Raw genomic sequence first — 114,278 nt, forward strand, 5'->3', positions numbered from 1 at the left:
AAAGCCAAGCCCTCCAACTGGTTGGTCTGATCCAAGTGCTGGTAGTGATGTCTCTGGTGGTGGTGCGGCTGAAGTTGGTGGTACGACTGAAGCAGCACCAAGTGATCCCGCAAACCCTGATCAAATGACCGATCCGTCTGACTCAACAGGTGAGACACCGGTTCCTCAAAAACCAACTGGCGAAGCGTAAGCTTCGTCGGTTTTGTTTTTCCGAATAAAGTGAATAAACAATGTCTGTGATGGTTTTTGGCGATAAGTCTTTGGACTTATCGCTTCCTCGCGTTATGGGTATCCTAAACGTTACGCCCGATTCATTTTCTGATGGCGGCAAACATAACTCCTTAGATTCTGCATTAAAACAAGCTGAGCGCATGATAGAAGATGGTGCTGAGTTTATTGATGTGGGTGGTGAGTCAACTCGTCCTGGTGCTGCGGTTGTGTGTGAGCAAGAAGAGTTGAGTCGTGTATTGCCAGTTGTTGAAGCCATTAAATCGCGTTTTGATGTCATCGTTTCAGTGGATACCAGTACGCCTTCGGTGATAACAGGCTCTGCTGCCCTTGGCGCTGGTTTGATTAATGATGTACGTGCATTAGAGCGTGAAGGGGCATTGGAAGCGACTGCAGCGACGGGGCTGCCTGTATGTCTTATGCATATGCGTGGTACGCCGCAGACTATGCAGGAGTCACCATCGTACAGTGATTTAATTGATGATGTGGAGCGTTACCTATTAACGCGAATCGAAGCGGCTATTGCTGCGGGGATTAATAAAGAGAATATTATTCTTGATCCAGGAATCGGCTTTGGTAAAACCCTGATTCATAATACAACGTTGCTGAACTATACTGGGCGATTTTTGGATTTGGGCCATGAGGTACTGATCGGAGTTTCACGGAAAACTATGATTGGCGATATTCTTGATGTGCCTGTCTCAGAGCGTTTGTATGGCACAATGGGAGCAAATGCTTCAACCTACATGAAAGGTGCGAGGATTTTTCGTGTACACGACGTCAAGCCTCATGTAGATATGTTAAAAGTGATGCATCAAATAGAAGAGAGTCGAAATGCGTAAATATTTTGGTACCGACGGTATTCGTGGTGAGGTGGGCAATGATCCTATTACACCAGAGTTTATGCTCAAGCTAGGTTGGGCAGCGGGTCAGGTGTTCAAAGAGCATGATAAGAAAATCCTGATTGGTAAAGATACGCGCATTTCTGGTTACATGTTTGAGTCGGCACTTGAATCCGGCATTGTAGCGGCGGGTGCTGATGTGCGTTTGGTTGGCCCAATGCCGACGCCTGCCATTGCTTATCTAACGCGAACGTTCCGCGCCAGTGCGGGGATTGTTATCAGTGCATCCCATAACCCCTATACGGACAATGGCATTAAGTTTTTCTCAGCTCAGGGTGGTAAGATTTCGGACGAGCTCGAGGAAAAGATTGAATACTTTTTAGATCAGCCGATGGTCGTAGTTGAGTCCAGTTTGATTGGGCGAGCTAAACGTATTGATGATGCGGCTGGACGTTACATTGAGTACTGTAAAGGCACGTTCCCGATTGGTTTGCAGTTATCAGGACTTAAAATTGTTGTGGATTGCGCGGATGGTGCGACCTATCACGTTGCGCCCCGTGTGTTCTCTGAGTTAGGGGCAGAAGTGATCCCTATTGGTGTTAGCCCGGATGGCCTAAATATCAACGAAGACAGTGGTGCAACCAAACCTGAACTATTGCGTAAAAACGTTTTAGCCGCCGAAGCTGATATTGGTATTGCTTTAGATGGCGATGGCGATCGTCTGATCTTAGTGGATCGCTTCGGCAAGGTTTGTGATGGTGATGATGTGCTTTATATTATTGCCAACCACCTTATGCACACTGGTCGTTTTAACGGCGGTGTTGTGGGAACTCTGATGAGTAACTTCGGCCTAGAGTTAGCCTTCTCTGAAAACGGTATAGGCTTTAGTCGTGCCAAAGTAGGTGACCGTTATGTGAATGAAAAGCTGATTCAGCACGGTTGGGTACTGGGTGGTGAGCCCTCAGGACACATTGTGTGTCGTGATATTACAACGACTGGCGATGGTATTATTGCGGCGTTGCAAGTATTGCGTGCCATGATTGAAGAAGGCAAATCATTGCACGAGTTATTAGAAGGTTTAATTAAGTTTCCGCAGAAGCTAAAAAACGTTCGAGTGGCTGCACGTTTTGCTCCGGCAGAAGAGCCTGCGTTGCAAAAAGCCATTGCGATGGCTAATGAAAAACTCAACGGGTTAGGGCGTGTATTACTGCGTGCATCGGGCACTGAACCTCTGATTCGTGTCATGGTAGAAGGCCGTGACCAAGAAATGGTTGATGAACTGGTAGACTATTTAGCCACTGAAGTTGAGCGAGTTGCTCAAGGCAAGAGTAATCAATCGTCTGATTCATAACTTAAAAATCAAAAATTAGCGCTTGATCTAGGTAGGACAATTACCTAGAATAAGCGCCTCTAAATCAAGGGTATCGCTATGACACGTCGTAAGATAGTCGCTGGTAACTGGAAAATGAATGGCTCAGTAGAGTCGGTTGTTGAACTGGTTGAAAGTATTCAAGCCAATGATGCCGTTGATGTAGTGGTTGCACCGAGCTATGTATATTTGCCTTTGGTGGCCCAATCTTTGACGGGATCAAAGGTTTTGTTGGCTGCGCAAAATGCATCAGAATTTGCAAAAGGTGCATTCACTGGAGAAGTCAGCTTATCTATGCTGAAAGATTTCTCTGTGTCCCACGTGATTTTGGGACACTCAGAGCGTCGTTCTCTGTTCGCAGAAACAGATGCTCAAGTGGCGAGGAAAGTAGCCTCGACGCTAGAAGCGGGTCTAACGCCAATATTATGTGTTGGTGAAACACTGGAACAACGTGAAGCAGGAACAACCTTAACGGTATGTAACTCTCAGGTGGATGCAGTGTTAGAAGAGATCGGCGTTGAGCTGTTTGAAAAGGTAGTGATTGCGTACGAGCCTGTTTGGGCGATTGGTACTGGCAAGTCCGCTTCTTCTGAACAAGCTCAAGAAGTACATAAAGGTATTCGAGATAACATTGCTAAACGTTCCTCAAAAATTGCAGAGAAAATCGCAATTTTATACGGTGGCAGTGTTAAAGCATCTAACAGCGTTGAGCTATTTGCTCAGGCTGATATCGATGGCGCGCTTATAGGCGGTGCATCGCTGGATGCTACAGAATTTAATTCGATTATAGAATCTGCGAAGTAAATTAAATGGAAGCTTTAGTTTTAGTTGTTCATGTATTGGCGGCCGTTGCTATTATCGGGTTGGTGTTGATACAGCAGGGTAAAGGTGCTGATGCAGGTGCTTCCTTTGGTGGTGGCTCTTCTCAAACTGTATTTGGTAGTCAAGGCGGCGGTAGCTTCTTTGGTAAACTAACTGCACTGTTTGCCGTTGTGTTCTTTTTGACGAGCTTTGGTCTAGCGTTTTTTGCTAGCGAGCAAGCAAAAACAGTTGATGGAGGTTTGGAATTTGTTCCAACTGCATCACAAGTTGAAGAAACTGTGGAAGTGCCTGAGCTTGATAGCCCAGCAGAGTCTACAGATGGTCAAGATATTCCTACAGTAGATTAATATCTACTCTACGATTATGCCGATGTGGTGGAATTGGTAGACACGCTATCTTGAGGGGGTAGTGGCCTACGGCTGTGCCGGTTCGAGTCCGGCCATCGGCACCATTTCTTGAAGAGTAACGCATTCCTGTAGTAGAATGTATTCTCGTTGACGCGGGATGGAGCAGTCTGGTAGCTCGTCGGGCTCATAACCCGAAGGTCGTCGGTTCGAATCCGGCTCCCGCAACCAACCTAGTCTTATTATGGTTACATAATAAGATTAAGGTCTGAGAAGATCTTATAGTTTGGATGGCCCCTTTATGGGGTTTTTTGCTATCTGAACTGCAGTTAAATGGGCCTTGAGCCCGTTTTTTGTTTCTACGCTTTATATCGGAGAAGTCATTTGTCTACTAAGTTCACACAATTAGAAGAGCTTATCAGGCCCGTTGTTGAAGGTTTAGGCTTTGAATTTTGGGGGCTCGAATACCTATCTCACGGCAAGGATTCTGTTCTACGTGTTTTCATTGAAACAGACTCCGAAGAAGGTATTGATGTAGAGGCTTGTGCATCGGTTAGTCGTCAAGTAAGTGCGATTATGGATGTGGAAGACCCTATTTCTGGCGAATACAACCTTGAGGTTTCATCACCAGGTTTAGATCGCCCATTATTTGAACTCAGCCAGTACCAACGTTTTCTTGGTTCTGTTGTGTCATTACGCTTGCGTGTGCCGTTTGATGGTCGCCGCAAATTTAAAGGTCAGCTCACCAGCATTGAAGGTGATGAAGTAGTGCTGCTCGTAGATAACGAAGAGTACTTGCTGCCAATCGAGTTGATTGAAAAAGCAAACATAGTTCCTCAGTTTTAATTTATTCAACCTTTGAGAGAGGCTAAAAGGATGAGCAAAGAAATTCTTTTGGTAGTAGAAGCGGTATCCAACGAAAAAGATGTGCCTAAACAGGTGATTTTTGAGGCCGTAGAAACTGCACTAGCAAGCGCTGCAAAACGACGTTTTGAAGGCGAAGCCAAAGTACGTGTATCGATTGACCAACGTACAGGTGATTACAAGACATACCGTCAATGGGACATTGTAGTAGATGAAGATTATTCTGCTCCAGATTCTGAATTGACGACTGATGATATGGAAGAAATGGGTCTAGCATTAGGTGCTGGCGAAATTTTTGAAGAAGAAATTGAGTCAGAATCGTTTGGTCGTATCGCGGCACAAACAGCTAAGCAAGTAATCGTACAAAAAGTACGTGAAGCAGAGCGTGCGAAAATGGTAGCTCTGTACAGTGACAAAGTAGGCAAGCTTGTTCATGGTCAAGTTAAGAAGGTCACTCGTGACAGTCTGATCATTGATTTAGGTGAGAACGCCGAAGCGTCTTTACCAAAAGAGCACCTAATCAATCGCGAAACGTTCCGTCTAAACGATCGTATTCGTGCATTGTTGTTAGAAATTCGCGAAGACAACCGTGGTTCTCAGTTAGTGCTTTCTCGTACAGCACCTGAGTACATGATTGAGCTATTCCGTTTGGAAGTGCCAGAAATCTCTGAAGAAGTGATTGATATCCGTGGCGCGGCTCGTGATCCAGGTCTTCGTGCCAAAATCGCTGTTAAAACAAGCGATCGTCGAATTGATCCGATCGGTGCTTGTGTCGGTATGCGCGGCGCACGTGTTCAAGCGGTTTCTAACGAAATGAACGGTGAACGTGTTGATATTGTGCTTTGGGATGATAACCCAGCACAGTTAGTAATCAATGCGATGGCACCAGCAGAAGTTGACTCAATCGTTATTGATGAAGACTCACACGCTATGGATGTAGCGGTTAAGAGTGACAATCTTGCTCAAGCGATTGGTCGAAATGGTCAAAACGTTCGCCTAGCATCAGCTTTGACAGGCTGGACTTTGAATGTAATGACTGCTGAAGATGCTGAAGCGAAGCAACTAGAAGAATCACAAAAGCTGATTGATCTGTTTGTGTCTGCTTTGGACATTGATGATGACCTAGCGATTCAGCTAGCGGAAGAAGGCTTTGCATCTGTTGAAGAGATTGCATATGTGCCTATGGAAGAGATGTTAGACATCGACGGATTTGATGAAGATTTAGTAAACGAGTTGCGTACACGTGCTAAAGAAACGCTATTGAACCAAGCGCTACAAGAAGAAGAGCAGCTAGACAGTGCAAAACCTGCTCAAGACTTGCTTGAAATGGAAGGTATGGACAATCACCTTGCTTTGGTTCTAGCGTCGAAAGGCGTTGTTACGATGGAAGATTTGGCAGAACAGTCAGTTGATGAATTAATCGATATTGATGGAATGGATGAACAACGTGCAGCGACATTGATACTGACAGCGCGTGCGCCATGGTTTGCTGAATCTGAATGAAATCTGAGTAAAAAGGGGGAACTTAATGACAGTTCAAACCGTTAAGATACTATCCGAACTGGTAAACACGCCAGTCGAGAAATTATTAACTCAGATGAAAGATGCTGGTTTGCCTCATAAGAGTGTCGATCAAGAAGTATCTGATGTTGAGAAGCAAATACTGTTAAACTATCTTAAACGTCAGCATGGCGATGCAGGTGAGACGCAAGGTGAGCAACGCATCACTTTGCAGCGTCGTACCAAAAGCACATTGTCTGCTGGCGGTGGTGGCAAAACAGTAAATGTTGCAGTAAAGAAAAAACGCACCTACGTGAAGCGTCCGGATGCTGATGATGCACTGACTCGCGAGCAAGAATTGCTTGCAGAGCAGCGCGCGGCAGAAGAGCAAGCACGTATAGAGGCTGAGAAAGCTCGCGAAGAAGCAGCTAAACTTGAAGCCGAACAGGCAGCTAAAGCAAAAGCTGAAGCTGAAGAACAAGCTCGTAAAGAAGCGGAACGTCTAAATTCAGAACGTAACGCAGAACAACGAGCAACCAAGCAAGCGGAGCCAAACGACTCCGATATGGGAGCGGATAAACTCGTGGAAAATTCGAAAGAGACCAAAACCAATCGTAAGGTTTCTCAAGCGCCTGGCGAATCTAAGCCAAGTGCACCAGCACCGAAAGGTAAGAAAGCTGCAGCACCTGCTCGTGATAAAGAAAAAGCTCGTGGTCGTCAGCCAGACTCTAAGCGTAGCGGTCGTATTTCTTTGAATGATGACGATGAATTTTCTCGTCGCGGCGGTAAGCGCAAGCTTAAGAGACCTTCAAAACAAGAGCACGGTTTCCAAAAACCGACTGCTCCAATGATTCACGAAGTAGCACTTCCTGAAAGTATTACTGTTGCTGAGTTGGCCGATAAAATGGCAATCAAAGCAGCGGAAGTGATCAAGGTAATGTTTAAAATGGGTGCCATGGCAACCATTAACCAAACGATCGACCGTGATACTGCGACACTTGTGGTTGAAGAAATGGGCCACAAAGCGAAATTTATCGATGAAAACGCTGTCGAAAATGACATGCTAGAAGCGATTGATTACGAAGGTGAAGCGATCAAACGTGCACCTGTTGTTACGGTAATGGGTCACGTAGACCATGGTAAAACATCGCTACTTGACTACATTCGTACAACACGCGTAGCGGCTGCGGAATCTGGTGGTATTACACAGCACATTGGTGCTTACCACGTAGAAACTGACCACGGTATGGTAAGTTTCCTTGATACACCTGGACACGCGGCGTTTACGTCTATGCGTGCACGTGGTGCTCAAGCAACGGATATCGTTATCCTAGTATGTGCGGCAGACGACGGCGTTATGCCACAAACTATTGAAGCGATCCAGCATTCTCGTGCTGCCGGCGTTCCAATTGTTGTAGCGATGACCAAAGTCGATAAAGAAGGCGCAGACATCGACAAAGTGAAAAACGAATTGGTAGCACAAGAAGTGGTACCAGAAGAATGGGGTGGTGACATCCAATTCGTAGGCGTTTCAGCTAAGTCTGGTGAAGGTATCGATGCACTTCTAGAGGCTGTGTTGCTTCAAGCAGAAGTACTAGAGCTAACAGCCGTACCAAGTGCCCCAGGTCGTGGTGTTGTGGTTGAGTCTCGTCTTGATCGTGGCCGTGGTTCGGTGGCAACGGTACTAGTACAAAACGGTACGCTTAAGAAAGGTGATATCGTATTAGCAGGCCTACAAATGGGTCGCGTACGTGCCTTGTTGGATGAGAACGGTAAGGCGGTAATGTCCGCAGGCCCATCTATTCCAGTAGAGATCCTAGGTCTTGATGGCACACCAGAATCAGGCGAAGAATTCATCGTCGTTGCTGATGAGCGTAAAGCGCGTGAAGTGGCTAACTTCCGTCAAGGCAAATACCGTGAAGTGCGTTTTGCACGTCAGCACTCTGCTAAGCTTGAGAACCTATTCTCAGGAATGGGCGCAGACGAAGTCGGCACACTGAACATCGTATTGAAAGCAGACGTTCGCGGTTCATTGGAAGCTTTGATCAAATCTTTGAACGATCTAAGCACTGATGAAGTAAAAGTGAACATCATCTCGAGCGGTGTAGGTGGTATCACTGAAACGGATGCGACGCTAGCATTGGCTTCTGAAGCAGTAATCTTTGGTTTCAACGTTCGTGCGGACAGCTCTGCTAAGCAACTTATTGATCGTGAAAGTGTAGACCTACGTTACTACAGCGTCATCTACAACATCATCGATGATGTGAAAGCGGCTCTATCTGGTATGTTGTCTCCTGATCTTCGTGAAGATATCGTGGGTACTGCTGAGGTACGTGACGTATTCCGTTCACCTAAGTTCGGTCTAGTAGCCGGCTGTATGGTACTTGAAGGTACGGTTTTCCGTAACGAAAGCATCCGTGTACTGCGTGACAACGTAGTAATTTACGAAGGTGAACTTGAGTCTCTACGTCGCTACAAAGATGCTGTCAACGAAGTTCGTCAAGGCATTGAATGTGGTATCGGTGTGAAGAACTACAACGATGTTAAAGCTGGCGATAAGATCGAGGTCTTCAAGACTATCGAAGTCGCTCGTACACTTTAATAGGGATACATAATGGCAGGCGAATTCAGTCGTACTAGTCGTATCGGTGACCAGCTCCAAAAAGAGCTGGCATCCCTTATACAGTTTGAAGTGAAAGATCCACGCCTTGGCATAGTAACCATCAACGAAGTCCGAGTCGCTAAAGACTTGGGCTACGCTGATATTTACTACACAGTGCTAGGTTTGGACGACAATGTAGAGCGTTTGGCTGAAAACCAAAAAGCTCTAGACAGTGCAAAAAGCTTTTTACGTCATCGTTTAGCGAAAGAAGTAAAACTACGTGTGATGCCACATCTACGTTTCCACTACGATAACAGTGTAGTGAACGGCGCACGTATGTCTGCTTTGATCGAAGAAGCGGTCCGTAATGACCAGAATAAAGATTCAGAAGAGTAAGCGATTACCATGGGTAAAACGCAATGGCGCGCCATCGATGGCGTCGTGCTACTAAACAAACCTCTGGGTCTGAGTTCTAATCAAGCGCTACAAAAAGTCCGTCGTGTGTTCCGTGCCGCTAAGGCTGGCCACACGGGGGCTCTTGATCCTCTTGCTACTGGCATGCTTCCTCTTTGTTTAGGTGAAGCGACCAAGTTCTCCCAATTCCTGCTTGATGCCGATAAACGCTATATCACCTGTATTGAACTGGGGATACGCACAACCACCGGCGACAAAGAAGGCGATGTTTTAAGTAACGAACCTGTGCCGCAACTAACCGATGACGAATTGGAGCGCTTGCTGAATCAGTTCCGTGGTGACATCGAACAAGTCCCACCCATGTATTCTGCGTTAAAGCACGAAGGCAAGCCATTGTACGAATACGCTCGTCAAGGGATTACCATCGAGCGTAAGCGCCGTAAGGTCCGCATTTCGAATCTAGCAGTATTAGAGCGCTCAGAGAATACTCTGACGCTGGATATTAGCTGCTCGAAAGGTACCTACATTCGAACCATTGGTGAAGATATTGGTGAGGCGATGGGTTGCGGTGCGCATTTGAAAGCCCTTCATCGCGTGTCAACGGCGGATTATGATCCGGCAGACATGTTGAGCATCGAAGAGTTTGAAGCATTGGCAGAGCAGGGCGAAGACGTACTTGATCAGAACTTAATGGGCTCAGATACGGCTGTTTTACATTTACCGGAAGTCGTAATGTCTTTGCAAGAATCGAAAGATATAGTCTTCGGTAGACTGTTGGACAACAGCCGTGGTTTTGACGAAGATCAGTTGCTGCGTTTATACGTTGAAGGTACGCGTGCTTTCATGGGCTTAGGGGTCATTAAAAATGGCAAAATTAAGCCTCAACGACTGGTAAATACGAGTGAGTTAGCCAAGAATTAGTGCTATAATCCTCGCCACTAGAGTGACTGAAAATATGCTCGGCCACCCTGGATTTTTAATAGCATATTACATTGGAGATTAAGATTATGGCATTGTCTGCAGAATCAAAAGCAGCATTGGTTGCTGAGTTTCAAACTAAAGAAGGCGACACGGGTTCACCAGAAGTTCAAGTTGCATTGCTAACTAAGAACATCGAAGGTTTACAAGGTCACTTCAAGTCTCACAAAGGCGACCACCATTCTCGTCGCGGTCTTATCCGCATGGTAAACCAACGTCGTAAGTTGTTGGATTACCTTAAGCGTAAAGACGCAGCGCGTTACACTAGCCTAATCAAAAAGCTAGGTCTACGTCGCTAAGACTGAAGAAGGGCCATAGAATCTATGGCCCTTTTTTCTTATAGGCCTCTCAAGAGACAGCCTGTACTTCAAATGTATTTTTTATTTCTGCAAGAATGCATTTGAGTACTGGCTAACAAAGAACGTCTTTGAGAGAAAGTTACAAAAAATAAGTTAAGGAATACGAGTGAGTATTACGACAAAAACGTTTCAATACGGAAATCAAGAAGTCACACTAGAAACAGGTCGCATTGCACGTCAAGCGACAGGTGCTGTTCTATGTACAATGGGTGACGCACAAGTGCTTGCAACCGTGGTTGGCTCTAAAACGGCTAAACCAGGTCAAGACTTTTTCCCTCTTTCAGTACATTACCAAGAACGTACTTACGCAGTAGGTAAAATCCCAGGTGGTTTCCTTAAGCGTGAAGGCCGTCCTTCAGAAAAAGAGACGCTAACGTCTCGTTTGATCGACCGTCCGATCCGTCCACTTTTCCCAAAAGGCTACATGAACGAAGTTCAAGTAGTTTGTACGGTTATGTCGACTAACACTGATCTGGACGCTGACATCGCTGCAATGCTTGCAACATCAGCAGCGCTAACGATCTCTGGCATCCCTTTCAATGGCCCAATCGGTTGTGCACGTGTTGGTTTCAGTGATGAAACTGGCTACGTACTAAACCCGTCTAACTCTGAGCTTTCTGAGTCTCTACTAGACATGGTTGTTGCGGGTACAAAAGACGCTGTCCTAATGGTTGAGTCTGAAGCGCAAGAGCTGACTGAAGACGAAATGCTTGGCGCGGTACTTTACGCACACAAAGAAATGCAAACAGCGATTTCTGTGATCAATGACTTCGCAGCAGAAGCTGGTAAACCTCGTTGGGAATGGTCTGCTGAACAAGCAAACGCTGATCTAGTGGACGCGGTTAAACTTGGCTACGCGGATCAAATTGAAGAAGCCTACGGCATCTCTGAAAAAATGGCGCGTTACACGAAACTTGGTGAAGTGCGTGAAAAAGCAATCGCTCAGCTTGTTTCTGAAGAAGGCCCATACTCTGAATCAGATGTAACCGGTGTCTTCTCTAAACTTGAGAAAAACATCGTTCGTCGTCGCGTTATCGACGGCAAACCACGTATCGACGGCCGTGACAATAAAACGGTTCGTGGCATCAACGTTGAAGTGGGCATGTTGAAGAAAACTCACGGCTCAGCTTTGTTCACACGTGGTGAAACACAAGCCATTGCGACTTGTACACTAGGTACAAGCCGTGACGCACAGATCGCTGACGGTCTTGCGGGCGAATCAAAAGACAGCTTTATGCTGCATTATAACTTCCCTCCTTACTCTGTAGGTGAGTGTGGTCGTATGGGTGGTGTTGGTCGTCGTGAAATCGGTCACGGTCGTTTAGCACGCCGTGGTGTTCAAGCGGTTCTTCCGTCTGAAGACGAATTCCCATACACAATTCGTGTCGTATCTGAGATCACTGAATCGAACGGTTCAAGCTCAATGGCGTCTGTATGTGGCGCGTCTCTGTCTATGATGGATGCGGGTGTTCCTCTTAAAGCACCAGTTGCGGGTATCGCAATGGGTCTTATCAAAGAAGACGACGGCTTTGCAGTTCTAACAGACATTCTAGGTGACGAAGACCACCTAGGTGACATGGACTTTAAAGTAGCGGGTACTGAAGAAGGTATCACAGCGCTTCAAATGGATATCAAGATCGAAGGTATCAACGAAGAAATCATGGACATCGCGCTATCTCAAGCGATGGAAGCACGTAAGCACATCCTACGTGAAATGGCGGAAGTGATCGGCTACGCTCGTCCAGAAGTTTCTCCGAATGCACCTTCTATGGCGACATTCAAAATTGATCCAGAGAAAATTCGTGAAGTTATCGGTAAAGGCGGCGCAACCATCCGTTCTATCACTGAAGACACTGGCGCATCTATCGATCTAGACGACGACGGTACAATACGTATCTACGCACCAGATAAGACTGCTTCTGATGCGGCAATGCTACGTATTCATGAAATCACAGCGGAAGCTGAAATCGACAAACTTTACCAAGGTAAAGTGGTTCGTCTAGCGGAATTCGGTGCATTCGTGAACATCCTTCCTGGTAAAGATGGTCTAGTACACATCTCTCAGATCGCTGAAGAGCGTATCCGTGCTGTGGCTGATGTTCTACAAGAAGGCCAAGACGTAATCGTTAAAGTCCTAGACGTAGACGCACGTGGTCGTATCAAGCTATCAATTAAAGAAGTAACTGAAGAAGAAAAAGCTGGCTTCGTAGCTGGTTAATCTTAACTTTTAGTTAACTCTCTAAAAGGAGCACCTCGGTGCTCCTTTTTATTGCCTGTACGACCCGATTCCATCTCGGATGTAGCTCGCATCTGTGAAGTAGGTCGCAGAAGTCGCTAGTTCTCTAGCTTGGGCCTCCCAACCTTTATCCTATGCAATTCAATTTGCTTGCGCCTGTCTCGGCTTGTGCTTTAGCATCGACCGTCAGCGTAAGTCAAACGCATGAGTGAGAGCTAATAGGGCAATAGTCTTGCTGGAAGAAGAGTCTAATAGGGTTAATTTTCATCTGATCCTAAAAGCTCCCTTAGGGCATCAAACGACAGTTTTTGTCGTTACTTTCGCTTAAACTTTACTAATTAAAAATTTAACCAATCACAATGTGTACATTTATATAAGTAGTAAGAATATGGAAATCAAAGACCTAATAAAAAGTATCCAAGAAGACAAATACACTGAGAAACAATTAATCAATCTCTATAACAATGTGATTGCTAAGAAAGGTTTGGATGAATTAGAGAAAGAGTTGCTAATAGAGGCGATTGAGAAAAATACTAGAGTCCGTTTTCCAAAAGCTGCAAAGCGTATCTTTGGTGCGAAAGGCTCTGTCGCAAGTGAGAAGTTAGCTGCTTTTTATAATGAGCTGGAGAAGGAATTTGATTTAGCTGGTAATAAACTAAAAAATGGTGTGAAAGCTGGTGGTGATATGATTTCTGGTAAGAAGTATATCGATTTTTACATCTCTTATAAGAACTCAGCAAATCAAGGAATCTATATGGCCTTGTTGCAAAATACGGTGGATGATGAGTTAGAAACTGTCGTGACACATTATCAAACGCACAGTGTAGATGCTGGTAATCTAAATAGGCATGCTGGGACAATGGATAGCTTTGACGAGCTTGCTGATCAATTTAAAGCCTACCTTGCTGAAATCATTTGATCTTGCAAACTAATCAAGAGAGGACTCAGATGAACATATGACTTTCATTCATCTGAGACCCAGTTCCTATCTCCTAGCTGGCTGCATCAACTTGATTAAACTCGAAAGCATTTTTCTTACTAGGGCATTCAATACTGGCAACTTCGGTACGCTTTTTCAGCATGATGTAACCAAAACAGCTGAAGTAAAGTCCAATTACTAAAGCACCGACCCATTCTATACGTAGAAAATCGAGTTGGAATAATAGCGTAAGGCCGCACATCACAACGAGGTTACCAATGATATAAGGGATTAATCCAAAGCGTTCTACGGTTAGGTTAAGGTTGTCGCTATATAGACGAATCAGCGAGTCCAGCGAGTTTACCACCATCAAGATCCCAACAATGATCATTAAGGCATTGATAAAGCCTGCAATCTGTATGCCTTCAATGTGGTAGTGGTAAAGAATAGCGAACCAGATACCAATTGCGATAGATGGAAGTGCCACCATTGCTAACAGTAGCTGCCAAGTGCGGATTCCACTGACGAAACGTGCCGTGAATTGACCAATCATGATACTCCAAGAAAACCACCAGAATAGATAAAAGGCATGGTAGTCGTTAAGTGGCAACATGAACTGGTGAATATTGGTGAAGTATTCTCCGATCAAGCTGGCCTTATTTAAGAAATCCGCAGGAACACCGTTGTCCGTCATGAAAGCTCGGGACCACATAATAGCGATCAGTCCGATAAAAAGAATACTGGAACCTAAGCTAAGTAATCGGAGAAGTTTCATGCTGCTGCTTGAATAGACTGCAAGAGCGATAGATGCGAGTATAATTAGGTAGAAGGCAGGTACCACTGACTCACCATCACCAATCTGTGGTAAATACCAAGGTAAGTTAATCAGTAGTAGGCATGCTGTGAATGCACAGGTTCCTATAATCACGATGTTATTGATCAGTTTTACTAAAGGAATTTCGAAAAATTTAACGTGCGGCTCGATGATGCAGAAGTAGAAACAGGTGAGGAAATAAAAGCCCCATATCAAGAAAGCCCAAAAACCAAACTCAATCGCTAAAGGGTTGGCAAAGCTGTATTCTGGACTTTCAGCAAGGTTGGCGTAGCCGCTAAATTCGGTTAGTGGAAACATTATTAGACCTACATCCAGTCCTGATGTGAACAGGATCGCGATAAATGTAAGAGTGCGCACTGGCGTTACTCCGACGCACTTTACATTCCACCATTTGAATAAAATTACCGCTATAGCGATGAAAGAGAAGATTAGTCCTGACGATAAAAGAATATTCATAGCGTCACCACGCTTTTGGTAGTCTGACTGAGCAAGACTGAACCCAGTGCCTCATTGTGATTTAGATTAGGTTTGTTTGCACTGAATGGCTCAGTTAGAAAATACCTGTTATCGCTTATATTGAGGGTAGTGCGATCATATTTTTTGGCTAGCATTGAATCTCTCCAGATCAGTATAACGCTACATGCTCTCTTTTCTTACATGTAATTTGATGCTCGTGCGGATCAATTTTTATCCACAAGAGCTTTTTCAGTGCGTTAGTGTTTTTTGCTTTTTATTTTTAATTAAACGTTTAATTAAAAAAAATAATATGAGAAGTGAGGCAGTATTTCAATGATATGAAAGATGGAGGTGCTCTTGATGCGATGATTGTAGCGTGCGCTCTAGAGGGAAATTTTTAGGCCAAAAGATATGTAAAGAATAGATGAATCTGATTGGTCTATAGGAAAGCCTGTGTAGGAGTTTTTACTCATAAATAAGTATTTTTAATCGCTTTTTTACAATAGTAATGCTTTTCTTCCTGCTGTCAGATAGGTTTAAAATAGGCTGTTTATTACTCAGTAAGAGGCTTGTAATAACGCATGTATATGGCGTTGATAGAGCTTAGTTTTATTGTTTTTTGATGTCGCTTTTAGGAATAACGATGTCGTTTTTTTCTTTTTTTTGGGCGGCGTTAGATAATGCCAGACGCTGAAAATTTCATTTGGTAAGTGCCGAATCAGCTCAATCTCCTTATCAATTCTTCTCTAATGTAACTAAGTAGTCCTCGGGAGTCATAGGTTTGTAGAAGTAGTAACCTTGACCAATTTGGCAGTTGAGCGTTTTTACTGTCTGCATTTCTTCGTATGTTTCAATGCCTTCTGCAATACTTTGGGCTTGGGTTTTATGACAAAGGTTGATGATGCAGTCGCTCAAAATATGGTTTATGTTGCAGGTATCAATCGAGCTAACAAACATTCGGTCAAGTTTTATCTCAACAGGTGACAATGAAATAACATTGAGCATGGAGCTGTAGCCAGTACCAAAGTCATCAATCGAGAAGTTAAATCCATGTTCTTTTAGACGTGATAAGTTTGCTTTAAAAACGCTACTGTCATCAAAGATTGCGGTTTCAGTTACCTCAAGTAGTACTTGATGTGCTGGGGTTTTGTAGCGCTGTTTCAACTCAATAATTTTGTCGCAAAAGCCGGGTTGCAGTAAATCTTTCGCGGATATATTGATGGATACACTACGGTCTTTGACGACATTCGGGTTCTTACTCATCCATGAAAAAACTGTATTAAAAACATATTGAGTGATTTTAACAATCAGCCCTGTCTTTTCTGCTAGTGGTATAAATAGCGCGGGGGAGACGTTACCTAGCTCTTTACAGTGCCAGCGCAATAATACTTCCGCACCTATGATACGTTGATCATTTAGGTTTACTTGCGGCTGTAGTGCAAAGCTCAGTTGGCCATTTTTCAGATCTCTGTTGAGTAGTGATAGAATATGCAGATGGTATTTATGATCGGACTTCATTTGTTTGTTAAACGTACTCCAATCATCATGACTATGTTGATTCACCTCGGCTGCCAATTGGGCGTTTTGATACAGCTTCTCAATCGTGTTTGCGCTTTCTGAAAAATAGGCGACCCCAATATTAGTTGGATAAGAAAATTCTAGTCCTTCAATTGATAGATGTTGCTCTAAAGTCGGCATTAATTTAGACAATATTCGATCAACGTTTTTACGTGTAGTGACAAAAACGCCATTACTAGTGCTGGCTCGAATAAATCTGACTCTGGTGTTCTCTAGCCAAGGCATACTCTGTACTGCATGCAAACGCATTAGTGCATGGTTAATGTTAATAAACATTTTTTTGACGGCAAGATCGGCTTTGGCTGGCCCAACAGCTTGGATCAAAGAGTGATGTCCAGCCAATACAATTAAGACAAGGCAATCAGAGTCGTCTTCATTGTCCAATACGGGGCGTAAAGTTGGCATCTCAGTCAGTAAGAACTGGCGATTTGGAAGCCCCGTTAACGAATCCGTTAAGTTGGTATAGTGTCGGTCTTCGTTGAGCTGTCTAATACGAGCGCTGTAAGCAAAGGAGAACCCTAGCAACTGACAAAGAGACGACAACAAAAATGCGTACTCTGTCCAGCCGTTGTAGGGTATCAGCTCCCAATAGATGAGCGAGCCAGTCAACGCACCAAAGATCAAAATACTCCACGAAAATAAATACAGACGTATTGCTAAGGTATGAACGGATTTTGTATAAAATGCCCAATAGGTACAAAGCCCAGAGCCAACTATTTGCATAGTCAGAAATATTGGAGCCATTTTATTTTCTTCAAGCAAAGCACTAATGACAATTAATATGGCAAAAGTCGCATCCATTTTAAAGCGATGGGTCCAGAAGAAAGGGTGGTGCTTTTCAATGTTGAGAAAGCTGAGACTAAAACGGCACACACTCCAAAGTAGGATAGAGTGCAGCGTTAAAATATTTACCGAAAGCCACTCATGTATACGATCATTTGGCACTAAGTAGCGACTAAATCCTAAGATAAACCCGAGAGATAAAATCAGTCCAGCATTGAACAATACGTAATAGAAAAACGATCGCTCACGCGTTATTAGATAGATCAGAATGTTGTAACCAAGCAACAAGACTAATGCGGTCAGTGACATAACCCACAAGGTGTTCTGCTGTTTCTTTGCTTGATCGATCATATGCTGATCGTACAATGCAATGGGAAATAGGATTGGGCCACTGCTACTACGGCGAATTAGTAAACTGGTCTTTTTACTAGGGTCCAAGGCAATGGGAATCCAAATACCTTCGTAAATTTCATCCTTATTCCATGTCTGACGATCGCCTCTTGTCCATTCCTCCACTAAGTTCGTTCCGTGGAACAAATAAAAATTAAGCTCATCGATCATGAAGTTACTGACTTTTAGGTAGTACACTGTAGCACTATTTGATCCAGTGGCTGGGAAGGTCAATTTATGCCAGTAAGCATTATCTGAGAACCCACTAGTAGGATAATGCTCAGTTAAATAGACTTGCTTCAATGCTTCGGAGGGTAAAATTGGCTCGTTTTCAATCCATGTGGGTAAGTGCTCGCTGTAGTACGTGCCATTTATACCAGACCTGTCTATACCATATGCCTTTATCGACAGAATCATAAGAGTGATACAAAAGAGAACAATCTTCATCCGTGATGCCCTGAATGCTTGATACTGTAAGTGTATATCGTATCTTGGATACGTCAAAAAAGTGGTGCAGATTAAAGGATGGTTTGGCGCGTTGTATTATTTCCTGTCGTAACTTTGCAGGTGATTCAATACCAGCTAAAGGACAGTACTATCAAAATATGCATATAGGCTTGTCTGGCCATGTTTATCAGATTTAGACGCCAGTTTAAGAATAGAGCGTTTTTTTAAATAAATTTATACCCTCTGCATCCATTCGGAATATCTCGTCGTTTCTATTGTTACATCTTTTAGAAACACTCAAAAACGAGGTCAATATGAATAACACTTTCGCCCTGATTGCACTACCACTTGTCCTTTCATTAGCGGCTTGCTCAACAGATGGCTATAGCTATGGAAGCTCTTCAAATAATTCTGATTACTCTAGCAAAAGTAGCTATTCTTCCAGTTACGGTAATGATTCAAAAAATTCGACTTATAGTAAGAATGAAAAGAAAGCCATTTCTAAATACGATACAGATTGGGGAACAGTTTGGTCTACCGCAGATGGTATGACGCTATACACGTTCTCTAAAGATCAATATGACCGCTCTAATTGCAATGCAAAATGTGCGACGATTTGGCCACCTCACTATGCCAAAAAACATGCTAAAACGTGGGGTAATTTTGGTGTCATGAAACGTAACGATGGTCGTTATCAATGGACTGTTAATGGACAGCCTTTATACACGTATTCTAAAGACACCTACGCAGGAGAAACGGTAGGACAAGGCACATTAAATTACTGGTATATTGCTCGCGCTGATGATGCTCCTATTAAGAGTTACCAACAAGGCGAGTACGATTTACTTACGGATGTAAATCATATGACGCTGTATACCTTTGATAAGGATTATGAGGGTGTCTCAAATTGTAATGATGGATGTGCAAAAGCTTGGCCTCCTTTAATGGCAAAAGAAGGCGCTCATACGTCGGGGCCATTTAGTATCATGCAGCGTAAAGATGGCACATGGCAGTGGGCAATGTCAGGCGAACCTTTGTATACTTACGCAGCAGATCAAAAGCCTGGTGATATGATGGGTGATGGCGTGGGTGGTGTTTGGCACTTAGCGCAACAGCCTTAATTACATGTATTTAGGATTTGAATGACCAAAAACCTCCCTGCTAGTACAACAGCAGGGAGGTTAGGAGTAACCATTGAATAATGACGTTTGGAAGCAGCAAGTTGAAGGTTGCCTTGCATTAGTGAAGCTAAAGCATCAAGCCGCTTTTGAGGAGCTGTATCAACTTACCAGTGGTAAGCTTTATGGACTCATTTTTAAGATGGTGTCAGATAAAGACATTGCGGCAGACTTATTACAAGAAAGTTTTACCAAAGTATGGCAACAAGCTCAGCAATACCGTTCTGATTTAGGGAATGCTTGGGCGTGGATTTGTCAGTTGACTCGTAATACGGTCATTGACTGGCTTAGAGTGCAACAACGTAAGCCAAATGAGGTCAATGAAGATGAAATCATAGAGCTTGCAGCGGGTGATAATGACATTTGGGAGTCAAATAAAGATCTGAGTGAATGTCTTAAACGTATTCGTGAAGAACCTAGAAGTGCCATTATCAATGCATATCTTTATGGTTTTAGTCATTCTGAGCTGGCTGAAAAAATGTCGATTCCCCTTGGTACGCTTAAGTCTTGGATCAAGCGTGGTCTAAAGGAGTTGCAACAATGCCTCGAAGCCTAAGATATTATCAAGCTGATATTCAAGATCATCTGGCGAGTCAGTATATCTTGGGAACACTTTCACCTTTATGTCGTCGCCGTACAGAGTCTTTAGCTCGTCAAATCCCTGAGCTTGAAGCACGTATTTATCATTGGCAGCAGCGTATGGCCCCAATTCATAATCACACTGATAGTCTAGAACCTCCGAAGCGTGTATGGCAAGCCCTTGCAAAAGAGGTAGGCCTTAAACCATATAAGTCATCACGCCTACAACGATTATGGCAATCCGCTTTACCATGGCGGTTATCGACCGCGGTTGCGTGTTTATTATTAGTGGCTATGTTGTTTAACCCTCCAAACCAGCAAAATATCACAGCGCTTCAATCGGCGAGTTATATGGCAAGTTTACATCCTATTTTGCCTACTGAGAGCGGCTCGCAAGCTGAGCCACAAATGGTATTATTAGCTTATCAAGGAAATGAGGCAAAGCCTTCGCAGTTGCGGTTGCAGTGGAACCAGCGCACGACTAAAACGGACACCCAAGGCTTATATATATGGGCTAGCAGCCGAGACACAGGACAGCTTATTTTGTTAGGAAAACTGTCTGATTTAAAAAATGGGCGAGATCTTAGCAAACCTGAATGGGCGGCCATCAAAAACAGCGCAGAACTATTGGTGATCGATGGTCAAACTCGTGAAGATAATGTTCGCTTTCGTGGCGTATGTGTCCAGTTGAACACATGGAGTGTTACAGAGGCAAAAAATATCAGCCTATAACGTATTTTTCTTTATCTCTTAATTTTGACAACTGGATTTTTAGCAGTCTATCGGCATGGAATGAATAAAAAATACAAAGCTCGTATTGCTCGAGCAGTTCAATACATTGAAAGTAATCTAGCGAATAAAATTTCGCTGGCTGACGTTGCAAGTGTGAGTCATTTCTCGGACTACCATTTTCATCGAATTTTTACCGGTATGGTTGGTGAAACGGTCAATGATTACATCGTTAGACGTAGACTTGAGTGTGCTGCTAATTTATTGATCTTTAGAACTGAATTATCGGTTACGCAGATCGCTTTAGAAAACGGCTTCTCGTCAACAGCCAATTTTTCAAAAGCAATAAAACGTCACTTTGGCTTCAGTCCGTCTGAGATACGAAACCCTGACAAAATTAAAAATAGCAAGATTGGAAAAATCTCTAGCAAGTATGGAAAAGAGTTTAGCCCTTTAGATTTGTATCCTGCTCGTATCACTAATGAGGTGATGAATTACAACATAAAGGATACAAAGATGAATGTGGAAGTAAGAGAACTTGATTGTTTACGTGTATGTACATTGGCTTCTGAGCGAGGCTATGAACTTGATGCCATCTATTCTGCTTGGGATAGACTGATAGATTGGGCGACAAATCATGGCATACAGCAGGATGAACAAAAGCGTTTTGCCTTGGCGTTTGATAACCCAACTGTCACCCCAATTGATAAATGCCGTTATACAGCTTCGATCGTCATTGGTGATGAGGTTTCAGTCCAGTCTCCATTTATATCCTCTGAAATACCGAAAGGAAAATATGCGGTACTTTATTATAAAGGGGCGCCTGAAGATGCTATACAAGCTCAACTTAGCTTGTATTCTAATTGGTTGCCTGAAAGTGGGTTTGAGCCAGATGACTTTCCAATGATGGAACGTTATCTAAATGATGTTAGAGCGGATGGCTATCTTGAAATGGAAATCCACGTAAAGCTTAAAGTATTATAAACAGTTTGAAATGCAAGCTTGGCTTTAGAACGGTTAATAGAGACAAGTGACATCCATAAGATCCCGTATAAAACGGGATTTTATGGATACAAAGGACAGTACATTGTCAGCGGTTAAAGGGTTATTGGCACTGCCACATGATTGGGCAATCTTCCTGAATCGCGGCATTAAGCATCTCGATCAAGGGAACAGCACGGGTTGCGAGGCTTACAGTTGGCTCTTCTTGCTCAGCATTGTTATTCGATTGCATTGATTGATCATTTTCTTTTTCATGCGTGACGGCGGCTTTTAGCTGTTCTAGAGCATGTGGAATATTCTCTGCTTTAATCGCACCTGACTTTGTTTCAGGTTGCCCCATCATTGTTACCATTTGTAGCCCTACAGAGCCAAACATTGTAATGTCTGCGTATGCGTTACATTGGAAAGTCATCAACATAATCTAGCCTCATAATTCGCTGATTTGCTTAAGTTAAGCCTTAGCTATCTTGTCAGTGTAGACCGAGATACCTACTTAAGTAGGTTAAGGCTTCTTGCCGATATCACTGCCATTTAAGATACAAGGGGCTAGACGCAAAAAAGCCAGTCTTAGATTGGCTTTTATTTGACTACATACCGAGCTTGTTAAGTTCTTCTAGCTCTTCGCTATGCCAGATTTTACGTTTAAAACGCGGATTCTTAGATGACATGTCGATCTTGTAAGGATTTTGTTCGTGCGCTTGCGGTAGACCAAGAATGTTGCACAGTTCTTGAGCAAGCCATTTTTCTACTTTCAACACGACTATTTTCTTACGTAGACGACCCTGCTCATCGCGGTTCAAAATCGTAGGGAGAGTGTTTAATGTCAAAATCTCACCCAGTGCAGGGTGTGCCATACGTTCACGGCCTTCATTGCTGGCATAGAAGTGTGATACCGCAAATACCATGCGCTCTGGGTTGATTTGCTTCAAGAATTGGCAAGATTTGATGATTGTTGAACCGGTGCGAACCATGTCATCAAATAGCACGATGCTAGCACCGTCTAGACCTTCAAACGTATTCTCACTTTCTTTGTGCAGCGTAATTTCAACTTTGCGTTCTGCCGTACGCTCTTTGTCGAGCATAATGAACTTAGCTTTCTTCAAACCAAGTGTGTTGTACATTTGTTTAACGAAGTCACGAGCGCCTTTATCTGGTGCACATAATACTAGGCCTTCACCATCTTCGCCGTAGCTCAAGATATCAGAGTTCAATAAGTAATGAGCGTAGATTTCGTATGGAATCAGGTTATGGAAGTCACCATCAAACACTTCATTGAAGATATGCTGAACAGAATCAGAGTGGTTGTGGATCGTCATGACGGTGTCAACGCCAGAGAACTTCAACATTTGAGCATAAAGTTTAGCTGTGAACGGTTGTCCATCAAACTTTTTAATGTCTTTTACATCACGCTCAAAGCTCGTCTTACCAAGGTCTTTATCAGGACCACGATCTTGCGCGCTGTAGAATAGATCTGGTTCTACTAGAATCACGCGCTCGGCGCCGTTTTCTTTAGCTGCACGGGCAATGATAAAGTTCGTCATGGCAAGCTCTTGGCGGCTTTGCACATGGCTGGTCGTACTGACAATGATGACTGACTTGCCTTCTAGCTTGCGTCCGATGTTATCGAAGTCGGCTTCGTCAGAAATGAAGCGAGGACAGAACTCTGAGTTCATAAAGTGCTTCATACTGATGATATCAGCGATGTCTTCATGTTGGCCCATTGCATAGGCGACATCAATGGCAAAAGGGTTATCAGAAGAGTTGCTAACAACGACGACGTTGCTTGGGTAGCTGGTAGACAAAGTCATTAAAGATCCTTAACGAGAAGAGTAAAGCTGCGAGCAATTTTAATATGTATGGGCGTTCAGTAATAGGCGGTCAGTCGCTTTAATGACAACAAATATCTCAATTTGGGGCTACTTAACAAGATATTGTGTTTGCATCGAGAACATTTGCCTGTTTAACGATGTGTTTCACAAGAAAAAAGGTGAACGACGCCATGAATGCCCAGTTCGTATTAGCCAACTTTACTGACGGGAATAAGTGAACATTGTAGTAGTCCTTTGAAAATAGCAGGTATGAAAAGGCCATTGATTGATAAGGTCGAAGTTCGTGTCAACCAATGTCCCTAGTTATACCTGCAAACATTCATAAGTAAGTCTTTCGCTTATACTTTGAAGCTGCCGACATGGTTTTGAAGAGCTTGGTAAAGCTCAGATATATTTTTTGACTGGTGGTTTATAGTGTTTGAAACCCCTTTTACAGCATCAGTTTGGTCTTTTAATGACACCAAACTTTCATTGATATCGTTGGCCACTTGAGATTGTTCTTGGGTGGCCTGCGCCGTTTGAGCTGCCATGGTTTCCACTTTAGTGAAAGAAACATGCAGCAAGTCAAAAATACTGATGACGTTGTCGAAATTTTCAGCAGTAATGAGTGCATTATCACAACTACTTTGAGTTGATTGAGACGATGCTTTTACGCTTCGTTTAAGTTGTGCAATCATACTTTCGATTTCATTTGTACTGTCTTGGGTTCGTGTGGCTAAGGTGCGTACCTCATCGGCAACGACGGCAAAGCCTCGACCTTGCTCGCCAGCTCGAGCGGCTTCTATTGCTGCGTTAAGTGCTAATAGATTGGTTTGCTCTGCAATAGTACGAATGACTTCTAATACTGAGGATATGGACTCAGAATTTTTTTCTAACTCGTCTGAATGGGACAGAGCTTGTTTGATTTCTTTTACGAGTGTTGATACCGCTTGCTGTGAGTCTTTAACAGCTTTAGTACCTTTTTCTGTCAATCGGTTCGAGTCGCTGGCTTCTTTCGATGCATTACTGGCAATGCTGGACATTTCTTGATTTGACATATTCATTTCATGACCTGCACTGACAATAAACTCTGACGACGTTACTAAAGCATTGACGATGTCTTCGGTTTGGTCAGAAGCCGATTTTAATTGTGTCGTCATCGTACCTAAAGAGTGGGATTGCTTTGTTATATTGATAATCATCTTTTGTAGACTCCCAACAAAGCCGTCAAATTCATTCGCTAAATCCCCCAATTCATCTTTGGAAGAAGACTGGATGCGTTGCGTAAGGTCGCCATCACCTTCTGCAATTTCACGTATTCGATCACTAATGTGTTGAATATTACGAGTTAAACGAAGCGGTACAACATAGCCGAATATCAAAGCTGAAATGAAAGCGATGATAATGACAATGACAGCGATGAGCTGGAATTGAGCAATTTTTTCGTTGGTGCTTTGCTCCATTTTTCGAGAGTAGTTTTGAACTTTCTCGCCAGCGTTGTCTAATATATTACGTAACGCAATGAAGCTATTTTCGACGTCAGCAAACTCAGTAGAGTTGATCAATGACGTAGAGTTCTCATTATTAGCTAAGTAGTCGGAGCTGTTTTGATACCATTCATTGAATTTTGTATTGAAAGTCAGGTACTTATTAGATAATTCGGGTTCGTCTTTTAAGTAAATACGATACTCATTGAAGTGCTCGATGACTTGAGCAGCATTCGTATGAAAGTTTTTACTTGCTTCGCTATAGGATACAAGGCCATTTCGAGCGTGTTGGAAAGCTAAACGAGCTTGGTATAAATCACGGTCGGCGTTTAAGGCAGCTGAGATCGCTTCTAAATATCGCTCAAGCCTGGCTTGAGTAATGGTATCAACTGTACTACGTGTATGTTTTCTCAGAGTTTCACCGGCGTCGTCCAGCATAAGACGTAGATCTGAAAACTGTTGTTCAATGTTAAGAACTTCACCGGAGCGTTTCTTAAGTGAGGCGTTAGCAAAGTTTAGCGTATTACTTCGATCAATCCATTCCTGATAAAGTCGATCAAAATGGCTAAATGGCTCAACCAGCTCCTTGGGCTCATCTTTTAAATAGTTTCGATAAAGCTGAAAGCGATCAAAGACTTGTTGTGCATTTTCAGAAAAAGTGTCTTTATTTTGAGAGACAACCCCTTCACCAGTGATGAGTTTCTCCTGTGCTAGTCGAGCTTGGTAAAGATCTCTATCAGCATTTAGAACCTCTGATATGGCTTCGAAGTAATGCTCTGCTTGGGTTCTCATTGCATTTGATTGGAAGGAACTTATTAGCATCATAAACCCGAATAACCCTACTAGAATTAATGCTAAGCATACGATGGGGAGCATAACTTTTACTCGAATAGAATGTAGACGCATGATCAGATCCTTTGCTTGCGAGTGTTGATATAAAAGCTGGTTAAAACTTAGCTTAGAATAGGAATTCTAAGTGTGCAAAAAACATACAGTTGATTTGATCAATTTCTTTGGATGTGTATCTTTTTCAGAAATCATAGCGTCTGAACTTTTAATCTTATAGGCTATAAATTGAGCAATATTCGAATGGAAAAATAATTTTGGAGGCGAACATGGAAACTCACGAACATTCGTTAAGTGCGTTGTTTGAACAGCTAGGATTAGATAGCTCAGAGCAGGGAATTGAAACTTTTATTTCTGAGAGTGATTCTATTCCAGAAGGCATGCTTCTTTGGGAAGCACCAATTTGGTCGGAGCCGCAAGCACAAATGCTTAAGCAAATGAAAGACGAAGATGCGGATTGGGCGACAGTAGTTGATGAACTTGATTTGATGATGCGTTAACCCATATTAAAACTCAACATGTGTATTATTGTTTAACAACAGCATAAGTGGGAGGCATTTTTGAGTAATCCTGATACCAACTGTCTCCCCTTGATCTTCCCTTCATAGCCCCCAAATAAGTTGGATCAGTCACTACCAACGAGCAATATTATGTCTGCCAAAAATGTCGTTATTACGGGGGCCAGCCGCGGTATCGGTTTGTCTTTTGCGTCTTTGTACCAGTCGCGAGGTTATCATGTATATGCTGTGTGCCGCACAGCCAGTAATGAACTTAAAGCATTGGGTGTTACCGTAATTGATGGCGTCGATGTCACACAAGAGTCGGGTATTACACACCTTGTTGAAGCCTTATATGGTGTTGATATTGATTTGCTAATTAACAATGCAGGGATCTTAGCAAATGAAGTATTAGGAACCATTGATAAAGACTCTGTGCGACGTCAGTTTGAGACAAATGCTTTAGCTCCTTTAGTTGTGACTGAGGCTTTAATGGGACAGTTCAGTGCTCATGCGAAATTAGCATTGATCACCAGTCGTATGGGGTCTGTTACAGACAACACCAGTGGTAGCCGATACGGCTACCGTATGTCAAAGTCCGCGCTTAATATTGCGGGTATGTCTTTATCCCATGATTTGAAACCACATGGTGTCGCGGTGGCAATTTTGCATCCTGGCTTAGTCGGTACACAAATGATTGGTGGCTGCGGTGATATTACACCCGATCAAGCTGCGGAGCGGTTGGCGCAACGTATTGAAGAGTTGACACTTGAGAACTCGGGGACTTTTTGGCATTCCAACGGTGAAGTGTTACCTTGGTAAATACAACAAGAGGGGACCTTTTATCCCTTTTATCTGTAAGTGTATTCAACCGTAGAGATCTGGCGTGATTATAGTAAATAAACAAGTATTGTTATTTGATTTGGATGGCACGCTGGTAGACAGTGCGCCGGATTTGGCTGCTGCGGTCAACCAAACGCTCATTCATTTTGATCGAGAGCCATTTCCTGAAACGACAGTTCGTAATTGGGTTGGTAACGGTGCATTGACGTTAATTTCCCGTGGTTTAAGCGGTGATAAAAATGTCGATCCTAGGTTGTCCCAAACATTAGTAGATGATGCATTGGCGGTTTTCTTAGACTTTTATGAGCAGTGCGTGTGTGATAAGTCTAAGCTGTATCCGAATGTGAAAGACACTTTGTTAGCTCTTAAAGCACAAGGCTATCGTTTGGGTATTATTACCAATAAGCCGGAAAAGTTTGTTGCACCGATGTTAGATGGGTTGGGGTTAGCGGGGATCTTTGAACTGATTTTAGGCGGCGATTCGCTTGCAGAGCGAAAACCTCATCCGTTACCGCTTTTTACTGCATGCAAATGGTTTGAGGTGTCGGCCGATCAATGTGTCATGATTGGCGACTCTAAAAACGATATTCTGGCTGCTAAAGCAGCAAAGATGGATAGCATTGGTCTAACCTACGGTTATAACTATGATGAAGATCTAGCCATACATCAACCTAATCATCTCTTTAGTGACTTTAATGAGTTGCTATCTGTTCTAAAAGATATTCAAGAACCTGCTTAAAAACGATCAAACGAAAAAAGCTTGGCTATCAGCCAAGCTTTTTTGAGAGCAATTAGCGAGCAGTTAGCTAAAATTTCTTGCCAGTGCTTCAGGGTAGTTACGATCACGTGCGAGCTGTTCCGCCAGCTCGGTAATTTCATCATGATTACACTGAGTCGTGACTGGGAAATAATGCTCATTGAGATAATGCTGCGCCTGTTCCGAAGTAATCACACCTGTATCGAGTAAATCTTTCAAAATAGCGTCAGCTGTTGCCAATGCTGACGACGCTTTGACAATTTCGGCACGTGCATAACCTTGTTGATCAAATGATACATCTGCCGCGCGTAGATCTGGATCTTCTCCGGGAATTTGCTGAGCACCGAATAATGGTTGAGATGCGGTATTCGCGGATTTGAAGTCAGGAATAAATTGAGCAATATGCGCAATATTGCTAACTGTACGTTCTTTTACTAGGTGATCTGGCCATTGATTATCAATTTTCTTGATAAAATGTGGCGCTAATCTAGGCTGCGCACTTTGCTCACAACTGGTGACTAAGCCGTCTTCAAATAAAGTGATTGCTTGAGTCATACCGTGTAGTTGGAAGTATCCTCCTGGATATGGTGTTAATTGCGCCATACCTTGAGGTGTACCTCGTTGACCATGAAAAACCACTTCAGGCCAAAGACCTTGGCATTCAGGCCAATGTGTCACGAAAGACGCCTTAAACTCGACCATACGTTGTCGTTTGGCATCAATCATATCGTCTAGCTCGCCACTTTTGAATCCACATGCGTTTACTACGTAATCGTATTCAGTCACTTGAACGTCTTGATCAGTACTCGCTGCAGAATTATAGGACGCCGGTTTTGTGGTGATTTGCCAACCGTTGCCAGTTGCGGCGCTGGGGCTGATGTCTACAACACTTGTAAGTGTTTGGACATGGCAGCTTGGTAGCCTTTCAATGGCTAGATTCGCAATGGCTGCCCAACGAAACGCAGATAATCCGTACTCCTGAACCACGACCAAAGGAAATTTCAGGGTGTTTAAATTCACCTGCTTGGCAAACGCGACCAACCAATCTTCGTCACATTGTGCTTGTTCTGGTAGAGGTCTTTGGCCAATGGCTTCAATTTCTGCTCGGTTATACAAACGAAAGTAATCAGCTGGTTTGCCTAACACTTCGTTGCTGGCATCTTGATCGACCAGTACTTGATACTGTGCGCGCAGTTTTTCCAAGCGAGGCAATAAGTCCAAAGGTTCACTTGGATCTGACGTTGGTACGGCCAAAACCGTTGGGCGTACATTGATGCTCTGCGCATAGACTTTTGTTGTGTCGATAGATTGTTGCAATAAGGTCAAGCACTGCTGATCTGAAATTTCACGGTAGAGATTACCGCCCGCATGTAAATGGCAAAATGGAGGGCCATTGACTAAGCTTGGACCTTTCTCGATTAGGGTTGTATCGATTCCCAGCTCGGCCAGACGTAATGCGATGGTCGAGCCAGCGACCCCTGCGCCAACAACAGCTACTTTTTTTGCTTTAGCTGCGCGCAAGTTTTCACCTGTAAGTGTTTGAGTCATTAACTTCGCTCATTCTGTAAAGGTTGAGTTATTTGGCGCCATTCTACGCGGCTAATGCTTGTTTTTATAGCAGCATGCCGTATGCATTTGCTGTAAAAAAGGCATTTACTTTTATCGTGCGAAGAGTGCAAATAAAGCTAACCTAAGTGCATCGATTTAAGGTCTATTTGCGTTACTGCAGATTACGCCATGGTTAGGCGTAAAGGTACGAAACAAGTCTAGAAATGGTTCATAAAAAAAAGCTAAGATTTCTGATTGTTAATCTAAGTTGCTCATAAGCACTTGTCACTTATTAGATAGAGAGAGTAGACGTGGAGCATCGTATTCGCGCCGCTGGAATATTGATTCAGCATGACGCTATTTTATTGCTTCGAATAGCGGATGAAACCGGTGAGTATTGGGTACCGCCAGGCGGTGGATTTGAGCCTGAGGACGTTACAAGCAAAGGTTGCCTCCGACGTGAATACTTCGAAGAAGCCGGCATTGAAGTCACAATTGGCGAGCTTATTTGTGTTCGTGAATTTTTAGAGTCTGGGACGAATCGCTATAATATCGAGCTTTACTACCATGTGACGAATTACACTGGGGAACCTCATTTAGAGAATTTAAAAGGCTTAAACGATGAGTCCGTTATCCAAGCGGTAGAATGGGTCCCATTTAGCGAGCTGCATCAACGTCGATCTTATCCAGATGACTTGCTATATCTAGTCGATAAGGTAGGACAAAAGGACTTCAGTCACCATATTGGGAGTTATATCCAAGGGCCTGATGAGACAATGAATCGTTTAATTTAGGCAGATTAACTTATAAATAACCCTCCGGCTGCTCTAGTTCATGAATGAGGTAATTGGCTTCTTCCACTTTGTCATTTAACGCTTGCTGCGCGTCTTGTAACCCGCGATTATAAAAGTAGGGGCCAAGTTCTTTAGCCAAAAAATCGATCAGAAACTCTGCCTCAAAGGCACCGATGTCTTGGTCTAATTCATCGTCAAAATAACGTTTTACTTTATGCACCATATTGTCTTTTTGATCTTTTGAAAATTCGATGTCTTTCATTTCGTGTCCTACGTTTAATGTATTGCTCATGATTTATCGTGATTATATATCATACCGAAACACTTTCTTTACTGGTTCATTCAGTCGTTATGTCCTGATTTTAATGCCTGTGTCTGTTGAAAAAACCATAAGCAAGTCCCCAGTTGTGCTTGGATCAGCTATCATTCGCTTATTAAAGAATAGGATGATCAGGCGACTTACACAGTGACCAATATAGAAAGTGAAAAGTGCTGCTGGGCGATGTGCCCCGAGTGCCAAGGCCGAGGCAAGCGTAGCCGACGGTTGCGTAAAAAAGTACGTTTACAATACCAAAAAGAGTTGGCTGCTTTCGAAGATAAAGGTGGTGAAGGCGAGGCGCCAGAGCGCCCCAAAGGGCACCCAGAAACATGCTGGAAGTGCCACGGCAGTGGTTTGCTTGCTAGTGAAAGTTTTTTGCCAGTGAATGAAGCGTATCCGCACGTGGCCATTATTGGTGGTGGGATTGGTGGTGTGGCGTTGGCGGTGGCGTGTTTGCACCGTGGTATCCCCTACACGCTGTATGAGCGTGACAGCAGTTTTGATGCGCGCTCTCAAGGTTATGGGTTGACGCTTCAGCAAGCCAATAAAGAGATGGCAGGATTAGGAGTCACAGCATTGGCTGAAGGCGTTGTGTCGACAAAACACGTGGTTCATACTCCTGAGGGAAAGGTCGTTGGTGAATGGGGCATGCGAAAGTGGGTACACGAAGGCACTAAAACAGCGCCTAAGCGCACCAATATTCATGTGGCGCGTCAATCGTTGCGACAAGCGTTGATTCAACAACTTGATCGCCAAAATAACGTGCAATGGAACCATCAATTAATGTCGTTTGAAAGGTCACCGGAAGGGCGTGTCGATCTGACGCTGAATGTGTCTGGTGAGGTAAAACACGCCAAAGCAGATTTAGTCGTCGGAGCCGATGGCATTCGCAGTATTGTGCGCGAGCAGATCATTGGGGAGGCGCAAACCCCATTACGTTACCTTGGCTGTATTGTGATTTTAGGCATTTGCGCTTTAGAGGCGCTTGATGATCTGCAAAGTGATTTGTTAGATGCGGCGACGGTATTTCAGACCGCCAATGGAAATGAGCGAATCTACATCATGCCTTACAAAGCCAATTCCGTGATGTGGCAGTTAAGCTTTAGAATGAGTGAAAAAGAAGCGCTTCAGCTTAGTGGAAAAGGACCAGTGGCTTTAAAAGAAGAAGCGCGCCGTCGAACTCAATGGCATGATCCGATTCCACAAATCTTATCTGCTACCGATGAAGCTTTGGTCTCCGGTTACCCTGTTTATGACCGAGAACTGTTAACGCCTGAGCACTTTTTTGAAGCACAGCAAGCGACGCTTATTGGTGACGCAGCGCATCCGATGAGTCCCTTTAAAGGTCAAGGCGCGAACCAAGCGTTACTGGATGCGCTGGGGTTGGCGCGAGATATTTCTACTGGATGTTGGCCACTGTCTGCTTGGCGAGACAAGGGCATTCGAGAGGCGATCCTCACAGACTTTGAAGCGCAAATGTTGGCTCGCAGCTCAGTGAAAGTACAAGACTCTGCCGCGGCGGCAGAATTTTTACATTCGGACATCGTATTGCAAAAAGTAGATGAGCCTCGTGGTCGTAGCTTAAACATTGTTAAACGAACAACATCTTAAATGATGTGGGAGTACTCTATGTATCAATCGGTTATCGACTTTTGGTTTTCCGAGCTTGAAGCGAAGCAATGGTGGCAAAAAGATGCGGCATTGGATGCAGCGATTAAGCATCGATTTGAAGCGCTTCATGTTCAAGCTAAGGCATGCGAATTGTTTGAGTGGCGCAGTACCGCATTAGGGAGCTTGGCGGAAATCATTGTATTGGATCAGTTTTCTCGCAATATTTTCCGCGATAAGCCTGAGTCTTTTGCCAGTGATCCACTCGCGTTGGCGTTGGCACAGACGGCCATTACAAAGGGCTTTGATCTTGAATTGCCCGAGACGCAACGAAGCTTTTTATATATGCCCTTTATGCACAGTGAATCCAAGCAGATTCATGAGCAAGCACTGGTATTATTTACCGCACTTGGCAATGACAATAATTTAAAGTTTGAGCAGCAACATAAAGCCATTATCGATCGTTTTGGGCGTTACCCTCATCGCAATGAAATCTTAGGGCGTAACTCTAGCCAAGAAGAGCTGTCATTTTTACAGCAGCCAAATTCGAGCTTCTAACGCATTCTCTGTTAGACTGCCTTTTTGCCTAATTAGGCGGTCTCATAGATATAGGAATCCCAATGAGCCATGCGCAACAGAACAACCCACTACATGGGTTAAGCCTAGAAAAAATTCTCACACGTTTGGTTGAGCAATACGGTTGGGAAGGTCTTTATAAAGAGGTCAATGTAAAGTGTTTTAGTAATGATCCATCGGTTAAGTCTTCGTTAAAATTTCTGCGCAAAACCCAGTGGGCAAGAGACAAGGTCGAAGCGTTGTATATCAATACATTTGCGTAGGGACCATAGACGTCAAACTTGAACATTGATCAGTGCGCCTATATCAAGTGCGTCGATATCGGCTGGTCTTCGATGTTAATGAGTGTATTGGCGTCATTTTCCTTATTTTTGAGCTAATTCGTACGTTATCAATCTATAGCATTATTCTTCAAATATAGGCGTTGGCTTTTTATGCTCATCGATTGCGACAAAATTAAAATGGCCCGTAATGGCTTTTTCGCGCTTATCGCTATAGAGCTCTTCTAAGAAGATATTGACCTCGACTTTCAAAGAAGTGCGGCCAACTTTTACGACACGGGCGACAAGCTCGACTAAAATTCCGGATGGGATAGGGCGTTTGAAATCCACTTGCCCTGTCGAAATCGTAACCACTTGTTTGCGGGCAAAGCGTGTTGCGGCAATGTAAGCCACTTCGTCCATCCACTTGAGTGCTTCACCACCAAAGAGCGTGTCATAGTGGTTTGTGGTACTTGGGAAGACCATTTTAGCGACCCGCGTTTCAGATATTTCTTCGCGCTTTTGAATTAAAAGAGTGTTCATCATGACGTTATTGCTCTCTCGAAAATCGATTATATTATTGCTATTGGGTGTGCTGCTGGCGGGTTGTGATCGCCGTTTCGCTCCACAGGCGCTTTTTGAATCCTATTTAAATGACCTAAATCGGTCAGCGTTTGTTCAAATCGAGGTGGATTCAGACGTGTCATTGCTGCCAATGCCAGAATTGAGAGCACGGCAGATAGCGTTGAGTCAATTTGATGTTGGCTTATTAGAATTTTTGTCTCTGCAACGCTGTGATGTTGGCTCTTTAGCCGGACAACGCAATAGTATACTTGGACGGGTCATGGCGACAAGTCAGCGTTTTGTATACGAGCTGGCGATTATTCATGCGATTCGAACCTGCGAAATAGAGAATACCGAACTTGCGACAAAGTTGGCCAATGTGGCGCAAGTAAAAGCTAGTGAACTGCCGTTCGCTTTGTCTAATATGCTCTGGGCTGGAGAAGAAACGGCCTCTTTATTTAGCATGGCTAATGGTTATCTTCCGCTTTCTCCTGCTGAGTCCCACTACCAAGAATTAATCGCGGGGTTACAGCATCTTAAACGTGTTAGTGATCATTTAGATGAGATTCCGCAAGTGGCCAGTGCTCAAATTGAAGCTGATATGAAAGCCATTTATGAAAGTGAGTATTTGGGGAAATTGCTGTACAGCATTGCTCATATTCGTCATTACTTAGAGCAAACCAGTGCCGCGCTTGAACCACTCAGCCAAAGTCAGGATATATGTGGTGCCCCGTTAAACTTTCTTAAGCAACAATTTGAAAAACATTATATTGACGTTTTACAACCTTACATGGCGCGAATAAATACCGTCGCGTATCAAGTACTTCCAGTGGTGCAGCAGCTAGGCGTTCAAAGCCCAATTGATCACTCTGAGTGGCGTAAATTTATAGCGCAGTTTGATATGCAGTCGTCAAACAGTGAGTGGCAGCGCTATTTGATCGCTTCTCGCGAGCATGGACAAGCATGGAGTCGAATTTTTACGGTGTGTGGGGAAAGTGTTGGCGGCTAGGCTTGAGTGGTGAGTAAGTTATCGACTGCATCTACAGCATTGTAAGCAGATATGGCGCCTTGAGCCAAAGGTTCGTGGCTAAGCGCTTTAAGTAGCGCAATGTTTGCTGTTGGGTTGCTGCTGATCCCTGATGAAAACTGGATTGGACGATTGACCGCATGAGGCTGGTGTTGGTTTAGTGTGTCCTCTTCGCTGCGTAAGCTTGGCCCAGGCTGACTAAAGAGACTCATGAACAGAGCAAAGTTGGCGTTCCCGGATACCCGAGCACCTGCTTTCACCTCATGGGTTAACTGTGTTTCTAAAACGTCTCTAATATTCATAAATGCCACGTCTCTTGGATAGTCACGTTATCGGCATTTGTGTGAATTCTTTAATAAAGTCAGCAAATTAAGCTAAAGTTTTTCATAGACAGTACGTTTATAAAGGTATTGAATAAAGCGACGATTGCTTAAAAACTAGACGCTATCAAGAGGATGGCACCTAGCTGGCAAGTCGCTTAGTTCCCAAGTCTGATTAGGTTGGTTGGATGCACAATATAGATGAGCTAATAGATAACGTAAGGCATAACGAGCAGATTGCGCTGAAGTTTTTTGATATTGAGCGCTGTATTTTATCGATTGGCCGCTGTGATCAGTTTGTCTCCACGCTTACTAAAGAAGTGCAGAAACAATTCAATGTCCCATTTGTTTGGGTCAACCTTATCAACGAAGCTCCCCTCGCTCATCTTGTTGAAACATTAGATAAAACGATTGGTTTAAAAGATCGTGTTTTATTCACAAGACGCAGTGCAATGATCGATGCAATCGGCACTGGCATTAAAACAGTACAGGTTAATCAAGACATTGAGCGTTACTGGGAAGTGATACCACAGTCTTATCGCGGTGTTGTTGGATCCGTTGCGATTTCGCCATTGACTATAGATGGCGAGTTAGTTGGGCTGTTTTGTCAAGCTGATCAAGATCCAACCCGCTATGACTCTGCCACCAAAGATACGTTTTTATTGGATCAGTTATCGATTAAGATTTCCATTTGTTTGAGTAATGTAACCGCTCGGGAGAAGCTAGAATATCTAGCGACCCGCGATCCCCTTACTGGCTTACTTAATCGCCGCCAACTAGAGTTGATGCTTGAGCGAGAATTTGCTCGCTGTAAAGGTCAAAATCGGGATTTAACCGCTGTCTTTATTGATTGCGATGCTTTTAAATCGATCAACGACACTTTAGGGCACAATTGTGGTGATGAAGTGCTAGAATACATAGCGAAACGTCTTTTGCGGCATGTTTATAAGCAGGGGTTGGCGTTCCGCTTTGCTGGAGACGAGTTTGTTTTTGTAATACCTGGGAAAAGCTATGAGCAAGCCATCGCGATTGCGGAGTCTGTTCATGACTACTTGCAATCGAATCCTTTGCGTTACAAAAGCAATCTTGTGCCAATCACCATCAGTTATGGTGGTGCTAGTGTATTGTCTGATGCCCCTAGTAGCTATAAGCAATTGCTAAAAATAGCGGACGAGCGTCTCTATAACTACAAAAACAATCGCAAGCGATCTGTTCCTACGAAAGTCTTCAAATTTCTGAACAAAATACGCTAAATGTAATAAAATTACATTATTTAAGGGTGTTATTTTCCTGTTCAGGTGTTTTTACATGCTTTTTCGTTGTAAAATTTCAGAAAATTAAACTCCTAAGAGGTTTACTATGTCTCATGCTTTGATCGCGGATTTGGGGGGGACAAACGCACGTTTTGCCTTGGTACCGATCAATCAATACCAACCACAAGAAGTGAGCGTTTATTCATGCAAAGAGTATGAGTCTTTCTTCGATGCCGTTTCTGCTTATGTAGATCAATGTAGTGTGGACTTTGATTCTATCGATGCGATTGTTCTAGCCATTGCGGGTCCTGTGAACCAAGAGGTTATTCATTTCTCAAACAATCCTTGGCATTTCACTCGCGAGCAAATCCAAGATCATTTCGGTGCGGATAAAAAAATTGCATTACTAAATGACTTTGACGCCATTGCTCACAGTCTTGAAGTGATTCCTTCAGATGAGTTGGCACAAATTGGTGAACCTTCACTCGTCGATCCTAAAGCTGCAGCTTGGGTATTGGGTGCAGGGACCGGACTAGGTGTTGCGTGCGTAGTTCCGCAAGAGAATAGCGTAAATATAGTGTTGCCTAGTGAAGGCGGGCATGTGGATTTAGCAACGTGTAATGATCAAGAAGACTATATTTTACGCTTCCTTCGTGACCGTCATCATCGCGTCTCCGCTGAGCGAGTTATATCCGGCATGGGTTTGGAAAACATTTATGAAGCACTGGCTTTTAGAGCGGGTACGTCAAAACGTTTATCTGCACCTGAAATAGGTACCGCCTTTGAGCGTGGTGATGACCCTATAGCCGATGCGACATTTGCTCAATTTTTTACCTTTCTAGGGCGCTTCACAGGAGATTTAACTTTATCTGTTGAAACGCGCGGTGGTGTTTACATTGCCGGTGGCATTGTGCCGCGCTACCTAGAGCATATTAAGCGCAGCGCGTTCCGTGACGCTATGCAGGACAAAGGTCGTATGAAGGCACTCGTATCGCCGATCCCGACGTTTGTTGTTATGTCTGAATACCCAGGGCTGGTAGGGTGCGCCAACTACGCATCGTATCTTGTAGATCAAGCCTAATAGAACCGGAGAGAAAAAGATGAAGGCAAGTTTAAAAGCCTGTGATGTGGTAATTTTTGGTGGCGGTGGTGATTTGGCCATGCGCAAACTTCTTCCAGCTCTCTATCATTTAGACCAAGACGGTCTGCTGGCAAAAAATACCCGCATTATTGGTGCGTCACGCCGCGACATGAGTGCGCAGGATTACCAAGACAAAGTGCGCGAAGCCCTGAATGAATTCGTACCTGCCAGTGTTGGTGATGAAAATACGTGGCCTCGTTTTAAAGAGCGCTTGAGCTATGTTTCTGTTGATGCGCAGGAAGAGTCTGACTTTGCTCGATTTAATGATCACAATGTTGGCGACGATGAGAAAGATGTCGTGTTTTATCTGGCTACGTCGCCAGATCTTTTTGGTTCAATTTGTTCGTCGCTTGCCAATCATGGCTTAAACCAAGAGCGCATGCGTGTAGTACTTGAGAAGCCGTTAGGCCGTGATTTAATTTCGTCACGTGCGATCAACGATGAAGTGACGCAAAACTTCGGTGAAAAACAAATTTTCCGTATCGACCATTACTTAGGTAAAGAAACGGTACAAAATCTTCTAGCAATTCGCTTTGGTAATACCTTGTTTGAGCCATTATGGGACAGTGCGCACATTGATAATGTACAGATTACTGTGTCTGAAACTGTTGGCGTAGAAGGGCGTTGGGGTTATTACGACAAAGCAGGCGCGCTACGTGACATGGTTCAAAACCACTTAGTGCAGTTGTTGTGTTTGGTAGCGATGGAACCTCCGGGTCGTAACGATGCCGATTCAGTACGTGATGAGAAAATCAAAGTACTCAAAGCTCTGCGTCCTATCGAAGGGGCTAATGCGTACACCAAAACTGTACGTGGCCAATATGCGAAAGGGATGATTAACGGTAAAGACGTTAAAGGGTATTTCGATGAAGAAGGCTCTAACCTTGAGTCTCGAACTGAGACCTTCGTTGCATTAAGAGCGGATATTGATAACTGGCGTTGGGCAGGTGTGCCATTTTACCTACGTACAGGTAAGCGTTTGGGCCAGCGTTATTCTGAAATCGTGATTCAGTATAAGTCGATCCCGCACAGCATCTTTAATGACGAAAGTAACCGTCAGTTGCAACGTAACCAGTTGATTATTCGACTGCAACCAGAAGAAAAAATCTCTTTAACGGTCATGAACAAAGTACCTGGTGCGGGAGAAGGCATGAACCTGCAACCTGTTGATTTGAACTTAAGTTTAAGTGAAGCGTTTAATAATAAGCGCAGCCCTGAAGCTTACGAACGTTTATTGCTTGATGTTATGCGTGATGATGCAACATTGTTTATGCGTTACGACGAAGTGGAAGCTGCTTGGAAATGGGTAGATGGCATTATGGCCGCTTGGAGCCAAACCAGTGAGCGTCCAAAAGAATATGCTTCTGGCTCTTGGGGGCCAGCCGCGTCTATGGCACTTCCGATTAAAGATGGCCGTAACTGGCACGATTATTAAATTAAGGACTTTATTATGACAACTTACACCGCCGCTCAAGTGATGACAGCAACGCCAGTCGTCCCAGTTATTGTGGTAGACAATGTAGAGCAAGCCGTCAATCTTGGTAAGGCACTGGTAGCAGGTGGCGTGCCTGTTTTAGAGGTAACGCTTCGTACCGATGCCGCTTTAGAGGCGATTAGTGCATTGCGTAAAGAAGTACCTGATGCGATCGTCGGCGCCGGAACAGTATGCACACGTGCGCAATACATACAAGCGGTTGAAGCAGGCTCCCAGTTTATTATTAGTCCTGGGCTGACACCTGATCTGTTAGCCGTTGGCAAAGAATATGATATTCCCTACTTACCGGCTGTGGCGACCATATCTGATATCTTGTTGGGAATTGAATATGGCTACGACCACTTTAAATTCTTCCCAGCGGAAGTGAACGGTGGTGTGAAAGCGCTTAAAGCGTTTTCTGGCCCGATGCCTCACATCCGTTTTTGCCCGACTGGCGGCATTAATGAAAAGAACTACAAAGACTACTTAGCACTCGAAAGTGTATTGTGTGTTGGTGGTTCTTGGATTGTGCCGACGGATCTTGTACAAGCGGGTAAGTGGGATGAGATCACCGAGCTTGCGAAATCGGTTCAACAGTAATTCTTCTCCGTTTCAGTACTTTTCTAAATGCCCTTCTGTGAAAACAGCGGGGCATTTTTTGATTTGAACTTTTATTTTTATACTTTACTAAGACATACTGTATTCATTACGCGATTGTCGATAGACAGCAAATGATGGAGGAGTGGCATGTTTAATAAGCTGACGTTTAAGCGAAAGAGTCATGATCCTCTGATCGATGATGATCTACTCGAGCAGCCGATGAGCGTGGCGGAAGCCGCTGAGGAATACGCTTGTGCCTACGATGACGTGAGCTTTTGGACGAAGTGTAAGCGTTATGCTGGTTCGATTGGTCGATCAGGGTTAGAAAAAGCGTTTACGTTGTATTACGCGACGGAGCACAAAAACTGTACCTTCGCTCATAAGACTGCAATCTATGGGGCGTTAGGGTATTTACTGACCCCGATTGACGCGATTCCCGATTTAACACCATTGCTCGGGTACACCGATGATATCGGCATGATTGGAGCGGCGTTAGTGGCAGTCGGTTTGTGTATTGATGATGGAGTGAAGCACCAAGCGAAGGACCGTGTTGGCCGATTGTTGGGCGAAGGTGCTTTAGACGGCGTGCGGGCGTTTGAAGACTGCGATATGGATGCGGTACTGAGTGTCTGGTTAACCGCTTCTATTAAAGCGCATGATTTTGTGGCGCCTGATTTTTGGGCTTCGCAAGTTGAAGCGATGCGCGATGTTTACTTACCTTCTGCAAAAGTATACGTATACGAAAAGCAGGGCAAAGTGGTGGGCTTTTACGCACTGACTAATAGCACTTTGGCGGCATTGTTTGTGGCAACAGATGAGCAAGCTAAAGGTGTAGGTAAGTGCTTACTAGCTCATGCTAAAGCCCAGCAAAAAGCGCTGACGTTAACGGTTTATACTGCGAATGAGCCGAGTATAGGTTTTTATATGTCGCAAGGTTTCAAAGTAGCCAGTGAGCAGATAAATGAGCACACAGGCCACAAAGAATATGTGATGGCTTGGGCGAGCGCCTAGTAAAAATTAGCGGATTTTAGCGATGGTCGTATCGACTCGTTCAGGTTGTAATGCAACCTTGGAACGTAAACGAGGGTATTTACTAGACACTTTTTCAAGGTTTTTGGCGTTGCCAACTTGAATAACGCCTACCATCCCCATCATTAAATGTGGTGGGCAATAATACACGTGAACACCTTCATTTTCTAAAGACAGGGTATGCTCCTGATTTAACTTACTTGACCAAGCCGAGCTGCCTTCAGGGACAATATAAGACTTGGCGTTGTGCCCTGATTGAGTTGGAATAAAGGTCACTGTATCGCCAACGTTGGCATGAATGTAATCTGGCTCGAAGACCATAGATCCTGATTCACCGTAATTTAGCATTTGAATTTGCCAATCTTTGGCGAGGGTATTATTCGCTATCAATACCATACTTAAGAGTATAGGCGTTGAAAATTTAATCATGTTCACATCTTCCTAATGTTGCATAGCAAAACATGAAAGCCTGCCTTGCTATGCGTTCTTATTGAGTTACTTATCAAGACTGACGGTGAAAGTACCTTTTGGAACAACAGGTAAATAGCGTTTATAAAAATCCAGGTAGTGTTGTTCAGGCTCTAGGTCCTTAAACAATGAAGGGTATTGAGATTTAGCAATAAATTGCAACATGCTACCATCAAGGATGGTTCGAGAAGCACCTTGATAAATCCCATATACACGGTTGTTTTCTACCGCTGATAAGCTTTCCCAACCTGGTCGTTTAGTAAAACCTTCTAGTCTTTCTTTAGCCAGTTCGCGATTGATGCCTTGGCCCATGACCATAGCGTTCGATTGTTTTCCTGTTTCAGTACCAGTAATGAAGATGACTTCCGGGTCTGATGCTAACACTTGCTCAGGATTGATCGGCCCCCACCACTCAACAAAAGGTGCGGCAATATTGTCGCCCCCTGCGCTGGTCACCATAGCGCCCCACATGTTTTTACCATAGGTAAATGAATATTCACTTGGTCCTTGATTACCAAACTCTATATAGGTTCGAGGTTTAGGCTGTTGGGCGTTTTCTATGGTGGTATGAATGTGTTCCACCAATGCTTCGTATTCGTCAGAAATCTTTTGCGCACGGTCTTCTTGGTCGGTCAGAGCACCAATGATTTGTGTACTTTTGAGATGGCGTTCAAGTGTTTGAGCATTATAGTCCACCACGACAATAGGAATGCCAGCGTCTTCCAAGGTGTCCACGTCCATGCCTAAACCTTTGTATTGCCAGTCTGCTAGTAAGATGACATCCGGATTTAAACTAATGATTTTTTCAACGGAAAACGTCTGAGATTCGACTTCGCCAACATCTGGAATTTGTTTAAGGGATGGGCGGTAATCTGTATATAACTTCCAGCTGGCAGGGCGCCAAGCTTCCCATGTGTCTCGAGAGATACCTACAACGTGATCAAAGGCCTGTTCGGTTCCAATAGCCATATAGTCTTCAGCATAAAAACCTAGAACGACGCGTTGAGCGGGGACATTAACGCTTACGCTGCGTCCTAATACATCTTCAATGGTTTGGATGTCTGCATGAGCAGATGCAGCCATAAGCGAGGTTGTTAACGCTGCCAAAACGAAACGTTTCATAGGTATCCTTATAGTGTAAACGAGAATTATTGGCGTCTATTGTAGGGAGAAAATCTTTGTTTTCAAGTGATATTGAGATTCGTTTTCATTTTGTGTGATGGCATTCATGTGATGGGATGTGGTTCTTTATTGAGCCTGGAGAAGTAAGGTGGAAATAAAAAATGCCCCATTGATTTATCTCAGGGGCACTTTAAGGAGACGCTCATCTAAAGCAATTAAGCGAAGCGGTTTTCTAAGTAGCGAATGATTTCTTTTGAGTCATACAGCCATTCTGTTTGGCCGTCTTTTTCAATGCGTAGGCAAGGCACTTTTACTTTACCACCGCCTTGTTTTAGCTCTTCTCGGTAAGGCGATCCTTCGGAGGCACTGCGTTTTTCAACCGGAAGGTTGAGCTTGTATATGGCGCGTCGAGTCTTAGTGCAAAATGGGCAAGCAAAAAATTGGTAAAGGGTAAGATCTTGTGCTGCTTGATTCACTTCCTGCTGTTGCTCAGGAGTGCGCTTCTTTTTAGACCCACGGGTAATTAAGTCAAGTAAGGCTATGATGCCTCCAAGTAAGTTACGGATCAGTTTAATGAACAATTTCATAGATGGACTCGCTTATTCATATTCTAGGGTGTTTCTCAGATTTTGCGCCATTCTAGCTTGAAAGCAGCTGCTGTTTAAGTATTAGACACAATGTTTTTTTATCAGCGTCGTATTTTAGTCGATATCATTGCTCTAGCTTGCGTGGCTTAGTCGCTCAAGCGTATTCTTTGCTTTTATGTTATCAAAAAGTGCTTTTTGTGCTGCTGGTTGATTTGAATTGGACCCTTTATGAACGTTATTGATTTTCTAAAATTAAACCTGAGAAATAAGATGAAGGTAGCGCAAGGCAATCATGTATCGATTGATGCTTCTGCAAAAATTCGCGGATGTGAGATTATAGTGAAAGGACGAAACAACCATCTACGAATTGCGAAAGGGTGTAATCTCCGTGATGTACACTTAGAAATTTTGGGTAACAACTGTTCGATTACTATCGATGAAGGGTGCGTAATTGGTGAGAATTGCTATCTGTCATCCCGTGAAGAAGGCACAACGCTAGCGTTAGGTGCTGATTGTATGCTGTCGCGTAATGTAAAGCTGATGACCAGTGATGGCCATGATATTTTGAAAGCTGGACAGCGTGTTAATTTTGCTAAAGACATCACTGTAGGGCGTTCTGTTTGGTTAGCAGATAATGTTACGGTACTAAAAGGGGTCGTCATTGGGGAGGGCTCTATCGTTGGGATCAATTCCACGTTGACAAAAAGCATTGCCAATAATGAAGTCGCTGCAGGCTCTCCAGCAAAAGTTGTTGCTACAGAAACTTCATGGCATGAGGCGTTAACGTTCTAGTCTACATTTTGAAAAGCAGTCTTCAAAGATTCCAATTCAGAAAGTGCTAGATGCTTCATTAAGGTGTATTGGAAAGCGCTTTTTTTCGACTAAGTATTGTGTTGCCGTGTGTTTCTCTAAGGGTTTGGAGAAATAGAACCCTTGGAATCGATGGCAGCCGATGCTGCTTAGAATGTTTTCTTCAAAGTTAGTTTCGACGCCTTCTGCTATAACAGACAGCTTCATATGTTTGGCCATGGAGATAATCGTATTGATGATCTCGTAACTGTTAGGATCTTCAGTAATATCTCGAATAAAAGACTGATCAATTTTCAACTGATCCAATGGTAAATGCTGCAAATAGCGTAAAGATGAATAGCCAGTACCAAAATCGTCAATTGAGAAACGAATGCCGCGTTGCTGTAAAGCATTCATCTTGGCAGCCACCGCTTTGATATTTTCAACCAACATACCTTCGGTGATTTCTAAGTCAAGCTGATTGGCATCGACACCTGTAGTATCAATTACGCGTTGAATTTGCTCGACAAAGTCTTCGCGTGAAAATTGAAAAGGACTGATATTCACCGCTAGGCTTTTAAAGCTTGCTGGTAGACCAACGACCTGTTGCCAGGTGTATAATTGGCGACACGCCTCCATTAACACCCATTCACCTAAAGGGTTTATTAAGCCTGTTTCCTCTGCGATAGGAATAAATTCAGCCGGTGAAATTTGGCCAAGTTCCGGGCTTAGCCACCTTACAAGGCTTTCAAAGCCAATGAGTTCTCCCTGATCGTTTACTTGAGGTTGGTAAACTAAATAGAGCTCATTTCTTTCCAGTGCATGGTGTAACGCTTTTTCCATTTTCAAGCGTTCTGTTGCGAACTGTTGCATTTCACTACGGTAGAAATGGAAACCGCTACGACCATTTTCTTTGGCTTTGTACATGGCAGTGTCAGCCTGCTGTAGAATACGCATGCCATCTGACTGATCCATAGGGAACAGGCTGATACCGATGCTAGCGGATACATACAATTCTACTTTTTGAATCACAAAGGCAGTGCTCATAGCAGCTAAAAGTTGCTCAGCAAGGTGAGACACGGTCGCTTGTGCATCCTGCATATCTTGGCAAATATCCGGTAACAGTAAAACAAATTCATCGCCACCTAAGCGAGATGCAGTGTCGCCTTTAGAGATTAAGGTATTGATACGCTTTGATACCTCAATCAATAACTGATCACCTGCATGATGACCCATAGAGTCATTAATTGTTTTAAAACGGTCTAAATCAAGAAACAGAACCCCGCCAATGTGATCATGCTCCTGAGCAACTTCGATCGCATTACTTAAGCGATCATGAAGAAGTCGTCGGTTAGGTAGATTAGTTAAAGCGTCATAGTAGGCGAGGTATCTAACCTGTTCTTGGTCTTTTATACGCTGCGTGATATCACGAACGGAGACAAGATAACGAGGAGTATTATCTAACGTAATCATACTGGCACATACTTCAACGGGGACCATGGTGCCATTATGACGTACATAACGGGTTTCAAACGTGGAGACTTTGCCTAGTGTATCTTGGGTCCAATCTATCAACACTTCTCGGTTGAATTTATGGTCGATGTTTTTTAGGTTCATGGTCTTTATACTAGACTCTCTGTAGCCTAATAAATGTATCGCCGCATCATTGAAATCAAGTATTTGGCCTGTTTGAGATGTCAGTAACATACATTCTCGTGATTGCTGCATTACAGCGCGGAAATAGGCTTCGCGTTTCTCAAGTTCTACTTCTACAGTTTGACGTTGATGCCACAGAGTCGAAAAAGTTCTAGCCAAAACACCGATTTCATCGTCACGATTAATTTCAGTGAAGTGAAGACCTTCATTGTTTAGCTTGCGTTGACCTACACTTCCAAGTTGCTGGATAAATCGAGATAAAGGTCTTGAGGTTTGAAAGTAGATTAAGGTAAGAATTGCTGTACTTAAAACGAGTGTTGCTAAAATTGTCGTCGTGATTAAACGCAGGGTACGACTGATAAAGTTTTCTGTAACCGCTCTATTGTCTATGCTGGCAGTAAGCTCTCCAACTCGAAGATCACCTCTTTTAAGCTCAAGTGTATAGGTTTGTTTTAAATCATTGGCCAAATAATCAGACAACCAGCTGTATGAATGCGAAGAAATTGGTCGATAATAATAGGCCATTTCATTGCTTAAATCGTCTCTTAGCACTATTTCATAAAACACATTAGTCCGCATTAACCCGCTTAAAACTTGTTTAGCTAGGTTAGAATCTAGCGTATAAGCAGATTCTATTGCAGCATTTTCTACTGTCTCCAGTGTCCCAACCATTCGACCACTGATGTTTTCTTTCTCTTCACGCCAATCCGTGAAAATTTGAAAAGAACTTCCTAAAATCCCCATGGCTATTAAGAGGACTAAAGCCCATTTGGCTTGCTTATAGGATAAGCGCTTATGTAGTTCCAGCATACTGAGTCTTCATAAAATTAAGGGACGTCATTAGGGTTGGTAATGCCATATTTTGCGTACAAATCACGTATTTTTCCTGATTCACGAAGCACGCTTAAACCTCGATTTAAAGTACGCCATAGGTGTTCTGAGTGCTTGAATTTCTTGCTAAAACAAACCGTGTAATCAGTGTGATCGATGTTATCTATTTTGTAGAAACTGAATTGATCTTTCACATCCATCTTATCAAGCACATAAACCAGACTTTCTTTATCTGTCATGAAGATATCTTGATTACGATGTAATAATAGAGCTACTCCTTTATTTATGCCGTTTACGACAGAGTAGTTAATATTATTACTCTTTAGAATATGCTCTTGCGCCCACCCAGCCATTACGATGTTTTTATAGGTAGATAGTATGTTCAGTGGATGAGAATCTTGTTTGCCTAAGAAGTCTTTTTGGGTGGCCAAAACCATTGTAGAGTAGCTGACAGCTTCTGAAAAATAACTGAAAGCGGACCTTTCTGCTATTGGGCGACAAGATACCGCGCCTAAAATAAGTCCAGCTTCCAAATCACGCATGATGCGTTTCCAAGGGGCTGTTTTGAAGGCGACCTCAATGTTCTGAGATGCGTAAGCTGCTCGAATTATTTCAATGTCGGCGCCATACAAACCGTCCTCACCAACATTATCTTCATAAGAGGGGACAATGTCAGCATTGATCGAATAAGGGGGAAAGTGCATTGAGTAAAGCACCACTTTTTCGGCATGGGCCATACTATTGGTTAACAACAAAAAACCAAGACAAAACAGATAACCATGGCAGCTATTCAAACTATCCTCCATATTCTTTAGGGTTATAATGCAGTCTAGTACGGTATTGTTCTAGTTTTTTTCCTTTTTTTTGCATGATTATTACACACAAAAACACAATCCCCTTAATCTGTAAAGCCTCTAGTCGCGTAAAGATAAATTTTTGTTATATTAGTTTATTCTGTTTTTCTTATTTAAAAAATGCTTATAAACCAATAGGCTGAATATAATTCACAGTTCATAAGCGGCTAGAGTTAGGCTGATTTTGTAGGTTTTTTAATTCAATTTCGTTTTTACTTAACTTGAGTAAAGCAAGTTTGTATTTAATGGCAGCCGAACTCATGCGAAAAAGAGTCCTACAGAATAGAAAAATATGGGGTTAGCATGAGTCATTATCGATTTTCGCAGGGAGAAACAGAAGTTGATTTGAGTGCGCATTGGATGCCATTTTCAGCCAACCGCCACTTTCATAGTCATCCTCGCATTATTGCATCGGCATCTGGATCTTGGTTCAAAGACCAGCATGGACGTGATGTCTACGATTCTCTGTCAGGACTTTGGACTTGTGGTGCAGGTCATGCACGTCCAGAAATCCAAAAAGCGGTCGCAGAGCAACTAGGGACTCTCGATTACTCACCAGCCTTCCAATTTGGGCATGCGTTGTCTTTTCAACTTGCTGAGCGCATCGTTGCGAAAATGCCAAAGGGTCTTGATCACGTGCTTTTTACCGGGTCAGGTTCGGAAAGCGCTGATACCTCGTTAAAACTAGCTCGTGCCTATTGGAGAGCGAAAGGCAAGTCCAGCAAAACTAAGCTAATTGGTCGTGCACGAGGTTATCACGGAGTGAACTTCGGTGGCACCAGCCTAGGTGGTATAAATGGTAACCGTAAAACCTTTGGCCAACTCCTAGATGCAGATCACCTCCCACATACTCTGCAGCCAGAGTTAGCTTTTACAAAAGGCATGGCTGAAACCGGCGGTGTAGCATTGGCGAATGAGTTTTTGAAACTGATTGAACTTCACGATGCCTCAAATATCGCTGCAGTGATTGTTGAGCCTATGTCAGGTTCTGCTGGTGTTTTGGTGCCGCCAGAAGGGTATTTGCAACGCCTTCGTGAAATCTGTGATGCACATGACATCTTACTTATTTTCGATGAAGTCATTACTGCGTTTGGCCGAATGGGTCGCTGGACGGGAGCGGAGTATTTCGGCGTCACGCCGGATATTTTAAATACAGCTAAGCAGCTTACCAATGGCGCCATTCCGATGGGGGCCGTAGTGACTTCAGAGGAGATCTATAAAACATTTATGGAGCAACCTCTAGCCGATCATTCGATCGAATTTACCCATGGTTATACGTATTCCGCTCACCCTGTGGCTTGTGCAGCAGCGTTGGCCTGTTTGGATTTACTTGAGCGCGATCATTTAATTGAGCAGTCGGCGGAATTAGCCCCTATTTTTGCGAATAAATTGCATGCCCTTAAAGGAACCGATCACGTGATAGATATACGTAATTGTGGTTTAGCGGGCGCACTTCAAATTCAATCTAAAGAAGGTGATCCAACCATTCGCCCCTTCAAAGCCATGTTGGCACTTTGGGACAAAGGCTATTGTGTTCGAGCAGGAGGTGATACGTTGCAATTTGGCCCCACTTTTAATGCCGATCCAGAAGACTTAGAGCGTTTGTTTAGTGCCGTCCATGAGACGCTACACGAGTTAGATTAAGTCATCACATATTTAAACCGTATCAATAGGTATACAAAGTTATGGAAACAGTAACGCATTTTATCGTAGGTAAAATGATCAGCCACAGCGAACAAGTCATCGATGTATTTAACCCTGCGACAGGTAAAGTTACGTGCTCTATGGAAATGGGCAATGCTCAGACCGTTGCCGCAGCCATAGCAGCGGCCGAAGAGGTGTTACCTGAGTGGAAAGCCACACCGCCGTTAAAGCGTGCACGCATCATGTTTCGTTTCAAAGAACTGCTGGAGCAGAACAAAGAAACGATCGCAAAGCTGATCAGTGAAGAACACGGTAAAACGCTTCCTGATGCATTAGGTGAATTGCAACGTGGTATTGAGAATGTTGAATACGCTTGTGGTGCACCTGAGTTACTTAAAGGTGAGTATTCTTCTAATACAGGCCCTGGGATTAATGCGTGGAGTGAGAGTAAACCTGTTGGTATTGTGGCGGGCATAACCCCCTTCAATTTCCCTGCTATGGTGCCCTTGTGGATGTATCCGTTAGCCATAGTATGTGGCAATTGCTTTATTTTGAAGCCGTCAGAAAAAGATCCAAGTTCGACGCTTTATATTGCGAAACTTCTCGTGGAAGCGGGGTTGCCAAAAGGCGTATTGAGTGTCATCAACGGCGGCAAAGAAGTTGTCGATGCGTTGATTGAAGCGCCTCAGGTAAAAGCCATGAGTTTTGTCGGCTCGACGCCAGTAGCGGAGTATATCTATTCCCAAGGTACAGCGAGAGGGAAGAGAGTGCAGGCGCTAGGTGGAGCCAAGAACCATGCGATCGTTATGCCTGATGCGGAGCTAGAGGGTGCAGTCAGTGCTTTAATGGGCGCTGCTTTTGGTTCTTGTGGTGAGCGTTGCATGGCGATCTCCGTAGCGGTGTGCGTTGGCGATGAAACAGCAGAACGTTTAATAGAAAGACTTATCCCGCAAATACAGGCGTTGCGAATTGGCGCATACACTCAAGAAAGCTCAGAAATGGGGCCGCTGATCTCTAAAGAACATTTTGAAAAAGTGACTCAATATGTCGGTGAAGGTGTTTCCAGTGGTGCTAACTTGTTAGTAGATGGTCGTAGATTGAACGTAGAGGGATATGAAGAAGGTTACTTCATTGGTGGTTGTCTGTTTGATCGAGTGACCACAGAGATGAGTATTTACCAAGAAGAAATCTTTGGGCCTGTGCTTTGCATTGTACGTGTGAACAGCTTAGAAGAGGGCATCGCGTTGATTAATGAACATGAGTACGGCAATGGTACCTGTATCTTTACGCGCGATGGTGAAGCGGCTGAGATGTTTTGCGATGAAGTTGAAGCTGGCATGGTCGGCGTCAATGTGCCATTACCAGTCCCTGTTGCTTCACACAGTTTTGGTGGCTGGAAGCGCTCGCTTTTTGGCGACTTACATGCATATGGCCCGGATGGCGTTCGTTTCTACACACGACGCAAAGCAATCAGCCAGCGTTGGCCAAAACGTGCAACTCATGGAGCAGCACAATTTGCCTTTCCAAGTCAGCAGTAGATCCATTTACACTCTCTAAGCATGTTAAGGTGATTGTCACATTCTCAACCTTGAATGGCACTATTTCAATAAGAATGGTGCCATTTTTATTGATAGTGAGTGATTCAGAAGCTATTGCATCGTTTTGTTGTAACTTTAGGTTTAAACCAATTTAACTTGGTGCCTACTACAGAGTTAAAGGCCATTCGTAGATACTTGCCGACTTTCTTTTGACGCAATCGTTATCAACGGAGTTAGGTACATGTCTTTGCGAATATTTTCTGTTTTGTTTTTGGCTACAGTCATAGTCGGTTGCTCCGCAGAAGCGGATTCAACGGTTGCTACAAAAAAACCAGCTCAACCCGTAGATGTAGCGAAGGTGGTTTACGCCCAATACAGCCCCGAGTACACATTTACTACGCGCTTAGAGTCGCCACAGCAAGTGGACTTGCGCCCACGAGTATCAGGTGTCATTGATGAAGTGTCTTTTAAAGAGGGCAGTCAAGTTAAACGCGGTGATTTACTATTCAAAATCGACCCTCGCCCATTTTCTGCTGAAGTCGCTCGCTTAACTGCGGAACTAAATCGTGCACAAGCGGCGCTCACTCAGGCTCAGTCTGAAGCACAACGGGCTAAAAGTCTGCAAGGACGTAACGCTATGTCAGCAGAGCAAGCAGAGTCCCGAATGTCCGTTGCTCAGCAGCGTCGTGCTGAACTGGCTTCAGTACAAGCTGCGTTGGAATCCGCTTTGTTAAATCTACAGTTTACCGAGGTTCGAGCGCCGATTAATGGACAAGTATCTAATGCATTTATTACCGTTGGTAATACCGTACAAGCGGGGCAAAGTGTCCTAACGAAACTGGTCGCAACGGATTCTCTACATGCATACTTTGATGTGGATGAGCGTACATGGAATGACTCATTTTTACAGGTTAAAGCAAATAGCCAAACACAGGCCACTTTAGTTTTATCAGGCAAAGCTCAGAATGAATATCATGGCTTTTTAGACTTCATAGACAATCAAATCAATATTGAGAGTGGTACGTTACGTGTGCGAGCGTCATTTAAGTCAAATGATGAGGTACTTCGACCCGGTGCGTTTGCTCGTATCCAGCTACAGGCCGCGGCAAGTCAGCCGTCTATTTTAGTACCTGATCGTGCGGTAGGAACGGACTTAGAAAATCGCTTTGTCTTAGTGGTTAATCAAGACAATATGTTGGAATACCGCCAGGTTCAGCTCGGGCGTCGTGAGGGTGAACTCCGCGTCATTGAGTCGGGCTTGCAGCCCAATGAGCGGATTGCGGTAAATGGCCCTGCTCGAGTGGGGCCAGGTATGATAATTGCTCCTAGAAATGTATCAATTAAAACGGCTGAATTGGCCTTAGCAGACGTTAAACCGTCAGCATCATAAGGATTCACTTATAATGAAGTTCAGTCATTTTTTTATTAGCCGACCCATTTTTGCGGCGATGCTATCCTTGCTGATTTTGATTGGTGGTGGCATTTCTCTGTTTCAACTTCCCGTCAGTGAATATCCAGAGGTGGTGCCTCCAACGGTTGTTGTGACTGCGAATTACCCTGGAGCCAATCCGAAAGTTATTGCTGAAACGGTGGCGGCACCACTTGAGCAAGAAATGAATGGCGTGGAAAACATGCTGTATATGTTCTCTCAAGCAACCAGCGATGGGCGTATGACATTGACGCTGACATTTGCGCTTGGGACCGATCTAGATCGAGCTCAAGTACAGGTGCAAAACCGTGTATCCAGTGCCTTACCAAGGCTTCCTGAGGAAGTGCAACGTCTTGGGGTAGTGGCAGAGAAATCATCGCCAAACTTGACCATGGTAGTGCATTTGTTTTCCCCCAAAGGTGATCAAGATATTAGCTATCTCTCAAACTATGCCGATATTTACATTAAAGATGCTTTGGCGCGTTTGCCAGGAGTGGGTGATGTGCGAATGTTTGGAGGAGGTAAGTACTCTATGCGTTTGTGGTTGGATCCCGATGAATTGGCATCGAGAGGTCTAATTCCGAGTGATGTGGTGCAGGCAGTACGAGCACAAAACCAGCAAGTGGCCGCAGGGAGTTTAGGTGCACAACCTGTAGCGTTGGACAGTGAATTTCAAATACTTCTCAATGTAAAAGGACGTCTTGAAAGCATTGAAGAATTTGAAAATATCATTGTTCAAGTTGGTAGCAATGGTGCGATGACACGCTTAAAGGACGTGGCTAGAATCGAGCTTGGACAAGACTCTTACTCATTAAGAGCGTTGTTAAGTGGACAAACTGCGGTAGCTATCCCTATTTTTCAGCGACCAGGCTCCAATGCAATTGAATTATCGAATCAAGTACGAGCGCAAATGGAGGAATTGGCAAAGCGTTTTCCTCAAGGTGTTGAGTACGATATTGCTTATGATCCGACCGTCTTTGTTCGAGGCTCAATCGATGCTGTCATCAACACTTTGCTAGAAGCGATTGTATTGGTAGTTATTGTCGTTATTTTATTCTTACAAACATGGCGCGCATCGGTTATTCCATTGATTGCTGTACCCGTGTCTCTTGTTGGAACCTTTGCAGTCATGCAATGGTTGGGCGTTTCTATTAATACGTTGTCTTTATTTGGTTTGGTATTGGCCATCGGTATCGTGGTCGATGATGCGATTGTAGTGGTGGAGAACGTAGAACGTAATATTGAAAATGGCCTTTCTCCCGTGGCCGCTACACGCCAAGCAATGAGTGAGGTAACTGGGCCAATTATCGCGATAGCTTTAGTTTTGTGCGCAGTGTTTATCCCAACTGCGTTTATTCAAGGCTTAAGTGGTCAGTTCTACAAGCAGTTCGCTTTAACCATTACGATCTCTACGCTTATCTCAGCCTTTAACTCGTTGACCTTATCGCCGGCTTTGTCTGCGTTATTGCTACGTTCCCATGATGCGAAGCCGGATGCACTGACAAGAGTGATGAATGCAATGTTTGGTCGTTGGTTGTTTGCACCATTCAACCGATTGTTTGAGCGAGGTGGAAGAGCTTATGAAAAAGGCGTTAAAAAGCTCATTCGTTTAGGCGTTGTGGTTGGTGTGGTCTATATCGGTTTGTTGGGCAGTACTATTAAACTGTTTGACGCGGTTCCTGGCGGTTTTATTCCGTCACAAGACAAGCAATATCTAGTGGCCATTGCTCAACTACCGGATGCCGCTAGTCTAGATAGAACAGAAGCTGTCGTTCGAGAGATGGAACAAATTGCGTTGGCTACCCCCGGTGTACTGCAAACCGTTTCATTCCCTGGTTTGTCAGTAAACGGATTTACCAATAGCTCCAACAGTGCCATTGTCTTTGTGACATTGGAGGACTTTGAAAAACGTAAGACACCTGAACTTTCTGCTGGTGCCATAGCAGGACAACTGAACGGTCGATTTAGCACCATAGATGAAGCGTTTGTAGCGATCTTTCCACCACCACCGATTCTTGGTTTGGGGTCAACGGGAGGCTTTAAGCTTCAAATTGAAGATCGAGCAAGTCTAGGGTTTGATGTTTTGTTTGCTAATCTACAGAAAGTGATGAATGCCGCATATCAGGAACCTGCTCTTACTGGAGTTTTCTCAAGTTTCCGTATTCAGGTACCGCAGATGGATATTGAAGTGGATCGTGAGCAAGCTTTACTACAAGGAATTCCTCTTGATCAAGTTTTTGAAACGCTACAGATTTATTTGGGGTCAGCGTATGTAAACGACTTCAATTTATTTGGAAAAACGTATCAAGTAAATGCCCAAGCAGAAGCTGAACATCGTGTTGATCCAGAGCAGATTTTACGCTTAAAAGTGCGTAATAAGGTTGGAACCATGGTGCCACTAGGATCTATTCTTACTGTTGAATCGGCAATTGGACCTGACCGTGTCATGCATTACAACGGTTATCCAACCGCTGAATTAAATGGTAATCCTGCACCTGGCTACAGCTCGGATCAGGCACAAGAAGCGATTGAGAGAATTCTTAGTGAGCAACTTGATAAAGGTATGGCATTTGAGTGGACAGAAGTGACCTACCAACAAATTTTAGCGGGTAATACAATGGTTTATATTTTTCCACTTGTAGTGCTGCTAGTGTTTATGGTGCTTGCCGCTCAATACGAGAGTTTAACGTTACCGTTAGCGATCATTTTAATCGTACCGATGACGATACTGTCAGCACTATTTGGTGTGTGGTTAATGGGGGGAGATAACAATATTTTTACCAGTGTTGCTTTGATCGTATTGGTCGCATTGGCCAGTAAAAATGCTATTTTGATGGTGGAGTTTGCTAGAGATAAACGTCATCAAGGTGAGTCTAGATTAGAGGCCATATTATCTGCGTGTCGTTTGCGTTTACGCCCAATCTTGATGACATCAATTGCCTTTACTGCAGGAGTCGTGCCTTTGGTGTTGGCAACGGGAGCCGGCGCTGAAATGCGTCAGGCAATGGGGATTGCTGTCTTTTCAGGTATGATTGGTGTCACTATTTTTGGATTATTATTTACGCCGGTATTTTATATGGCAATGACGGCGCTAGAGCGGAAAAACCTTAATCGAAATTCTGTTTAGACATCAAAAGGCGATCCTGAATTTAGGGTCGCCTTTCTATTTATAAAGCATGGATCATTTCTTCAAGTTCTAGTGGGCATTTCTCTTGCACATTAGCAATCATATAATCGATAAAAGCACGCGTTTTAGCTGGAAGGTAATGCCTTGATGAATAATAAATCATAACTTTGATCGGATCTGATTCATAGCCTCGTAATACTCGGCGAAAGCCGCCCTGTTCAAGGCACGCTCCATAGTTGCCAACACCTACTGCCGCGATACCGACCCCTGTTTCTACTGCTGTCATGGCGGCTGACAAGTTGTTAACAATGAGATTGCCCTCGGGCTCCATTTGAATCTGCTCACCGTCTGTTCTGAAGTTCCAGAGTTTCTTCTTACCTGTGGTATTTGAACGATATGCAATGCAGTTGTGTTGCAATAAGTCTTGAGGCGTCGTGGGCTCACCGTATTTAAGAAGGTAGTCACGACTAGCAACCAGTACTGGTTGTAATGAGTAGAACTCCCTTGCTATCAGTGAGCTGTCGTCGTTGCCCAATACACCAATACCTACGTCTGCACCTTCTTTAACCAAATCGCCCATGCGGTCATCAAACTTCAAATCTAATTCAACATCTGGATATTTTTCTAAGAACGCGGGAACTAGGGGTAAGACAAACATTCTTCCAAAGCTATCAGGTAAATTCACTTTTAAGCGACCATGGGGTGACTTTTGCTTGTCGGTACTTAAGCGTATTTGATCTTCTAATTGCTCGATTAAATGGCCAGTACGTTTATAAAGCTCTTGGCCATCTTCGGTTAATGTAAGGGAATGAGTAGAGCGATGAAAAAGTCGTAATTCTAAGTTTTTTTCTAACTGCGAAATAGATTTACTGATCGCAGCAGATGATACGCCGAGTAATCTGGCTGCGCTGGAAAAGCTGCCATTTTTAACAACAGTGTTAAATGTATTTAACTGATTTGGAATCATATTTAGGTCTTCCAATAAAAAATGAAGCGTCAATATACTGAAATCTAAAGGACTCGATAATTGGTTTAGAATTGTACCATTTTTTGTTCTTGTCTATATGTTTTTACGTACACAAAAGAGCAATTAAACGTAATCAGTTAAGGGGTAAATAGCTTATTCTTTAACGTAAATATCTCAATAGTTCGCTCTACAATATGAGTCAAAAACGTACGCGTTAATTTAGAAAAACCGATTTTTCGTGATTGAGGCGTTCTGTGTGAATACTACAGGTGAGCGCAAAAAGACGGTTTACTGAGGAGGCTATGTCTGATTTAGCACTGCTTTTCGGTTACAGTAAGAACATAAGTTTGTAGCACCTTTGATCGATAACGGAGCATAGGATAAGGTAAAACAGTAGAACTATTTAAGGGAGTATTTAAGACACAATGAAAACGATTGGTATGTTAGGTGGTATGAGCTGGGAAAGCACGCAGAGCTATTATCGAGCTCTGAATGAAGGCATCAAGGCGTCTTTGGGTGGACTACATTCTGCGAAGATTGCGTTGTATAGTGTCGATTTTTCTGAAATAGAAGAATGCCAGCGCAATTCTGATTGGCAGCAAGCAGGCTCAATTTTAGCGCAAGCCGCTCGTGGTGTAGAGTCTGCCGGAGCAGACTGCCTTTTAATTTGTACTAACACCATGCACAAAGTGGCGGATCAAGTCGAAGATGCTATTAATATCCCGCTTATCCACATTGCGGATGCAACTGGCGAGGCGTTAGTTCGCGCTGGTATCGAACGTGTTGGTTTGCTTGGTACGGCGTTTACAATGGAGCAAGACTTTTATAAAGGTCGTTTAGCTGAGAAATTTGACTTGGATATACTGGTACCAACGGATAGTGATAGGGCTTTGATACATCGTGTTATCTTCCAAGAGCTATGTTTAGGCATTACGAAAAATGCTGCTAAAGCTGAGTATTTGCGCATTATCCAGACACTAAAAGAGCAAGGCGCTGAAGCTGTTATTCTTGGGTGCACTGAGATTGGTATGTTGGTTGAGCAAAAAGATACCGATGTTCCTTTGTTTGATACGACTGCAATACATGCCCAAGCAGCTGTAACTTTTGCATTAAAGTAAATAGAGCATTAACTTATTGGCTTTCTTTTGACACATTTAATCCTTAGTGACGTGCTAACGTAGTAAGTACTAAACATTACCTAATACTAATCAGAGGGACGAGCTGTGAAAATTTTAGCTTTTGCTGCAACAAATCATAAAGCATCTATCAATAAGCAACTGGTTACTTATGCTGCCAATCTGTTGGCTGAAAACAAAAGCGCTGACGTTGAAGTGCTGGATCTAAATGATTATGAGATGCCAATTTACAGCATCGAACGCCATACAGAAAATGGTATTCATCCACTTGGTCAAAAATTTTTTGATAAAATTGGCGCCGCTGACGTCATTTTAGTGTCATTCGCTGAGCATAATGGTTCATACACGGCTGCCTATAAAAACCTATTTGACTGGGCGTCTCGTATTGATATGGAAGTATATCAAGGTAAACCAACGGTTATCATGTCTACTTCCCCTGGTCCGGGTGGAGCTTCAAGTGTTTTGGCCAGTGCTGAAGGGTCCGCAGAATTCTTTGCAATGGATTTGAAGGGCAGCTTATCTGTACCGTCATTCGAAGAGAATTTTGATACAGAGAAAGGTATTTTAACTAATGAGGAATTAGCATCTAAATTGAAAGGTATCCTTTCTAAATTAGGCTAAAACTTGTTTTAATTATCAAAAAGCGGCTTCGTGTGAGCCGCTTTTTTTATGGATGGAAGGTTATAAGTTCTCTTCAGCAAATTCTGCTAAGCGGCTACGTTCGATACCGTTTACATGCATAATACTGGTGTATTTAAAGGATTTACAGCGTTCAACCAGATACGTTAAGCCTGAGGTCAATGGCGTAATGTATTTGTTATCAATCTGCGCAAGGTTGCCTAGCACGATGATTTTAGAGTTTACACCGACACGAGTGACGATGGACTTAAGTTGGAACTGGGTTAGGCCTTGCGCCTCATCGACAATGATCAGTGCGTTGTTAAACGAGCGACCACGCATAAAGTTCAGTGATTTGAATTGAATATTGGCTTTTTGTTTCACATACTCAATGCTGCTGACGGAGTGCTCATCGCTGCCGTGCAGTATTTCAAGGTTATCGTCAAAAGCGGCCAACCAAGGCGCCATTTTCTCTTCCTCTGTCCCGGGTAGAAAACCGATGTCTTCCGCCAGTGGTGGGGTTGATCGGGCAACGATGATTTTATTAAAGCGTTTCTCCTCCATGGTGACGTGTAGACCATATGCTAGTGCTAAAAGTGTTTTACCAGAGCCTGCAGGCCCCGTCATAATCATCATGTCGCTGTTTTCGTGGCGTAGCAGGTAAAAAGCCATGGCTTGCTCTAGGTTTCGAGGCTCAATCCCCCAGAAGCTCTGGTGCATCAGGCTTTGACGATTTACATCCACCAAATAGATGAATTCTTCATCAATATTGACAACAAAGCCGCTAAATTCTTCATCATCAATAACGAACATGTTTAAGTAAAGTTCGCTTGGAAGCTCTACTTTTCTTATTTTATGAACTGTGTGAGAGCCATGATTTTCAGTTTCTACGTTTGAGATACCGTCCCACAAACGACCCTCGATGTGTACGTAACCTTTATTTAAAAGGTCAACATCGTCTAAAACTTTGTCTTTACGGTAGTCTTCAACACGCTCAAGCCCGGAGCCTTTTGCTTTGATACGCATATTAATGTCTTTAGTGACTAGGCACGCACTGGCACGTGGATTAGTGGCTTGTAAGCTCAGTGCAACGTTGATGATTCGGTTGTCGTTGGCGTGATGATGATTGCCATTTAAGAATGGAACGTTGTCGATGTTGGTAATTTGTTGGTCAGGAAAAATAGCCAGGGTTCCAAAGGTTTTCGCCACTTGCTCTGTTTCGGCGGTATGGATAGGGACGCCGTTTTGTAAATCTTTAGGGGAGGCATCCCCAACTATTTTATCAATGATATTAATCGCTAGGCGTGCTTCTCGGCTTACGTCTTTATCTCTGCGATCCTTGATTTCATCTAACTCTTCCAAGACTGTCATAGGAATGACGACTTTGTGTTCCGCAAAGGCGTAGATGGCCATTGGGTCGTGAAGTAACACGTTGGTATCTAACACATAGATCTTTTCCATAGTACTTCTCTCCTCTACTTAGAGATAAATAATCCTTTAGATACGCTTGTGTAGTATGTGAGGAATACGGCGAAGTGCTGCGTACAATAAACGCGCGGGCAGGGAGGTGTTGTTGAGTCTCTTGGGTCATTAAGTATCACGCTTCCCTTGTGGATGGAGGTATACGTTGCGCATTGTCGTTAACGGCATTCACTAACATCAGACAAGCTTACTTGCTTCTTAACCTTGAGCATATTTTCAGTGTATGACAAAAATGCGACAAGTGGGAAGTATTACAACAAAAAAACTAAGGCTCATAGACAAAAAAAGCCCCTAGTAGCAACACTACTAGGGGCTTTTTAAAATGGCTTTTTCTTAGATGACTATTCGTCTAGGAAGCTGCGTAGATGCTCAGAGCGGCTTGGGTGGCGTAATTTACGCAATGCCTTCGCTTCAATCTGACGAATACGCTCACGTGTTACATCAAACTGCTTGCCCACTTCCTCTAGGGTGTGGTCAGTGTTCATGTCGATACCAAAACGCATGCGCAATACTTTCGCTTCACGTGCCGTCAAACCAGAAAGAACCATCGTTGTCGATTCTTTCAAGCCTTCGCTAGTCGCAGTATCACTTGGTGATACGGCACCATCATCTTCAATGAAGTCACCTAGGTGCGAATCTTCGTCGTCACCAATTGGTGTTTCCATTGAGATTGGCTCTTTTGCAATCTTCAAGACTTTACGGATCTTATCTTCAGGCATGTCCATACGAACAGCCAATTCTTCCGGTGTAGCTTCGCGGCCCATTTCTTGTAGCATTTGACGAGAGATACGGTTTAACTTGTTGATCGTCTCAATCATGTGTACAGGAATACGGATCGTACGGGCTTGGTCTGCGATCGAGCGAGTGATTGCCTGACGAATCCACCATGTCGCGTAGGTAGAGAATTTGTAACCGCGACGGTATTCGAATTTATCAACCGCTTTCATTAGGCCGATATTACCTTCTTGGATAAGATCCAAGAACTGTAGACCACGGTTGGTGTATTTCTTAGCGATCGAGATAACCAGACGTAAGTTAGCTTCAACCATTTCTTTCTTAGCGCGACGTGCACGAGTTTCACCGATCGAAATACGACGATTAATCTCTTTTAGCTCTGTGATCGTTAAGCCAGTATCTTTCTCGATGCCACGTAGTTTACGTTGGCAACGCATAAACTCAGCTTCGTTTTCACGCAGGCCTTCAGAGTAGGCTACATCTGCTTCGATGCGCTCTTGAATCCAAGTCGGGTTCGTTTCGTTGTTCGGGAAGCGCTTCAAGAACTCGGTACGAGGCATGTTTGCTTTACGTACACAAAGTTGCATGATTAGACGTTCTTGCTCACGCAGTTTACTCATACGTGAACGAACACGATCAATTAGCTCATCAAACAGTTTTGGTGCAAGTTTGATTGGCGCAAACATGATGCTTAGTGTTTCTTGCTTAGCCATCACATCTGGGTTTTTACGATCGTAGCTGTGTTGTTCAAGCAGTGCTTGCAGTTCACGATGAGTACGGCGAATCTCTCCAAAACGTAAAGCTGTTTCCTCTGGATCAGGACCGCTTTCAGTTTCGCTATCATCATCGTCGTCACTTTCTTCGTCGTCGCTGTCATCAGCGTCGTCTTCAGTCGCTTCTACAACAGGCTCTTCTAGCTCTTCAAATACTGGCTCTTCGCCATCACCATCAATAAAGCCACTAAAGATATCGCTTAAGCGACCTTCTTCTTCAAGTACTCGATCGTAGGTGTTGATCAATACATCGACAGCGCCTGGATAGTAAGACAACGCTGCCATTACTTCACGCGTGCCTTCTTCGATTCGCTTAGCGATAGCGATCTCGCCGGCACGAGTAAGCAGTTCTACAGTACCCATTTCACGCATGTACATACGTACAGGATCGGTGGTGCGGGTTACATCACCTTCTACAGCAGCAAGTGCTGCAGCAGCTTCTTCAGCTGCGTCGTCATCGGTTGAGTCGCCTTCTTCCATAAGAAGGCTTTCTTTATCAGGCGCGTATTCAGAAACCACGATGCCCATGTCATTAATCATGGCAATGATTTCTTCAACCTGCTCTGGATCAGAAAGGTCATCAGGTAGATGGTCATTAACTTCCGCAAAAGTTAAGTAACCTTGTTCTTTACCTTTGGCGATCAGCTCTTTAAGACGTGACTGTTGAGTGTCTGGCATTCGACAACCTATCGTTTAGAAATTCGTTTGGGAGATTAGCAAGCCGCGTATTATAACAAAATCTTCCGATTTTATCCAGATATTCTCGATTACATTGGGCAATAATTAGTCAAAATTTAGACTTCTTTTTGCGTAACTGTTCCATCAATGCGCGTAGTTCTTGCTGTGCTTCAGGGTTGTTAATGGCGTCATTGCCACGACTTTTCAACCGTTGGATACTAGAATTTAAACCAAGTGCATCAGATTGTTCTGCAACCATGTCTAAAACTTCTTGTTTAGCGTTGGTGAGCTGCTGCTTTGTGGTGGCATCAGGGTGGTTTAGCAGGGCATAAACAGTGTTCAATAAATCTTGATTGCGCTCTTGATATAAAAAATGCCCAGTATTGTTGTTTGGGTGTTTAGCAAAATAGCGCCACACTCGGCTAAATGCTTGTCGTTCAGGGGTATCGCCCGTCAACAAGGGGTCTGGCACTTCGATCTCATGAGCGATAGCAGGATGCATCAATATGCAAAGTGTGGCATGAGCAATACGCCCTAAGCGTGGTTGTTGCGACATTGGCGCAAACTGCTCGCGGTCATTATTGTTCTGCCACTTACCTTTACCTTGCCATTTTCCTTGCTTGGATTGGCCCTTTCCTTTGAACGTTTTACTCCCACTGACCCCTTTGGGGCTGTAGTGTGGAATAGGTGCTTCGTCAGGATAAGGGGTGTAATCATCCTCGGGATAATCCATTGGCGCATAGCCATCATCGTATCCGTAAGGGTCGTATTGGCTGCTACTTGTGGGGGCTTGCGCATCACTATTTTGTGACGAGTATTCTTGATGTCTTGGGATTGGCGCATTAGCCGTTAACGTATCTGAACTTAAACCAGATTGCTCAGACAGCTGCTTGACCAGTAAAGACCTTAAGGTGCTTTCGACTGGAATGCTCTGGATCAGCGCCATCGCGTTTTGTGTAAATTGAGCCTCACCTTCTTCATCTGCCAGCGTAACTAAGGATCGAGCATGTTCAAACAGTACGTGGGCAAGGGATGATGAGTCTTCTAAGAGCGTTATAAAGCCATCTGAGCCTTCTTTGCGAACAAGAGAGTCTGGGTCTTCGCCTTCAGGTAAGAATAAAAAACGTACCTGTTTGCCATCTTGAATCACCGGCAAGGTAGCTTCTAGGCCGCGAATGGCGGCTGAGCGCCCCGCTTTGTCACCGTCAAAACACAGAGTGACTTTATCAACCAATTTGAACAGCTTTCTAAAATGTTGACTGTTGACCGATGTACCTAGGGTCGCAACTGCATTGGTGATGCCGTATTGAGCCAGTACAATGACATCCATATAGCCTTCGACCACAATAATATGGTCTAGCGTTTGAGTGTTTTGTTTGGCTTCGTAAAGGCCGTATAGTTCTTGGTTTTTATGGAAAACAGGTGTTTCAGGTGAATTTAGATACTTGGGTTTCTCGTCGCCAAAAGCACGTCCACCAAAGGCAATTACGCGTCCGCGGTTATCGCGAATCGGGAACATGATTCGATCACGGAAACGGTCATAATAGTGTCCGGATTGTTCTTTTTTCTCGATTAGCATGCCGCCGTGTAGCAGCTGTTCTTCGTGTTCAGCACGATGGTTGCCAATCGATTTTAGTAGATTATCCCACCCAGGTGGTGCATAACCAATGCCATACACTTTCGCAATTTGTCCGGTGAGACCGCGTTCTTTAGCAAGGTAGTCACGGGCTTTTTCCTTGGTAGGGTGTTTCACCAGTTGTTCTTGGAAAAAGGTAGCACTTTCGCTTAAACGCTTTAGCAGCTCTGCATTTTGCTCATAACGATCTGGTGCACCCTGATCTCTTGGGACTTCAAGTCCCGCGTCTTTCGCTAACACTTCAATTGCGTCAACAAAATCTAAATGATCATGCTCCATAACAAACGAAATCGCATTACCGCCTGCACCGCAGCCGAAGCAATAATAAAACTGTTTGTTAGGGTTAAGGCTAAAGGAGGGAGACTTTTCGTTATGAAAAGGGCACAGCGCTGAGAAATTTTGCCCGGTTTTTCTCAAGGTTATGCGGGACGCAACAACATCAGTGATGTCTGTGCGAGCCAGTAGCTCATCAATAAATTGATCTGGAATACGTCCCGACATAGTGTTGTATTAGCCTAAAAGCGCTTTAACTTGCTTGCTCACAACAGACATGTCACCACGACCTTGTACCTGTGGCTTAACGATGGCCATTACTGCGCCCATTTGCTGCATGCTGGTAGCGCCTGTTTCAGCAATCGCTTGTTTAACGATTTCGGTCACTTCTTCGTCGCTCAATGGCTGAGGTAGGAACTCGGCAATGATGTCCATTTCTTTCTTTTCAATCTCGGCAAGATCTGCGCGGTCGCCATCGGTAAATTGTTGGAAAGAGTCTTTGCGCTGTTTAACCATTTTATCAAGAATTGCCAGTACGCGATCGTCTTCAACTTCGATACGCTCATCCACTTCAACACGTTTGATTTCAGCTTGGATGGTACGGATTACGGTAACGCGCTCTTTTTCTTTAGCGCGCATAGAAGCTTTTAGAGTATCGGAGATCTGTTTTCTCAATTCTGACATGGGGGTCTTCCTCTGGAATGGTTAAATCAGGTTATTGAAACAAAAAAAATCGGCTAGTTGTAGAACTAGCCGATTTAGTATCGTAAAGCTTTTCGACTCTACTGCAATGCGTTAGTTGCTAAACTGCAACTCGCAATTGCCTAGTACATGCGTTGGAATTTCTTCTGCTCGCGAGATACTTTCTTAGCGTGACGCTTAACAGCAGCTGCTGCTGCGCGCTTACGTAGAGTTGTTGGCTTCTCGTAGCATTCGCGACGACGAACTTCAGCAAGAACACCTGCTTTTTCACAAGAGCGCTTGAAGCGACGTAGAGCGATGTCAAATGGTTCGTTATCTTTAACTTTAACTTGTGGCATATCTAATTACCTATAAAAGAGTTTAATTCGTTTAGTAAACACAAAACGGCGCGAATCATACCGATTTTTCTTCATAAAATAAATTGGTATGAGCCCTAATGTGTGGCTTATACAGTGTGTCCCATCATGTAGGGGACAATAATAAAAAATCACCTGCCTTTTAATTAAACGATTAAATCGGGCGGTAGTGTATGCGATCTAATCGAATATGTCCAATGCTTTCATCAATGTGACTGCTAAGTGGATCAAGATTGGGTACAATGGCGGCATTAACACTTGTGTAGGAATACCATGATAGTTTTAGGTTTAGAAACATCTTGTGATGAGACCGGTATTGCCATTTATGACACCGATAAAGGCCTACTGACCCATAAAATTTACACTCAGATTGCTCAGCATGCTGAGTATGGTGGCGTTGTGCCGGAGCTGGCCTCTCGTGATCATGTGCGTAAAACGCTGCCTTTGATTGATGAGGTGCTTGAGGATGCCAAATTAACGAAGTCGGATCTTGATGCTGTTGCTTATACATCTGGGCCAGGTTTAGTGGGCGCTTTAATGGCAGGTGCAACAATCGGTCACTCGATGGCGTATGCTCTAGGGATCCCTGCGTTGGGTGTGCATCACATGGAAGGCCATTTGTTAGCGCCAATGCTAGAAGAAAAGCAGCCTAAAATGCCTTTTGTTGCATTGCTGGTCTCTGGTGGGCATACACAGCTTGTTCGTGTGGATTCGATTGGTGAATACAAACTTCTAGGTCAGTCTTTAGATGATGCCGCCGGCGAAGCATTCGACAAAGCGGCGAAAATGATTGGTTTGCCTTACCCTGGTGGCCCCTACATTGCCAAGCTTGCACAGCAAGGTAATCCAAACTCGGGTATTAAATTCCCGCGTCCGATGACAGATAGACCTGGATTAGATTTCAGTTTTAGCGGCCTTAAAACCGCGTTTTTAACCGCGGTGCACGATGCATTGGACCGTGAAGCGTTTAATGATCAGTTTCAAGCAGACATTGCGTTAGCGTTTGAGCAGGCCGTGGTCGACACTTTGGTTATTAAGTGTCGTCGTGCCTTGGAGCAAGAGGGCTTAAATCAGTTGATCATTGCGGGCGGTGTGAGTGCAAACAAGCGTTTGCAAACACAGCTGGAAACGCAATTGGAGAAAATTAATGCCGGCGTATTCTATGCGCGCCCAGAGTTTTGTACTGATAATGGGGCAATGATTGCTTACGCTGGGGCTCAGCGTTTGTTAGCGGGCCAAAGATCTCCCCTTAATCTTTCTATTCGTGCCCGTTGGCCATTGGCCGATTTGCCAGACATTACTGAGGCAGTGTAACCATGCAAGACATCGTATTTATTGAAGGCCTTCACACTAAAGCCGTGATTGGTGTTTACGAGTGGGAAAAAGTTATTTGGCAAGACTTGGTGTTTGACATTGAGATGGAGCACGATAACCGTGTGCCAGCTGCAAACGATGATATTCATAAAACGCTAGACTATGAAGCAATCTCAAACGCCATTACTAGCTTTTGTAAAGAGCATCAATTCGAATTGATTGAAACGTTAGCGGAGCGCCTTTGTGCGGTATTGATTGAGCGTTTTGGTTTGACATCAATCACAATGACATTGCGTAAGCCCGGTGCAGTGCCATCAGCTCGAGCGGTTGGTGTCAAAATTCGCCGTAGCGCCTAATCGGCTAACGCCTCTCTGAGGTTTTCTGCTTTGAGCAACAGCGGGTTAACCAGCGTTTCAAGTGCTTCAACTCGCGTTTGCTTTAAAGCTTGTCCCAACTCCGCACCACTAAAACCTTGTTTAATCAAAACTTGGGCATTGATTTTGGCGATGTTCGAACGCAATTCTAACCAATAAGCAGCATCCGTTTGAGTTAAATGAGCTAGAACTTGTGCCAGCTTTTCAAAGGGTTGCGGCTTTTTGACGGCCGACACACTTGCGAGCCATGACTCCCAAGTGCTCGCCGACAAAGGCAATGCATTGGCTTCAATAAAAGCTCGAGCTTGTTGGCTGTACCAACAAAATTGATTGGGTGCACGTAAATGTGCGTTCAGCTCTGACAACGCAATAATAGGCGTATCGGCCGTAATTAAGCTCCAGCGGCTGTGTTTATCCCATTGTGTTGACAGTGTTTGTGTGTGGTACACCATGCCAGGGAAGAGATCGTTTAAAGCACCCACTTCTTTTAATACATCGAAATAGACGTGAGCGTGAGGGCTGTTTAAAGCGTTTTCAGTTTCGCGCCAGACGCGTTCTGGCGTTAAGCTGCTAAGCTCACCTGAATCCGCAATGGCCTTCATTAAGGCTTTGGTTTCTGCAGCAATCTGAAAGTCAAACTCAGCGAAACGTGCCATAAATCGAGCCACTCGCAGGACCCTTAGGGGGTCTTCAATGAACGCGTCAGAGACATGGCGCAGTGTGCGCTTGGCAATGTCGTGTTGACCGTTGAAGGGGTCAATTAAAGTGCCATCATCGCTTTTAGCGATGGCATTGATGGTCAAATCTCGACGCTCCAAGTCTTCTTCTAAGCGAATGTCTGGTGCAAAGTCACAGACAAAACCTGTGTAGCCAATACCTTGCTTACGCTCTTTGCGCGCGAGCGCGTACTCTTCTTTCGTATCTGGGTGTAGAAAGACAGGGAACTGTTTACCCACTTGCTGATAGCCTTGAGTTAGCATTTGTTCTGGCTTTGCGCCTGTCACAACCCAATCTTTATCTTTTACAGGTAGGCCTAATAACTCATCGCGAACGGCGCCGCCTACTAGGTAAACAGTATGCAACATGAGTTAGCCCTGCTCACACTGTTCGGGATACATGGCACTCCACTGACTAAAGCCGCCATTTAGTGAGTAGACTTCACCAAAACCTTGGCTGGCAAGAAATTCAGCTGCACCTTTACTGCTGTTGCCATGGTAGCAGCATACGATAACAGGCATGTCTTTATTCGTGCTGGCGATAAATGCTTGAACATTATCATTGTTAAGGCTAATCGCTGTGTTCATATGGCTCGCTTCAAAACTTGCTGTATCGCGAATATCTACAACAATAGCGTCATTTTCAAGAAGGGGTAGGGCGTCGTTGATATCAATACAAGAATATGTGCTCATGGTTCTCTCAGGCTAATTTACAAGGAGTGCTGAAGCGTTGGTTGTCTTCCAGTCGCAGTGCCGTTAACGCACCACCCCAGACACAGCCTGTATCTAATGCATAGATGTTTGATGCATTAGTGATACCTTCCAGGGCTGCCCAGTGTCCAAATACTACGCGCGTCTCGCTAGGGAGTTTGCTAGGTAATTGAAACCAAGGTAAATAGTCCTTTTGAGCGGTGCTTGGACCTTCTTTAGACTTTAGGTCAAGCTTGCTGTCAGCACGGCAAAAACGCATTCGGGTTAGATAGTTTGTGATGGCTCTTAAACGATCCATACCGATTAAATCTTCTGACCATACGTTTGGCTTATTACCATACATGACCTGAAGGAAATCCTCTAGTTGCTCGGAACGCAGCATGCTTTCGACTTCATTGCTTAAGCGCAGCGTGTCTTGAATATCCCAGCAAGGAGGTACGCCCGCATGTGTCATGATGACATTAAAGTGCTCATCGTAATGACACAGCGGCTGCTGTCTTAGCCATGCCATAAGCTCGTCGCGGTCACTGGCTTGTAGAATATTCACCAAGGTATCACCACGTTTTAGGGTGGCAAAGCCATGTGCAACGGCCAATAAATGCAAATCATGGTTGCCCAAAACAACTTTGGCTTTTTCCCCTAGAGAACTTACAAAACGTAGGGTCTCTAGGCATTCTTTACCGCGATTAATTAAATCGCCTGCGAACCAAAGGTGATCGACTTCAGGATTATATTGAATCTGTTCAAGCAGCTTTAGCAGTGGCGTAAAACACCCTTGTAAGTCACCGATGACGTAGGTAGACATATCAAACCTTAATGTACTTGATTGGGTACCGCTAAAGTAAAAGGCGAGATCGGTGCGTCAAATTCCGTGCCGTCATCGCTTAGAAAACGATAGCTGCCATGCATCACACCAACCACAGTATCCAGTACCGTACCACTGCTGTAATCATAAGACTCACCTGGCGCTAGGTAAGGGTATTCACCAATAACGCCAGCGCCTTTTACTTCCTGTACTTTTTCATTGCCATTGGTAATGACCCAATGGCGAGACAATAACTTTGCCGCTTCAGTACCGCAGTTGGTTATTGTGATGTGATAAGCGAACACAAAACGATCATCTTCGGAAACTGACTGCTCAGGTAAAAATTCCGTACGAACGGTAACGACGATATCGTGCTCCGACTGCATGGTTAGTCCTTTTGACATACTAAGTTGGCGATGTTGACGAAGTCTTCCACATCTAAACGTTCAGGACGCAAACTTGGATCAATACCAAGTGCATCGAAGTCAGCGTCATTCAATACGCCTTTGTAGTTGTTACGCAGTGTTTTACGACGTTGATGGAAGCCAATACGTACCGTATCTTCAAGTGTCTTAAGGTCTTGTGCAACAAATGGTCGAGTCTTGTGAGGGGTCATACGTACAATCGCTGAGTCCACTTTTGGCGGTGGATCAAACGATTCAGGGCCCACAATAAACAGAGACTCAACCTGACAGTAATATTGTGCCATAACACTCAAACGGCCGTAGAGGCTGTCGCCAGGACGTGCGGCTAAACGAACGACCACTTCTTTTTGCAGCATAAAGTGCATGTCGTCGATTTTCTCAGCGTAGCTAAGTAGGTGGAAAATCAACGGTGTCGAGATGTTATAGGGTAGGTTACCGACTACTCGAATGTTGCCTTCGGTGGCGAGCGTTGAAAAATCGAATTTCATCGCGTCGGCTTCGTGTACGGTTAAATCTGGATAGCGGAATAAGTTAACTCGTAGAATCGGGATTAAGTCACGGTCAAGCTCCACCACATCCATGCGTTTAGTGGCACTGATGATGCCCTCTGTGAGCGCACCTTTACCGGGACCGATTTCGACGATACGTTGTCCTTCTTTCGGCGCGATACAGGCAACAATGCGACGAATAATGCCGGCATCATGAAGGAAGTTTTGACCAAAGCGTTTACGCGCTTTGTGGGGCTGTGGTTTGCTCATTTAAGTACTTTCTTGGGCGTTGGTTGCCATGGTAATGGCATGTTCAATGGCAACTTTTAAGCTGCCATCACTTGCTTGTCCGGTTCCCGCTAGATCGAGAGCCGTGCCGTGATCAACGGACGTTCGAATGATTGGTAGGCCAAGGGTGATGTTTACCGCATTGCCAAATCCAGAGTACTTTAACACAGGTAACCCCTGATCGTGATACATGGCCAACACGCAGTCAGCCTGATCTAGGTATTTTGTCTGGAACAAAGTATCTGCTGGAAGCGGGCCTATGAGGTTTATCCCTTCTTGGCGTAAGCTTTCCAAGGCCGGTATGATGATATCGATCTCTTCGTGCCCTAAGTGCCCATCCTCCCCTGCATGAGGATTCAACCCACAGACTAAAATACGCGGATTGTCGCAGCCAAAGCGGGTTCTTAGATCGTGGTGCAAGGCGCGGGTTACCGTTTTGATCGTTTCTGGCGTGATGGCTGCAGGGATGTCTTTTAGCGGCAAGTGCGTGGTGACTAATGCCACTCGCATGGCTTGACTTGCCAACATCATAACGACTTGAGGGCTGCTGCATAACTCTTGGAAAAATTCCGTGTGACCGGAGAAATGTACGCCAGTCTCGCACAAAACGCCTTTGTGAACTGGTGGCGTAACCACCGCGTCAAAGTCGCCGTCAATGCAGCCTTGGCCAGTGATGCGCAGGGTTTCGAGTACATACGGCGCATTAGCAACGTCTAGTGCGCCTGCAGTTACGGAATTTGCCAATGGGGTACGCAATACTTGTAGTGTACCTGCTTGGTGTTCTGTTAGGTCGTTAAGATTATCACGAACGATAACCTCAATGTTTAAGCCTAACTCTGTCGCACGGCTGCGAAAAAGGTCGGGATCACCGACGATTACTAACTGCGCAGCAAATTCATCTTGCAGCGCAGACAGAATGATATCAGGACCAATGCCAGCGGGTTCACCTGAAGTGATCGCGATACGTGGACTCACGGTGTTTACTCCCTTAAGAATCACTTTTACGGTCAATGAACGCATCAGCACGAAGCTCAGATAACCAGTTATCCAACACAAAGCTTTGTTTCTGAGCCATGATTGCTCGTTCTGCGTTACGACGTTTTACTTGGTCGCTAATATCGTTTTGACGACGGCCATCCACTTCAAGAATATGCCAGCCGAATTGAGATAAAAACGGTTTGCTGATGCTGCCCACAGGGGTTTTGTTCATCATCTCTTCAAATTCAGGCACCATGGTTGCAGGTGTTACCCAGCCCAAGTCACCGCCTTGAAGGGTTGAACCTTGGTCTTCACTGTACTCACGCGCCAAGTCAGCAAAGTTAGCGCCTTGCTCTAAACGAGTGTGAAGTTGTTCAGCCAATTCGCGCGTTTGCTTATTATTACGGATTTCGTTTGGACGTAATAACAAGTGGCTGACTTTTGTCTCTTGCTGAACAGCGACATCTTGTGAACGCTTTTCAATCACCCACAATAAATGAAAGCCTGCATTACTTTGCAGTGGGCCGACTAAGGTGCCTTCTTCTTGTGAACTAACCGCTTGAGTGAATAAGCGCGGTAGCTCATTCGCTTTACGCCAGCCTAGGTCGCCACCTTCGATCGCAAATTGGCCCTGGGAGTTGGCAATAGCCTGATTAATAAAATCTTGCTCTGAACCAATTTGATCCGCAATCGCTTCAACTTGCGCTCGTGCTTCCGCGACATCTGATGCACGAACAACAATGTGACGTAAATGGAATTCTGCTTGATTTTGGCCGTTTGCTTGTTGATTTAGAAGGAAGTCTTCAATCTCCTGTTCAGTGACAGAAATACGAGACTGAGTGACTTGTTGACGCGCCTTGCTGATCAAGACTTCATTTTCAATTTGTTGGCGATAGCGTTTGTAATCCACGCCTTGATTCGCCAGTAGTTGTCTTAGGCCATTGATATCTGTGTTGAAATTGGACGCTACACTCATTATTGCTTGATCAACTTCTGAGGTGCTTGCTCGAATACCTTGCTTGCGTGCGTAATTTACTTGCAGAGCTTCTTCAATCAGCTGGTTAACGATTTGACGGTGAATGGTGTCAGTTAGCCTGCCGCCAGGCACTCGGTCTTTGACCACTTGGAAACGGGCATCGACATCACTCTCCAAAATTGGACGAGCATCAACGACTGCTGCTAAACCGTCAATTTTCACAGGTTCCGCAATAACAGGCGCGGCTGTCCACGCTGCGGATGTTACTAACAGTGAGCAAATAAACTTCTTATACATCATTAATATCCGACCTTGCCTTGGTTCCAGTAGTCGTCTGCGATAGTGTCGATATCCGAATTGGTTCGCCCCACATCACTTAAACTACGTAAAATAAATTGTAGGAAAATACCTTCGTCAAACTGCCCGTCATTATCACGCCAGCGTTGGTAGCTAAACGATGTCTTGATACAGCAATTTTCATAACCAAATCCTTCCACCTGAGCGGTCTGCTCTTTGTCTATCCAATCATAGGATTGTTGATGGAAGAAATGCCAGTTTTCATTAATCGGGATGATAGTGCCAAAACTCGATTGTTTCGTCATGTCGGCTTCGTTGTCATCATAAAGGTATGAGAAACTAAGATTAAAGACAAAGCCATTGTTTGGCTTGTATTTCAAAGCAGTTTGCGCAAGATCTACACGATCTTCATCAAAATCATAGTTAAAATGATTTGCCAGTGTGAAATTATCGCCGTTGTAAGCGGCTGTGGTTAGCACTGGGCTATGATGGCTGCTGTCAACAATGTTTCCTGTGTCACCATCAATGCCGACTTTGCGATCACGTAAATAAAATACCTGCCCACCTTGGAATGTCCAACGGTTTACGTTGTTGCCATTGTAAAGACGGCTTTCTATACCCAGTGAGACTTGCTCTGTATCCCCGATTCGATCGTTACCGCTGAAGCGACGATGAGAAAAGGCTTGCCCGTAAGTCATTTCCATTTCATTCGCGTCAAAGTCTGGAATGTCAGACTGATTTTCATACGGTGCGTATAAGTAATTGACCCTCGGCTCTAATGTTTGACGCCAATCTGTATTGAAGCGACGGTCGAATACAACACTGGTGTCTAAATAATAAGACAGGTGGTTGACGCTAGTATCTTTGTCTTGATTGGTATCGTAATTATGCAAGCTGTAGTCACGGTATTGGTGTAACACGCCGGCTGTTGCTTGGCCCCAAGCATTACCTGTACTGATATTGATATCTTGGTTTAAGACCATACGTTTGCCATCAGAGCCTTCTTTATCCGGCTCATAGAAGTCAGTAAATTCAACATCTGGACGGTAGCTGTAGCGAGTATCTGCGTAGCGATAAGAGGCGCTCAAACGAGGTAACCATTCCAATGGTTTATCTTCTGTTGGATCGGGTGTCTGGAAGCGTCGAACTTGAACATTCGAGCTAAAGTTTCCCAGATTATAGCGAGCATAGCCTCGGCGCTCGTAGTTGTCTTCTTCTTGAATGCTGGTGTTGTTAACGTCCGGTTCCACGTTTTCTGTGGGGTTATCTTCTAGGTAAGCACCAATACCAAAGCTTTGAGTGAATTGTTGGTCACTGGTGAATTTACGCAGAGTACCTTCATTGCCATGGTTATCGTAAAAAGAAGATTGTTCAAACTGGGTTTTGCCGTATTCACTTAGATGACGCAGTTCTATATCGAAGCCTTGGCCGCTGTCGTCTTTGTCATTGCTATCCTCAGAGACGATTGGAATCACCAAATTAGGTGTGATGGTCGCATCGTAATTGGGGGCAAGATTCAAATAGTAGGGCGTTGACAAGGTTAGCTGTTTGCCACTAAAGCCAAAGCTGGGAAACAAAAAGCCTGTTTGACGACGTTGATCCAATGGGAAGCGCAGCCAAGGGAAGTAGAAAATAGGCACATCGTAAACGCGAATTTGAACATGCTTGGCGGTACCGAACCCCCTGTCAGTGTCAAGCTCAATGCTAGAACCATACAGTTGCCAACTTTCTTCACCGGGTTCACAGGTCGTGTAAAAGCCTTCTTTAATAAAAATCAGGCCTTCTTTGTTTCGTGCGATTTGCCCCGCTTCCCCTCTTAAGCGGCTATCATGCGCAAGGAAACGAGCATTATCAAATTGTGCACTCTGATTACCTTCTGCGGTACTGATAAAAGCGTTGTCACTTCTGATAACTTGGCCTTTAGAGCGTAACGCAACATTGCCTTGGGCTTGGTAATAATCTCCCGGTACGCCTTTAATGGTATCGGCATCCAATTCTGATAGGGGCTGCCGCAATGTGGCGGCACCTTCCATATACAGAGTGCCTTGCTCATCGCGATAGATCAGATCCGCGAGCAAGTGTGTATTGTCACCATCGACCACCTGCCAGCTATCGACGTAAGCACCACGGCAATATTGGCCAAGTGTTGCCTGTTGTGATTCGCTTAGTGATTCGCGAGGTACCCAGTCCCATTCATTTGCCTCAGCCATAGGCAAGATGAAAAGACTTTGAAATAATAGTGCGTAGTAACGTAAATGCTTTGGCATGCGGAGTATACTAAATCTCATTTGCGTGCTGGCGCGAATATAAGGCGCTGCACTTGTGTCGGTCCATATTGGCGACAAATAATAATCTATGCGCCCCCTAAGGGGCTACCGATTCGGAGAAATACTTTATGTGGAAATGGATTGGATCGATCGTCGGCCTATTGTTTGGCGGTTTTTTTGGCCTAGTTGGTGGTTTTTTTATCGGTATGTTCATTGACCGAGTGAAAGGAGCGGGTTCAGGATACCGTCGCACGGGGGCTTCTTTGCTGGAACAGCAGCAAGTATTTTTCCAGACGTTGTTTCAAATGATGGGGCGATTGGCGAAGTCCGATGGTCGTGTTTCAGAGGAAGAAATCCAACTGGCTAAAGCGGTGATGCAGCGTTTACGCTTGTCGCCAGAAGCGCAGCGCCAAGCACAAGAGCTGTTTAATCAGGGTAAATCGGAAAACTTTGACGATGATGCTGTGTTAAACCGCTTTAGCCAAGTGGTTGGTGGTGGCATGTTACGTCGCTCTTTGATTGAGGTGTTATTGTTGTCTGCGTATGCCGATGGTCACTTCTCTTTAGAGGAAAAATCTTTAATTGAGAAAATCTGTATCAAATTGGGAATGTCTGAGACGGAATACAACAGTATTCATGAACAGATTAAGCGTCAGTCTCACTTTCACCAAGGCTATCAACGTCAAGGTCAGTCAGGTGAGTCTTCTCCAGGTTTACTTAAAGCTGCCTATGATGTGTTAGACGTCAATGAAAGTATGACTGACGACGAGATCAAAAAAGCCTACCGCAAGTTGATGAGTCAAAACCACCCAGATAAATTGAGTGCGAAAGGGTTACCTGACGAAATGATAGAGCTTGCTAAAGAGCGCACCCAAGAAATCCAGTCAGCTTATGAAATGATCAAGAAATCTCGTAAGTAATCTGGTCGAGCCCAATCAATCGATTGGGCTCTCATAGAACAAGTCTTTATCAAATTCAGGCAGTTCTTTTCTTTGACTCTGCTGGTTCGTGTTCTGCTTCAAAAATCCCCAAACACGCTGTACCAAGCGTTTGTTTCCTGCTGGATCATAACGAGCATCAGGTAATGCATCGATTTGAGTATAGGCGACAGAGCGATTGGTGCGTTTGTTAGCAGCCGTTTGGCGGTAGATGGCAAAGCGTTTTACTAGCGTATTTCGGTTGAAATAATAATCTAGCACCGGTAAACGCAGACGCTCTATATTTTGAGCCAGATCGTATTCGCTCACAGGTAACGATGTTCGCGGCTCAATGAGAATCAGAGCCTGATTGGTAGTCCCTTTTTCTGCGGTGTAGCGTAAAGCATATGCAGCTCCAGTTCGGTAACCAAGGTAAGTAACTTGGCTATAGCCCTTATCTTGAGTTAATGCTACGGCTGCATCTATACGTGCGAATACGGTTGCCTCATTTGGTAACTCTAATGCATCGTTTGCTTGATTATTTTGGGTGGCCTCAGGCTGAATTTGAACAGGCGTTGCGCGATTACGAATGTCGGGGATTTCTATGGCTAACGTGCACCAGCTGTGCTGAGTGAGCTTTTCTCTGAGCGGCGAAACGACTTGAGGCCAATCAGGGTGGCCATGATCGCCATGTAAAATGATCACACAACCTTGTGGATCACCCGTTTCGGACTCCCTAAAAAGCCCTAAGAACTCTTGGCCTTCAGCTGTTAGCGTCTCAACTTCATGAGCGTGGTTTTCACTGAGGCGATTGACCAGTCCTGCGATACGAGTTTGTTGTGGTGTCGGCATGACCCGTGGCGCATCACTCTGTATTACAGAAGGCGCTCCCGCAGGTGCATCTGGAGACGTTTCGTTTTCTTCCCCCTCAGCCCATAACAAAGCAGGGCTGAGCAATAAAAGCCAAGTGGCCAGCGTTATTTTCTTCATTGTATTCAATACTTATGCAATCGGCCTTGTTAGAATATTGCGCAAACAACATTCTGTCACTGCCGGAGAGAAATATGAAAGACTTTCTAATTGCGCCGTCTATTTTATCAGCTGACTTCGCTCGTTTAGGAGAAGAAGTAGATAACGTATTGGAAGCGGGTGCTGATATCGTTCACTTTGATGTCATGGATAACCACTATGTACCCAACTTAACGATTGGTCCAATGGTATGTAAAGCATTACGAAATCATGGTGTGACAGCCGATATCGATGTCCATTTAATGGTGAAGCCTGTTGATCGTTTGATTGGTGACTTTATTGAAGCCGGTGCCAGCTACATTACGTTTCATCCACAAGGCAGTGAACATATCGATCGCTCATTACAAATGATTCGCGAAGGAGGTTGTAAGTCTGGTCTTGTATTTAACCCTGCGACACCGCTTGATGGCCTGAAATATGTTATGGACAAGGTAGATATGATTCTACTAATGTCGGTTAACCCAGGCTTCGGTGGCCAGAAATTTATCCCTTCAACGTTAGACAAATTGCGTGAAGCACGTCGTTTGATTGATGAAAGCGGTTACGACATTCGCCTTGAAGTAGATGGTGGTGTGAGCGAAAAAAATATTGCAGAAATAGCTGCAGCGGGTGCTGATACCTTTGTGGCGGGCTCGGCTATCTTTAATAAACCCGACTATAAAGCCGTGATCGATCAAATGCGTGCCGAGTTAGCTGGTGTTAAGTAATGAGAACTCCGAGACATTTTAAAACCCTGTTTGATGGTTGGCCTGAGCTGGTGTGTTTGGATCTTGATGGTACCTTGGTCGACAGTGTGCCAGACATCTCCGCGGCAATAGACAAGAGCTTAGTGACACTTGGTGCGACGCCCGCTGGAGAAGAACGCGTGCGTGGTTGGGTAGGGTATGGCTCCGCTAAACTGGTGCAGCAAGCCATGGAATGGGCTGGGTTGGGAGAGGATCGCTATGAAGAAGGTTATGAAGTTTTCTTAAAAGAATACTTCAATAATCTTGCTGAAGCGTCAAAGCTTTACGCAAATGTAGAATCTTTGCTTAAAGCGTTTAAATATCAAAAAGTGCCAATTGCGTTAGTGACGAATAAGCCAAGTCTGTTTATTAAGCCGTTATTGGATCATTTTGGTATTTCAACCTACTTTAGTTGGATGCTGGGCGGTGATTCCTTAAGCGAGAAAAAACCCTCGCCGATGCCATTGCAGCATTGCATGGAAGATATCGAAGCCTTGCCTGAAAAGTGTTTAATGATTGGCGACTCGTTAGCAGATTATCGTGCAGCGAAGGCCGCAGGTTTTAAAGTGGCGCTGGTAACATACGGCTATAATCACGGCGTTGATTTGACGGAGCTTGAAGCCGACGCCTTGATCGATGATTTAGCGGAATTATTGATGTAAAAACTGGCCTTAGAAGCGACCTACATCAGAAAATGGTAATGTTTGTGCGGATTTAGGCATGAAGTTGCCATTTTTTTTGCTTAAAATCCCTGCGCCTTGTTGTGGAATGGACGGTATGTTGAAGCATTTTGCTTATCGAGCGGTAGCGTTAGCACGCATGGGCCTGTTGGCCATGTTGTTGTTAACCTTTGGTCCGTTAGTGGGTCAGCTGAATGCCGATCCCCATTCTTCCTCGCTATCGCCAAGTTGGGTTTGTGGCGATGACGTACAAACGTCTAGCATGGGGCATCATGGCGCTGACCACGAGCACATGTGGTACGAGCAGTGTGAATACTGTTCATTAGTACAACACTTTCCTTTTTTAAGTCATCACATCCCGCAGTATGCGTCGGTTACCCTGCCTGCGTTGTCCGGAGAAGTTGCCTCTATTCGCAGCGCTCATGTCTCCGATGCGCTGTTTTTGCATGCCCCTAATCGCGCCCCGCCGCCTCTAAACAGTTAATTCAACTCCCTACTTTTATTAAACTGATTTAGAGAACTCAAGAATGATGAATCATCAAACTTGTGGACAAACACGTCCACAGAACAGCACGCGTCTATTTACTCTAGCGCCTTTAGCAATGGCACTACTGTTGGCTAATCAGGCAACGGCCCAAGAAACACGGCTATTAAATAATGCCATTGTGGTCTCGGCCCCAGAACTTACGGCACCGTCCACGACCCGTGTCCAGTTAAGCGAAACGCCTGTTCTGCAATCTGCTACGGATGGCGCGACAGTTTTGACGCAAATTCCAGGCTTTTCTGCAGTAGGAAATGGTGGTACGAATGGTGATCCGACTTTTCGTGGCATGTTTGGCTCGCGTCTAGCCATTTTGACCAATGGTGCGCAAATGGCAGGTGCTTGTCCGAACCGCATGGATAATCCAAGCGCCTATATTAACCCTTACACCTATGATGAAGTGACCATTGTAAAGGGCCCACAAGCCGTACTATGGGGACCGGGGAGTTCTGCTGCAACCGTTCGCTTTGATCGTGAGACGGAAGACTTCTCTGAAAAAAGTCAGCGATTTGAGGCTCGTGCACTGGTTGGCTCGAATGGTCGTTTAGACCGCTTTTTTGAAGGCGCAGTTGGTAATGAAAAAGGTTATTTACGTCTTGGTGCTAATGCGTCGGAGTCCGACGATTATGAGGATGGCGACGGCAAAGTAGTGCCAACCGAATGGGATAAGTGGAATACCAATGCTGCCATAGGCTGGACGCCTGATGAAGACACACTACTAGAGTTGGAAGTAAGTCGTGGCGATGGCGAATCGAAATATGCTGGCCGCTCCATGGATGGCACCAAGTTCCTGCGGGAAACAGCAGCATTACGTTTTGAGAAGCGCAATCTAGGCAGTAACTGGAGCAAATTAGAAGCTCAGTATAATTATGGCTATGCCGATCATATTATGGATAACTTTACCTTGCGAAATCCAGCACCGATGAGTGGTATGGGGGGAATGAGCATGGGTGGTATGCCGATGGCAATGGAATTAGATCGTCGTACAAGAAGTGGTCGTGTGGCTTCTACTTGGGATTGGCGTGACTACTCTTTGGTTGTCGGTATTGATGCTAAGCAAGAAGAACATCGTCGCGGTATTAATACCGCCAATACCCTGGTGGACTACAGCAGCTATCAAGCGGGGTTGTTCTCAGAGCTAACGTGGTTTGCGAATGATACGCAGCAATGGGTTACTGGATTGCGCGTTGATCATGTGACAGCAACAGATGAATTAATGTCAACAGCAACGGCTGGCCAAGAGCGTAGCGAAGATTTAATCAGTGGTTTCATTCGTCTAGAAAGTGATCTTAAAACGTTACCTGCGAGTACCTATATTGGTCTTGGCTATGTGGAACGCTTCCCAGATTACTGGGAAATGAAGCCAAGCAATGGCAGCTTGTCAGGCGATGTCAACGCGTTTGCAGGCGTTCAACCAGAGCAGACAACGCAATTAGATCTAGGTATAAACTATCAGCAAGACGCAATGACTTGGTGGGCATCTGCTTATGCGGGGATAGTTGACGATTACGCCATCTTTGATTATTCGGGTATGACGCAAGTAGGTAATGTTGATGGGTATATTGCAGGGGCTGAAACAGGTGCTCGTTACCAATTGACCAACAACTGGAGTACGAATGCATCTTTGGCTTATGCGTGGGGCAGAAACCGTACAGACGGTGAGCCGTTGCCACAGATTGCACCGTTGGAAACCAAACTAGGCATTACCTACGATGAGCAAGACTGGACCATTAATTCTGTGTTGCGTTTAGTTGCGAAACAAGACCGTATTGCCAAAGATAAAGGCAATGTTGTGGGGTATGATTTTGCTGAATCGACAGGGTTTACCACCATCGATCTTAATGGTGAGTACCGCTTTAATGACGTCGTGACCTTGAGTGCAGGCATTGATAATCTTTTCGATCGTAAGTACACCGAACACTTGAATAAAGCTGGTAGCTCTGCGTTCGGTTACCCTGCGGATACATCATTTAATGAGCCTGGACGTACCGTATGGGCGAGTGTTGCGGCTAAGTTCTAAGGGTTGTGAGGTTTAGGAGCACTTAAACGAGAAAGGGGCATCAGTGATGCCCCTTTTTGATACGTTAAGAATTTGATGATGGGACTAGGCGTCCCCATCGCCATCAACTTCGCCAACCTTAGCAGATCGAGCTTGGCTGGTGGCGGCTTTACCACCTTTGCCTTTAGTGCTTGTTTCTGTTGATTGAGAGCTACTTTGAGACTCAGCTGCTTGCTCGTTTGCTTCCACCTCGTCAGCGACTTCGTTTTCATTAAATAAATGCAAAGTACGAGTCGGGAAGGCCACTTCGGCATCATGATTTTCAATGATTTTCATCGCTTGAAATAATACATCCTGTTTCACATCATGGAACTTGGCCCAATTCGTGGTTTTTGTATAGGCGTAGATGAAGAAGTCGAGTGAAGACGGACCAAATTGATTGAAATTGACCATGTAAATTTGATCACTATCAATTTCATCATGATTACCGACCATTTCTTTAATTTCAGCAACAATGTCGTGCAGTTTACTAAAATCAACGTAGCGGACCCCCACGGTTTCGTTGATTCGGCGATGTGACATACGTGATGGGTTTTCTACAGAAATAGTTGAGAACGTCGCATTGGGTACATACAGAGGACGCATGTCGAATGTACGTATGCGCGTTTGTCGCCAGCCAATGTTCTCGACGGTACCTTCAATGTTCTGGTCTGGTGAGCGAATCCAATCGCCAACTGAAAAAGGCCTGTCTAAGTGAACCACTAAACCGCCAAATAAGTTAGCAAGTAAATCACGCGCTGCAAAACCAACAGCGATACCACCAAAACCACCAAAAGCCAAAACACCAGAGACACTAAAGCCCAGTGTTTGTAATATCACGAGCGCCGCTGTGATAAAAACGGCCGCACGCAAAAGCTTACTAATAGCGTTTGCGGTGGTGTAATCAACAGGTTTTTTGGTCGCATGCCCTGTTGTCAGTGCGCGTTCGACTCCTTTTACACAGCGTAATAGGAACCAAGAAAAAATTGCGATAACACCCACTTCTCGAACTTTAAGGACAATCTCAGTAATGTTCTCATCAAAGTTTGCGTCTGGAATTTCAACGGCAATACTGAAACCGATTAGCCAAATTAAAAGGCGCATCGGTAGCCGAGCTGACTCGACTACCATGTTGTCCCAAGGGTTACGTGTTTGCTTTAGTTTATCATCGAGACGAAGTAGCAATTTATTGATGACAAAATTTATCACCAGTGTCGCAAGTACAATGATGAAGATTTTTACGATCCAGTGCATAGGCTCATCGCCAAGACCTAGATACGGTTGAATCTCTTCCCAAGTCCAGTTCATTTAAGGTCCTTATGTGCTGTTCTTTACAGTAATAACAATGTACCCAAGCCTAAGAAAGCGATGTAACCGGCAATATCCGTTACCGTTGTTAAAATTACAGAGCCTGATAAAGCTGGGTCGATTTTGAGTTTATCCAATACCACAGGGATTATGACGCCAGAAAGTGCAGCCATTAAGATATTAATAACGATAGCCAGTGCAATTACCAATCCGAGCAGTGGGTTTTGGAACCACCAAGAGACGACAGCCCCTATACTCAATGACCAAACAATGCCATTTAGGCCGCCCACTTGAAGTTCTTTCTTCAGTAGCGAGGCTAAGTTGGCACGGGTGATCTGCCCTAAGGCCAAACCACGAACAATCAGGGTTAATGTTTGACTGCCTGCAATACCGCCCATCGATGCCACGATTGGCATTAGAACAGCTAAGGCCACTACTTGCTCAAGTGTTGCTTCAAATAAGCCAATGAAAGCTGAGGCCATAAATGCGGTCAGTAGGTTGATGCCTAACCACAAACCACGTGAGGTAGCACTGCGTCGAACGGGTGAAAACAAATCAGAGTCTTCATCAAGGCCGGTGTTCGACATCTGTACGGCTTCTTGCTCTAAACGGCGGGCTTCTAAAGCATGGCCTGCATGAAAGCGACCCACTAATAAATGGTTTTCATCCAACACAGGTAGTGCAGAGACCTCGCTTTTTTCAAGTAAATCTGCTGCTTTTATGACATCGGTTTGTGCTTCAAGAAACGGGTAATCCTCTTCCATTAATTCAGAGACATGCTCATGGGGTTGTGCATTTAGAAGAGTTTTTAAGTGTACACACCCAACCCAGCGTCCTGTTCTGTTAACCAAATACATGGTGTTTGAATACGCTGCGGTGGTGCGGCGGAATAAACGCATGGCTTCTGATACGCGAATGGATTGTGTGGCGACCAATAGATCGTGATCGACCCAGCGACCGACTTCATCTTCTTCATAGGTGACACCTTGGCGGTAGTAATCCTGTTGCTTGGCGTCCATCTTTTGCAGTGCAATGTCGATCATTGCATCGGGCAAAGAATCGGCTATTTCTAATAGATCTTCTGCATCTACGTCTGAAAAGAGCTCTGCTATTTCAAATTCGTTTAATTCTTTTAATAGAAGTAAGCGTGATTCACCACGCATTTCTACCAAGATATCTAACCGATTCGTCTGTTTAATGCTGTCCCAAACAAAGCGTCGTTGGGCGACTGGAATCGATTCCAGTGCAAGAGCGACATCATCGGGGGGCATCGAACTGATGGCCTGATTAATGGCTGTAGTAGAAATGTTCTCTTGAGTGAGTAGTTCAATCAGTTCTGCGATCGGGTTGGACACGGGTTGGCCCCTTATACATCTTTTTTAATGCTGTCAGTGTGAGTGAATTCATCTTTAGAATCAATCAGCTAAATGTCCATAAAACGTTGTATTTAGAGCGTTTTTAGGTGGTTTAAGTGTCATGCTCACTTATCACTGTTAATTGGTCAGCATTTCGTGGGCTATTTATGTAGCCAAGAGTCGCATTGGCGTGTTCGCGCATGATGCCTTCGGCACGAGTACCTAGGCCATTTACAATAGCATGGTACACATGGTGATGTTGCATGTGTGCAAATTCAAAGCGTTTGGCTTCACGCAACATATGTGCTTTATCGAATGCTAATGCGCTGGCGGAAGCAAAAGGCAAATGTTCGTTACGGCTTAATGCGGCATGGATGGCAGGATTATGGGAGGCTTCAATGACAATATCGTGAAAACGCTTGTTCATTTGTTGATATTGTTCAAGGTCGGACTCAGTCAATTCATCAACGGCTAAGATTCGATCGCCTTCTTCTAATAGTGCTGCTAAGGCTTTTTGTTGATCTTCGCTCATCCCTCGTTCCGCCGCTTGTCGAGCTGCCAAACCTTCCAGTACGCCACGCACTTCTACCGCACCAATGATTTCCTCGGTTGAGACAGAGCGCACTTCGTAACCACGACGGGGCAGCTTAGTAAGTAGGCCTTCTTGTTCTAAAGCACGAAAGGCAATGCGAACAGGGGTACGTGAAACCCCTAGTTTCTCTGATGTCGGGATTTCTGCCAAGCGCGCCCCCGCTTTTAATTCGCCTTCGAGGATCATTTGACGAAGAGAAGTGACAACATTCAATTGGGTCTTTTGCATAGCGTTAAGTTAATTCTTAATTGGATCCAATATTATGCTTTAAACCAATTCATAAAGTAAAAGTATTACTTTATTTCGATTAATATCTATTTATTGGATCCATTTATGCGTTTTTTTAATGAGTGTTACTCCCTAAATAGGACTATATTGGATCCATACAGAACAAAAATAAACAAATAGGAGATTTGTATGGGCCAGCCAACTTTCCCAAAAAATACATGGTATGTCGCAGCGATGTCTGACGAAATCGGTACAGAGAAACCTTTGGGTCGCAAAGTCTGTGGCGAGAGCATCGCATTTTACCGTCCATCAGCCAGCGAAGTTGCCGCTGTGCGAGATTTTTGTCCTCACCGTGGTGCAGCCATGTCGCTAGGCTATGTAGAAGATGGCTTGTTGGTATGTGGTTATCATGGTTTGAAAATGGGTGCTGACGGTGAAACGAAAGAAATGCCTTTGCAGCGTGTTCAAGGGTTCCCATGTATGAAATCGTTTGCAGTGGAAGAGCGTTACGGTTTTATTTGGGTGTGGCCAGGTGACCAAGACTTAGCTGACCCTAGTTTGATTCCTGTACAAGAGTGGGCTGATAGTTCTGAGTGGGCCTACGGTGGTGGTTTGTACCATATTCATTGTGATTATCGCTTAATGATCGATAATCTAATGGATTTGACCCACGAAACCTATGTGCACGCGTCTAGCATTGGTCAGAAAGAAATTGATGAATCACCAGTAGATACTACGGTTAACGGTGATGAGGTTATTACTAGTCGCACTATGGAAAGCATTAAAGCACCACCATTTTGGCAAGCAGCACTGGAAGCGAACGGTCTGCCAAAAGACGCGTCTGTCGATCGTTGGCAGCGCTGCCGTTTTACACCACCGTCTCATGTCATGATTGACGTAGGTGTCGCACTCGAAGGTCATGGTGGTTTTGATGCACCGTCAGAAAAGAAGGCTGGGAGCATTGTTGTCGACTTTATTACTCCTGAAACAGAAGACACGATGTGGTACTTCTGGGGGATGGCACGTAATTTTAAAGCCGATGATCAGGCTTTAACAGACAATATTCGTGAAGGCCAAGGCGGCATTTTCCAAGAAGATTTAGAAGTACTAGAGCGTCAGCAAGCAAACTTAAAAGCGTTCCCTGATTACGATCTTCTGAAGCTAAATATTGATGCCGGTGGTGTGCAGTCTCGTCGCGTGATCGAGCGTATTATTAAAGCTGAAAATGCAAGCAAGATCGCGTCCAACGAAGTGCCATTACAAACGATCTCATTCTAAGGCGATTATCATGATTGAAGTCGTAGTATTAAATAAAGTGGATGAAGCTGCAGCAGTTGTGCGTTTGGTACTGGGTAAAGCTAATGATACGGCGCTGCCTGCATTTGAGGCGGGTGCCCACATAGACATCAGATTGCCAAGCGGCTTGATACGACAGTATTCGTTGTGCCGTTTGCAATCGGATCCACGCTATTATGAAATTGCGGTTTTAAAAGACCCGCAATCACGAGGTGGGTCTACAGAAGTACATGCTTTAACTATTGGGGATGTGGTTCAAGTCAGTGAACCTAAAAATCATTTTCCATTGCGCAGTAAAGAAGCCAAGTCCCTTCTGATCGCTGGGGGGATCGGTGTGACGCCATTGCTACCGATGGCGCAAACACTTCAATGTGCAGGCACGCCATTTGAGTTTCATTATTGTGGTAAGTCACCACGTACAGCAGCATTTAGTGACACTCTTAAACAAGCCTCGTTTGCTGATAAAATGCAGTTTCACTTTAGTGGTGAGCCGCAAACCTCTGGGCGTATGGATGTCCGTTCGGTTCTTAGTCAGCATGTTGCAGATTCCGATTTATATGTGTGTGGTCCTGCCGAGTTTATCTCTAGTGTATTAGAGCATGCGGAGGCATTGAATTGGCCTGAGGAAAAGCTGCATCGTGAATTCTTTGCCGCGCCTGCCTTGGATATTGATCAGGGTGATAATCATGCTTTCCAAGTGAAAGTCGCTAGTACCGGTCAAATGTTTGAGGTTGCTGCAAACCAATCCATTAGTGATGTCTTGGAAGAGCACGCTCTTTTTGTTCCAGTTTCATGTTGTGAAGGGGTTTGTGGTACCTGCTTAACGAACGTGATAAGTGGTGATATTGAGCATCGTGATGTGTTCTTAAGCAAACAAGAAAAAGCAGATGGCAAACAAATGCTGACCTGCTGCTCTCGCGCAAAAAATGCCGGCGATGTCATCGAACTGGACTTATAAACGCATTCATCCTATTAGACTCTAACAAAGCGCTGGATTTAACTCCGGCGCTTATTGTTTAGGCACTATACCGCTGTGTCGAATGCCCCCGTTGCATGGCGCGCAATATGACAATCATGTAGTATTGTGCGAGCTCAAAATACCTCCATTAATAATCCGTAAGGGAAAGTAGAGGAAACCATTGAGCTGACTATCAAAAAAGCTTCACATTTCAGTGGTTTAAAACTCTATGGTTCTGATGATCGATAATCATCATCGGGGTGTTTGGGGGTTCGGGAATGTCCGAGGTGGTATTTAAGTCATTGAATTTAAAGGGTTTGATTGTTCGGTGTCGTTCGCGTTAGTTCGTTGAAAGCCAAGTGACTAGCGGGTATGGTAGCGGGTATCGTTAAAACCAAGCAAGAGTACCCGAAATGCTCACCGACCTTAAAGTTAAGTCTCTGAAGCCTAAAGAAAAGATGTACCGTGTTCGTGATGGCGACAAACTGTACATAGAAATTAAGCCAACGGGGCGTAAATTCTGGCGGGTGCGCTACAAGCTGCGTGGCAAGGAAAACGTCTACACCATCGGAGAATACCCGACTGTTTCACTATACGAGGCTCGCAACGAGCGCAACAGAATAGCGGAGCAGTTAGCTAAAGGTCTAAGTCCCAATATTGAAAAACGTGCTGACGCTATCAAAGCGCAATCCCAGTACGACAACACCTTCAAAGCCGTTGCACAAACCTACTTCGATAGAAACTTCAAAGCGAAAAGCGCGCATTACGCGAATCAATGGCAAACCGTCATGCGTGATGATGTTTTTCCGGTCATTGGTGATATGCCGATTGCTACAATCAAGGCGCCGTATTTACTTGAAATCATAGACCGCATCGAGGGGCGCAATGCTCCAACTGTTGCGATACTGGCCAGACAGTTTATGGGGCAAGTGTTCAAGTATGCGGGTTCTCGTTTGATGATCGAATCTGACCCAACCGTATTTTTATACGGTGCGCTCAAGCGTGGAAAAGTCCGACACAACCCGCCGATAGAGCGTGAAGACATGCCTGTTTTCTTTGAAAAAATGGCCGACTACAACGGCTTTCCTGTCACCATTATTGCTGTCTACATCATGGCCCATATATTCGTCAGAACAAAAGAGCTAGTGTTGATGCGTTGGGATTGGATCAAAGACGACCTGATCATCTTTCCGGAAGATGTGATGAAGAAGGGAGCAAAGCATATTGTGCCAATCACGCCCCAGGTTCAACAAATGTTAGATGTATTAAACGAATACACAGGGCGCCGCGAATTAATGTTTCCAAACGTACGTGATTCAAAGCGATCAATGAGCAAAACCACCATCAATGCCGTGATAGAGCGGCTGGGATTTGGTGGCTTGTTCAGTGGTCACGGTTTCAGGTCAACAGCATCGACACTTCTAAATGAAATGGGGTATCGTGAAGACCTGATAGAGAAACAGCTTTCACACCAAGAGCGAAAAGGCGAGCGCCGCGCATACAATCATGCGGAATACTTGGAAGAGAGAAAGGCTATGATGAAAGAATGGTCTAAGTTTCTTTTGCAGTTCAAACATGCTGACATTCTTAATGTCCAATAAAAAGGCCACCCCTTAGGGGTGGCCTGTTCTTTTACTTGCTAAAGATAGTGTTAAGAAGCTTTACAACTTCAATCGACAATTCCAGAACAAGGACAGCGATATCTCGCATAAGCACCTCATTATCCTAGGTGCCGTCTGGGGAATGTTTATCTGGCCTTCCAAACTCCAGCATCTACATATGGTGCAAAGCACACGACAGTTAAAAATCCCTTTTTGCCAGCTAGCTGTCAGACTAGGTTAGGGGTGTCTCCCCAAGCGAAAAATCGTTGGTTTGAGATTGTTTACCGTCTACACGGTAGTAATCTATTTAACTGTCGGCTGAGCCATTCAAACGTAAACGCTGCTATTCTATGTTATCGGCAAAGTTATGATCAATTGTTGATTGGATATGTTTGAAAAATGAGCGTAAAATCACCATTGTCTACGTATGGTGCATTGCGCACATGATGTAAGACCGTCAATCTTGCATCACATGAAACCGCCTATTTGGCGGTTTTTTTGTGCCTGTATTCTGCTAAAAAGGAATTGGCGCATTGCAAATGTGCTAACCTTTTTGCTCTAGCACTTATCATTAAATGTTGAGGGATTAACTGTGCTTTTAAGTCAGATACCCAGTTATACATATCCTTGTTTTGGAATGTGGCCAGTGCCATGGCTAGAAAAGCCAGGGCATTTTCTTATGTATGAACTTAAATGGAATGGAGAGAAATTACTCTGGATAAGCAGAACTGTTGAGTGCTCACACAGTCCAGGACATGCTTGTGGTGATTCTTATGAAGACTACTTAGAAGCGGTCAAGGTAGCCAAGTCCCAGAATATTTGTATCGATTCAGTAGCCAATGGTCTAGATCTTCCTGATTCTGAAAAACAGTCTCTAATTTTGAAAGCTGAAAAAGCATTAATGGCTAAGCAAAGGCTGATGGATGAAGAGTACTTAATGCTTCAAGAGGCGAAAAAAAGGCGCGGTAATACAGAAATAGCAAAGGTTAATATCGCTTTGCATGAGCCTAGTCAGGTGATTTCAGATGCCCTATATGAAAAACTACTAGAGTTTCCGTATGTATCCATTGTTCGACTTGCTAAGTACGGAATGACACTGTGCCAAGAAGAACCAAATGGGATTTGGTATTGTTGTAAGACGGATAAGAAAACAGCTAAATATGCTTATCAGGAAAAAATTGCAAGAGGCTTTGGATATTCAGGAACGGATCACTGGGGAAAAACGAAAGCAGCGATAAGAAAAGATTTGCTTCCTCGTGCAAATGAGTTGCTTCAGCTTGCAAGCGTTAAGCGAATGTTGGTGGACGCAGAAAGAGAGGGCAAAAAGATACTTTTAGTCGGAGACTACGTTTTCTGGTTTGAGGAAGGTAACGGTGTCGGCTGGGTTATTAAAGAGTCTAATGGTGTTCCTAGTGAATCCAGCAAAAAGACTTTATGGAAAGAAGGGACAATAGTCTCTAAGAATCATGCAAGGATAGTTGTACTTCCCTACATAAAGGAAAACGGCCAGAAAGTAACTGGGCATACTAAGAATGCCCCTAATGATGATCCTGCTAAGCCGAGACATCCTAGTGAATACGTAGAATTGCCATTCGAGATACTAGAGAGTGATCTAATGATAGGTTTGTTTGGCGAATTGCCTTACGAATAAGTTAATGCCTCTTCTAAAGGATTATATTTTATGAGACTCCAAGCATTCTATAACCGTTTGGTCTGGTTAGCAGATCATGCAACACTCGGTATGGACGATATGATGCTAACAGACTTCGAGTTTGGGCCATCTTGTACTAACTTATCCCAGATTAAAGCGTCAGATGATGGTGTGGAGTTGGTGTTCAAGAATGGCAAGACAGACATGAGGATTCAGGGAGCGCTTGAAATACTGGAGCCGCTTCTAGAAACCATCCCAACGGCCATGGTGGTCAGGATGTACAAAGGGGTATATGTCCCGATAACGAAAGTGTACGAAGATGTACCTGTATTCATAATTGAGTGTTATGACCCGTACCCATCGCGTTAACATAAAGTTGTGTTGCAGTCAGGTCATCAACTTGCTGTCGTAGTAGGGAAACCGCTCTCGTAGCGGTTTTTTGTTTCTACTAGAATGATATAAAGTTTTTAATATTTAGTATGTATTATATGAAATTTATAGGATGAAGAATGGGGCAGGAAATAACTTTAGCTGAACATGATGTTCAAATTTCTAATTATATCGGCGCATTAGAGCTGAATCGAAGAAAGAACATTTCAAAAGAAAATGAACCTGAAAAAAAGGAACATAAAAAAAAGTTTAATGAGATAATATTGAATATCCTTAGAGATATTCAGTCTAATTATGATTACTTTGATAAATCGTATTTAGGATTTGAAAGAAAAGGGAATGTTAAGATAATAGAGCACCTTAAAAGTATTAGTTACCATGATGATAGTTATAACCCTGAGTACTTTTTTAAAGATTTATTTCCAGTTTATTTAGAGTTTTTAATAGTCCAAAAGGGACCTTATGAATTAGATAGCTTTATAAGTAGTGTAGAGGTTGTATCTTTTAGCTTTTCTGAACCTACTAAACGCATTATTGATAGGTATTCATTGACAGTTCCTTCTACTGTGATGAGCTATCTATTGAAATTGACTAAATCTTCAAATGTTAAAGATGTTTTGGAGATTGAAAGTAAGGTAGATGGTTATAATTCTTCCTTGAGTAACAATATAGAGCAGATTAAGGGCCTTGAATCGCGTATAGATAATCTTAAATCAGAATACAATTTTATGGCTCTGAGTCATGGCTTCGAAAGGATTCTCTCTGAGAAAAAAAAGAAGTCAAATGATATGAGCAATTACTTATTTGTGATGGGGATTCTTATAATGGTTCCTGTGATGATTGTATTAATGTTTCTCTGGAATTCATTGGATGATCTAGGGGTTAAAGTTCTATACGTCACAGCACCGATGCTGACACTGTCCTTTACAATGATCTACTTTTTTAGAATTATTCTTTCTAATTATAATGAGCTAAAACCAGAGATTTTGCAGATGGAACTGAGAGTTACGTTGTGTAGTTTTATAGAGGACTACATTAAATACTCAAAAGATATTAAAAAGGAAGATAAAGAGGCTTTGGCAATGTTTGAGAAAGTTGTATTTTCAGAAATTAATGATGCTAGAAATCCAGCACCTGCATTTTTCGAAGGACTAGAGGGGATTGCTAATGTTATTAATTCCTCCAAAAAATAGTCAAATCATGGATTGCCTCTTCTAAAGAAAGGGTTTTACTTAGTGGTTGTATAGACTGGTTCAAAAAAAGCGCCCGTAGGCGCTTGGGGAATAAACAGTGTTAGTAAGTCAGTTTGCTTAATGCCACACGCACGCTGCGTGGGCAGGTGTTTAGGTATCGGGCGCGTAGGTCGGCGGGTAATTTTCCGAAGGCACTTAACTTTGTGGAACGGATAACGCTATAATCGAATTCAGACATAATGCTTACCTTGCTTGGTTTAGTTGATGTCATGGTCGGTTGGGAGGTCAGATACCCAGCCGGCCTTTTTTATGCCTAGTGCATTGCAGGCGCTAGGCTGTTTACCCACTCTTGCACTTCGGTGCGTCGCCAAAACGATGCGCGCCCACGCTTTACCGGAGCAGGAAATTCCCCTTTTCTAATCAAGTCATAGATTGTGGTTTTGCTATGGCTGGTCATGTGAATCACGTCAGGCATCTTCAAAAGTTCAGGTGCTTGTGTTTGTGCTTGCATGGTTAATTCCTCCAAAAATAAAAAATGTGACATGTCACGCTTACGCGCATTGACGTTCTGCGAATTGGTTTTTCTTTTCGATCAAAGCGATCAGGGCTAAGCGGTTCCAAGCGATGCGGCATTCTCCGCTCAGAAGCAAAGCGCAGTAAATCGACATTGGGTTGGTTTCTAGTGTGTAAGCAACGAATAGCCACCAGGTGCAGTAGATCGCATCGGCGGATAAATCCTGAAAGGCTTGGGTATCTGCGTTGCGGTCAGTGGCAAAGAATTCTGCTACATGGCCAGCAAAGCTTGGGTCGATGAGGCTGGTTGCGTATTCCTGAAAGCACTCGTTATTTCGAGCGGCTTTGAGTAGAGAAAGGTTTTCGGGTTTAAGAGTCTGTATCATGGTTCGTCCCTATCTGTCCGTTAGTGTTCGGGGTTGTCCTGAAGTGTCAACTTATGAGCACAGTATAGGCGAAAAAAAAGAATGTCAACTTTTGAATACATTCTTTTGTTAGCAAATAGTCTTATAACTTAACTTTTGCTTCTTTAACGACGCCAACGATTTGGCAGTTGCCGTTGATTGGAATGGTTGGGTAGGTAGGATTTAAAGGCTTTAGAAATTTCATGCCTGCGTCAATGACGAGCTTTTTAAAAGTGGCCTCATCTGTGCCTTCTAGCTTTGCCACTACCAGTTTGCCGTTTTCGGGTGGTAGCTCTGGATCAACTAAAATTAACATGCCTTCGTTGATACTGAGGCCGCTAGCACTTGTCATGCTGTCACCGACAACGCGTAACCAAAATGCATTATCGCTAGCGCTTCTTGGTGCATCTTCCCATTCAATATCACCGCCTAATGTATTGAAATCAATGGCCTCAGTCCATGCGCCTGCTTGTACATGGCTTAATACCGGAAGAGATTTTGTGTTGTACTGGGCGGGTGCCTCGGCGACATTTAGCACCGTTGAGGCGTAATCTTTCCCTGTAAGTATCCATGTTGGTGTTGTGTTAAATAGCTTTGCCAGATCGTTGATGTTTCTTCCGTTTGGAGCGTTTCTATCTCGCTCCCACTGAGTGACGGTAGTAGGAGAAACACCAAGTTTTCTAGCTAGCTCTCTTAGTGAAAAATTATTTTCTCGTCTTTTTAGAGCAATTCGTTCGCCTGGAGTCATGTCAGTCTCCGTCAATAAATGAAAACTCAATGCTAGCATTTGTTGACAGTTCATTTGATAACGTTTAGTGTCCACTTTTGAAAGCATTAGTTGTGTTTTATCAGGGGGTGTAAATGTTTAAGAAAATTGTTGTTGAGCACTTCGGAAGTCAGTCAGCGGTTGCGCGCGCTTTGGGGGTTACTCGCGCTTACGTGTCGGCATGGCCTGAGCGTGTTCCAGAAAAGCAAGCGCTCAAGTTGGAGCGTCTTACAAAAGGCCAACTTACGTACGACGAATCGCTATACCAAAAAGATACCGCCATCGCGGCGGCGTAGCCACGTTTTAGCTGGGGAGCAAAAACCATGGATCAACTAGACCAAGCAACGCACGACATCGTGCATAAATCCGAGCTGACAGCCAAGCAGATTGCCGACCGACTGGGCATGTCTCACCAAACGCTGATCAACAAAGCCAACCCAAATTCAGAGTTTCACAAACTGACGGTACGCGAGGCGTATTCAATTCAACTGCTTACTGGCAACCATTCATTGGCTGTGGCGATGAAAACGATGCTTGACGTGTACGTCTGCGAAGACAAGCCGGCCAGCATTATTGAATGTGCCCTAAATGCCACGAAAGAAAACGGTGATGTGGTTGCTGCTGTTCAAGTGGCCTTGGCCGATGGGCATTTAACAGAGCGCGAAAAGTCAGAGCTGTTGCGTGAAATCAGTGAAGCGATTGCCTCATTAGAAACGCTGCGCGGGTCGGTATTAGCCGCCGCGCCGGTTCTTTACATAACGAGTAATAAGGGCTAGTCGATGAAAGATCAAATCCCACAGTTGCAAGCTTACTTAAATGGCCTTGATTCTGATTTGCGCGGTGTTGCATTGACGGCTGTTGAAATCATAAACAGTGCGTTTTCTAACGAGATAAAAAAACACGAAAGTGACATTCAAGAAAACCAGCAAACGTTAGAAAAGCACGGCAAGCGCCTAAGTCGCTTAGAACGTGAGCTGGCTAATACCAAACTTCGTGTACGCGAGCTAGAAGCCGAGCGGGGTGTTTTATGCCTATAAGCCCAAACCGTGATCAAGAAATTATGTCGTTTGAAGCCGTGCAAGCTGAATTGGATCAGTCCATGCAATGTATGAGTTGCGATTGGGTGGGTAAACGCCTTGATCTGATCGTATGCACTGACGTGAAAGACGATATGCAGCGTTGCCCAGATTGCCAGTCTGCCTTTGTCCTTCTAGAGAGTGAAGGGCAAGAGATCAACGCGAGCTATCGAGAGTGGATAGCGGAGATAGAAAGCTTTTCGGATGGCGATTCGTTGGAGATTGATGACGATGTGCAGATCCCATTCTAACCATACGCCGCTAGATGAAAGCCGCTTACAACTAGCAGCCTTCATCTTGCACCAACCGCCGCGAGCCATCGCCAAACACCTCGCCGCACATTACATCGCAGAACACCAAGCCACACACGGAGCGCGTCATGTCCAGCAATCCAGCAACTCAATTAAAGCAGCCACAGGCCATTTTATTCACGTTTGAAACGGCCGAATTAAACATTTGCCGTCAGGTCGCACGACACTGGATGAAAATGTACACCTGCCATGAGATTGATCGTGGCATGCACCCCGGTATGGATTTCGTGTGTATTTGGAGCCCTATGACAACGCTGGACAAGATCGACCAAAAGCGCTCGTTTCGTACTGACCGCATTCAAAAAGGCGGTTACCCATTCGACATCGGCGCGCAAGCAAAAATAGAGTTGTGTGTCTACGAACTCAATATGCTGTCAGACATGGTCAGCGCTGCAGTGGACGTTCGTCTTAATCAATTCTTATTGATCGATAAAGGCACGATGGCTGATGTGATCGGTCCTTACCTTACCCAGTCGTGGGCCAGCAGTGTCGCGGCGAAGCGATTAAAAGAAAAGCTCGATGTGCTCAAAAACCTAGCGGGGTTGTTCGCTGGGCATTCGGCCTATCAATCGACGTGTCTTCAAATTGCCCAACTAGGGGGCGTTGAATATGCAGCTTGATTTACTTAATGCGCCAGCGCCTTCTTATGTGATGATGCCGTACCAGTGTGAGGGTTGGCGTAACAATTTGCTGAAAGATGTTTATCCAGATGACGCGAAGGTCTTGCGTGAAAAGCTGGTTGAACTGGATGAATCCATCGGTTACATCAAGGCGAATGAATGGCTTAAGAATCGTATTGAGCGTTACCAGCTATTGAATAAAATCTCATTTCTACGCCCAACGGTAGCGCGCAACGCGGCGCGAATTGCTAAACGGGTAAATGAAGCGGCTGCAATGGAATGGCTGCGCACAGTCGTTAAGCGTATGCGCTGGTGTGACAAAATAATCACCAGTTTAGACGGTGAAGAGCTGTCGAGCTGGGCTGAGCAAAAAAGCACGCGTTTCGAAGTGGATTTGATGCGTGTGTCGTTGGAGCTTGGCGAAGAAAAAGCACGTGAATTCGTATGCCTTGAACTGCGTGAAGCGGGTCATGAATTTGACGGCCAAGACGACCAAGAGCGCATCGTCGGAATGGCGGCACGCATGATCACGCCAGCATGGTGGGTGCGTCTTGCAAAGAAGCAATGGACGACAGTTGAAAACATCCTACGCGAATGCGGTGAAGTACACCGCAAGGCATCGCCGTATGTATCCAGCTGGACGCTAAACAAATTTCGCAAACAGAAAGAAGACAACCGCGCGTTTCTTGAGAGCATGGAAGCCGTTAACGACTTCGATCAAGCGTTTACGTTGGCTGAATTATCAGACAAGGGCGTCTCAAATCCGGTTAACCGCCGCAATGAATTGATGGTGCGCTTGCGTGGTTGTGAGGAATTGGCCGATGAAATGGAGCATGTCGCAGTATTTCTAACAGCAACGTGCCCATCTAAATTTCACCCCGTGCACACGTCTGGCCAATTCAACAGCAAGTTTTTTAATGCGGATTGCCCAACTGCCCGCGACGCCAACAAATACATGGTCAAAACCTTTGCCCAGTTTCGTTCCTACTGCAAACGCCACGGCATCCTATTTTATGGCATGAGGGCAGTAGAGCCACATCACGCCGGTACACCACACTGGCACTTGTTACTGTTTATCAATAAAGAGCAGCGCGACGACATGGTCGCGGCCTTTACTGAATACTTTATGCGTGAAGACCGTGACGAAAAAGGCGCGGAAGAACACCGCGTCACCATCGAAGACATCGACAAAAGCAAAGGCTCTGCGGTGGGATACATCGCCAAATACATTGCCAAAAATATCGATGGTGAGTACATCGACGGCGATATCGAAACCAACAAAAGCGGTAAAGAAGCCGCCGAGCGCATCACCGCTTGGGCGCGTCGTCACCGTATCCGACAGTTTCAGTTTCTAGGTGGTGTCTCTGTTACCGTTTGGCGTGAACTGCGCCGCCTGAAAATCGACAACGCACCGACATCCTGTATCGACATTTACCACGCGGCCAACCGCGCCGACTGGAAACAATTCATGAACCTGATGGGCGGTCCATTCGCTGGCCGCAATCAAACCTTAAAAACGCACTACGTTGAAAACGAAGAAAACCAGTATGGCGAGATCACCAAATCAATAAAAGGTGTTGAAACGCTGATCGATGTGGTGGAAACCCGACTGTATGAATGGACCGTGCAGCGCAAAGGGTCTGATCTTTTACAGAGCGGCGAAGCCGGCTCTTCTTGGACTCGTGTCAATAACTGTACGGAGGTCTTAAAGCCCCGTCGGGGGAGTAAGAAACCGCCCGTATCAAAACCGGATAAACCCGATGTTTACCGGTTGCCCGAGGACAGAGTTAGGGCGTTTGCCGCCCACGCCCTAAACCCAGATGTTTTACCGGAGGTGGTACATGGCATTTCGCATTGAATGCCCGCATTGCAAAGGCAAAGCGGTGATAACCAACAGCAATGATTTGTCTGATGGGCTGAAAGACGTATTCGTAAAAGACCTATACGTGCAATGCCTTGGCCGCTGTGGTGCTCGCTCGGTGATCGGCGCCTATTTCAAACACTACGTAAACCCACCACAGCCCACCGTCATGGAAATGGCCAAAGCATTGGTGGAACAAGAACAAATGAAGTTGGGGGTGTAGGTGGAAAATTTAATAGCAACAGATAAAGACGTTACAGATTTAGAGGTGAAAATTTTCCTAGCCCAGCAGCGGATCATTGAATGGTACGAGCACTGGGAGGGGCAGGTTTATATATCGTTTTCTGGCGGTAAGGATTCAACCGTGTTGGCCGAATTGGTCTGGTCAATTTACCCAGAGGTGCCAGCCGTATTTTCAAACACGGGGCTTGAGTACCCCGAAATTGTGCAGTTTGTTAAGCGCAAGAAAAAGCAGGGTTATCCTGTCGTCATTATGCGGCCTAAAAAGACGTTTCGTGAAGTGGTGCTAGAAGATGGTTTCCCGCTGATCAGTAAGAAAGTATCTGAAATGGTAAGCCGTTTTTATGATCCAAAGCCAAGTAACGCGGCTACACGTCATTTGTATCTTACGGGTTTTAGGCGTGATGGTGTGTTTGTTAAAGGTAGTAAATTGCCAGAGCGCTGGAAAAAGCTGATTGATGCGCCGTTTAAAGTTACGGCCAGTTGCTGCGACTCATTGAAGAAAGAGCCATTCCGCCGTTACCGTCGCGAAACGGGGCGTATGCCTTACAGTGGCGTTATGTCATCTGAGGGGGGGCGTCGTGGAATGATGAAAACCTGCAACTCTTTTGATGGTAAAGATCCGCAATCACGTCCGATGCTGCCTTGGACTGAAGACGATGTATGGTCCTATATCCGCAAGTTCAATGTTGAGTACTGCGAGGTCTACAACGACCGCTACGTGAACGGCATTTTTGTTGAAGGTGAAAAGCGCGCCGGCTGCATGTTCTGTGCTTACGGTGCCCACCTAGAAAAAGGCGAAAACAGATTTCAGCGTATGGCCATCACCCACCCGAAGCTGTGGAACTACTGCATAAACAAACTGGGCATGGATGAAGCCTTAGACTTTATCGGCGTGAAGTACATGCCAACACCACAGAAAAAAGAAGTGCAGCAAGACTTGTTTGAAGAGGTAAAACACTAATGAAACGAGAAATCATAGTCGACAACTTCGCGGGCGGTGGTGGTGCAAGTACGGGGCTAGAGGTTGGTTTAAATTGCCATGTTGATATTGCAATAAACCACGACCAAGCGGCCATTGATATGCACAAGATGAATCACCCAGAAACACGCCATTACTGCGAATCTGTATGGGATGTTGACCCTGTAGAGGCATGTGATGGTCACCCGGTTGGGTTGGCGTGGTTTTCACCAGACTGCAAACACTTTTCAAAAGCAAAAGGTGCAACGCCAGTAAACAATAATATTCGCGGGTTGGCGTGGGTCGCTGTTCGGTGGGCTGCGTCGGTGCCTGTTCGTATGTTCATACTTGAAAACGTAGAAGAGTTTCTAACATGGGGGCCTGTTGTGGATGGGAAACCATGCAAAAAGCGAAAAGGCGAAACCTTTAAAGCGTTCATATCCGCACTGACAACGGGGCTTGCTTTGGATCATCCAAGCATTGAAGACGTAAAGCACGCGCTAGGTGACAAGTTTGATTTATCTAAAATTGCAGATGGCTTGGGTTACCAGGTGGAGTGGCGAGTAATGAAAGCATGTGATTATGGCGTACCAACAACGCGAAGTCGTTTGTTTTTGATTGCCCGTAAAGATGGTGAGCCAATCGTATGGCCAGAACCAACGCACGGCGAAGGGTTGCAGCCATATAAAACGGCGGCAGATATCATCGACTGGACATTGCCCGTAAGGTCGATCTTTGGAAGAAAAAAGCCGCTAGCTGAAAACTCATTGAAACGGATCGCCAAAGGCTTGGAAAAATTCGCCTTCACTGATACGCCATTTCTTGCGCCGGACCCTACCAAAATTAGTTTTATTACCGAGTACGCCAATGCAAGCCACCAAAGAAACATGGCGATAGACGAGCCATTACGCACGATTTGCGCGCAAGTCAAAGGCGGTCATTTTGCCTTGGTGACTAGCCACATAGTGAAATTTCGCGGAGACAATGTTGGTCACAGCACTAACGAGCCTTTGCACACCATTTCCGCCGGTGGTTTTCATCTTGGCGAAGTGCGTGCATTTCTTATCGAATATTACGGAACGGGAAGCGCTCAAGAAATTGATAAACCCTTGCATACCATTACCACGCGGGATCGTTTCGGGCTGGTCATGGTAAAGGGTACAGCTTACCAAGTTATTGATATTGGCTTGCGCATGTTAGAGCCATACGAGCTTTTTAAGGGGATGGGCTTTCCTGACGATTACAAAATAAGTCACGACAGCCAAGGCAAAAAATTAACGAAAGCCAACCAAGTAGCACGCTGTGGTAATGCTGTTTGTCCGCCACTGGCACAAGCATTGGCGGCATCAAACTATAAGCCATTAAGCATAGAAATAGCAGCGTAGGTGAAGTATGCAAGAACCAAAAACCACATCCGCCGCCCGACGCAAAAAAGCACAACGCCAGCGCGAAGCCGAGAAATACGCCGCCATGGATATCAAAACGGTATCGGTGCAGCTGTCCAGCAACGAACGCAAGCAACTGGACGAAGTCCGCCAGTACCACGGCGGCTACGACGTAAACGAATGTATCGCCACACTGATCAGACGCGCATACCAAACCATGCAGGAAACCAAAGCTAACATCGAGCCGTGCGAATTATGCGGCCAGACATGGCCCAACACCTGCGACAAAAAATTCAAAGGCCGTGGGGAATGCTTTCTCACACACAAAAAGCGCGAATTAGCGCTTTAAAGGTATTTTTGTGAAAAATTGCAATATTCACTTTCTGTAAAAAGCGAATAGTATTAATATCAGTGGGTCGATATGAACGGCAACGAACGGCAACGAACGATTTGCGAAGGGAATTGGCTTTAGTTCATGTCAGAGAGGGGGGTGAAAATGGCTGAATTAAAAAGATCAGAAAAGGCTCGATTGATAAAAATCGCCAGTTCTGTGAGTTTTAATAGTAATAGTCTAAGTAGTGGAAAGAAGCTATCCAAAAAGCGCAAAGAGTACATTAGAAATGTATCGTCAAAGGCGCTAGAAGCTGCTCTTTCCAGCTAAGTATAAAAGTTAATTTGAAAAGCGCCCCTTCATTGGGGCGTTTTTGTTTGACGTAGGGACTAAGTGTGAAGGAAAAAGTGTGGGTTTTTGAACGTCTTGTGAAAAATGACCAAGATGCTCAAGGCTTGTTGGCGTATGCGCTGTATAAATATAGTAAGCATAGTTTGGCATTGAGCCTGAGAAGTGAAGGGGTCAGTGAACCTGAAATAGATAAACGAGTTAAAAACTTTCACGATGATCAGATAGCAAGTTATCAGCTGAGCACATATAAAGATCGAGCAGATGTTTACTTGGATGCAATGATAAAACAAGTAGAAGCGGATAGTGCGAAACACTATGCTGCTGAGATACAGGTATTGAAAAAGCAGCATGCTACTGAAATTCAAACACTAAAAAGTCAACATAAAAAAGGGTTAGAAAAAGCAGAAAGGGATCTTTTGAAAAATGTCATTAGGTTTAGGGAAGACAAACGAACTACACTGAGTAAGTTTGGCTTTTGGTTGCTATCTGGCGTTCCGTCTGCATTAGCGGCGTTAATCGTGACTGCAATTTTTTATGTAGTAATGTTTTTTGTAGTACAGGAGCAAACGAAAAAAGATGTGTTGCTAGAAGGAATGCAGAAAATATCTGGTATGGAACTAGAAACCAAAAAAGAAACGCCCTAGTCGGGCGCTTTTTGTTTCAGTAGGTCTTTAAGCTGATTTTGCAGGTCTTCTACCTGAAGTATAACCTCGCCAGCCTTGTCTTTGGGTAAACTGGCTAAGTCGTCAAAGCCTAGGCTGGTAAGTACTTTGTACAAAAGTTCTAATCGTTCCATGATTAAGTTACTCCTTTAAATTTCAATTTTGGATATTATTTCCTTTACCTTTATCATCGATGGGTGGTTATCGGTGATAGCTTCCTGACCACCACTTTTATTGCACTCTTTTAGGATGGCCTGTGCATATAGCGCTGCTTTGTATACGTTAACAATTCTGGTAAATATTTGGGTCGTTGATAGGCCGTGCTTTTCTGGTGAGCTGAAAATATTCTGCTCCAGCCATAATAATCCATTGTTTAACGCGGTAAGCTGGTCTTGAATGTTACGGATGTTATAGCGTTGGGCGTCAGTCAATTGGTCGGCGATTTCAATATAGTGGGTATCTAAAAAAGGAGTGTTTAAAGGTACACAATAAACGACAAGAAAAGACTTCCGATACTCAGCTACATTTTTTTCGAATGTTAGAACTCTCTCGTCAAGAGGTACGTCTATATCTTTTAATTCTTGAGTTAAGAGCCTCTTTAACTTTTTATCGTGCAAGCACGATTTTACAACTTCCGTTCCCTGTGAGAGTCCCCAACCAGCAGCAATACCAATTAAACCAACAATCAAATCACTCATAGTAGCCCCGTCCAATACTTCTCAGTCATAATCACTAGCGGGTGACCGCTATCCCTTAGCTCTATGGCCTTTTGAATCTTGCGGCCATAGCTGGTCGAAATCCAGTCAGGTGACACCTGTGTACCGATAATCACACAATCTATTGATTTGGATACATCTTTTTTGGTCGTTGCGCCCAACGCTTGGGCAATGGCTTCCACTTCCTTACGGGTGCCTTTATCAAAGGTGCCCGTAAAGCAAATGCGTAGGCCATCGTGGTTAAAGTCTTCAGGTTCAACAGCCACAAAGTGAAGCGGATGCACGTCGGTGCTTCCTGTTTCCATAAACTGAGTGCCAGTGATCTGCTTGAACAAAGCCAGTAATTCAGCGGCTTCTTTAGTCGTTATTTCGCGCTCTGTGTAGGGCTGCAATGCTTCAACGATTGCGCTGATTGGGTAGGTATCAAATAGGTGCTCGTTATCACTTAACCAGTTGATTAAGTAATTTACTTCCTCTTCCTTTAGGATATCGTCAGCAGCAATACCGCTAACAATGCCTAGGCATTCGTTGACTAGATCAGAGTCTTTTTCGTTGGTGACGACTTTGTGTTCAATAATGTCAGTGATTAAAGTGGTCAAATCCTCCATCTCGTCGGCATCGATCTTGCCGTCTTTGAGTATGTCGGTGACCAGGTCGAGCAGGTCGATACAGTCAGGATCATCACGCAAATGCTTTTGCGATCGTAACCATGTATCTAGGAAAAGGAATTCGGCTTCGTTAAGCTGCTGATCAGAAACTAAGCCTTGAAGAATACCAGCTAGAGAGTAAACGGCTTTGCGTTTGTTACTGGCTAAATTGAAATTGGTAGTGGTGCTGTTTTGCATACATCCTCCTTAATGTTTAGGAGGACTATACGCGCTAATAATTAAAAATAAAAACGTGACATGTCACGACTGCTTGCCATCCACCAACCAACGAGGCTCTTTAAACTCAATCCGCCCACGTTGTGGTAGCACATCGTTTAACTCTTCCCATATCGCCTGCATCGGTAAAATCTCTGAGTCGTAATACACTTCACGAATATTTTTTAAATCGCCATGCCCTGCAACATTCATCGGCATGATCGAGGCCAGTGCCGCCGGTACTCGGTGCAAATTGAGAATGTCTTGCTGTGTGACTTCTTTGATCTTGTCGTATTCGTCGTTGTTGCCATAGTCTCCGACGGGAATCAATTGCACGCGGTCTTTCGTAATGCCTGTCTTACCGCCAACCGTGGAGGACATATTCAAATACATACTGCGATAGTTGCCAGGTCCCTTAGTGTTAGCAATCGCGTCTTCAATGTCGTCGGCCATATCATCGTCTAAATCAAACGTGACAAATATATACCCTGCGTGCGCTCCGTTTTGGTAATAGCGACGGCGAAACAGCGTGGCCGCTTCCCCCAGTAATATGGATTGAACACCCGCGAAATAATCAGGCACACCATAGATGCTTTGGCGTACATCGTTGCCTTGCAAATGAATGATGTCGCGCGCTGCGAATTCCTGCATGGAGCCATCGTTATTCAATAACCAATAATTATTGTCGGTCCCTACGCGCATATTAATAGCCGGCAACCGAACGTAGCGATTAACACCGCCCAAGCCATTACGGATCGCCAACAGATACCCGTTTTCAAACACCAAATAATCTTGAAACGCCGCGCGAATTTCCTTGCGCAAAATCAGCGGGTTTTCTTTCCAGTTGGCCAAAAGTTGATTGCATTTAAAGCCTAGCGCACTGGCGTGGGTACCATTAGCGGATAGTAGTTTGGATAGACCGGATAGACTCACGGGCGGAATGTAATACAGCGCGTTCGAGTCTGCAAAAATCCCCAGATAGTCAGTAATGCCGCCGCTTAGCACCGGTTCAGGGTCACCAAAGCTAAACGCTTTCGCCTTCACTTTAGACGGTTCAGCGGGTAGCGACTGGGTAGACTCAACACTGTAAGAGCCATCAATAGTAGCGGGTAAGCGGTGGCGTGGTTTATCTGTCATGATTGATCCTTTAGCCCATCGCCATGCGCCCCTTACGGGCGCCGCGAGCGGGTTGTTTAGAATTGGTGTATTGGAGTTCGGCTTTCATCGCGTGGAAAACAGCCCACGCAATATCGGCGTGGCCAGCGTTGCCAATGCGTGCGGCGCCGTAGGTCAGCGTACCGTTAGGGGTCGTAAGTTGTTTGATCAGCATTAATGACTGGGTCGTTTCTTTATTGCCCATGTCATATTCAAAGCGCCCGCCGTCGATCAGGCGTTTAGCTCGAGTGACCAGGTCGGTTTTCTCAATGGCTGAGTAAGTGATAGCGATGACGTGTTTTAAATTAAGGTCAACACAGCATTGGAATGTGTCCCAACCAATGCCCGTGGTATCGATACCACACCACGCCACGTTATAACGTGAATAAGCTTCTTTAATACGCTCGGCTTGATACGTAGAGGTCATGCCTTTGAATTGCTCGGTTTCGATGACTCGCCACTTTTCACCCGCATGCAATGGCATTAGCAATACCACCAACGCCGCGTTATCTCGCACACGACTAGGGTCGTAACCAATCGCCACAGGGCGGTTACCAACAGGTGATGTACTATCAAAATCAACATCGGCCCATGCGCTGTACGCATCCACCATGCATTTCTGCAGAGTGGTGAACGGGAACACCGAATCGTTATCGTCAATGAATTTACAGCCAAACAAATTGGCGTAGTCTTCTTTACTGTATTCCGCTTTCAGCTCGGCAATATCAAACAGCGTACAGCCGGCTTTCTCGGCATCTTCCACCGTGACCAGATGACGCCATATTTTGTCGCCACCCAGTGAGCCTTTTTTAAGTGTCTTATCAGATAGATCGATTTCGACTTTCTGCGCCTTGGGTCGGCCTTTATTGAATTTCTCACCAGACCAATGTTCATACGCTGGGTGCTGCAGGCTGGATGGTGTAGAGAAATACGTACGACGCCATTTCTTATGTGCTGCCATGCCAGACGCCAGCTTTTGCAACTTCTCATAGCCGTGGATCCAAAACACTTCATCTACATAAAGGTGCCCGTGGTAACCCTGCGCCGTGCTACTGTTCGTCGATAAGAAATACAGCGTGGCCCATGTCTTGCCGTCTTTCGTTAGCTCAATAGAGTCTTGGCCTTTCAGCTCAATATCAAACGTGTTGCGTGCAAAGGCTTGGATGTAAGCTTTAAATAATCGCGCCTGGTCTTTAGATGCAGACAAGAACACTTGGTTTTCACCATTTTTGCATGCGTCTTCGAAGGCTTCCCATGCAAAATAGTACGTGGCACCAATCTGGCGTGATTTCAGGATAAATCGGTTACGGCGTAGATCGGGATCGTGGGCAACTTCACGCCAAAGCTTTTGATAGTCGAATAGGTTTTCATCTGCCCAGGTATCAAACTTGGATAGGTCAATCTCACTGATGTCGTTCTTAGGCTTGGCCTTGCGGCCTTTATTACTGCGGCGGGTTGCGCGTTTCTCGGCACCGGCTACTGCGTCGGGCCTGCCTTCTTTCAGTGCTTGGGCTTCGGCCATCACCTTTTCGGCTTTGGCCAAATCCTGCTTGAGTGAGCCAAACGCCTTGCACAGCGATTCCAGCTCTTTTAATTCTGCTGGGGTTTTGTTCTCTCTATTAGATAGCGTGGCAATGCGGCGGCTAATTTCAATCTCTGCAGTGTCGTATGCTCGCAGTTCTTTCCAGTTAAATTTCTCTATCCAATTGAATACAGTGCGCTCACTGACATTTAAACGTGCGGAAATCTCCGAGGGTTTGTGTGCCTGGATAAATAATAAACGTGCATAGTCGATCGTTTCTTGAGAATGTGCCATGAGCCCATCTTAACGACCCACCAAACACCAAATAACTCTAATAATTACAATTAGTTGCGAATTTTTAAAAATCGCAATTCTAAACAATTCACCTGCTTGAGAGCGCCCCGCCTGCCGCATATCGTTTAACCAACTAATGACGAATTCAACGGTACAGGTGTTCAAAAATGGCGAAAAATTCCAAGTGGTTCAAAGTGGCAACGTCTGGCCCAACTGTCGATGGTCGCGAGATCAAAGAGCAGTGGATCAAAGACATGGCCGAGACTTACGACCCAGCAGAATACACCGCCAATATCTTTCAAGATCACTGGTCATGGTATGGCAACTATGGACGCGTAACGGCTGTAAAAGCAGAGAAAGACGGTAAAGGCCGTTTATGTCTGTTCGCTCAAGTGGAAGCCAACAAGCTGTTGCTGAAACTGAATGAAGCCGGTCAAAAGCTTTTTACCTCTATTCGAGTGCTAGAAGACTTCGCCAACACAGGCAAAGCCTACTTGATGCACCTAGCCATCACAGATGAACCCGCCAGCCTTGGAACAGAGCAACTTTCATTCTCGGCGAAAGGTGAAGAGTCGCTGATCTTTGCCAACCAAGACGGTACCAACCTCGAATTCGATCAACTTACAGACGACGAGCTGGAAGCCGAAGCGCGCAAGCGTCCTGGCTTCTTTGAGCGACTTTTTAGCAAACACTCCCCAGAGCAGGAAAACGACGACATGAGCAAAGCAGCACTAGAAGCACTGCAAACAAAAGTCACTGACTTGAGTAAACAAGTTGCAGCGCTATCAGGCACTAAGGGCGATGAAGAAACGCCGCCTGATAGCACTGACTATTCAGCAGAAATCGATCAGCTAAAAAGCAAGATCGAAACGCTAGAGAAAGAAAACGGCGAATACAAAACGCAGCTAGAAGGCGTTGATCAGCTGAAAACAAACTTTGCCCAGCTTGAGACCGCTTTTAACGAAGCGATGAAAGACGCCGGTACGCCACCGCCGCCAAGCAAGGGCGAAAGCCAAGATACAGAATTCGATCTGTTCTAAAACGCAGCGTCTGGGGAGCCGCTAAAACACGAATTTAACAGGATGGGAAACTAGATGAATTTATCCGCAACAGGTCGTATTCGCTTAAACGGTTACATGAACCGTTTGCACGAAAAGGCAGGCGTTAAGCAGGGTGAGCAATTTGAAGTCACGCCAGCAGCAGTACAAAAGCTATTTCTAAAAGCCGTAGAAGATGGCTTGCCATTCCTTGGCAAGATCAATGGCAACGTGATGGTGACAGAGCAGGTTGGTAAAAAACTTGGCCTATTTGTCACGGGCTTGATCGCTGGTCGTACTGATACCAGTGCAGATGCTGAGCGTGTCGCGCGTAGCTTGCATGGTCTGGATGAGCACGGTTTTCACCTTCGTCAAACCAATGCTGACGTAGCACTAAAGTACGGCATCATCGATCAGTGGAAGCACGTCAATGAAGGCAAGTTTGCTGAAATGTATGCATCGGCATGTCGTATGGCGATTGCCAATGACCGTTTACGTATTGGCTGGTACGGCACATCGATTGCCGCCACTACTGACCCAACAGAAAATCCAATGGGCCAAGATGTCAATAAAGGATGGTTCCAGAAAATCCGTGAAGAAGCGCCGGAGCAAATCGACGACGATGCAATCACAATCGGTGCGGGTGGTGACTATGCCAACCTAGATGCGGCGGTCCGTGATCTTAAAGACTCGATTGATCCTATTTTCCGTAATGACCCACGCTTGCGCGTGTTCATTGGTAGCAACCTGATCAGCCTAGCTGAAAACAAGTTCTACACGGCGGGCGGTGATAAGCCGAGCGAAAAACGCCACTTGGATGGCGGTCGTTTGCTAGACACTTACGGCGGTCTGCCAGCGGAAACACCACCGTTCTTCCCTGAAAACGCCATCATGATCACCTTCTACGAGAACCTTTCGATTTATCGTCAAGAAGACTCATGGCGTCGAAACATCATCGACAACCCGAAGAAAGACCAAGTCGAAGATTTCAACTCGTTCAACGAAGACTACATCGTCGAAGAGTACCGCGCAGTGTCTGCGGCCACCAACGTAACGGAATACGTTGCGACGCCGTAGGTAAGAACTGATCAAAGGCTTACCAAAGAGCACTTGGCGTAGCTGAGTGCTCTTGAATAGGCCAAAGGGGAATCCATCACATGAGCGTAATCCAACAACGTCGCGCGGCCAAGCTGGCGGCGAAAAAGAAGCAAGCAGAGCAGCAACAAGCTGCGGCCAAAAAGCACGCCGCGCAGGCCAAAGCAGAAGCCAGTGCAGCACCGACTAAAAAGCCATCCAAGCTACGCCAAAAGCTGGCCAAAGCAACGGATCAGCAGATCAAAGACTTAGACCACAAAGTCGATGGTTTAGAAGGTCAGGTGGACGACATGGACCACGACCTAGCTGAAACGCAAGGCAAAGTTGATCAGCTAGATGATCAAGTGAGTGACCTAGATGGCTCGGTTGATGAGCTAAAAGACGAAGTTAGTGAACTGGATAACCGCGTCACTTCACATGATGACGACATCAACGAGCTGCGCTCACGCATCGACAGCGAAGAGGGCACCGGTAACACAGAGCTAGAAGCAGCCAAAGAAGTGGTGGCGAAATGCATTGAAGAAACGCGCCCGCTAGAAGAGGTTGCGGACCGTGAACCCTACAAAGCCGAAGCAATTAAGCGCTTAGAAGCGTTTGTGATGAAGTACATCGATAGCGCAGCGGCTTACCCAAACATTGCCGCCGTCTGGTTCATGATCTGGTTATTTGATCTAGCCGACATTCCGCGCGCGGTAAAAGTGGGCCTGTATCTGGCAAAGCAGGGCATTCACAAAATGCCAACGCGCTTTAGTTCAAACATTTACACCTACATTTGCGACAACGTCTACGACTGGGCAAAAGTCGAATTAGCGGCCGAGCGGTCAGCGGGTCCATACCTGCAACAAGTGGTAGAGGCCATGGAGGCGCAAGGCTGGGAAGTGCCCATTGTCGTGCGCGGCAAAATGCACGCCATGTACGGCAAGCACCTTGAAGCCATCACTGAGTACAAAGATGCGCTCGAAGAGTACGAAACCGCCATGTCGATTAATGACCGTGCGGGCGTGAAAAAGCGCATTACAGAGATTAAAAAGTTGTTGGAAATCCACGACTAACCAGCTCCCCAAGCGACACGGGCAACGGCTGAGGCGTAGCTATTTAAGCGATGACCATAAGCCGATTGCACCGTGTTTGGATTAACGAAATTAGGAAGGTATCGCCATGAGTTTAAACGGCATTACAGGCAACACGACCAGTTCAAAGATCATCGTGAATGCCAACGCGTTCTTTCCTGATATCGAAGTGCAGGCGTTTATCGATATTTACCGCCTGCCAAGTGAATACAAAGAAATCACACTGGTGCAAGAGCTGAAAACGGCCATGTACCAGGTCAACGAAGAGCTGATCGACTACGTGTTGATCTTGCAAAGCGTTGATCCAGTGGAAACGCTGGACGAATACAGCGAGCCACTGACCCACGCATACAAAAAAGCCGTCATGGACACAGCGCGCGCAGGGCTAATCAAGTATTTCGAGACAGCCAACCGCAAAGCCGCCGCAGAAGTGCAGGGCGACCGTGGCGATGTACTGAAAGACGTATGGACCGAAGCAGCATATGCCGCCATGGACCAAATCAGCAAAGGGCTACTGGACGCAGCAGAAAAGCTGGGAGCCATGGGCAAAAAGCGTCACCACGCCAACGGCTTTAAGGCGGTGACTATATGAAAAAGTTTGGCCAGCTAACCGAATTTTTACGTGACAGCGGAATGATCCAAACCAACAAAATGGATCAATGGGTGGAAAACATCCAACTGCGTGGCAGTGGCAAATACGACGGCACCAACGTGTTGCTGTACACCCAGCAATATAGAGCGGTGTTCTCTATCGAGCACTACGCCTACAAACGTTACCCAGTTGAACAGCTATTCGCCCAATTGGTGACATGGCTAAGTGAAAACGATGATCGCAGTGAACTGGATGACCCGGACCTAAACATCGATGTGGATGTACTGGACAACGACACCGCAGACATCGAAATCACAGTGCAGTTTGAAGAAGACGTGTACATCACAGAAACCGAGGGCGGCAACATCACCATGAAAGGAAAAGCGTGGGGATTAGCGGATCCTGCTTACGACATCGCAGAAAGCGCGCAGGTCGTAAATGGCGACTGATAGCGGATTAAGAGCCGCGTGGCATGGCGAGAGTGCGTTAGTTGCAGAATTAAAGCTGCTATCGCTGCCGCGACAAAGGCGCAAGCGCGCACTGGGGCAGATTGGCCGAGAAGTAAAAAAGCAGGCGCGGTTAAATGTGCGCAAGCAAAGCAGCGTTCGCGGTCAGCGGTTTGCTGATCGGAAAAAGAAGCGATCAAAAAAAGGCCGCATGCTAAGCGGTTTTGTCCGAGGCGGAAACATCCGGCACAAAGCGAGTGCCACCGGTGTCACCGTCGGTTTTAAGAGTGACACCATGGCAAAAATGGCCGCAGCGCATCAATACGGCGAAAGCCAAACAGTTAGAGCCAAACCCATGAGCGCGGCACGTCGCAGAGAATGGGGTAATGACTCAGCGACTAAAGTGCAAGCTAAGCGCATTCAAAAGCTCGGCTACAAGCACAGGAAAAAGCGGGTCAGTCAACGCTACATCATGGAGTCGATGACCAAGCTGCAGGCGCTAGGATTGATATACAAATTAGAGGGCGATCAGGAAGGAAGGCAGAGCTGGGACACAGATTTACCAGCCCGCGAGTTCTTCCCAAATGACGCCCAATGGGTAAAACAGATGACAGTTGAAGTCATCGCCAAAGAACTAAGCAGAGGCTAATCATGGCATTAGGCAAGGTAAGTGTAACGGCAGTTGATACAGGTAGCGGTGGCTTTACCGAGCCAGAACGCCAACTGATTTTTATCGGTACTGCGACAGAAAACAAAGGCACGGTGCAATACATCGACCAAACAACGGATTTGGACGATGTATTGGGCACCGATGAAAGTCCATTAAAAACCATGGTCAATTTGGCTAGCTTGAACGCGGGTACCAACTGGACGTGTGTGGCTATTGCATTAGCAGACGGTCAAACGTGGTTAGAAGCATTTAACAATGCCATGGATATTAACATCGTCTGTGAAGGTGTAGTGGTCTGTGATGCATTACCGGATCAAGCATCCGTGAATGATCTGATCATCGCCGTAGCAGATGCGGAAAACGAGTATGCGCGCAACATCTTCATCATGGGGCGCTGTGCGCCGTTAGGCGAAACAGAAACATGGGCACAGTTCATCGAGCGTTTTGATGCCATGCAAGACGGCATCGCCAGTGATGGTGTCATGCTAGTCCCAGATGTGTGGGACGGCTGGATAGGCGTGCTTGCGGGTCGTCTATGTCACGAATCACAGTCTATTGCTGATACGCCGATGCGTACCGCGTCGGGTTCTATCGTGGGTTTCGTATCGCTGCCAGAAGATGCAGACGGTGTGCAATTCAACATGTCACACGCCAAAGCGCTAAACGATGCGCGCGGCTCAGTGCCGCAAATCTACGCGGATTACGACGGTATCTACTGCAGTGATGGTATGACGCTGGCCGCAGAGGGCAGTGACTTTGCCGTGATCGAAAACCTGCGTGTCGTGAACAGCGTGAAACGCAAAGTGCGCATTCTAGCAATCAAAAAGATCGGTAACCGCCAGTTAAACAGTATGGCGGCATCCATTGCAGCACATGAAACCTACTTCATGCGTCCAATGATCGATATGTCCAAGTCTTTCATTCTGGCAGGTGTGCCAATGCCAGGCGATGTGAAGCCACCGCAAGCAGGTGACGTGACCATCACTTGGTTAACTCGTACAGAAGTGGCCATCGGTATTTTGGTGCGTCCTTACAACTGCCCGAAATCCATCAAGGCTTACGTGGCCCTTAACCTAACTGGAGCGTAATAACATGCAGCATATTTCCGGTTCAGATGTGTACGTGACCATCGGCACCGCCTTGGTACACGTCAATCAATTCACGGTTTCCATCGAAGACGGCATGACCGCAACCAGTACACATGGTGTGCCAAATGGCTACGTGGGCGGCGCGGCAACCGCAAGCGGTGAAATTCGTGTCGACACTGAAAACTTTAAATTAATTATGGCGGAAGCCAAGTCAGCGGGATCGTTCCAGCGTTTGGAGCCATTCGACATTATCAGTCTTGGTAAGACGGTTGATCAGGAATTCAAAGTAGCGGCGTTTGGCTGCAAATTGACGATTTCCAGTTTGCTGGATGCCAACTCAGATGGCGGCTCAAAGCTTGAACATACTATCCCGTATCAAGTGACCGATTCGCGCTTTGTCGAAATTGACGACGTGCCGTATCTGGATCAAGACCGACTCACCGAGCTAGGACTGTAAGCCATGATTAATCGCATCGTTATCCATTGCTCAGACACGCCAAACGGACGCCCAAATACGGCGGAAGACATTCACCGTTGGCACCTTGAACGTGGCTGGGATGGCATTGGTTACCACCATGTCATCACAGTGGATGGCGATGTGCAGAATGGCCGCCCGCATTACTGGCAAGGTGCGCACGCTGACCCATTCAATAAAAACTCGCTTGGTATCTGTTTGATTGGTCGTGATCAGTTTACAGATGCGCAGTGGCGTTCATTGGAAGGCTTGGTGATCGGGCTCAAAGAGCAATATCAAGGCGCGGAAGTGCTAGGGCATTGCGACCTGAATAGCCACAAAACCTGCCCGAATTGCGATGTGAAAGAGTGGTGGGCAGGCGTGCAAACACGAGGCATCGACTAATGAGCGTACTGACTGCTATCGGGTCAATTTTGAGCGGCTTAACCAAGCCGCTATCGGACGCTTACTCAGCGTACACCGCCCGCAAAGCGGCAAAGGATACTGCAGAAGCCAAGATCAAAATGGCCAAGCAAGCGGGCGATTTTAACATCCAGCTAAGCGACGCCGAGTGGGAAGCGATCAGCAAGCGCAACGAGTCCGGCACATGGAAAGACGAATACGTCACGCTGATCATCACCAGCCCCTTTGTGCTGCTGTTTCTATCAGCTGTGGCCAGTGCGTGGACGGGGGATCCCCGCTTCATTGTTTCGGCCAATGCAGGGATTGAGGCATTAAAAGGGCTAGGCGTGGATTTAGGGGATTTGATGGCGGTTGTGGTATTTGCCGCAGTCGGATTAAAGAGCATCGGGGCAATTAAGAAATAGGCGTGGCATGGAAAAGACCAACGTAGCTGCTAACTACTGGATTTCACTGTTCACCTTTTTTACGGGGTTATCCGTCAACGAGTGGGTGGCGGTCGGCGGTCTGATCATCGGTGTGGCGACATTTTTAACGAATTTTTGGTTTAAGCGAGAGCATTTAAAGATTGCTCGACAGCAAGCGCAAGCAGGGGAAAACGCATGAAAGATATTCAGATTTTAGTGGGTGATAAAGAGTTCGATTTTCAAGTCTCGAATGCTCTTTACAACAAATTTGTGGACACCATGGCGAGTGGTAAAGCGGTTCAAGCAGGCTTCAATCTACTATCAAAATCAGTAGATCAAAAGCAGCGTGCATCATTGATGGAGTTGATCCGCGATAAAGAAAACCAGCCAAAAGCAACATTGGTTATGAGCGTGGTTGGTGAAATCTCGGAAGAGATGGGGGATAGCTTGCCAGAGGTGGTAAAGCTGCAGAAGAGCACCGCGACTTTTGCCGACGAAACAGCATAGAGCAGCTTGTCACGCTGCGCATGAAGCACTTGCCACATGCGCAGGATGACGCTGAATCATGGGGCCGCGCTTTATGGCTCGAAGAAAGGCAACTAGAACTACACACCGCCGCCGTGACAAACGGCATTTCAAAAGCATTTGCTGGTAGATAAATGATATGAAGCAACTTGAAAAACTCATGCTCACTATCGGCCTGCTAGACAAGGTCACCAAGCCTATGCGCGGCATTCAGCGCACAATTCAGCAGGTGACCAGTCAATCACGCAAAGCTTTTGAAAGCACTGCGGCGGGTGTTACTGCCCTGATCGGTGCCGCTGGAACCTTTATGGCAACGGTCAATCCCGCTAATGATCTTAATAGCGCATTGCGGGAAGTGTCGTCACTTGATGTGGCGGACGACACCCTGAAAAAACTCAATGAGGCGGGGCTTCAATACTCTATCGAGTTTGGAGACAGCGCAGCCAACTATGTGCGCTCGGCCTATGACATCCAATCCGCTATTGCTGGTTTAACGGGTGACGATTTACCACGCTTCACAACAGCGGCGGGTACGTTAGCCAAAGCAACGAAAGCCAGTGTGGGCGATATCACATCTTATGTCGGTACTATGTACGGCATTTTTCAAAAGCAAGCCGACCAAATGGGCAAGGGTGAGTGGGTAGAACAGCTCGCGGGCAAAACCGCTGCAGCGGTGCAGATGTTTAAAACCACTGGTCCAGAAATGGCGAGTGCGTTTGAGTCACTGGGTGCTGGTGCGCAAACAATGGGCGTTAGTCTACAAGAGCAGATGGCTGTGCTTGGCTCACTTCAGGCGACCATGAGTGGTTCAGAAGCAGGTACAAAATACGGCGCTTTCCTAGAAGGTCTAGCCGGTGCCCAGAGTGATCTGGGGCTCAATTTCAACGATTCAAGCGGCAACTTGCTACCAGTTGTCGACATCCTGCAAATGATCCAAGGCCAAATGAAAGGCATGAACGCCTTGGAGGCTCAAGAATTCTTGTCTGGTGCATTTGATGGTGAGGCGGTTGGCTTCATTCAATTGATGTCTCAGAACATCGGCAAGCTGAATGGCGATATTGCAAAGCTCGGCGAGCAAACAGGCATGCAAAAAGCCACGGAAATGGCCAACAAAATGAAAGACCCATGGGCGCAAATTGCGTCAGGGATTCAAGCGGTATTTATTGCCGTCACGCAAAAAGCCTTACCAGCGATTGAACCATTTATCGCCTATTTGGTGAGTGTCACTAGCATGATGGTGGCATGGACAAACGAATACCCAGAGCTGACTAAATGGATTGCTTTAGCGGGTGCCGCGTTGATCGGGCTAGTCGCCATCGGCGGCACGCTTTCGTTAGCGATTGGGCTGGCTCGTTATTCCATGGTGGGCATGATGGTGGTCACTAATCTTTGGCAAGCTCGAACAGTTGCCGTAACCGCCGCTATCTGGCTGAAAACCGCAGCCCTTTGGGCAATGCGCACCGCTATGCTGGCATTCGTGCTCTATGGTCCTGCAGTCGCGGCCTTCTTCGGCGTATTGAAGGCATCCATTCTTACATCACTGCCAGCTATCTGGGCATTCACTGCCGCATTGCTGGCCAACCCACTGACGTGGATTGTGGTCGGCATCGTCGCGTTAGTCGCGGCCATTTCAGGGTTGATCATCTATTGGGATGAAGTGACAGCGGCAATAAGTAAAAGCTGGAATTGGCTTAAAGGTCTGTTTGCTGACAGCGAATGGATGAAGCTGGTGTTTGCGCCTATTTACCTAGGTATTCAGGCAGTAGATGCCGCAATCTCTGCATTCCAAAAAATCCCAGAGTGGTGGCAATCATTCAAAACATGGTTCGCCAGCATATCCTTTGCGCCCGTTTGGAATTTAGGCGCCGAGCTAATCGACGGTCTAATGCAGAAATGGAACGATCTGCAGGTGTGGTTTAGCTCGATAACGCTCATGCCGAAGTGGGACCTATCACTAGATGCTTTCGAGTCAATCAAACAGTGGTGGGTCAACTTCAAGTCATGGTTGGGCCAGCTAAACCCGCTTTCGATGTTGGGTGACTCCGCCGACTGGCTACAGTCGAAATTGTCATGGGTGCCAGGTATCGACGCGCCGGAAGCCAAAACAACAGAAACCGTCAAAGAGCAAAGTGGTGCGCTAGGTGGATTAGCGTTGCCAGGCTCCGAGCCCACGCAGACAGAGAAAGAGGGTGGTTTATTTCAGTCGATCAGCAATCTATGGAATGGCGGATCGAAAACCACACAAGTAGAAAAAATCGAAGTCCACAACCACAGCGCGGGTGTACGCGGTGAGGATTTAATGCACGAACTAGAAATGGCGGCGGGCTAAGTATGAGCAGTATTGATCTATTAATCGCTGATTTAGATTTATCGCTGAATGATCGTGGCGAGCCTCATTACGTGGTGGGCGTGGACTGTGTTGCGCAAGACATTAAACACATGCTGATCGAAGAAGGGTACCTGACTGTGTTGATTGGCGAGCGTAACCGAGCGCGCATTTCCATGATTGAAATTGATATTGAAAACGCCATTGAGGATGACGCGCGCATCCTTTCTGGGTCAGCCAGTGTGAGTATTTCCAACGGTATTGTGATCTGTACCGCTGACACGACGGATGCCGAGAAAATCTATATGGAGGCGCAAATCAATGGCTGATTTTGAGCGTTTCTTTACAGATCAAGGCATCCCGACGACAG

General features: G+C 45.1%; 119 protein-coding genes and 2 tRNA genes (2 of these 121 cut by a window edge). 80 read left to right on the forward strand and 41 right to left on the reverse strand.

Annotated elements, in window-relative coordinates; translation table 11 throughout:
* The 15 genes from ftsH to AYW75_RS03280 all read left to right on the forward strand — a co-directional run.
* On the forward strand, positions 1-190 hold the final stretch of the coding sequence (ftsH, locus tag AYW75_RS03210; protein WP_067095329.1) for an ATP-dependent zinc metalloprotease FtsH. It extends 1,793 nt beyond the left edge of the window; 190 of the gene's 1,983 nt are visible here — the last part of the coding sequence; its start codon lies off the left edge, out of view; its stop codon occupies positions 188-190.
* Positions 191-230: 40 nt separating this feature from the next.
* Complete coding sequence (gene folP / locus AYW75_RS03215) at positions 231-1,070, forward strand: dihydropteroate synthase (protein ID WP_067095331.1); 840 nt, start codon at positions 231-233, stop codon at positions 1,068-1,070.
* A complete protein-coding gene (gene glmM, locus AYW75_RS03220) occupies positions 1,063-2,421 on the forward strand; it encodes a phosphoglucosamine mutase (protein ID WP_067095334.1) in 1,359 nt (452 codons plus the stop codon). The genes folP and glmM overlap by 8 nt, the downstream gene beginning before the upstream one ends.
* A 78-nt stretch (positions 2,422-2,499) precedes the next feature.
* Positions 2,500-3,243 (forward strand): triose-phosphate isomerase, encoded by a 744-nt coding sequence (tpiA, locus tag AYW75_RS03225; RefSeq protein ID WP_067095337.1) that lies wholly within the window; start codon positions 2,500-2,502, stop codon positions 3,241-3,243.
* A 5-nt stretch (positions 3,244-3,248) separates the two neighbouring features.
* Positions 3,249-3,608, forward strand: coding sequence for a preprotein translocase subunit SecG (gene secG / locus AYW75_RS03230; RefSeq protein ID WP_067095340.1), 360 nt, complete (start codon positions 3,249-3,251; stop codon positions 3,606-3,608).
* 18 nt (positions 3,609-3,626) lie between these two features.
* Positions 3,627-3,712 (forward strand) — tRNA-Leu (locus tag AYW75_RS03235).
* A gap of 47 nt (positions 3,713-3,759) precedes the next feature.
* Positions 3,760-3,836: transfer RNA gene (locus AYW75_RS03240), tRNA-Met, on the forward strand.
* A gap of 153 nt (positions 3,837-3,989) precedes the next feature.
* Positions 3,990-4,451, forward strand: coding sequence for a ribosome maturation factor RimP (gene rimP / locus AYW75_RS03245; RefSeq protein WP_067032266.1), 462 nt, complete (start codon positions 3,990-3,992; stop codon positions 4,449-4,451).
* Between the two features lie 30 nt (positions 4,452-4,481).
* A complete protein-coding gene (gene nusA, locus AYW75_RS03250) occupies positions 4,482-5,972 on the forward strand; it encodes a transcription termination factor NusA (protein ID WP_067095343.1) in 1,491 nt (496 codons plus the stop codon).
* A gap of 25 nt (positions 5,973-5,997) precedes the next feature.
* A complete protein-coding gene (gene infB / locus AYW75_RS03255; protein WP_067095346.1) occupies positions 5,998-8,571 on the forward strand; it encodes a translation initiation factor IF-2 in 2,574 nt (857 codons plus the stop codon).
* A gap of 12 nt (positions 8,572-8,583) precedes the next feature.
* A complete protein-coding gene (gene rbfA / locus AYW75_RS03260; protein ID WP_067095348.1) occupies positions 8,584-8,967 on the forward strand; it encodes a 30S ribosome-binding factor RbfA in 384 nt (127 codons plus the stop codon).
* Between the two features lie 9 nt (positions 8,968-8,976).
* Complete coding sequence (gene truB, locus AYW75_RS03265; RefSeq protein ID WP_082856369.1) at positions 8,977-9,906, forward strand: tRNA pseudouridine(55) synthase TruB; 930 nt, start codon at positions 8,977-8,979, stop codon at positions 9,904-9,906.
* Between the two features lie 86 nt (positions 9,907-9,992).
* Complete coding sequence (gene rpsO, locus AYW75_RS03270) at positions 9,993-10,262, forward strand: 30S ribosomal protein S15 (RefSeq protein WP_067032253.1); 270 nt, start codon at positions 9,993-9,995, stop codon at positions 10,260-10,262.
* A gap of 166 nt (positions 10,263-10,428) precedes the next feature.
* Positions 10,429-12,540 carry a polyribonucleotide nucleotidyltransferase gene (pnp, locus tag AYW75_RS03275; RefSeq protein ID WP_067095353.1) on the forward strand — a complete coding sequence of 704 codons (2,112 nt, stop codon included), beginning with the start codon at positions 10,429-10,431 and terminating at the stop codon, positions 12,538-12,540.
* Positions 12,541-12,946: 406 nt separating this feature from the next.
* A complete protein-coding gene (locus AYW75_RS03280) occupies positions 12,947-13,477 on the forward strand; it encodes a hypothetical protein (protein WP_067095356.1) in 531 nt (176 codons plus the stop codon).
* A gap of 73 nt (positions 13,478-13,550) precedes the next feature.
* Here AYW75_RS03280 and AYW75_RS03285 read toward each other — a convergent pair whose 3' ends face one another.
* Positions 13,551-14,768, reverse strand: coding sequence for a BCCT family transporter (locus AYW75_RS03285; RefSeq protein WP_067095359.1), 1,218 nt, complete (start codon positions 14,766-14,768; stop codon positions 13,551-13,553).
* A 735-nt stretch (positions 14,769-15,503) separates the two neighbouring features.
* A complete protein-coding gene (locus tag AYW75_RS03290) occupies positions 15,504-17,966 on the reverse strand; it encodes an EAL domain-containing protein (RefSeq protein WP_067095362.1) in 2,463 nt (820 codons plus the stop codon).
* Positions 17,967-18,280: 314 nt separating this feature from the next.
* Here AYW75_RS03290 and AYW75_RS03295 point away from each other — a divergent pair, with 314 nt between their 5' ends.
* From AYW75_RS03295 to AYW75_RS03310, 4 genes are all read left to right on the forward strand, one after another.
* Positions 18,281-19,087 (forward strand): hypothetical protein, encoded by an 807-nt coding sequence (locus AYW75_RS03295; protein WP_082856370.1) that lies wholly within the window; start codon positions 18,281-18,283, stop codon positions 19,085-19,087.
* Positions 19,088-19,160: 73 nt separating this feature from the next.
* Positions 19,161-19,700, forward strand: coding sequence for an RNA polymerase sigma factor (locus tag AYW75_RS03300; RefSeq protein ID WP_067095365.1), 540 nt, complete (start codon positions 19,161-19,163; stop codon positions 19,698-19,700).
* A complete protein-coding gene (locus tag AYW75_RS03305; protein WP_067095368.1) occupies positions 19,685-20,455 on the forward strand; it encodes a hypothetical protein in 771 nt (256 codons plus the stop codon). Before AYW75_RS03300 ends, AYW75_RS03305 begins: the two co-directional genes overlap by 16 nt.
* Positions 20,456-20,515: 60 nt before the next feature.
* On the forward strand, positions 20,516-21,436 hold the full coding sequence (locus AYW75_RS03310; protein ID WP_067095370.1) for an AraC family transcriptional regulator: 921 nt from the start codon (positions 20,516-20,518) through the stop codon (positions 21,434-21,436).
* 121 nt (positions 21,437-21,557) lie between these two features.
* On the opposite strand, the gene AYW75_RS03315 is transcribed toward AYW75_RS03310, so the two are convergent.
* From AYW75_RS03315 to AYW75_RS03325, 3 genes are all read right to left on the reverse strand, one after another.
* Positions 21,558-21,872, reverse strand: a complete 315-nt coding sequence (locus tag AYW75_RS03315; RefSeq protein ID WP_067095373.1) for a DUF1840 domain-containing protein — start codon at positions 21,870-21,872, stop codon at positions 21,558-21,560.
* 169 nt (positions 21,873-22,041) lie between these two features.
* Positions 22,042-23,262, reverse strand: coding sequence for a phosphoribosyltransferase family protein (locus AYW75_RS03320; RefSeq protein WP_067095376.1), 1,221 nt, complete (start codon positions 23,260-23,262; stop codon positions 22,042-22,044).
* A 359-nt stretch (positions 23,263-23,621) separates the two neighbouring features.
* Positions 23,622-25,655 (reverse strand): methyl-accepting chemotaxis protein, encoded by a 2,034-nt coding sequence (locus AYW75_RS03325; protein WP_067095378.1) that lies wholly within the window; start codon positions 25,653-25,655, stop codon positions 23,622-23,624.
* Between the two features lie 209 nt (positions 25,656-25,864).
* On the opposite strand from AYW75_RS03325, the gene AYW75_RS03330 reads away from it, so the two are divergent.
* From AYW75_RS03330 to AYW75_RS03340, 3 genes are all read left to right on the forward strand, one after another.
* Positions 25,865-26,095, forward strand: coding sequence for a DUF2789 family protein (locus AYW75_RS03330; protein WP_067095381.1), 231 nt, complete (start codon positions 25,865-25,867; stop codon positions 26,093-26,095).
* Positions 26,096-26,245: 150 nt separating this feature from the next.
* The gene (locus tag AYW75_RS03335; RefSeq protein ID WP_067095383.1) at positions 26,246-26,914 is read left to right on the forward strand and encodes an SDR family oxidoreductase; all 669 of its coding nucleotides are present in this window, start codon (positions 26,246-26,248) and stop codon (positions 26,912-26,914) included.
* Positions 26,915-26,978: 64 nt separating this feature from the next.
* Complete coding sequence (locus AYW75_RS03340; RefSeq protein WP_067095386.1) at positions 26,979-27,674, forward strand: phosphoglycolate phosphatase; 696 nt, start codon at positions 26,979-26,981, stop codon at positions 27,672-27,674.
* 63 nt (positions 27,675-27,737) lie between these two features.
* Here AYW75_RS03340 and AYW75_RS03345 read toward each other — a convergent pair whose 3' ends face one another.
* A complete protein-coding gene (locus tag AYW75_RS03345; RefSeq protein WP_067095389.1) occupies positions 27,738-29,240 on the reverse strand; it encodes an FAD-dependent oxidoreductase in 1,503 nt (500 codons plus the stop codon).
* A 311-nt stretch (positions 29,241-29,551) separates the two neighbouring features.
* Between AYW75_RS03345 and AYW75_RS03350 the strand changes: the two genes are divergently transcribed.
* Positions 29,552-30,034, forward strand: a complete 483-nt coding sequence (locus AYW75_RS03350; RefSeq protein WP_067095393.1) for an NUDIX domain-containing protein — start codon at positions 29,552-29,554, stop codon at positions 30,032-30,034.
* A gap of 10 nt (positions 30,035-30,044) precedes the next feature.
* Here AYW75_RS03350 and AYW75_RS03355 read toward each other — a convergent pair whose 3' ends face one another.
* Positions 30,045-30,326 (reverse strand): DUF2164 domain-containing protein, encoded by a 282-nt coding sequence (locus tag AYW75_RS03355; RefSeq protein WP_331709514.1) that lies wholly within the window; start codon positions 30,324-30,326, stop codon positions 30,045-30,047.
* Between the two features lie 174 nt (positions 30,327-30,500).
* Here AYW75_RS03355 and AYW75_RS03360 point away from each other — a divergent pair, with 174 nt between their 5' ends.
* From AYW75_RS03360 to AYW75_RS03370, 3 genes are all read left to right on the forward strand, one after another.
* Positions 30,501-31,964, forward strand: coding sequence for an FAD-dependent oxidoreductase (locus AYW75_RS03360; RefSeq protein ID WP_231886136.1), 1,464 nt, complete (start codon positions 30,501-30,503; stop codon positions 31,962-31,964).
* An 18-nt stretch (positions 31,965-31,982) separates the two neighbouring features.
* Complete coding sequence (locus AYW75_RS03365) at positions 31,983-32,519, forward strand: DUF924 family protein (RefSeq protein WP_067095399.1); 537 nt, start codon at positions 31,983-31,985, stop codon at positions 32,517-32,519.
* Positions 32,520-32,581: 62 nt separating this feature from the next.
* A complete protein-coding gene (locus tag AYW75_RS03370; protein ID WP_067032191.1) occupies positions 32,582-32,800 on the forward strand; it encodes a VF530 family protein in 219 nt (72 codons plus the stop codon).
* 141 nt (positions 32,801-32,941) lie between these two features.
* Here AYW75_RS03370 and AYW75_RS03375 read toward each other — a convergent pair whose 3' ends face one another.
* Positions 32,942-33,343, reverse strand: coding sequence for an acyl-CoA thioesterase (locus AYW75_RS03375; protein WP_231872552.1), 402 nt, complete (start codon positions 33,341-33,343; stop codon positions 32,942-32,944).
* On the opposite strand from AYW75_RS03375, the gene AYW75_RS03380 reads away from it, so the two are divergent.
* Entirely contained in the window at positions 33,342-34,370 is a 1,029-nt protein-coding gene (locus AYW75_RS03380) for a DUF3080 family protein (protein ID WP_082856372.1), read from the forward strand. The genes AYW75_RS03375 and AYW75_RS03380 overlap by 2 nt on opposite strands.
* Here the strand turns inward: AYW75_RS03380 and AYW75_RS03385 are convergent.
* A complete protein-coding gene (locus AYW75_RS03385; RefSeq protein ID WP_067095401.1) occupies positions 34,367-34,690 on the reverse strand; it encodes a hypothetical protein in 324 nt (107 codons plus the stop codon). The two genes, AYW75_RS03380 and AYW75_RS03385, sit on opposite strands and share 4 nt — an antisense overlap.
* 206 nt (positions 34,691-34,896) lie before the next feature.
* Between AYW75_RS03385 and AYW75_RS03390 the strand changes: the two genes are divergently transcribed.
* The 5 genes from AYW75_RS03390 to AYW75_RS18600 all read left to right on the forward strand — a co-directional run bounded on the left by AYW75_RS03390 (position 34,897) and on the right by AYW75_RS18600 (position 40,187).
* Positions 34,897-35,961: a sensor domain-containing diguanylate cyclase gene (locus AYW75_RS03390; RefSeq protein WP_067095404.1), complete on the forward strand. Its 1,065-nt coding sequence runs from the start codon at positions 34,897-34,899 to the stop codon at positions 35,959-35,961.
* Positions 35,962-36,067: 106 nt separating this feature from the next.
* The gene (gene glk, locus AYW75_RS03395; protein WP_067095408.1) at positions 36,068-37,042 is read left to right on the forward strand and encodes a glucokinase; all 975 of its coding nucleotides are present in this window, start codon (positions 36,068-36,070) and stop codon (positions 37,040-37,042) included.
* Positions 37,043-37,061: 19 nt separating this feature from the next.
* The gene (gene zwf, locus AYW75_RS03400; RefSeq protein ID WP_067032176.1) at positions 37,062-38,537 is read left to right on the forward strand and encodes a glucose-6-phosphate dehydrogenase; all 1,476 of its coding nucleotides are present in this window, start codon (positions 37,062-37,064) and stop codon (positions 38,535-38,537) included.
* Positions 38,538-38,552: 15 nt separating this feature from the next.
* Positions 38,553-39,176 (forward strand): bifunctional 4-hydroxy-2-oxoglutarate aldolase/2-dehydro-3-deoxy-phosphogluconate aldolase, encoded by a 624-nt coding sequence (locus AYW75_RS03405; RefSeq protein WP_067095410.1) that lies wholly within the window; start codon positions 38,553-38,555, stop codon positions 39,174-39,176.
* Between the two features lie 147 nt (positions 39,177-39,323).
* The gene (locus AYW75_RS18600) at positions 39,324-40,187 is read left to right on the forward strand and encodes an N-acetyltransferase (RefSeq protein ID WP_082856373.1); all 864 of its coding nucleotides are present in this window, start codon (positions 39,324-39,326) and stop codon (positions 40,185-40,187) included.
* A 6-nt stretch (positions 40,188-40,193) separates the two neighbouring features.
* On the opposite strand, the gene AYW75_RS03415 is transcribed toward AYW75_RS18600, so the two are convergent.
* The 3 genes from AYW75_RS03415 to AYW75_RS03425 all read right to left on the reverse strand — a co-directional run bounded on the left by AYW75_RS03415 (position 40,194) and on the right by AYW75_RS03425 (position 42,382).
* Positions 40,194-40,634, reverse strand: coding sequence for a pseudoazurin (locus tag AYW75_RS03415; RefSeq protein ID WP_067095413.1), 441 nt, complete (start codon positions 40,632-40,634; stop codon positions 40,194-40,196).
* 66 nt (positions 40,635-40,700) lie between these two features.
* On the reverse strand, positions 40,701-41,795 hold the full coding sequence (locus AYW75_RS03420) for an ABC transporter substrate-binding protein (RefSeq protein WP_067095416.1): 1,095 nt from the start codon (positions 41,793-41,795) through the stop codon (positions 40,701-40,703).
* A gap of 215 nt (positions 41,796-42,010) precedes the next feature.
* Entirely contained in the window at positions 42,011-42,382 is a 372-nt protein-coding gene (locus AYW75_RS03425) for a glutathione S-transferase N-terminal domain-containing protein (RefSeq protein ID WP_067032164.1), read from the reverse strand.
* 270 nt (positions 42,383-42,652) lie between these two features.
* On the opposite strand from AYW75_RS03425, the gene AYW75_RS03430 reads away from it, so the two are divergent.
* Positions 42,653-43,174, forward strand: coding sequence for an acyltransferase (locus AYW75_RS03430; RefSeq protein WP_197478892.1), 522 nt, complete (start codon positions 42,653-42,655; stop codon positions 43,172-43,174).
* Between the two features lie 36 nt (positions 43,175-43,210).
* On the opposite strand, the gene AYW75_RS03435 is transcribed toward AYW75_RS03430, so the two are convergent.
* On the reverse strand, positions 43,211-45,637 hold the full coding sequence (locus AYW75_RS03435) for a putative bifunctional diguanylate cyclase/phosphodiesterase (RefSeq protein WP_067095422.1): 2,427 nt from the start codon (positions 45,635-45,637) through the stop codon (positions 43,211-43,213).
* Positions 45,638-45,654: 17 nt separating this feature from the next.
* Positions 45,655-46,452, reverse strand: a complete 798-nt coding sequence (locus AYW75_RS03440) for a substrate-binding periplasmic protein (RefSeq protein ID WP_067095426.1) — start codon at positions 46,450-46,452, stop codon at positions 45,655-45,657.
* A gap of 363 nt (positions 46,453-46,815) precedes the next feature.
* Here AYW75_RS03440 and AYW75_RS03445 point away from each other — a divergent pair, with 363 nt between their 5' ends.
* The 4 genes from AYW75_RS03445 (at position 46,816) to AYW75_RS03460 (ending at position 54,250) form a co-directional block, all read left to right on the forward strand.
* Positions 46,816-48,156, forward strand: coding sequence for an aspartate aminotransferase family protein (locus AYW75_RS03445; protein ID WP_067095428.1), 1,341 nt, complete (start codon positions 46,816-46,818; stop codon positions 48,154-48,156).
* Positions 48,157-48,197: 41 nt separating this feature from the next.
* Positions 48,198-49,694 (forward strand): CoA-acylating methylmalonate-semialdehyde dehydrogenase, encoded by a 1,497-nt coding sequence (locus AYW75_RS03450; protein WP_067095431.1) that lies wholly within the window; start codon positions 48,198-48,200, stop codon positions 49,692-49,694.
* Positions 49,695-49,935: 241 nt separating this feature from the next.
* The gene (locus tag AYW75_RS03455) at positions 49,936-51,084 is read left to right on the forward strand and encodes an efflux RND transporter periplasmic adaptor subunit (protein WP_067032146.1); all 1,149 of its coding nucleotides are present in this window, start codon (positions 49,936-49,938) and stop codon (positions 51,082-51,084) included.
* A 13-nt stretch (positions 51,085-51,097) separates the two neighbouring features.
* Positions 51,098-54,250, forward strand: coding sequence for an efflux RND transporter permease subunit (locus AYW75_RS03460; protein ID WP_067095433.1), 3,153 nt, complete (start codon positions 51,098-51,100; stop codon positions 54,248-54,250).
* 40 nt (positions 54,251-54,290) lie between these two features.
* Here AYW75_RS03460 and AYW75_RS03465 read toward each other — a convergent pair whose 3' ends face one another.
* Positions 54,291-55,217, reverse strand: a complete 927-nt coding sequence (locus tag AYW75_RS03465) for a LysR family transcriptional regulator (protein WP_067032139.1) — start codon at positions 55,215-55,217, stop codon at positions 54,291-54,293.
* A gap of 425 nt (positions 55,218-55,642) precedes the next feature.
* Between AYW75_RS03465 and AYW75_RS03470 the strand changes: the two genes are divergently transcribed.
* Both AYW75_RS03470 and AYW75_RS03475 read left to right on the forward strand, forming a co-directional pair.
* Complete coding sequence (locus AYW75_RS03470) at positions 55,643-56,335, forward strand: aspartate/glutamate racemase family protein (RefSeq protein ID WP_067095435.1); 693 nt, start codon at positions 55,643-55,645, stop codon at positions 56,333-56,335.
* A 105-nt stretch (positions 56,336-56,440) separates the two neighbouring features.
* A complete protein-coding gene (locus AYW75_RS03475) occupies positions 56,441-56,974 on the forward strand; it encodes an NADPH-dependent FMN reductase (protein WP_067095438.1) in 534 nt (177 codons plus the stop codon).
* Positions 56,975-57,034: 60 nt separating this feature from the next.
* On the opposite strand, the gene AYW75_RS03480 is transcribed toward AYW75_RS03475, so the two are convergent.
* From AYW75_RS03480 to rpsU, 5 genes are all read right to left on the reverse strand, one after another.
* Positions 57,035-58,432 (reverse strand): PhoH family protein, encoded by a 1,398-nt coding sequence (locus AYW75_RS03480; protein ID WP_067095441.1) that lies wholly within the window; start codon positions 58,430-58,432, stop codon positions 57,035-57,037.
* A gap of 362 nt (positions 58,433-58,794) precedes the next feature.
* Positions 58,795-60,639 (reverse strand): RNA polymerase sigma factor RpoD, encoded by a 1,845-nt coding sequence (rpoD, locus tag AYW75_RS03485; protein ID WP_067095444.1) that lies wholly within the window; start codon positions 60,637-60,639, stop codon positions 58,795-58,797.
* A gap of 109 nt (positions 60,640-60,748) precedes the next feature.
* Positions 60,749-62,776 carry a DNA primase gene (dnaG, locus tag AYW75_RS03490; RefSeq protein WP_067095446.1) on the reverse strand — a complete coding sequence of 676 codons (2,028 nt, stop codon included), beginning with the start codon at positions 62,774-62,776 and terminating at the stop codon, positions 60,749-60,751.
* 9 nt (positions 62,777-62,785) lie between these two features.
* Positions 62,786-63,232, reverse strand: a complete 447-nt coding sequence (locus AYW75_RS03495; protein WP_067032114.1) for a GatB/YqeY domain-containing protein — start codon at positions 63,230-63,232, stop codon at positions 62,786-62,788.
* Between the two features lie 140 nt (positions 63,233-63,372).
* Positions 63,373-63,588 (reverse strand): 30S ribosomal protein S21, encoded by a 216-nt coding sequence (gene rpsU, locus AYW75_RS03500; protein ID WP_067032111.1) that lies wholly within the window; start codon positions 63,586-63,588, stop codon positions 63,373-63,375.
* A gap of 291 nt (positions 63,589-63,879) precedes the next feature.
* Here rpsU and tsaD point away from each other — a divergent pair, with 291 nt between their 5' ends.
* Positions 63,880-64,920: a tRNA (adenosine(37)-N6)-threonylcarbamoyltransferase complex transferase subunit TsaD gene (gene tsaD / locus AYW75_RS03505; protein ID WP_067095449.1), complete on the forward strand. Its 1,041-nt coding sequence runs from the start codon at positions 63,880-63,882 to the stop codon at positions 64,918-64,920.
* 2 nt (positions 64,921-64,922) lie between these two features.
* Positions 64,923-65,276: a dihydroneopterin aldolase gene (gene folB, locus AYW75_RS03510; RefSeq protein ID WP_067095451.1), complete on the forward strand. Its 354-nt coding sequence runs from the start codon at positions 64,923-64,925 to the stop codon at positions 65,274-65,276.
* Here folB and AYW75_RS19100 read toward each other — a convergent pair.
* Genes AYW75_RS19100 through AYW75_RS03550 form a run of 8 tightly spaced genes read right to left on the reverse strand, consistent with a single transcriptional unit; the run spans position 65,273 to position 73,245 of the window.
* Positions 65,273-66,379, reverse strand: coding sequence for a tRNA nucleotidyltransferase (locus AYW75_RS19100; RefSeq protein WP_067095454.1), 1,107 nt, complete (start codon positions 66,377-66,379; stop codon positions 65,273-65,275). The genes folB and AYW75_RS19100 overlap by 4 nt on opposite strands.
* 3 nt (positions 66,380-66,382) lie before the next feature.
* Positions 66,383-66,703, reverse strand: a complete 321-nt coding sequence (gene glpE / locus AYW75_RS03520; protein ID WP_067095457.1) for a thiosulfate sulfurtransferase GlpE — start codon at positions 66,701-66,703, stop codon at positions 66,383-66,385.
* Between the two features lie 7 nt (positions 66,704-66,710).
* On the reverse strand, positions 66,711-67,526 hold the full coding sequence (locus AYW75_RS03525; RefSeq protein WP_067095459.1) for a symmetrical bis(5'-nucleosyl)-tetraphosphatase: 816 nt from the start codon (positions 67,524-67,526) through the stop codon (positions 66,711-66,713).
* 8 nt (positions 67,527-67,534) lie between these two features.
* Positions 67,535-67,912, reverse strand: coding sequence for a Co2+/Mg2+ efflux protein ApaG (apaG, locus tag AYW75_RS03530; RefSeq protein WP_067032093.1), 378 nt, complete (start codon positions 67,910-67,912; stop codon positions 67,535-67,537).
* A gap of 2 nt (positions 67,913-67,914) precedes the next feature.
* Entirely contained in the window at positions 67,915-68,709 is a 795-nt protein-coding gene (rsmA, locus tag AYW75_RS03535; protein ID WP_067095465.1) for a 16S rRNA (adenine(1518)-N(6)/adenine(1519)-N(6))-dimethyltransferase RsmA, read from the reverse strand.
* Positions 68,710-69,747: a 4-hydroxythreonine-4-phosphate dehydrogenase PdxA gene (pdxA, locus tag AYW75_RS03540; protein ID WP_067095468.1), complete on the reverse strand. Its 1,038-nt coding sequence runs from the start codon at positions 69,745-69,747 to the stop codon at positions 68,710-68,712.
* Positions 69,716-70,981 (reverse strand): peptidylprolyl isomerase, encoded by a 1,266-nt coding sequence (locus AYW75_RS03545; RefSeq protein ID WP_067095471.1) that lies wholly within the window; start codon positions 70,979-70,981, stop codon positions 69,716-69,718. Before AYW75_RS03545 ends, pdxA begins: the two co-directional genes overlap by 32 nt.
* Positions 70,981-73,245: an LPS-assembly protein LptD gene (locus AYW75_RS03550; protein WP_067095474.1), complete on the reverse strand. Its 2,265-nt coding sequence runs from the start codon at positions 73,243-73,245 to the stop codon at positions 70,981-70,983. The genes AYW75_RS03545 and AYW75_RS03550 overlap by 1 nt, the downstream gene beginning before the upstream one ends.
* A 128-nt stretch (positions 73,246-73,373) precedes the next feature.
* On the opposite strand from AYW75_RS03550, the gene djlA reads away from it, so the two are divergent.
* Positions 73,374-74,165, forward strand: coding sequence for a co-chaperone DjlA (gene djlA, locus AYW75_RS03555; RefSeq protein WP_067095476.1), 792 nt, complete (start codon positions 73,374-73,376; stop codon positions 74,163-74,165).
* Positions 74,166-74,180: 15 nt separating this feature from the next.
* Here the strand turns inward: djlA and AYW75_RS03560 are convergent, their stop codons facing one another.
* Positions 74,181-75,152, reverse strand: a complete 972-nt coding sequence (locus AYW75_RS03560; protein WP_067095479.1) for a DUF3530 family protein — start codon at positions 75,150-75,152, stop codon at positions 74,181-74,183.
* 74 nt (positions 75,153-75,226) lie between these two features.
* Here AYW75_RS03560 and rpe point away from each other — a divergent pair, with 74 nt between their 5' ends.
* The 4 genes from rpe to AYW75_RS03580 are packed head-to-tail and all read left to right on the forward strand — an operon-like array spanning position 75,227 to position 79,157.
* Positions 75,227-75,898, forward strand: coding sequence for a ribulose-phosphate 3-epimerase (gene rpe, locus AYW75_RS03565; protein ID WP_067095482.1), 672 nt, complete (start codon positions 75,227-75,229; stop codon positions 75,896-75,898).
* Entirely contained in the window at positions 75,898-76,578 is a 681-nt protein-coding gene (locus AYW75_RS03570; RefSeq protein WP_067095485.1) for a phosphoglycolate phosphatase, read from the forward strand. Before rpe ends, AYW75_RS03570 begins: the two co-directional genes overlap by 1 nt.
* A 58-nt stretch (positions 76,579-76,636) precedes the next feature.
* The gene (locus AYW75_RS03575; protein WP_067095488.1) at positions 76,637-77,080 is read left to right on the forward strand and encodes a DUF2946 domain-containing protein; all 444 of its coding nucleotides are present in this window, start codon (positions 76,637-76,639) and stop codon (positions 77,078-77,080) included.
* Between the two features lie 43 nt (positions 77,081-77,123).
* The gene (locus tag AYW75_RS03580) at positions 77,124-79,157 is read left to right on the forward strand and encodes a TonB-dependent copper receptor (protein WP_067095492.1); all 2,034 of its coding nucleotides are present in this window, start codon (positions 77,124-77,126) and stop codon (positions 79,155-79,157) included.
* Positions 79,158-79,241: 84 nt separating this feature from the next.
* On the opposite strand, the gene AYW75_RS03585 is transcribed toward AYW75_RS03580, so the two are convergent.
* The 3 genes from AYW75_RS03585 to AYW75_RS03595 form a co-directional block, all read right to left on the reverse strand.
* Positions 79,242-80,483: a mechanosensitive ion channel family protein gene (locus AYW75_RS03585; RefSeq protein ID WP_067095494.1), complete on the reverse strand. Its 1,242-nt coding sequence runs from the start codon at positions 80,481-80,483 to the stop codon at positions 79,242-79,244.
* A gap of 23 nt (positions 80,484-80,506) precedes the next feature.
* Entirely contained in the window at positions 80,507-81,838 is a 1,332-nt protein-coding gene (locus tag AYW75_RS03590; protein ID WP_067095497.1) for a magnesium transporter, read from the reverse strand.
* A 112-nt stretch (positions 81,839-81,950) separates the two neighbouring features.
* Positions 81,951-82,658 carry a GntR family transcriptional regulator gene (locus AYW75_RS03595; protein WP_067095500.1) on the reverse strand — a complete coding sequence of 236 codons (708 nt, stop codon included), beginning with the start codon at positions 82,656-82,658 and terminating at the stop codon, positions 81,951-81,953.
* A 189-nt stretch (positions 82,659-82,847) separates the two neighbouring features.
* Between AYW75_RS03595 and AYW75_RS03600 the strand changes: the two genes are divergently transcribed.
* From AYW75_RS03600 to AYW75_RS03625, 6 genes are all read left to right on the forward strand, one after another.
* Entirely contained in the window at positions 82,848-83,936 is a 1,089-nt protein-coding gene (locus tag AYW75_RS03600) for an aromatic ring-hydroxylating oxygenase subunit alpha (RefSeq protein WP_067095504.1), read from the forward strand.
* 10 nt (positions 83,937-83,946) lie between these two features.
* Positions 83,947-84,912, forward strand: a complete 966-nt coding sequence (locus AYW75_RS03605) for a PDR/VanB family oxidoreductase (protein WP_067095508.1) — start codon at positions 83,947-83,949, stop codon at positions 84,910-84,912.
* 413 nt (positions 84,913-85,325) lie between these two features.
* Positions 85,326-86,513, forward strand: a complete 1,188-nt coding sequence (locus AYW75_RS03610; RefSeq protein ID WP_067095512.1) for a tyrosine-type recombinase/integrase — start codon at positions 85,326-85,328, stop codon at positions 86,511-86,513.
* 679 nt (positions 86,514-87,192) lie between these two features.
* Entirely contained in the window at positions 87,193-88,164 is a 972-nt protein-coding gene (locus AYW75_RS03615; protein WP_197478893.1) for a hypothetical protein, read from the forward strand.
* A 30-nt stretch (positions 88,165-88,194) separates the two neighbouring features.
* On the forward strand, positions 88,195-88,533 hold the full coding sequence (locus AYW75_RS03620; RefSeq protein ID WP_067095519.1) for a hypothetical protein: 339 nt from the start codon (positions 88,195-88,197) through the stop codon (positions 88,531-88,533).
* A gap of 140 nt (positions 88,534-88,673) precedes the next feature.
* Positions 88,674-89,747 carry a hypothetical protein gene (locus AYW75_RS03625; protein WP_067095521.1) on the forward strand — a complete coding sequence of 358 codons (1,074 nt, stop codon included), beginning with the start codon at positions 88,674-88,676 and terminating at the stop codon, positions 89,745-89,747.
* 100 nt (positions 89,748-89,847) lie between these two features.
* Here AYW75_RS03625 and AYW75_RS18745 read toward each other — a convergent pair whose 3' ends face one another.
* The 4 genes from AYW75_RS18745 to AYW75_RS03640 all read right to left on the reverse strand — a co-directional run bounded on the left by AYW75_RS18745 (position 89,848) and on the right by AYW75_RS03640 (position 91,412).
* Complete coding sequence (locus AYW75_RS18745; RefSeq protein WP_156490800.1) at positions 89,848-89,985, reverse strand: hypothetical protein; 138 nt, start codon at positions 89,983-89,985, stop codon at positions 89,848-89,850.
* Positions 89,986-90,060: 75 nt separating this feature from the next.
* A complete protein-coding gene (locus AYW75_RS03630; protein ID WP_067095524.1) occupies positions 90,061-90,258 on the reverse strand; it encodes a helix-turn-helix transcriptional regulator in 198 nt (65 codons plus the stop codon).
* Between the two features lie 40 nt (positions 90,259-90,298).
* Positions 90,299-90,646, reverse strand: a complete 348-nt coding sequence (locus AYW75_RS03635; protein WP_067095527.1) for a hypothetical protein — start codon at positions 90,644-90,646, stop codon at positions 90,299-90,301.
* Between the two features lie 121 nt (positions 90,647-90,767).
* Positions 90,768-91,412 (reverse strand): LexA family protein, encoded by a 645-nt coding sequence (locus AYW75_RS03640; RefSeq protein ID WP_067095530.1) that lies wholly within the window; start codon positions 91,410-91,412, stop codon positions 90,768-90,770.
* 113 nt (positions 91,413-91,525) lie between these two features.
* On the opposite strand from AYW75_RS03640, the gene AYW75_RS03645 reads away from it, so the two are divergent.
* The 12 genes from AYW75_RS03645 (at position 91,526) to AYW75_RS18755 (ending at position 99,210) form a co-directional block, all read left to right on the forward strand.
* A complete protein-coding gene (locus AYW75_RS03645; RefSeq protein ID WP_067095533.1) occupies positions 91,526-91,726 on the forward strand; it encodes a Cro/CI family transcriptional regulator in 201 nt (66 codons plus the stop codon).
* 27 nt (positions 91,727-91,753) lie between these two features.
* Entirely contained in the window at positions 91,754-92,206 is a 453-nt protein-coding gene (locus AYW75_RS03650; RefSeq protein ID WP_067095536.1) for a phage regulatory CII family protein, read from the forward strand.
* A 3-nt stretch (positions 92,207-92,209) separates the two neighbouring features.
* Positions 92,210-92,467 carry a hypothetical protein gene (locus AYW75_RS03655; protein ID WP_067095539.1) on the forward strand — a complete coding sequence of 86 codons (258 nt, stop codon included), beginning with the start codon at positions 92,210-92,212 and terminating at the stop codon, positions 92,465-92,467.
* Positions 92,458-92,757: a hypothetical protein gene (locus tag AYW75_RS03660; protein ID WP_067095542.1), complete on the forward strand. Its 300-nt coding sequence runs from the start codon at positions 92,458-92,460 to the stop codon at positions 92,755-92,757. The genes AYW75_RS03655 and AYW75_RS03660 overlap by 10 nt, the downstream gene beginning before the upstream one ends.
* A 128-nt stretch (positions 92,758-92,885) precedes the next feature.
* Positions 92,886-93,437: a hypothetical protein gene (locus AYW75_RS03665; protein ID WP_067095544.1), complete on the forward strand. Its 552-nt coding sequence runs from the start codon at positions 92,886-92,888 to the stop codon at positions 93,435-93,437.
* Positions 93,427-95,295 (forward strand): replication endonuclease, encoded by a 1,869-nt coding sequence (locus AYW75_RS03670; protein WP_067095547.1) that lies wholly within the window; start codon positions 93,427-93,429, stop codon positions 95,293-95,295. Before AYW75_RS03665 ends, AYW75_RS03670 begins: the two co-directional genes overlap by 11 nt.
* The gene (locus AYW75_RS03675) at positions 95,279-95,521 is read left to right on the forward strand and encodes an ogr/Delta-like zinc finger family protein (protein WP_067095550.1); all 243 of its coding nucleotides are present in this window, start codon (positions 95,279-95,281) and stop codon (positions 95,519-95,521) included. The genes AYW75_RS03670 and AYW75_RS03675 overlap by 17 nt, the downstream gene beginning before the upstream one ends.
* Positions 95,522-96,502, forward strand: coding sequence for a phosphoadenosine phosphosulfate reductase family protein (locus AYW75_RS03680; RefSeq protein WP_067095553.1), 981 nt, complete (start codon positions 95,522-95,524; stop codon positions 96,500-96,502).
* Positions 96,502-97,884 (forward strand): DNA cytosine methyltransferase, encoded by a 1,383-nt coding sequence (locus AYW75_RS03685; protein ID WP_067095555.1) that lies wholly within the window; start codon positions 96,502-96,504, stop codon positions 97,882-97,884. Before AYW75_RS03680 ends, AYW75_RS03685 begins: the two co-directional genes overlap by 1 nt.
* 7 nt (positions 97,885-97,891) lie before the next feature.
* Positions 97,892-98,233, forward strand: coding sequence for a hypothetical protein (locus AYW75_RS03690; RefSeq protein WP_067095558.1), 342 nt, complete (start codon positions 97,892-97,894; stop codon positions 98,231-98,233).
* Between the two features lie 147 nt (positions 98,234-98,380).
* Positions 98,381-98,545 carry a hypothetical protein gene (locus AYW75_RS18750; RefSeq protein ID WP_156490801.1) on the forward strand — a complete coding sequence of 55 codons (165 nt, stop codon included), beginning with the start codon at positions 98,381-98,383 and terminating at the stop codon, positions 98,543-98,545.
* Between the two features lie 65 nt (positions 98,546-98,610).
* Positions 98,611-99,210: a hypothetical protein gene (locus tag AYW75_RS18755; protein ID WP_067095559.1), complete on the forward strand. Its 600-nt coding sequence runs from the start codon at positions 98,611-98,613 to the stop codon at positions 99,208-99,210.
* Here the strand turns inward: AYW75_RS18755 and AYW75_RS18760 are convergent.
* From AYW75_RS18760 to AYW75_RS03715, 5 genes are all read right to left on the reverse strand, one after another.
* Positions 99,207-99,362, reverse strand: coding sequence for a hypothetical protein (locus AYW75_RS18760; RefSeq protein ID WP_156490802.1), 156 nt, complete (start codon positions 99,360-99,362; stop codon positions 99,207-99,209). The genes AYW75_RS18755 and AYW75_RS18760 overlap by 4 nt on opposite strands.
* Positions 99,363-99,377: 15 nt before the next feature.
* Positions 99,378-99,926, reverse strand: a complete 549-nt coding sequence (locus AYW75_RS03700) for a hypothetical protein (protein ID WP_067095561.1) — start codon at positions 99,924-99,926, stop codon at positions 99,378-99,380.
* A complete protein-coding gene (locus tag AYW75_RS03705; protein ID WP_067095564.1) occupies positions 99,923-100,789 on the reverse strand; it encodes a BRCT domain-containing protein in 867 nt (288 codons plus the stop codon). Before AYW75_RS03705 ends, AYW75_RS03700 begins: the two co-directional genes overlap by 4 nt.
* A gap of 63 nt (positions 100,790-100,852) precedes the next feature.
* Positions 100,853-101,944 carry a phage portal protein gene (locus AYW75_RS03710; protein WP_082856376.1) on the reverse strand — a complete coding sequence of 364 codons (1,092 nt, stop codon included), beginning with the start codon at positions 101,942-101,944 and terminating at the stop codon, positions 100,853-100,855.
* Positions 101,945-101,954: 10 nt separating this feature from the next.
* Positions 101,955-103,778 (reverse strand): terminase large subunit domain-containing protein, encoded by a 1,824-nt coding sequence (locus tag AYW75_RS03715; protein WP_067095567.1) that lies wholly within the window; start codon positions 103,776-103,778, stop codon positions 101,955-101,957.
* Positions 103,779-103,945: 167 nt separating this feature from the next.
* Between AYW75_RS03715 and AYW75_RS03720 the strand changes: the two genes are divergently transcribed.
* From AYW75_RS03720 to AYW75_RS03790, 16 genes are all read left to right on the forward strand, one after another.
* Positions 103,946-104,818 (forward strand): GPO family capsid scaffolding protein, encoded by an 873-nt coding sequence (locus tag AYW75_RS03720; protein ID WP_067095570.1) that lies wholly within the window; start codon positions 103,946-103,948, stop codon positions 104,816-104,818.
* Between the two features lie 54 nt (positions 104,819-104,872).
* Positions 104,873-105,892, forward strand: coding sequence for a phage major capsid protein, P2 family (locus AYW75_RS03725; RefSeq protein WP_067095573.1), 1,020 nt, complete (start codon positions 104,873-104,875; stop codon positions 105,890-105,892).
* 80 nt (positions 105,893-105,972) lie between these two features.
* Positions 105,973-106,962, forward strand: a complete 990-nt coding sequence (gpM, locus tag AYW75_RS03730; RefSeq protein WP_067095576.1) for a phage terminase small subunit — start codon at positions 105,973-105,975, stop codon at positions 106,960-106,962.
* Between the two features lie 106 nt (positions 106,963-107,068).
* Positions 107,069-107,572 carry a head completion/stabilization protein gene (locus AYW75_RS03735; protein ID WP_067095580.1) on the forward strand — a complete coding sequence of 168 codons (504 nt, stop codon included), beginning with the start codon at positions 107,069-107,071 and terminating at the stop codon, positions 107,570-107,572.
* Positions 107,569-108,021 (forward strand): phage tail protein, encoded by a 453-nt coding sequence (locus AYW75_RS03740; protein WP_067095583.1) that lies wholly within the window; start codon positions 107,569-107,571, stop codon positions 108,019-108,021. The genes AYW75_RS03735 and AYW75_RS03740 overlap by 4 nt, the downstream gene beginning before the upstream one ends.
* Entirely contained in the window at positions 108,011-108,667 is a 657-nt protein-coding gene (locus tag AYW75_RS03745; RefSeq protein ID WP_067095586.1) for a phage virion morphogenesis protein, read from the forward strand. The genes AYW75_RS03740 and AYW75_RS03745 overlap by 11 nt, the downstream gene beginning before the upstream one ends.
* 2 nt (positions 108,668-108,669) lie before the next feature.
* A complete protein-coding gene (locus tag AYW75_RS03750) occupies positions 108,670-109,776 on the forward strand; it encodes a DUF2586 domain-containing protein (RefSeq protein ID WP_067095589.1) in 1,107 nt (368 codons plus the stop codon).
* Between the two features lie 4 nt (positions 109,777-109,780).
* Entirely contained in the window at positions 109,781-110,233 is a 453-nt protein-coding gene (locus AYW75_RS03755) for a phage protein (RefSeq protein WP_067095592.1), read from the forward strand.
* A gap of 3 nt (positions 110,234-110,236) precedes the next feature.
* A complete protein-coding gene (locus tag AYW75_RS03760) occupies positions 110,237-110,635 on the forward strand; it encodes an N-acetylmuramoyl-L-alanine amidase (protein ID WP_067095595.1) in 399 nt (132 codons plus the stop codon).
* Complete coding sequence (locus AYW75_RS03765) at positions 110,635-111,057, forward strand: hypothetical protein (RefSeq protein ID WP_067095598.1); 423 nt, start codon at positions 110,635-110,637, stop codon at positions 111,055-111,057. The genes AYW75_RS03760 and AYW75_RS03765 overlap by 1 nt, the downstream gene beginning before the upstream one ends.
* Before the next feature lie 7 nt (positions 111,058-111,064).
* Complete coding sequence (locus AYW75_RS03770) at positions 111,065-111,256, forward strand: phage holin (protein ID WP_067095601.1); 192 nt, start codon at positions 111,065-111,067, stop codon at positions 111,254-111,256.
* Entirely contained in the window at positions 111,253-111,564 is a 312-nt protein-coding gene (locus AYW75_RS03775) for a putative phage tail assembly chaperone (protein WP_067095604.1), read from the forward strand. The genes AYW75_RS03770 and AYW75_RS03775 overlap by 4 nt, the downstream gene beginning before the upstream one ends.
* A 20-nt stretch (positions 111,565-111,584) precedes the next feature.
* Positions 111,585-111,716, forward strand: coding sequence for a DUF6890 family protein (locus AYW75_RS19200; RefSeq protein ID WP_407943035.1), 132 nt, complete (start codon positions 111,585-111,587; stop codon positions 111,714-111,716).
* A gap of 5 nt (positions 111,717-111,721) precedes the next feature.
* Positions 111,722-113,911, forward strand: coding sequence for a phage tail tape measure protein (locus AYW75_RS03780; RefSeq protein WP_067095607.1), 2,190 nt, complete (start codon positions 111,722-111,724; stop codon positions 113,909-113,911).
* 2 nt (positions 113,912-113,913) lie between these two features.
* Positions 113,914-114,237, forward strand: coding sequence for a DUF2590 family protein (locus AYW75_RS03785; protein ID WP_067095610.1), 324 nt, complete (start codon positions 113,914-113,916; stop codon positions 114,235-114,237).
* Positions 114,230-114,278: the beginning of a baseplate J/gp47 family protein gene (locus AYW75_RS03790; RefSeq protein WP_067095613.1), read on the forward strand. It continues 1,109 nt past the right edge of the window; the window shows 49 of its 1,158 coding nt (coding positions 1-49); it begins with the start codon at positions 114,230-114,232; its stop codon lies off the right edge, out of view. The genes AYW75_RS03785 and AYW75_RS03790 overlap by 8 nt, the downstream gene beginning before the upstream one ends.

It is taken from the genome of Marinomonas atlantica (assembly GCF_001639725.1).
GTDB lineage: Bacteria > Pseudomonadota > Gammaproteobacteria > Pseudomonadales > Marinomonadaceae > Marinomonas > Marinomonas atlantica.

What these genes read in the sequence shown, in the direction of transcription:
- AYW75_RS03775 (WP_067095604.1), top strand. Translation starts at nt 111,253, where the DNA reads ATGAAAGATATTCAGATTTTAGTGGGTGATAAAGAGTTCGATTTTCAA.
- AYW75_RS03605 (WP_067095508.1), top strand. Translation starts at nt 83,947, where the DNA reads ATGATTGAAGTCGTAGTATTAAATAAAGTGGATGAAGCTGCAGCAGTT.
- AYW75_RS03725 (WP_067095573.1), top strand. Translation starts at nt 104,873, where the DNA reads ATGAATTTATCCGCAACAGGTCGTATTCGCTTAAACGGTTACATGAAC.
- AYW75_RS03470 (WP_067095435.1), top strand. Translation starts at nt 55,643, where the DNA reads ATGAAAACGATTGGTATGTTAGGTGGTATGAGCTGGGAAAGCACGCAG.
- secG (WP_067095340.1), top strand. Translation starts at nt 3,249, where the DNA reads ATGGAAGCTTTAGTTTTAGTTGTTCATGTATTGGCGGCCGTTGCTATT.
- AYW75_RS19100 (WP_067095454.1), bottom strand. Translation starts at nt 66,379, where the DNA reads ATGTTGCATACTGTTTACCTAGTAGGCGGCGCCGTTCGCGATGAGTTA.
- AYW75_RS03640 (WP_067095530.1), bottom strand. Translation starts at nt 91,412, where the DNA reads ATGACTCCAGGCGAACGAATTGCTCTAAAAAGACGAGAAAATAATTTT.
- gpM (WP_067095576.1), top strand. Translation starts at nt 105,973, where the DNA reads ATGAGCGTAATCCAACAACGTCGCGCGGCCAAGCTGGCGGCGAAAAAG.
- AYW75_RS03745 (WP_067095586.1), top strand. Translation starts at nt 108,011, where the DNA reads ATGGCGACTGATAGCGGATTAAGAGCCGCGTGGCATGGCGAGAGTGCG.
- AYW75_RS03600 (WP_067095504.1), top strand. Translation starts at nt 82,848, where the DNA reads ATGGGCCAGCCAACTTTCCCAAAAAATACATGGTATGTCGCAGCGATG.
- AYW75_RS03635 (WP_067095527.1), bottom strand. Translation starts at nt 90,646, where the DNA reads ATGATACAGACTCTTAAACCCGAAAACCTTTCTCTACTCAAAGCCGCT.
- AYW75_RS03330 (WP_067095381.1), top strand. Translation starts at nt 25,865, where the DNA reads ATGGAAACTCACGAACATTCGTTAAGTGCGTTGTTTGAACAGCTAGGA.
- rpsO (WP_067032253.1), top strand. Translation starts at nt 9,993, where the DNA reads ATGGCATTGTCTGCAGAATCAAAAGCAGCATTGGTTGCTGAGTTTCAA.
- AYW75_RS18750 (WP_156490801.1), top strand. Translation starts at nt 98,381, where the DNA reads ATGGCTGAATTAAAAAGATCAGAAAAGGCTCGATTGATAAAAATCGCC.
- AYW75_RS03325 (WP_067095378.1), bottom strand. Translation starts at nt 25,655, where the DNA reads ATGCGTCTACATTCTATTCGAGTAAAAGTTATGCTCCCCATCGTATGC.
- tsaD (WP_067095449.1), top strand. Translation starts at nt 63,880, where the DNA reads ATGATAGTTTTAGGTTTAGAAACATCTTGTGATGAGACCGGTATTGCC.
- AYW75_RS03355 (WP_331709514.1), bottom strand. Translation starts at nt 30,326, where the DNA reads ATGAGCAATACATTAAACGTAGGACACGAAATGAAAGACATCGAATTT.
- AYW75_RS03630 (WP_067095524.1), bottom strand. Translation starts at nt 90,258, where the DNA reads ATGCAAGCACAAACACAAGCACCTGAACTTTTGAAGATGCCTGACGTG.
- AYW75_RS03295 (WP_082856370.1), top strand. Translation starts at nt 18,281, where the DNA reads ATGAATAACACTTTCGCCCTGATTGCACTACCACTTGTCCTTTCATTA.
- AYW75_RS03615 (WP_197478893.1), top strand. Translation starts at nt 87,193, where the DNA reads ATGTATGAACTTAAATGGAATGGAGAGAAATTACTCTGGATAAGCAGA.
- folB (WP_067095451.1), top strand. Translation starts at nt 64,923, where the DNA reads ATGCAAGACATCGTATTTATTGAAGGCCTTCACACTAAAGCCGTGATT.
- AYW75_RS03750 (WP_067095589.1), top strand. Translation starts at nt 108,670, where the DNA reads ATGGCATTAGGCAAGGTAAGTGTAACGGCAGTTGATACAGGTAGCGGT.
- AYW75_RS03755 (WP_067095592.1), top strand. Translation starts at nt 109,781, where the DNA reads ATGCAGCATATTTCCGGTTCAGATGTGTACGTGACCATCGGCACCGCC.
- AYW75_RS03345 (WP_067095389.1), bottom strand. Translation starts at nt 29,240, where the DNA reads ATGACTCAAACACTTACAGGTGAAAACTTGCGCGCAGCTAAAGCAAAA.
- AYW75_RS18760 (WP_156490802.1), bottom strand. Translation starts at nt 99,362, where the DNA reads ATGGAACGATTAGAACTTTTGTACAAAGTACTTACCAGCCTAGGCTTT.
- AYW75_RS03665 (WP_067095544.1), top strand. Translation starts at nt 92,886, where the DNA reads ATGTCCAGCAATCCAGCAACTCAATTAAAGCAGCCACAGGCCATTTTA.
- AYW75_RS03660 (WP_067095542.1), top strand. Translation starts at nt 92,458, where the DNA reads ATGCCTATAAGCCCAAACCGTGATCAAGAAATTATGTCGTTTGAAGCC.
- AYW75_RS03315 (WP_067095373.1), bottom strand. Translation starts at nt 21,872, where the DNA reads ATGTTGATGACTTTCCAATGTAACGCATACGCAGACATTACAATGTTT.
- AYW75_RS19200 (WP_407943035.1), top strand. Translation starts at nt 111,585, where the DNA reads ATGAAGCACTTGCCACATGCGCAGGATGACGCTGAATCATGGGGCCGC.
- rsmA (WP_067095465.1), bottom strand. Translation starts at nt 68,709, where the DNA reads ATGAGCAAACCACAGCCCCACAAAGCGCGTAAACGCTTTGGTCAAAAC.
- djlA (WP_067095476.1), top strand. Translation starts at nt 73,374, where the DNA reads ATGTGGAAATGGATTGGATCGATCGTCGGCCTATTGTTTGGCGGTTTT.
- AYW75_RS03320 (WP_067095376.1), bottom strand. Translation starts at nt 23,262, where the DNA reads ATGACTTTGTCTACCAGCTACCCAAGCAACGTCGTCGTTGTTAGCAAC.
- AYW75_RS03425 (WP_067032164.1), bottom strand. Translation starts at nt 42,382, where the DNA reads ATGAAATTGTTCATTAAACTGATCCGTAACTTACTTGGAGGCATCATA.
- AYW75_RS03305 (WP_067095368.1), top strand. Translation starts at nt 19,685, where the DNA reads ATGCCTCGAAGCCTAAGATATTATCAAGCTGATATTCAAGATCATCTG.
- AYW75_RS03445 (WP_067095428.1), top strand. Translation starts at nt 46,816, where the DNA reads ATGAGTCATTATCGATTTTCGCAGGGAGAAACAGAAGTTGATTTGAGT.
- AYW75_RS03780 (WP_067095607.1), top strand. Translation starts at nt 111,722, where the DNA reads ATGAAGCAACTTGAAAAACTCATGCTCACTATCGGCCTGCTAGACAAG.
- AYW75_RS03375 (WP_231872552.1), bottom strand. Translation starts at nt 33,343, where the DNA reads ATGATGAACACTCTTTTAATTCAAAAGCGCGAAGAAATATCTGAAACG.
- AYW75_RS03770 (WP_067095601.1), top strand. Translation starts at nt 111,065, where the DNA reads ATGGAAAAGACCAACGTAGCTGCTAACTACTGGATTTCACTGTTCACC.
- AYW75_RS03465 (WP_067032139.1), bottom strand. Translation starts at nt 55,217, where the DNA reads ATGATTCCAAATCAGTTAAATACATTTAACACTGTTGTTAAAAATGGC.
- AYW75_RS03705 (WP_067095564.1), bottom strand. Translation starts at nt 100,789, where the DNA reads ATGCAAAACAGCACCACTACCAATTTCAATTTAGCCAGTAACAAACGC.
- AYW75_RS03690 (WP_067095558.1), top strand. Translation starts at nt 97,892, where the DNA reads ATGCAAGAACCAAAAACCACATCCGCCGCCCGACGCAAAAAAGCACAA.
- dnaG (WP_067095446.1), bottom strand. Translation starts at nt 62,776, where the DNA reads ATGTCGGGACGTATTCCAGATCAATTTATTGATGAGCTACTGGCTCGC.
- AYW75_RS03645 (WP_067095533.1), top strand. Translation starts at nt 91,526, where the DNA reads ATGTTTAAGAAAATTGTTGTTGAGCACTTCGGAAGTCAGTCAGCGGTT.
- AYW75_RS03280 (WP_067095356.1), top strand. Translation starts at nt 12,947, where the DNA reads ATGGAAATCAAAGACCTAATAAAAAGTATCCAAGAAGACAAATACACT.
- glmM (WP_067095334.1), top strand. Translation starts at nt 1,063, where the DNA reads ATGCGTAAATATTTTGGTACCGACGGTATTCGTGGTGAGGTGGGCAAT.
- nusA (WP_067095343.1), top strand. Translation starts at nt 4,482, where the DNA reads ATGAGCAAAGAAATTCTTTTGGTAGTAGAAGCGGTATCCAACGAAAAA.
- AYW75_RS03430 (WP_197478892.1), top strand. Translation starts at nt 42,653, where the DNA reads ATGAAGGTAGCGCAAGGCAATCATGTATCGATTGATGCTTCTGCAAAA.
- AYW75_RS03385 (WP_067095401.1), bottom strand. Translation starts at nt 34,690, where the DNA reads ATGAATATTAGAGACGTTTTAGAAACACAGTTAACCCATGAGGTGAAA.
- AYW75_RS03525 (WP_067095459.1), bottom strand. Translation starts at nt 67,526, where the DNA reads ATGTCTACCTACGTCATCGGTGACTTACAAGGGTGTTTTACGCCACTG.
- rpsU (WP_067032111.1), bottom strand. Translation starts at nt 63,588, where the DNA reads ATGCCACAAGTTAAAGTTAAAGATAACGAACCATTTGACATCGCTCTA.
- AYW75_RS03290 (WP_067095362.1), bottom strand. Translation starts at nt 17,966, where the DNA reads ATGAAGATTGTTCTCTTTTGTATCACTCTTATGATTCTGTCGATAAAG.
- AYW75_RS03550 (WP_067095474.1), bottom strand. Translation starts at nt 73,245, where the DNA reads ATGCCAAAGCATTTACGTTACTACGCACTATTATTTCAAAGTCTTTTC.
- AYW75_RS03460 (WP_067095433.1), top strand. Translation starts at nt 51,098, where the DNA reads ATGAAGTTCAGTCATTTTTTTATTAGCCGACCCATTTTTGCGGCGATG.
- AYW75_RS03390 (WP_067095404.1), top strand. Translation starts at nt 34,897, where the DNA reads ATGCACAATATAGATGAGCTAATAGATAACGTAAGGCATAACGAGCAG.
- AYW75_RS03335 (WP_067095383.1), top strand. Translation starts at nt 26,246, where the DNA reads ATGTCTGCCAAAAATGTCGTTATTACGGGGGCCAGCCGCGGTATCGGT.
- AYW75_RS03650 (WP_067095536.1), top strand. Translation starts at nt 91,754, where the DNA reads ATGGATCAACTAGACCAAGCAACGCACGACATCGTGCATAAATCCGAG.
- AYW75_RS03715 (WP_067095567.1), bottom strand. Translation starts at nt 103,778, where the DNA reads ATGGCACATTCTCAAGAAACGATCGACTATGCACGTTTATTATTTATC.
- folP (WP_067095331.1), top strand. Translation starts at nt 231, where the DNA reads ATGTCTGTGATGGTTTTTGGCGATAAGTCTTTGGACTTATCGCTTCCT.
- infB (WP_067095346.1), top strand. Translation starts at nt 5,998, where the DNA reads ATGACAGTTCAAACCGTTAAGATACTATCCGAACTGGTAAACACGCCA.
- AYW75_RS18600 (WP_082856373.1), top strand. Translation starts at nt 39,324, where the DNA reads ATGTTTAATAAGCTGACGTTTAAGCGAAAGAGTCATGATCCTCTGATC.
- AYW75_RS03580 (WP_067095492.1), top strand. Translation starts at nt 77,124, where the DNA reads ATGATGAATCATCAAACTTGTGGACAAACACGTCCACAGAACAGCACG.
- AYW75_RS03625 (WP_067095521.1), top strand. Translation starts at nt 88,674, where the DNA reads ATGGGGCAGGAAATAACTTTAGCTGAACATGATGTTCAAATTTCTAAT.
- AYW75_RS03480 (WP_067095441.1), bottom strand. Translation starts at nt 58,432, where the DNA reads ATGGAAAAGATCTATGTGTTAGATACCAACGTGTTACTTCACGACCCA.
- AYW75_RS03610 (WP_067095512.1), top strand. Translation starts at nt 85,326, where the DNA reads ATGCTCACCGACCTTAAAGTTAAGTCTCTGAAGCCTAAAGAAAAGATG.
- AYW75_RS03675 (WP_067095550.1), top strand. Translation starts at nt 95,279, where the DNA reads ATGGCATTTCGCATTGAATGCCCGCATTGCAAAGGCAAAGCGGTGATA.
- AYW75_RS03570 (WP_067095485.1), top strand. Translation starts at nt 75,898, where the DNA reads ATGAGAACTCCGAGACATTTTAAAACCCTGTTTGATGGTTGGCCTGAG.
- glk (WP_067095408.1), top strand. Translation starts at nt 36,068, where the DNA reads ATGTCTCATGCTTTGATCGCGGATTTGGGGGGGACAAACGCACGTTTT.
- AYW75_RS18745 (WP_156490800.1), bottom strand. Translation starts at nt 89,985, where the DNA reads ATGTCTGAATTCGATTATAGCGTTATCCGTTCCACAAAGTTAAGTGCC.
- AYW75_RS03405 (WP_067095410.1), top strand. Translation starts at nt 38,553, where the DNA reads ATGACAACTTACACCGCCGCTCAAGTGATGACAGCAACGCCAGTCGTC.
- AYW75_RS03495 (WP_067032114.1), bottom strand. Translation starts at nt 63,232, where the DNA reads ATGTCAGAATTGAGAAAACAGATCTCCGATACTCTAAAAGCTTCTATG.
- AYW75_RS03545 (WP_067095471.1), bottom strand. Translation starts at nt 70,981, where the DNA reads ATGATGTATAAGAAGTTTATTTGCTCACTGTTAGTAACATCCGCAGCG.
- AYW75_RS03710 (WP_082856376.1), bottom strand. Translation starts at nt 101,944, where the DNA reads ATGACAGATAAACCACGCCACCGCTTACCCGCTACTATTGATGGCTCT.
- AYW75_RS03655 (WP_067095539.1), top strand. Translation starts at nt 92,210, where the DNA reads ATGAAAGATCAAATCCCACAGTTGCAAGCTTACTTAAATGGCCTTGAT.
- AYW75_RS03575 (WP_067095488.1), top strand. Translation starts at nt 76,637, where the DNA reads ATGAAGTTGCCATTTTTTTTGCTTAAAATCCCTGCGCCTTGTTGTGGA.
- AYW75_RS03415 (WP_067095413.1), bottom strand. Translation starts at nt 40,634, where the DNA reads ATGATTAAATTTTCAACGCCTATACTCTTAAGTATGGTATTGATAGCG.
- AYW75_RS03700 (WP_067095561.1), bottom strand. Translation starts at nt 99,926, where the DNA reads ATGAGTGATTTGATTGTTGGTTTAATTGGTATTGCTGCTGGTTGGGGA.
- AYW75_RS03285 (WP_067095359.1), bottom strand. Translation starts at nt 14,768, where the DNA reads ATGAATATTCTTTTATCGTCAGGACTAATCTTCTCTTTCATCGCTATA.
- AYW75_RS03740 (WP_067095583.1), top strand. Translation starts at nt 107,569, where the DNA reads ATGAAAAAGTTTGGCCAGCTAACCGAATTTTTACGTGACAGCGGAATG.
- AYW75_RS03765 (WP_067095598.1), top strand. Translation starts at nt 110,635, where the DNA reads ATGAGCGTACTGACTGCTATCGGGTCAATTTTGAGCGGCTTAACCAAG.
- glpE (WP_067095457.1), bottom strand. Translation starts at nt 66,703, where the DNA reads ATGAGCACATATTCTTGTATTGATATCAACGACGCCCTACCCCTTCTT.
- pdxA (WP_067095468.1), bottom strand. Translation starts at nt 69,747, where the DNA reads ATGCGTTCATTGACCGTAAAAGTGATTCTTAAGGGAGTAAACACCGTG.
- rpe (WP_067095482.1), top strand. Translation starts at nt 75,227, where the DNA reads ATGAAAGACTTTCTAATTGCGCCGTCTATTTTATCAGCTGACTTCGCT.
- AYW75_RS03670 (WP_067095547.1), top strand. Translation starts at nt 93,427, where the DNA reads ATGCAGCTTGATTTACTTAATGCGCCAGCGCCTTCTTATGTGATGATG.
- AYW75_RS03380 (WP_082856372.1), top strand. Translation starts at nt 33,342, where the DNA reads ATGACGTTATTGCTCTCTCGAAAATCGATTATATTATTGCTATTGGGT.
- AYW75_RS03560 (WP_067095479.1), bottom strand. Translation starts at nt 75,152, where the DNA reads ATGAAGAAAATAACGCTGGCCACTTGGCTTTTATTGCTCAGCCCTGCT.
- tpiA (WP_067095337.1), top strand. Translation starts at nt 2,500, where the DNA reads ATGACACGTCGTAAGATAGTCGCTGGTAACTGGAAAATGAATGGCTCA.
- AYW75_RS03310 (WP_067095370.1), top strand. Translation starts at nt 20,516, where the DNA reads ATGAATAAAAAATACAAAGCTCGTATTGCTCGAGCAGTTCAATACATT.
- zwf (WP_067032176.1), top strand. Translation starts at nt 37,062, where the DNA reads ATGAAGGCAAGTTTAAAAGCCTGTGATGTGGTAATTTTTGGTGGCGGT.
- AYW75_RS03785 (WP_067095610.1), top strand. Translation starts at nt 113,914, where the DNA reads ATGAGCAGTATTGATCTATTAATCGCTGATTTAGATTTATCGCTGAAT.
- AYW75_RS03620 (WP_067095519.1), top strand. Translation starts at nt 88,195, where the DNA reads ATGAGACTCCAAGCATTCTATAACCGTTTGGTCTGGTTAGCAGATCAT.
- AYW75_RS03420 (WP_067095416.1), bottom strand. Translation starts at nt 41,795, where the DNA reads ATGAAACGTTTCGTTTTGGCAGCGTTAACAACCTCGCTTATGGCTGCA.
- rpoD (WP_067095444.1), bottom strand. Translation starts at nt 60,639, where the DNA reads ATGCCAGACACTCAACAGTCACGTCTTAAAGAGCTGATCGCCAAAGGT.
- AYW75_RS03720 (WP_067095570.1), top strand. Translation starts at nt 103,946, where the DNA reads ATGGCGAAAAATTCCAAGTGGTTCAAAGTGGCAACGTCTGGCCCAACT.
- AYW75_RS03365 (WP_067095399.1), top strand. Translation starts at nt 31,983, where the DNA reads ATGTATCAATCGGTTATCGACTTTTGGTTTTCCGAGCTTGAAGCGAAG.
- AYW75_RS03370 (WP_067032191.1), top strand. Translation starts at nt 32,582, where the DNA reads ATGAGCCATGCGCAACAGAACAACCCACTACATGGGTTAAGCCTAGAA.
- apaG (WP_067032093.1), bottom strand. Translation starts at nt 67,912, where the DNA reads ATGCAGTCGGAGCACGATATCGTCGTTACCGTTCGTACGGAATTTTTA.
- AYW75_RS03455 (WP_067032146.1), top strand. Translation starts at nt 49,936, where the DNA reads ATGTCTTTGCGAATATTTTCTGTTTTGTTTTTGGCTACAGTCATAGTC.
- AYW75_RS03685 (WP_067095555.1), top strand. Translation starts at nt 96,502, where the DNA reads ATGAAACGAGAAATCATAGTCGACAACTTCGCGGGCGGTGGTGGTGCA.
- AYW75_RS03760 (WP_067095595.1), top strand. Translation starts at nt 110,237, where the DNA reads ATGATTAATCGCATCGTTATCCATTGCTCAGACACGCCAAACGGACGC.
- AYW75_RS03450 (WP_067095431.1), top strand. Translation starts at nt 48,198, where the DNA reads ATGGAAACAGTAACGCATTTTATCGTAGGTAAAATGATCAGCCACAGC.
- AYW75_RS03435 (WP_067095422.1), bottom strand. Translation starts at nt 45,637, where the DNA reads ATGCTGGAACTACATAAGCGCTTATCCTATAAGCAAGCCAAATGGGCT.
- AYW75_RS03585 (WP_067095494.1), bottom strand. Translation starts at nt 80,483, where the DNA reads ATGAACTGGACTTGGGAAGAGATTCAACCGTATCTAGGTCTTGGCGAT.
- truB (WP_082856369.1), top strand. Translation starts at nt 8,977, where the DNA reads ATGGGTAAAACGCAATGGCGCGCCATCGATGGCGTCGTGCTACTAAAC.
- AYW75_RS03735 (WP_067095580.1), top strand. Translation starts at nt 107,069, where the DNA reads ATGAGTTTAAACGGCATTACAGGCAACACGACCAGTTCAAAGATCATC.
- AYW75_RS03595 (WP_067095500.1), bottom strand. Translation starts at nt 82,658, where the DNA reads ATGCAAAAGACCCAATTGAATGTTGTCACTTCTCTTCGTCAAATGATC.
- rbfA (WP_067095348.1), top strand. Translation starts at nt 8,584, where the DNA reads ATGGCAGGCGAATTCAGTCGTACTAGTCGTATCGGTGACCAGCTCCAA.